Origin of the sequence: Tianweitania aestuarii, assembly GCF_018457165.1 — a bacterium.
Taxonomy (GTDB): Bacteria; Pseudomonadota; Alphaproteobacteria; order Rhizobiales; family Rhizobiaceae; genus Tianweitania; species Tianweitania aestuarii.
Genome location: NZ_JAFMNX010000005.1, coordinates 1 through 113395, shown reverse-complemented (window position 1 = coordinate 113395; position 113395 = coordinate 1). Strand labels below are relative to the sequence as shown.

The window sequence follows — 113395 nt, the reverse complement described above, 5'->3', positions numbered from 1 at the left end:
TTTCCTTGGGCTCCAGCACCTGGCGACCGCGATACATGCCGGTCTTCAGATCGACATGGTGCGGGCGGCGCATTTCGCCGGAATTCTTGTCCTCGACATAGGTCGGGGCCTTCAGTGCGTCCGCCGAGCGGCGCATGCCGCGCTTGGACGGCGAGGTCTTTCGTTTAGGTACGGCCATTTTCAGCTCCATCGTCCGGCAATATCTAGCGCACGAGCCCGCAAGGGAGCTACGGCGGCCGGCCGGTCTTTCTTCGTAAAGGTGGCGTGCCTATACACAACACAAGCGCGCTTGGCCAGTATCTCATGCGGAAAAATCACCGCACAAGGCAGGAAGGTTAGCGAACGCAGCTCGTATAACCACCGGAATTACCGGCCATGCGCTGCACCCGATCCGCCAAACGCCCGAGATTGCGCGTCGGCGAGCCGGGATCGCGCTCCAGCGGGTTGGGCAACGCCACCGCCAGAAGAGCTGCCTCGCGCGGCGTCAGATCCGCCGCCGCCTTGCCAAAATGGTAGAGCGCAGCCGATTCCGCGCCATAAATGCCCGGCCCCCATTCCACGATGTTGAGGTAGATCTCAAGGATCCGCTTCTTCGAAAGAACGCCGTCGAAATAGATCGCCAGCGGCGCTTCCAGCGCTTTGCGTAGGAAAGACCGGCTGTTCCACAGAAACAGGTTCTTCACGGCCTGCATGGGGATAGTCGACGCCCCGCGCGTTTCCTCACCCGCCAGCGCATCCTGGATCACGCCATGCAATTCGCGCAGATCAACGCCATGATGCGAGCAGAACTGCCCATCTTCCGACATGATCACCGAAAACCGCAGCGCCGGCGCGATCTCCTCGATCGGCACCCAGCGCCGGTCATATCCTTGCAGGGTCACGGCATCGCGCAGCATCAGGGTCGAGATCGGCCGAACGCCAGGTACCGCATAAACCAGCGTCAGCACGACGGGGATCATCCCCAGAATCACAAGCACGAAAAAGATGTGTCGCAGCGAGCGGCGCAGCGATGGCGGGCGTTTCAATGGTCCGCGTCCCTTCCCCCGTGGTGGCGGTGGTGGTGGCATGGCTGGCTCATGATCTAGCTCGACGGCCGGTATGCTCACGCAACAACAACTCCCGCTCGGGGCCGGCGTCGAGGTGCTTCAACACACCTCGCAGCCCGTGTGGCAGCCTTTGTGGCAGCCCTCGTGATTTTTGATCTAGGCGATTCTCAGCGTGCAGGCACGCCTTTCTCCCACTCTGACCAATCGGCGATCATCGTATCGGCCAGCTTGCCCGCAACGCGATAAGCGTTGGTGGTCGAAGGCCCGAAGCCACCCGACTTCGCAGACAGCGACTCAGCCGGCGACGTGCCCGGCGCTTCGCGATCGAAATTTGATGCGGTGCGCAAGAGAGCGATACGGTCGAAGTCGAGCAAACCGGCATCATCGCCACGCTGCAGGGCCGTCAAAGTGGCATTGTCTTCCATCTGCGTGGTGCAATAGTCACCCTTGCCTTCAGTCATCAGGGACACCCACTCACCCATGCCCTCGGCAATCATGCTGCCGTGCCAATAGGTGTCGGACGACAGCGTATCGCAGATGCTGACTTGCGGCGCGGCATTGCCCGGTGCAGCCGGATAGGTGGCGCGATAGGCCTTTGCATCGTCGGCATCGGCCAGTTCGACATCCTTGGTAAGCGCGAAAGCCTTTTGCAGCAGCTCTTCGTTGAGCTGATAGACTTCCGTGGTCGAGCCCCACGTCGCCTTATCACCCGGCTTCTTGGCGCCGAGCGCCAGCACGCCATTCGACCAGTCCGAGCTGATCTGGCGCGGATCGATCTCATGGCGCAAACCGCCGTCGATGGCGTAGCGCGCCCAGTGGGCCGAACCAAGCGTGCCGTCGCTCGGGTCGATACCGGCGATGCCGGCAATGATGATGTAGCTGTTCTTCAGATCGAACTTGCCGCTGTAGATCAGCGCCGAAACCGAGCTTGCTGCATTGGCGAAGCCCATCGCGGTGGTCATCATGCACAGGTCGCCGCTCTGTTCGCAGGCAACCTCCGGAAACTCCTTCGACAGGCCGGGCACGGCGATCTTCGTGTCGAGCTTGCGCTCGGCGAGCCACGGCTTGGCTTCCCCTGCAAACATGGTGATCACCATGACCTTCGGCGCCATCGCTTCGGCGGCCATCGCCTGTGTACCGGCAAACATGGTTGCCGCGGTCAAAGCGAAAGCAGAAAAACGGCCGAACAGGCGCATGGTAGAACCCCTTTTATTTTTGCTTGGATGAGCGTGGGAAAATCCCGGGAAGACGCCCCGTCTTTTGGTTCAACTCCGTGTCACGGGTCAACCCTGAAGCAGGCACGACTGGAACATGTTCGCTCCATGGCACAAAGCCTCAAGCACACACTTGACCCCACTCTTCGTTCCGTTCATCGCAGAAGCATGGATACATCTGCCAATTCCGCTTTCGAACAGCTGCTGGCGGCGAGCGCCGAGACCGTGGAAGCGGAACTGCGCCACTTGCTCAGCGATCATCCCCGCGCCGGTGAAGTGACGCGTCCCCTGCACCTCATGCAGGCCGCACGCCATGGCGTGCTGAACGGCGGCAAGCGGCTCAGGCCCTTTCTTGTGCTGGAAAGCGCTGCCTTGTTCGATGCGCCGCCTTCCGCCGCCCTGCGTGTCGCGGCAGCACTCGAATGCGTTCATTGCTATTCGCTCGTGCATGATGACCTTCCGGCGATGGACGACGACGATCTGCGCCGAGGTCAGCCGACGGTTCACAAGGCCTTCGATGAAGCCTCAGCGATCCTGGCAGGCGACGGCCTGCTGACGCTCGCTTTCGATATCCTGGCCGACGACGAGACCGCAGTGCCCCCTAAGACGCGGCTCGCCTTGATCGGCGGATTGTCGCGCGCCTCCGGCTTCGGCGGCATGGTGGGCGGCCAGGCGCTCGATCTCGCAGCCGAAAAGGCGTTGCCGGATGAAGCGGGCATCATCACGCTGCAAGCGATGAAGACCGGCGCGCTGATCCGCTACGCCTGCGAAGCAGGTGCTATTCTGGGTGGCGGCAGCGACGAAGATCGCGAGCGCCTGCATGGCTTCGGCGCTGCCATCGGCCTTGCCTTCCAGCTGGCCGATGACGTGCTCGACCTCACCGCCGACGCCACCACGATGGGCAAGGCAACCGGCAAGGATGCCGCCGCCGGAAAGGCGACGCTGGCCGGTCTGCATGGCATCGAATGGGCGCAGGCGCAGCTGCGTGGCCTCGTTGCACAGGCCAACGAACTGCTCCAACCCTATGGCGAGCGGGCCGCCGTACTGATGGCCGCGGCCCATTTTGTGGCCGACCGGCGGAGATAAAAGTTTAGCGGTTGCGCCGAACGATGCAGCTGCCGCCGGCACTGCGTAACTGACGGCAAAGCTCGTTGGCGTCCGACCGTTTGTCCAAGCCGACCCGCACCACATAGATGCCGCGCCGTCCGCGTGGCGTGCGAACACGGCTGACGGCAACTTCCTTGCCGTTCAGCAGCCCACCTGCACGGGTCTTGAACCGTTCATACTGCCGCACCGCCACCGCGCGACGAACATTGCCGGCCACCTGCACCGCCCAAGGCTTGTTGGAAATGCGCGACATCGGCAGGGTTGCAGAGCGCACGATCGGCAAATCGCGGCAGGCTTCGGCAAAGCTCTTTTTGGGATCCAGCGGCACCTGCTCCGCGTCTTTTGCACCGATGAAGCTATCGGCGGATGCGCCGAGAATATCGAGCACATAGCCTTCCGTCTCGATCGGCAAAAAACCGCCGGAGCCCAGCCAACGCGAGATCCGTCCTTCTCCGGCATTATAAGCGGCCGCAGCCAGACCGAGATTGCCGAACTTGTCGCGCAATTCGGCAAGGTAAGCGGCTGAAGCCGGCAAAGCTTGGCTGATGTCGAAACTGTCGGCCAGGCCGCGCATCTTCGCGGTGCCCGGCATGAACTGCGCAATGCCCTCCGCACCGACCGGCGACACGGCACCGGCATCGAAGCGGCTTTCCTTCCAGATCAGCCGCGCAAAAAAGGCGGGTGGCAAGGCGTTGGCCGAAGCATTGGCCTGGATGAGGTCACAGATCTGCCCAACGCGGCCGCGCTTGGCGATTTCCGCTTGCTCGGCCTCGCTGATATCGGTCGCTGGCATCGGCACATAGCCCGAAGGCTCGGCCACGGCTGTTGCGCAAACAACAGCCGAAAGGCATGCGGCTAGCAGACTTCGCCGCATGAAACCCCTATTCCGCGGCTTCGCGACCCGGCAGGCCGTATTTGCGCTCGATGTAATCGGCGACCATAACCTGGAAATCGGCCGCGATATTCGGGCCCTTCAAGGTAGCAGCTTTCTGGCCGTCGATGAACACAGGTGCGCTCGGCGTCTCGCCTGTGCCGGGCAACGAGATGCCGATGTCGGCATGCTTCGATTCGCCCGGACCGTTGACGATACAGCCCATCACCGCAACCTTGAGCTCTTCCACGCCGGGATATTTCTCGCGCCAGATCGGCATGTTGGTCCGGATATCGGCTTGGATCGTCTGCGCCAGCTCCTGGAACACCGTCGAAGTCGTGCGCCCACAACCCGGGCAGGCCGCAACGATCGGTATAAACTGGCGGAAACCCATGGTTTGCAGCAGTTCCTGGCTAACCTGCACTTCGCGCGTGCGATCACCGCCAGGCTCAGGCGTCAGCGAAATGCGGATTGTATCGCCAATGCCCTGTTGCAGCAGGATGCCCATCGAGGCCGACGACGCCACGATGCCCTTCGTGCCCATGCCGGCTTCGGTCAGACCGAGATGCAGCGCATGGTTAGAGCGCGCGGCCAGCATCGTATAAACGGCGATCAGGTCCTGCACATTGCTGACCTTGGCCGACAGGATGATCTTGTCGCGTCCAAGCCCGATCTCTTCCGCCAGTTCGGCTGAAAGCAGCGCAGACTGCACGATCGCTTCACGCATCACCTCGACAGCCGTCAGCGGCGAACCGTTGGCAGCGTTCTGGTCCATCAGAACCGTCAGCAGTTCCTGGTCGAGTGACCCCCAGTTCACGCCAATGCGTACCGGCTTGTTGTAGCGGATCGCGGTTTCCACGATGGCGCCGAACTGCTTGTCCTTCTTGTCCTTGAAGCCGACATTGCCGGGGTTGATGCGATATTTCCCCAGCGCCTCCGCGCAATCGGGATGATCGGCCAGAAGCTTGTGGCCGATATAATGGAAGTCGCCCACCAGCGGCACATCGATACCGAGCCGCGCCAGCCGGTCGCGGATACGCGGCACGGCAGCCGCGCTTTCGTCGCGATCCACCGTGATGCGCACGATCTCGGAGCCGGCTTTATGCAGTGCCGCGACCTGGGCAACCGTGCCGTCGATATCAGCCGTATCCGTATTGGTCATTGACTGCACGACAACCGGCGCACCGCCGCCAACGATCACGTTGCCAACGGGAACGCCGACCGAAACGCGGCGCGGGAAAGGAGCGGAGAAGTATTCTGTCATGGCCGAAGCCTCTTAATATCCAAGCGGTCAGGTGACTGAGCTAAGCTTACCTGTCAATCTTTACCATCGTGTCACAGCGTCCGCAGCACTGGCGCAGCCTTTTGTCCGAGCACGCGCCATGTGCCGATCAAACCGATGCCGACGGTCAGCACCAGTGCGATCAAGATGGTGGACGCCGCAACGTCCGGCAAGAAGCGCCAAGGCAGATGCATGATCTCGGCGATCACGAACCAGGCGGCGATGCCGCCGGCGGCAAGCGCGAAGATGGCGGTCGCCAGACCGATCAGGAGATATTCCAGACTGAAGGCTGTGATCAGCGTTTTGCGCGTCGCGCCAAGCGTTTTCAGCACCACCGCATCATGCGTTCGCGCCCGGTTGCCGGCAGCGAGCGCGCCGGCCAAAACCAGCACGGAAGCAACCAGCGCCACGCCAGCGGCGGCGCGGATGGCGGTGCCGAGCTGGCCAACCAGCTTGTTGACGATGTCGAGTGCTTCCTTCACCCGCACCGAGGTCACGCCCGGAAATGTGCGGGTTACCGTGTTCAACAACTGTGCTTCATCGGCATTGGTGGCGTTGGATTCCAGCAGCGTTGCCAGCCAGGCATGCGGCGCGCCGGCGAAGGTGTTGGGCGAAAACACCATCACGAAATTGATGCCCATCGACTCCCACTGCACGTTGCGCAGATTGGCGATGCGCGCGGTGACATCGCGCCCCAGCACGTTGACGGTGAGCGTATCGCCGACCTTCAGGCCGAGTTCACGCGCTTCCTGGGCGGCAAAGGAAACAAGGGGTTCGCCGGTATAATCCGCCGGCCACCACTCGCCTTCCGCAAGGCTGCCGTTTTCGGGAATGTTCTGCGCATAGGTCAGACCGCGGTCCCCGCGCAGCACCCAGGCGCCCTCCGGTGGAACCTGAACCTTAGCCACATCGACGCCATTCAGTGCCATGATGCGGCCGCGCAGCATGGGCACGCGCACCAGCTTCCCGTCGGGAGATTCCTGCGAAATGAGAGCGGCAAAATCTTCTATTTCGGCGCTTTGGATGTCCACGAAAAAGAAATTGGGCGCCCGTTCCGGCAGATTTCCCGTAATTTCGCGGCGAAGATTGCCGTCGATCAGCGCCAGAGTAACGAGCAGCGTCAGCCCCAGGCCGAGCGACAGAACAACCGACGGCGTCAGCGCACCAGGGCGGTGAATATTGCCGACGGCCAAACGAAGCGCAGTCGATTGGACCCGAGGCGATCGCCGGGCAAGCCATTGCACAAGACCACCGACGGCCCGCAGAACCAGGAATGAAAATACCATCGCCACGATGAAGATGGTCGCCACCTTCCGGTCGAAGGACAGGAAGATCGCCAGGGCAGCCAGCACCACGGCAATGCCGGCAGCGGAAGCGACATAAACGAGCCGCGGCCAACCCTTTTGTTCGAAGCCCATTTCGCGGAACAAGGCGGTGGCCGGAATGTCGCGGGCGCGGCCGAGCGGCAGCAGGGCGAAGACGAGGGTGACGAGGATGCCGAACACTGCACCTAGCATCAACGCGCCGGGATAAACGCCGCCTTCTGTCGGCACCGGCAGCACGCCCTGCAGGGCGGCACTTGCGGCGAAGGGCATGGCGACGGCAATCAGCAACCCGAGCACCACGCCGATCACGGCGATGATCAGGATCTGGATCAGATAGATCGCAAACACGAATTTGCCGGATGCGCCAAGGCTCTTGAAAGTGGCGATTACCGGCCGCTTGGCGTCGAGATAAGCGCGCACCGCATTCGCGACACCCACACCGCCGACAACAAGCGCGGTGAGGCCGACAAGCGTCAGGAACTGCGAAAAGCGCTCGATGTTGGACGATAGCGACGGCGCGGCATTGAGGCGCGAGCGGATGCTCCAGCCGGCTTGCGGGAACTGCTGCGTGGCTTGTTCGCGCGCCGCCGTGATGGCGGCTTCGCTCGACCCTTGGGCGAGGCGCACCTTGTAGGCGTGTTCAATCAGACTACCCGGCTGGATCAGACCCGAGGCACGCATGCCGTCGAGCGACACCATCAGCCGAGGCGCGAAGCCGAAGCCGTCGGAAATCAGGTCCGGTTCTTCCAGAATTTCGGCGCGCAACTGGAACGTACTGCCGCCAAGGCGCAGACTGTCGCCGACCTTCAAACCCAGCCGCTGAAACAGGATGTCGGGGGCGGCTGCGCCATAAACACCATCACGCTCACCGAACAGCTCGGCATGCGACAAAGCCGGCTCCGTCCGCAACGTGCCGTAAAGCGGATAGGCGTCGTCGATCGCCTTCAGTTCAACCAACGTCTGGTCGGTTTCGTCCATCACACGCGCCATGGAGCGCATGTTGGCGCTGTCTGCCACGTCGCCGAGGCCATTCAGGAAGTCGCGTTCGGCAGCGGTCGCTTCGCGCTGGTTAAGCTCGAAACGCAGATCGCCGCCAAGCAGCGACTGGCCCTGGTTAGACACGCCGAGCGTAATGGCGCGTGCCACCGAATTGACGCCGCCGATCGCGCCGACGCCCAATGCGATACAGGCGATGAAGATCAGGAAGCCGGATAAACCGCCGCGCATTTCGCGTAAGGCGAAGCGCAGAGCGAGGCGAAAGTCGCGCGTGCTCAGCATCGCTTATTCCGCCGACACGCGAACAGGTGCCGCTTCAGCCGCATCCTCGATCCGGCCCGAGCGCATGGCGATCTGGCGCGAACACCGGGCGGCAAGCGACGGGTCATGCGTCACCAGCATCAGGGTCATGTTGCGCTCACGCGCCTTGGTGAAGAGCAGGTCGGCGATCTGCTTGCCGGTGGTCTGATCGAGATTGCCGGTTGGTTCGTCGGCAATCAGGATCGCCGGATCGGGTGCCAGCGCACGCGCAATCGCCACCCGCTGCTGTTCGCCGCCGGAGAGTTCGCCGGGATAATGGGTGATGCGATCCTTGAGGCCGACGGCAGCCAGCTCGCGTTCCGCCACACCGAACGGATCGGAATGGCCGGCCAGTTCCAGCGGAACGGCGACGTTTTCCAGCGCGGTCATGTTCGGGATGAGGTGGAAGGATTGGAACACGATGCCGACGGTCGTGCCGCGAAACGCTGCGATCTGATCCTCACTCCAGCCGTTGATCACGTTTCCGGCAATGGACACCGTGCCACCATCCACCTTTTCCAGGCCGGCCACCACCATCAGAAGCGTTGACTTGCCTGAGCCTGAGGGCCCCACGATGCCCGCGGTTTCACCCCGCAGCACCTGCAGGCTCACACCCTTCAGCACATGCACGGAGGACGCACCCTGGCCCAGTGTCAGGGAAACGTCGGAAAGCGCGATCACGGCTTCTGTCACGGCAAGGACTTCCTATATGCGGATCTTGAAAACCAGACACGACGCCCGGATAGAGGCTGTCATATGGGGCGCAGGCCATGGCTTTAAAACACCTTTTCGCGAGCGCAGCATTGGCGATGAGCCTGAGCATGGCTGCAAGCTCAGCATTTGCCGAGACGCTGAAGCTCGTCGGCTTCGGCGACAGCCTGATGGCTGGCTACCAGCTCGGACCACAGGATTCCTTTGCAGCCAAGCTCGAAGCCGCACTCAAGGCACGCGGGCATGATGTGACCGTCGCCAATGCCGGCGTATCCGGAGACACGACCGCTGCCGGCCTTTCGCGCATCGACTGGTCCGTGCCGGACGGCACTAATCTCGTTGTGCTGGAGCTTGGCGCCAATGACATGCTGCGCGGTCTGCCGCCCGAACAAACGCGCAAGAACCTCGACACGATGCTGAAGCGCCTGAGCGATCGCGGCATTCCCGTGGTTCTGGTGGGCATGATGGCCGCGCCCAATCTCGGACCGGCCTATGGCAAGGCCTACAACGCAATCTTCCCCGATCTCGCCAAGAAATACGGTGTTCCCCTGGTGCCGTTCTTTCTTGATGGCGTCATCGGCGTGCCCGGCTTGCAGATCGAGGACGGCATGCATCCCAATCCGAAGGGCGTCGACGTCATGGTCGAGCGCTCGCTGCCGGTGATCGAACGCGCGGTGCAAGACCTAAGCAGCTGAGGATAAGCCTATTATCCCAGGCAGAACAACGAAAGTTCTACTTGCCGAGGCAAGCAAAGGATGGTCGGCTTGCCCTCAGACGGATCCGAATCAGGGAGGCCTCCATGCCACGCTTGTTCACCGCCCTTGAGGTTCCCCGTGATGCTGCGCTCTCCTTGTCGCTGTTGCGAGGCGGCTTGCCTGGCGCACGCTGGATCGACGTCGAGAATTATCACATCACCTTGCGCTTCATCGGCGATGTCGAAGGCCATGTTGCCGACGAGATCGCCAACGCGCTGGATCGCATCCGCCGTCCGTCCTTCAGCTTGAAGCTGGCCGGGCTCGGTGCCTTCGGGTCCAAGAAGCCGCATTCGATCTACGCCACGGTGGCGCCCTCAACGGAGCTGCTTCAGCTGCAGGGCGAGATCGAACGCATCTGCCAGCGGCTGGGCTTGGCCGCCGATAGCCGCAAATTCGTGCCGCATGTCACGCTTGCGCGACTACGCAACACGGCCACGTCGGATCTCGCCCACTACCTGTCGACACGCGGCAACTTCGCCACCGCGCCTTTCAAAGTTGGCCGCTTCGTTTTGATGTCGTCCAAGGACTCGGTCGGCGGCGGCCCCTATGTCGTGGAAGAAACCTGGCCGCTCGATGCCCGCGGTCCGCGCCCCAGCCTGTCGGCCGACGAATGGCTCGCCGGTGCGCATCCATGATGAAAATCACGGCCATGATCATCACGGCTTGAAACATCCAGCCTGAAGGCTCCCTTGCATGGCGCGCGAAGCTCTTGCCATCGATGAAATTGCCGAGCGGCTCTCTGAACTGCCGGAATGGCAATTGTCGGAAGACAGCGACGCAATCACCAAGCGCTTCACCTTCCGCAACTTCAACGCGGCCTTCGGCTTCATGACGCGAGTCGCGCTTCTGGCCGAAAAGATGGATCACCATCCCGACTGGCGCAACGTCTACAAGGTCGTGGATGTGACGCTCTCCACCCATGATGTCGACGGACTGACCGATCTCGACTTCGACATGGCCGCACGCATGGACAAGTTCGCCGACAGCTGAAACGAACCTTGTGCCTTCCTCGCGCGTTTCCCACATTCCCAGAGGATGCTGCTCGGAGTGTGATTGTGGCTGCTGTGAAGACCGATGAAATCCTGAAGCCGGTTGATGCGGCGGAAAATGCGAGACGCGAAGAGCGCGTGCGCAAGGGGCTTTGGCCGACCTTGAAGAAGGCCGCGGCCTATATCCCCTTCGCAGATGAAGTCGTTGCCGGTTACTTCTGCGCGATCGATCCGAAGACGCCGTTCCGCACGCGCGGCATTCTCCTGGCGGCACTCGCCTACTTCGTTCTGCCCTTCGACATCGTGCCCGATTTCATCCTCGGCGTCGGCTTCACCGATGATCTGGCGGTCCTGACGGCGGCCATTTCAGCCATTCGCGGACAGATCCAGCCACGCCATCGCGAAGCCGCCAAGCAGGCGCTCGCCGAGCAGGCCTGACCGCGCGCTTTGCGCATCAGTCAAAATCTCGCCTTCTTCTCCGCGTTCACAATCACGCATGACGCCGTTAATCGGCGATGACGTGGTTGCGCCGCGAAGCGTGCCACGCCAAACACAGGCAGACAGATTTCGGTTGGGGTTCACCCTTTGGTAACCCCGAATTAATACAACTGAAATGATCGCGGTTCGGCGGCGCGGCTGGCGCTGCCGTTCTTCAGTCAGGCACGAACAGGAAGATCAACGAAACGATGCGCGGACTGCTCACGACACTCACCGGCCTTGCTTTCCTCGCGATGGCCGCACCGGCCTTTTCGCAGGCGGCTACCAAGATCGGCGTTCATGGCGATTGGGGCACTTACAGCTACCAGGGTGGAAACGGAAAGGTCTGCTACGTTCTGACTGTTCCAAAGGACAAGCAGCCGGCCTCGCTGAACCATGGCGACATCTTCTTCTTCGTGAGCCAGAAGCCGGGCCAGAATGTGAGCTTCGAGCCGCAGTTCATCGCGTCCTACGACTTCCAGGCCAATTCCAAGGTTCAGGTCCAGGTCGGCGACAAGAGCTTCTCCATGTTCACGCGCGGCAAGTCGGCCTGGATGGAAAATCCGGCGGAAGAACCGCAGCTCGTTGCCGCCATGCGCGCCGGCGCCGACATGAAGGTTTCCGCTAAATCTGGCCGCGGCAACCCGACCAATTACACGTTCTCTCTTTCGGGCATTACCGCTGCTCTCGGTTCGATCCAAAGCTGCAAGTAAAACCCCTCGTGTTTGTTGAAGACCAAGGCCGGGCATCAGCCCGGCCTTTGCCGTTTCGGCCTTGCCGGTGACGCAGCGCAATTCCTATGTTAAGAGACGATCGCTGGCGCCCTGATTGCGCGCCCACTTTTCCATACCGAACCAAGCGAAGCCGCCATGACCACCGTGCTTGACATGCCCGTTGCCGAAAAGCCCGTGCCAACCAGGCGCGTGCCGGCCGTGCATCCGCTGGACGGCAAGCCATCCCTGATCGGCATGACGCGCGAAGAGCTTGGCGAAGCGCTGGCCGAAGCGGGCGTTCCGCCCAAGCAGATCAAGATGCGCGTGCAGCAGTTGTGGCACTGGATGTATGTGCGCGGCATCGGTGACTTCGACGCGATGTTCAACGTGTCGAAGGATCTGCGTGCGCGCCTCGATGCGTGTTTCACCATTGCGCGGCCAGAAATCGTCGAAGACCAGATCTCCGAAGACGGCACGCGCAAATGGCTGTTCCGTTTTCCCCCGCGCGGCGCCGGGCGTCCGGTCGAGATCGAAACCGTTTATATTCCCGAAGAAGGCCGCGGCACGCTGTGCATCTCGAGCCAGGTCGGATGCACGCTGACCTGCTCCTTCTGTCATACCGGCACGCAGAAGCTGGTGCGCAACCTCACCGCCGAGGAAGTGCTGTCGCAGCTGATCACCGCACGCTATTGCCTCGGCGATTTTCCCGATCGTGACACACCGGATGGCGCGATCGTGCCGGCTGACGGGCGCAAGATCACCAACATCGTCATGATGGGCATGGGTGAGCCGCTCTACAATTTCGAGGAAGTGAAGAAGGCGCTCCTGATTGCTGCCGACGGCGAAGGCCTGTCGATGTCCAGGCGCCGCATCACGCTTTCGACTTCGGGCGTCGTGCCGGAGATCGCACGCACCGGCGAGGAAATCGGCGTCATGCTGGCCATCTCGCTGCATGCCACGAATGACGATCTGCGCGACCTTCTTGTCCCGATCAACAAGAAGTATCCCCTCAAGGATCTGATCGCCGCCTGCCGGGCCTATCCCGGCGTGTCGAACGCGCGCCGCATTACTTTCGAATATGTGATGCTGCGCGAGGTCAACGATTCCATGGAAGACGCCAAGGCGCTGGTGCAGTTGCTCAAAGGCATTCCGGCCAAGATCAACCTGATCCCGTTCAACCCATGGCCCGGCACGAATTACCAGTGCTCGGAATGGGAGCAGATCGAGAAGTTCGCCGACTACATCAACCAGGCCGGCTATGCCTCTCCGATCCGCACCCCACGCGGTCGCGACATTCTCGCAGCCTGCGGGCAGCTGAAGTCCGAATCCGAGCGCATGAAGAAGACCGAACGCCTCGCCTTCGAGGCCGCCATGATCGCCAATCACGGCGGCGGCGACGAAGACTGACCAGGCTTTAGCGCGCCTGCGCCGTCAGGATCTTCAGCGCAAAGGCCGAGAAGATGCCGGCAAACAGATAGTCGACTATGCGGGTGACGCGCGGGCTCTTCTTCAGGAGCACGGCGAACCTGTCGGCCGCGATTACCATCGGCACGACAACCGGCAGCGACAGTGGGATGAACATCAGGCCGAGAAAGAACAGCTTGCCCGGCGCGTGAGGATCCGATGCTGACACGAATTGCGGCAGAAAGGTCATGAAGAACAGGATGATCTTGGGATTGAGCAGGTTGATGCCGATGCCCGTCGCCCAGTTCTTCAACAGCGAGCGCGGCCTGCGCTTGACCATGTCGGGCGAAAAAGCAGAGCCCTTGTGGAGCGCCTGAAAGGCGAGAAATACGAGATAGCCTGCACCGGCCACCTTCAACGCCAGGAAGGCTTGCGGCGATGCCACGATCAGCGCCGACAAACCGAGCGCCACCAGGCTCGTATGCACGACAATCCCGCACATCGCCCCGAACATGCAGGCAAAGCCTGCGGCGCGACCTTCAGAGATGGCGCGGCCAACGAACAGCGTCATGTCGGGACCGGGCGTAATCGAAATCACGAGGGTGGCGATGGCGAACTGAAGGAAGGTGGAAAGGTCGGGCAGGAAGGTCATCAACAGCGCTCGCTTAGGTTCGCCGAAGCCTTACGCCAAAGCTCAAGGCCCGCCAATGGCCGCTCATTCCGCAGCCATTAAGCCACGATCAAGCGCGTAAACGCCATCCTCGAAACGCCACACGGAGAGATCCGGCTTACCCTTCAGGGGTACCGACACGATGTTCGGCCAACCATCCCCGGTGGAGGCAAGGTCGAGATAGGCGTTGCTACCTTCGTTCTCGTAGGCGGGACGCCATTCACTCTGCGCATCGTCGCGAAGGAAAGCGGACGTGTTGCAGCCGGAGCGGCCGAAATACCACGACGAGCCGCACAACCGCGCAAACAGCATTGCCTTGCCGTCGGCGAGCGTCTTTTGCGCCGCTTCCACGCGCGGCTCGGACGCGGTCGCGTGTTGAAAGGCCTTGATGTCGTCGGCCATCGCATGACGAGCATCCGCAACGGCCGCGTCATCGGACGACAGCGCAACGAGCTCATAGCCGTCCATGCTGCGTGGGCTGCACAGGGGCTCGATCGCCTCCATGATCTTCTTTGAGCCGCTCAGCGCGAACCGGGCTTTTGCGGGACCGGCCTCGCCCGATATATCAATCGCAAGCGTGGAGCCGGCGCGGATCGGCTGCAAGGCGTCGTAAGGCAAACGCAGCGCCACTGCGCCATTGGTGCGCAGCGCCGGCATGGCAAAGCGCGCCTTGCCGACCGAAACTTCGGCGGCACCGGTGATCGAAGGAGCCGACACGCCACCGCGCAATTGATTGCGCCAATCCGCGCCGGTGCGCAGCAAAAGCGTCCATTCCTGTTCCACGCAAGACAGCGATGCGCCGACGATCCCATCGGCTTGTTCCGGCTGCGGCAGGATCGCTACCGAACCGCTGCCCGCCTGCTGCCAAGTCGAAGCGGCGTTGGCTGTTGTGACGGAGAGCATGGCGATACCCAGCGCGGCAGCCATGCCGCAGCACCGCGCGAAAAGGTGCTGAAAACGGCCGAGCATTCCCGAGACCTGAACCATGCTGCGCCCTTTTTCCCTGGCGATCCGCTCTGACCGGATCGCGTACCATGAGACATCAGGGTAGGCGCGGATGGTAAAAGGAGCTTTACGCCAAGAACGCGCCAAAGCTTCCGCTGCGGTCGGGATCAACGACATGACGCGCGCGATGCCGCTTGTCCCGGCGTTTCGTCCTGTTAAAAGAACCGCAGCATTTTTCCCGCGAGCCCAGGATTATCTCATGTCGAGCAGCAAGCCCAAGGACGTCAAGAAGGTGGTTCTCGCCTATTCGGGCGGTCTCGATACGTCGATCATCCTCAAATGGCTGCAAACCGAGCTCAACGCGGAAGTCGTGACCTTCACCGCCGATCTCGGCCAGGGCGAAGAACTCGAGCCTGCCCGCAAGAAGGCGGAGATGATGGGCATCAAGGACATCTATATCGAGGATGTCCGCGAAGAATTTGTGCGCGATTTCGTGTTCCCGATGTTCCGCGCCAATGCCGAATATGAGGGCCTCTATCTGCTCGGCACCTCGATCGCCCGTCCGCTGATCTCCAAGCGCCTCGTCGAGATCGCCAAGGAAACCGGCGCCGACGCCATCGCCCATGGCGCAACCGGCAAGGGCAACGACCAGGTTCGCTTCGAGCTGTCCGCTTATGCGCTGAACCCGGACATCAAGGTCATCGCACCGTGGCGCGACTGGACCTTCAAGTCCCGCACCGACCTGCTGCAGTTCGCCCAAGAACACCAGATCCAGGTCACCAAGGACAAGCAGGGCGAAGCCCCCTTCTCCGTTGATGCCAACCTTCTGCACTCCTCGTCCGAGGGCAAGGTTCTGGAAGATCCGTGGGCCGAGGCACCGGAATATGTCCACCAGCGTACCGTGTCGCCGATGGATGCGCCCGATCAGGTCACCGAGATCACGATCGGCTTCGCCAAGGGCGATGCCGTTTCGATCAACGGCGAAGCCCTGTCGCCGGCAACGCTGCTTGCCAAGCTCAACGATCTCGGCCGCGACAACGGCATTGGTCGCCTCGACCTGGTGGAAAACCGTTTCGTCGGCATGAAGAGCCGCGGTGTTTATGAAACGCCGGGCGGCACGATCCTTTTGCAGGCCCATCGCGCGATCGAGTCGATCACGCTCGACCGGGGTGCGGCGCATCTCAAGGACGAACTGATGCCGCGCTATGCCGAGCTGATCTATAACGGCTTCTGGTTCTCGCCGGAGCGCGAAATGCTGCAGGCGCTGATCGACAAGAGCCAGGAGCATGTCGAAGGTGAAGTGCGCCTCAAGCTCTACAAGGGCAACGTCATCGTGTCCGGCCGTCGCTCAAGCAAGTCGCTTTACTCCGACGCGCTGGTGACCTTCGAAGACGATCGCGGCGCCTATGACCAGAAGGACGCCGCAGGCTTCATCCGCCTCAACGCCCTTCGCCTGCGCACGCTTGGTGCACGCAACCGCAAGGCCTGACGAGAGCGCTCATTCTCTCCTGCCATTCCCGGCGGAACACCCTGCGACTTCGGCGCGTTGGCGTGCCGAAGTTCAACGGGAGTTATCGACGATGAGTGATAGCAAGACCACCACCGATCACGATGAGATCCGCAAATGGGCCGAAAGCCGCGAGGGTCGGCCTTCGGTGATCCGCACCAAGGGCAAGGGCGGCGTGTTGCGGCTCGATTTTGGGGAAAAGGAAGAAGACTTCGAAGAGATCGACTGGGACGAGTTCTTCAAGATCTTCGAGGACAGCAAGCTGGCCTTCTTGTATCAGGACAAGACCAAGGACGGCGGCACCAGCCGGTTCAACAAATTCGTGGAGCGCTGAATGCCCGCAACAAAAAAGCCCGGTCTCGCGACCGGGCTTTTTCTTTAAGCAGGAAGGGACGGCGCTTAGCGGCCGTCGATTTCCGCGCCCATCAAAGCAATCGCCTGCTGGTAAACGCCGGCAGCGTTCCAACCCTTGATCGCAGCATAGTTCGGCTCGCCCTGCTGATAGCCGGCGCCGGGACGCCAGCCGTGGCCGCGCAGGAAGTTCGCGGTCGAGGCAAGGGCATCGGCCTTCGAACCGACCATGTCGATGCGACCATCGCCGTCGCCATCGGCACCATATTGCAGCACGTTCTTCGGCAGGAACTGTGTCTGGCCGATTTCGCCATGGGCTGCACCCTGGGCCGAGCTGGTCAGAACGCCCTTGTCGACGAGCTGAAGCGCCGAATAAAGCTGGTCGGTGAAGAACTCGGTGCGGCGGCAGTCATAAGCGAGCGTTGCCACGGCAGACAGCGTGTTCTGGTTGCCGAGGAACGAACCGAAACCGGTTTCCATGCCCCAGATCGCGATCAACGGACCGGCCGGAACGCCGTAACGCTGCTCGATGCTGTCAAACAGAGCGCGGTTGCTGGCAAGGTGCTTCTTGCCGCGCGCCACGATCGTCTTCGAACCGCGCTTTTGCATGAACTCCGACAGGCTGAGCTTGAAGGAGTGCTGGCCGCGATCGGCAGCGATGGTCTTGGTAGCGTAGCTGGTGCCGGCGAGTGCCGTCAGCGCGCGCTGTCCGACGCGTCCCGAAGCTTCGCTCGCAAACTGCGTCTTCCAAGCTTCGAAACCGCTGGCATTGTTCCCGCACGAGGCAGCCTGAGCCTGACCGCTCAGACCAAGTGCCACCACGGCAAATCCCGTGAAACCCAGAAGCGTCCTCATCAGCCTCATGCCATTCTCCATTCCGTATAGACCGCAAGATGCGGTTGAATTCATGTTGATTACCGGCCTGCGCCTTAAGATGATCTTTACGATCACGCCAACCGCCGCGACTTTTCCATCCTGCGGTCGCAGAATTTTCCGCCCACTTCAAGGATGACAAGGCCACACCTGGATTGCATTCGGGTAAAGGCGATGATTCTGGCGGAAAGTTGATTGCCGCTCGAAGAAAAAGCAATCGCTTCATTGTCTGCTTCAAAGAAGTGGAGCTTGGCCGCCCTTGCGTGGAACACGGCGCGCCGCATCACGTTAAGCGGCTTCGCGGCCTTCTGCGCAAAGGCGCATCCGCGCTTGTGCTCGCCGGAGCGTTTCGCATGAAGCTTTTCACATGCCCGCATTGCGGACAGCGCCTTTATTTTGAAAATTCCCTTTGCCTCAACTGCAAGACGCCTGTCGCCTATGATCCGCATCAGGCCAACTTCGTGGTCGCCGGCGAAAGCGGAGCACCCGTTTGCACCAACGCATCCGAATGCGACTGCAACTGGGCGGCGGAAGACGGCCAGAACCTGTGCCTGGCCTGCAGCCTCAATCGCACGATCCCCGACCTGTCGGTTGAAGGAAATCGTGGTCGCTGGGCGCGCATCGAGATGGCCAAGCGGCGCACGGTCTATACGCTTCTGGCCTTGGAACTCCCCGTGGCTCCCAAATCGCAAGCGGGAGACGACGAGGGCATCGCGTTCGATTTCCTGGGCAATCCGATCGGCGCGGGTCCGGGCGGCGAGCGCATTCTGACCGGCCATGACAACGGGCTCATCACGCTCAATGTCGCGGAAGCGGATTCGCCGGAGCGAGAAGCCATGCGGGTTGCGATGGGTGAGCGCTACCGCACCCTGCTCGGCCATTTCCGCCATGAGCTCGGCCATTACTACTGGGACCGGCTGATCCGCGACGATCCCGATTTCCTGGCCGGCTTCCGTGACCTGTTCGGCAATGAAAGCGTCGATTACGCGCAGTCGCTGCAGAACCATTATTCCAACGGCGCACCTGTTGGCTGGGCGAACGAGCATATCTCCGCCTATGCCGCGAGCCATCCGTGGGAGGATTGGGCGGAATGCTGGGCGCATTACCTCCATATCGTGGACACGCTGGAAATGGCGGAAGCGTTCAAGGTGCCGCTGGAGCGTTTGGACGTTCCCACGCCGCCCAATCCTGAAGCGACGAGCTTCGACGGCATCCTGCATCGCTGGATCGTGCTGTCGGAAGTCGCCAATTCCATCAACCGCTGCATGGGGCTCGGCGATCTTTACCCGTTCGTGATCTCGCAACCCGTCACCAGGAAGCTCGCTTTCATCGACGATGTGCTGAAGCGCACTGGCGGCGCAGACGCGCAGAGCGTGGAAGACGCGGCCTAAGATCGGCGAGGCGATCGGTGGGTGCAGACAGCATCAAGGGAACGAAGAGGGCGCACCTTCGTTGATGCTTCGAAGGGCTAATTATAGGATTTCCCAACTATGTCCAAGTTTCGACTTCTAGCGGCTACCGCTACCATTCTCGCCGCAACCGCCGGTGCGTCGTTCGCACAGACCGCTGTTACCGCTACCACCGACCTGAACCTGCGCGCTGGTCCTGGTCCGCAATATCCTGTGATCGGCACGCTCGGCGTCGATCAGCAGGCAACGCTCGACGGCTGCGCACAGGGCAGCAAGTGGTGCCAGCTGACCGTGGACGGCAAGCCTTCCTGGGCTTATTCCGATTACCTCACCAGCGAGTTCAGCACCGGCAACCGCGTGATCGTCACCGAGCGTCCGGCTGAAGCCGTTCCGGTTGTTGAATATCGCGAGACCGCCCCGGCAACCACGACGACCACAACCACGACCACGGCCGGCACGGGCGGCGGCGGAGCACCTGGTGCTGCAGCCGGCACCATCGGCGGTGTTGTTGTTGGCGCCTTGATCGGTGGCCCGGTCGGCGCGGCCATCGGCGGTGTCGCAGGTGCAGCGACCGGCGGTGTTGTCGGCGAAGCCGTCCAGCCGACCCCGGTTGTGCGCGAATATGTGACCACCAACCGCGTTGATCCGGTTTACCTCGAAGGCGAAGTCGTGGTCGGCGCAGGCCTTCCTGAAAACGTCGCACTGACCCCGGTGCCGGATTACGAATACGAATACGCCTATATCAACGGCCAGCCGGTTCTGGTTGACCCGTCGACCCGTCGTATCGTGTCCGTGGTTCGCTAACGAACGCAGTTCGACAATCAAAGGGCGTCGGCTTGGATAAAGCCGGCGCCTTTTGTCGTTTCGCCCGTCCCTTCTGCCCGCTTTGCTTGACTTTCGCGCCCACCTGCTGTTGAAGACAGCCAGATTCCGCGACGAGTAAATCTCCGAGCGCCGACCAGGACGAGCCGAAGAGCTTCGATCCCGGAGGTCAACACCCGGCAGCGCGATGCGCCCCCGGGTGCTTTTTGGCTATGTTGGCGGTTTGAGGAACGGCGCGGAGACACTTATCTCAGGGTTTCTACCCTCGGGAAAGGAAGACGCGAATGTTCGAGAACCTGCAGGATCGCCTTGGCTCGATCCTCAATGGCCTGACCGGCCGCGGCGCATTGTCGGATGCCGACGTTGCAGCCGCCATGCGCGAAGTCCGTCGTGCCCTCATCGAGGCCGACGTGTCGCTCGATGTCGTGCGCTCCTTCACCGACAAGGTTCGCACCAAGGCTATCGGCGCCGATGTCGTGAAGTCGATCAAGCCCGGCCAGATGGTCGTGAAGATCGTTCATGACGAGCTGGTCGACATGCTGGGCGCCGAAGGCGTTCCGATCGACCTCAACGCGCCCGCCCCTGTGATCATCATGATGGTCGGTCTTCAGGGTTCGGGCAAGACCACGACTTCGGCCAAGATCGCCAAGCGGCTGACCGAGCGCCAGGGCAAGAAGGTCTTGATGGCCTCGCTTGATACGCGCCGTCCGGCCGCGCAAGAGCAGCTCAAGCAGCTCGGCGAACAAACCACGGTCACCACCTTGCCGATCATTGCCGGCCAGTCGCCGGTGGAAATTGCCAAGCGCGCCGAACAGGCCGGCCGTCTCGGCGGCTATGATGTCGTGATCCTCGACACCGCCGGCCGCACCCATATCGACGAGCCGCTGATGGTGGAGATGGCCGACATCAAGTCGGCTGCCCGCCCGCATGAAATCCTGCTCGTGGCCGACTCGCTCACCGGTCAGGATGCCGTCAACCTCGCGCGCAACTTCGACGAGCGCGTCGGCATCACCGGCCTCGTCCTGACCCGCATGGACGGCGACGGCCGTGGCGGTGCGGCCCTTTCGATGCGCGCCGTCACCGGCAAGCCGATCAAGCTGATCGGTACCGGCGAAAAGATGGATGCGCTGGAAGAATTCTTCCCCAAGCGCATCGCCGACCGCATTCTGGGCATGGGCGATATCGTTTCGCTCGTGGAACGGGCTGCCGAAAACATCGACGCGGAAAAAGCCGCGGCGATGGCCAAGAAGATGCAGTCCGGCAAGTTCGATCTGAACGATCTGGCCGATCAGCTGCGTCAGATGGAAAAGATGGGCGGCATGGGTGGCATCATGGGCATGATGCCGGGCATGGGCAAGATGAAGGACCATATGGCTTCGGCCGGCCTGGACGACAAGATGTTCGGCAAGCAGATCGCCATCATCTCCTCCATGACCAAGGCCGAGCGCGCCAATCCCGATCTTCTCAAGCACAGCCGCAAGAAGCGCATCGCGGCCGGTTCGGGCACGGATGCCGCACAGATCAACAAGCTCCTCAAGATGCATCGCCAGATGGCCGATGTGATGAAGTCGATGAGCGGCAAGAAGGGCGGCATGATGCGTGGCCTCATGGGCGGCATGGCCAACAAGATGGGCCTGGGCGGTCTCGGCGGCATGATGGGTGGCGGCGGCATGCCGGATCTCTCCAAGATGGATCCCAAGCAGCTCGAAGCCCTTCAGAAGCAGGCTGAAGCCGCTGGCTTCGGCTCGGGCGGCAAGATGGGCGGCATGCCGGGTCTGCCCGGTGGCGGTCTTCCCGGTCTGCCCGGCGGCGGCATGCGCATGCCTGGCCTGCCCGGTTTGCCGAAAAAGAAGTGAGCGCGTCCATGAGCAACGAAACGGCAGCCAGCACAGAAGCGCAAGACGTCGCGCGCGCGCGCGCACTTCTTGGCGATCTGCGCCAGTCGATCGACAATTTCGATGCCGCCATCATCTATCTGCTCGCCGAGCGGTTCCGCGCCACCGAGCGCGTCGGAAAGCTCAAGGCCGAGCATAAACTGCCTGCCGCCGATCCCACCCGCGAGCGCGAACAGATCGCTCGCCTGCGGGACCTGGCGAAGGATGCGAAGTTCAATCCGGACTTCGCGGAGAAGTTCTTGAACTTCATCGTCAAGGAAGTGATCCGCCATCACGAGGCGGCGGCTTCCGCGCAAGCTAATCCACAATTGGCTCATTCCGGCTCGGTTCAGCCCTCAAACGACTGACCGAACCGATCATCAACACCGAACAAGATTACCAGGAGTAACGAAATGTCCCTCAAGATCCGTCTCGCCCGCGCAGGCTCCAAGAAGCGCCCTTACTACCACATCGTCATCGCCGACGCCCGTTCGCCGCGCGACGGCCGCTTCATCGAACAGGTTGGCGCCTGGAACCCGATGCTGCCGAAGGATGGCGATCGCGTGAAGCTCAACGAAGAACGCCTGCAGCATTGGCTGTCGGAAGGCGCACAGCCGACCGATCGCGTTGTTCGCTTCCTGGACCAGGCTGGTCTCGCCAAGCGCGAAACCCGCAACAACCCGACCAAGGCACTGCCAGGCAAGAAGGCGCAGGAGCGTCTCGCTGCCGCCAAGCAGGCTGAAGAAGCCGCAGCTGCCAAGAAGGCCGCTGACGAAGCCGCTGCCGCCGAAGCTGCAAACGCACCGGCCGAAGAAGAAGCCGCTTCGTAAGAAGCCGCTTATACTAGGCAAAGAAAAAGCGGGCTTTCGGCCCGCTTTTTTGTTGTCCTGAAAAGAGCACTTTCGCTCAGGCCGCCTGCTTGCGCGGCTTGATCAGGTCGCGCTCGAGCAGCAGCTCGGCGATCTGCACGGCGTTCAGTGCCGCGCCCTTGCGCAGGTTGTCGGACACGACCCAGATGTTCAGACCGTTGTCGAGCGTCGAGTCTTCGCGGATGCGGCTGATAAAGGTCGCGTCCTCGCCAGCCGATTCCAGCGGCGTGATGTAGCCACCGTCCTCGTGCTTGTCGATCACCTGGCAGCCCGGCGCTTCGCGCAGGATGTCACGGGCTTCCTCGGCAGTGATCGGCTTCTCGAATTCGAGATTGATCGCCTCGGAATGGCCGATGAAGACGGGCACGCGCACGCAGGTCGCGGTGACCTTGATCTTCGGATCAAGCATCTTCTTGGTTTCGGCAACCATCTTCCATTCTTCCTTCGTCGTGCCGTCTTCCATGAAGACGTCGATGTGGGGAATGACGTTGAAGGCGATGCGCTTGGTGAACTTCTTGTTTTCCACGCTGTCGGCCACGAAGATCGCACGCGTTTGCGTGAACAGCTCGTCCATGCCGTCCTTGCCGGCACCCGAGACCGACTGATAGGTCGATACCACGACGCGCTTGATCGTTGCGTGATCATGCAGCGGCTTGAGGGCAACGAGCATCTGCGCCGTCGAGCAGTTCGGATTGGCGATGATGTTCTTCTTGGTGAAGCCCGTCACCGCGTCGGCATTCACTTCCGGCACGATCAACGGCACATCCGGATCATAGCGGAAGGCCGAGGAATTATCGATCACCACGCAGCCCTGCTTGCCGATCTTGGGCGACCATTCCTTGGACACGGCGCCGCCGGCCGACATCAGGCAAATATCGGTGTCGGAAAAATCATACTGCTCGAGCGAGCGCACCTTCAGCGTCTTGTCGCCGTAAGACACATCCGTGCCCTGGCTGCGGCGCGACGCCAGCGCGACGACTTCGTCTGCCGGAAAGCCGCGTTCTTCCAGGATGTTGAGCATTTCGCGGCCCACATTGCCCGTGGCACCGACGATTGCGACCTTGTAACCCATGCGTATTCTCCTCGTCCTCTCCGCTGTCGCGCCTTGGAAAAACCCGCTGGCCATCATGCGGGTCCTGCCTCGGCTGCTCCCCCCAGGCCAAACCCGGGAGAGGGTGAGCAGGCCAGAGGGATCAGACCGTTTTGGCGGTCGTGGTCGTTTTGGCCGTTGTTTTCGTGAGGACACTGCGCGCGCACTCGCCGGTTGCCGCGCAAGCGACAAAGGCAAAAGCAGGAATAGCCGTGATCGGGCTGCGCATGGTGTGCTCCGGGAACGAGGCTGCTTCTACGCTTCCTTCGCGCAGAGTCAATCTGCGCGAAGGGCTTAGAAGCGCTGCATACTCTGGATCAGGCCAGAGATCAGGCCAAGATCAGGAATGGATCGTCTTGAAGAAGGTGCCGAGCGCCGCCTCCCGCACGGCTTCCGACATGGTCGGATGCGCGTGGCAGGTGCGGGCCAGATCTTCCGACGAACCGCCGAACTCCATCAAAACAGCCGCCTCATGGATCATCTCGCCGGCGCCGAAGCCAAGAATATGAACGCCGAGCACGCGGTCGGTCTTGGCGTCGGCCAGAACCTTCACGAAGCCTTCGGTCTGCAGCATGGCGCGCGCACGGCCATTGGCCGAGAACGGGAACTTGCCAGCCTTGTATTCGACGCCCGCCTTCTTCAGCTCTTCCTCGGTCTTGCCGACCGAAGCGACTTCCGGATTGGTGTAAACGACGCTTGGAATGACGTCATAGTTCACATGGCCATGCTGACCGGCGAGGATTTCGGCAACGGCCACGCCCTCGTCTTCGCCCTTATGCGCCAGCATCGGTCCGGCGATGACGTCGCCGATCGCATAGATGCCGTCGACATTCGTCTTGTAGTGCTTGTCGACAGCCACGCGGCCGCGATCATCCAGAGCCACGCCGGCATCCGCCAGACCAAGCTTGTCGTGGAACGGCTTGCGACCGGTGGCAACCAGCACGCGCTCGGCTTCGATCGTCTCTGCATCGCCGCCCTTGACCGGCGAGAAGGTGACGCGTGCGCCAGCACCGCCCTTTTCAACCCCGGTCACCTTCGCGCCGAGCTTGAACTCCATGCCCTGCTTGGCCAGCACGCGCTGGAACTGCTTGGCGACTTCGCTGTCCATGCCACCGAGCAGATTGTCGAGATATTCCACCACGGTGACCTTGGCGCCGAGCCGCGACCAGACCGAGCCGAGCTCAAGGCCAATCACGCCGCCACCAACCACGACCAGCGTTTCCGGCACTTTCTGGAAAGACAGCGCGCCGGTGGACGACACAATGGTTTCTTCGTCGATGGCGACGTCCACACCCGGAATGCCAGCCACTTCGGACCCGGTGGCGATCACGATGTTCTTGGCTTCGACATCCTGCGTCGAGCCGTCTTCGCCCGTCACCTGCACCTTGCCGGCACCCTGCACCTTGCCGGTGCCGCGGAACACGGTGATCTTGTTCTTCTTCATCAGGAACTCGAGGCCCTTGACGTTGGAAGACACCGTTTCGCTCTTGTGCTGCAGCATGGCCGGAAGATCGAGCTCAGGCGCCGGCACCTTGATGCCGAGCTTGGCGAAGTCGTGACCGGCGACGGCGAACATCTCGGAGGCATGCAGCAGCGCCTTCGACGGGATGCAGCCGATATTGATGCAGGTGCCGCCGAAGCTCGGGTTCTTCTCGACCACCGCCGTGTTCAATCCGAGCTGCGCTGCCTTGATCGCGCAAACATAGCCTGCCGGACCGGTTCCGATTACCACAACATCAAAAGCCGCCATGAGTCCTGTTCCTGCGTATGAAAAACCGTGTTGAAAGAAAAACCGCTTAGCCCAAGAAGCTGCCGAGCATGATCAGGAGGCCAATCAGCGAGGCCATCCAGACGAACGAGCGGATATAAGGGATGCCCATGGCATAAAGCGGCAGATAAACGATGCGAGCGACGAACCAGAGGATCGCGCCGATTTCACCCCATTGACTGGCCTGGCCCGAGATCACCAGACCAAGAGCCAGCGCCACGAAGGCGGGATAGGTTTCCAGAAAATTCCACTTGGCGCGTTCGAGGCGGCCGGTCAGTTTCGAAACCGGCTTCGTTTCATCGCGCGGACCGGCGTTCCAGCCCACGCCGTTGTCGCGTGTGGCCGACTGGCTATGGGCAAAGATGTAAACCAGCATCAGCACGACGCTCCAGCCGAGCACCAGCAGTTCAGTGGGTAAAGTCGTGTCCATGATCCGCTTCCTTACTTGGCCGTGCCGGGCTCAATGCCGTCGCACGAACCTTGGGCTTCCGGGAAAGATGCTTGCGTCGGCTTCAACTCACCCTTGACGATCCCGAGCGGGATAAAGGGCGGCGTGGCCTGCATGGCCGGCTGAACGAGGCGCAGAAGATAGCAGCCCGCAAACACCGCCTTGGTCCCGCTCTTGTCGGTGGCTTCGATCACGGCCGGAAGGGTCGTGTAGATCGAACCGGCCGCGCCTTCATCCGAACTTTCGCCCAAACGAAGCCTGATATGCGCGGTGTTTTCGTAGCCTGCCGCAAAAGCCTCAAAGCTGGGACGGCCGGGCTCATCGCGGAAATAGCTCCACGCCCGCAGATATTCCTGCCGCTCGACCGCATTGTAGAGGCTTTCGACAACAGTCTGCGCCGTCGAGCGATCGTCGCGGTAGGCGGGCAGTGTTTGATCCTGCGCCTGCGCGCCGGTTGCACCAAGCAAAGCCGCGACAAGCGCGGCTTTGCCGATCAAGGTGGGAAGCGCAGCACGCATGGTGCCACGGGAGCCGCTTGCTGCGTTGTTGACGCCTTCGAGCAAAAACGGCTCTCCTTGTGGTTTAGAGATCGAGAACGAGACGTTCCGGATCTTCCAGGCTGTCCTTCACGCGCACCAGGAAGGTCACGGCTTCCTTGCCGTCGACGATGCGGTGGTCATAGGACAAAGCGAGATACATCATCGGGCGGATGACGATCTGGCCGCCGACGACCATCGGACGCTCCTGGATCTTGTGCATGCCGAGAATGCCCGATTGCGGCGCATTCAGGATCGGCGTCGACATCAACGAACCATAAACACCGCCATTGGTGATGGTGAAGGTGCCGCCCTGCATATCCGCAACCGACAGCTGACCATCGCGGGCAGCCTTTGCGAGACGGCCGAGTTCCTTTTCGATCTCGGCGATCGACATCTGGTCGGCGTCGCGGATGACCGGAACCACGAGGCCCTTATCCGTGCCGACGGCCATGCCGACATGCGCGTAGTTCTTGTAGATGATATCCGTGCCGTCGATCTCTGCGTTGACCGCCGGGATCTCCTTCAGCGCATGCGTGATGGCCTTGGTGAAGAAGCCCATGAAGCCGAGCTTCACGCCGTGCTTCTTTTCGAACACGTCCTTGTACTTGGTGCGCAACGCCATCACCGCGCTCATATCCACCTCGTTGAAGGTGGTGAGCATGGCCGCAGCGTTCTGGGCGTCCTTGAGGCGCTTGGCGATGGTCTGGCGCAGGCGGGTCATCTTGACCCGCTCTTCGCGCGCTTCGTCGCTGCCACCCTGCTTCGCAGCCGCACGCGGTGCTTCGGACGGCGTCGAGGGCGCACCCTTGGAAACGGCGTCAATCACGTCGCCCTTGAGCACCTGGCCGCGCTTGCCCGAACCCTGGACCTGATCGGCCGACAGGTTGTTTTCCGACAGCATCTTGGCAGCGGCCGGAGCCGGCTGCGTGTTGCCGCTTTCGCCCGAAGCGCCAGCGGCAGGTGCGGCGCTCGCCTCTTGCTTGTTCTGGCCGCCGTAGTCAGCCGTGTTTTCGGCCTGCTTGGCACCGGCGGGAGCCGAAGCGGCAGCAGCCGGCTTGGCAGAAGCACCAGCACTGGCGCCAGCAGCGGCAGCGCCGATCTGGCCGAGCAGTGCACCGACGCCGACGGTTTCGCCTTCGGCAGCAGTGATTTCTGACAGCGTGCCGGCGGCAGGTGCCGGCACTTCGATCGTCACCTTGTCGGTTTCCAGTTCAACCAGCGCTTCATCGGCCGCGACCGTGTCGCCGACCTTCTTGAACCACTTGCCGATCGTGGCTTCGGTAACGGATTCGCCGAGCGTGGGAACGCGGATTTCGTTAGCCATTGTTTTAAACCGGTGTCCTGTGGAGCTCAATCATGGGGTGGGGAGAACGCAATCGACTCATTCGCCGAGTGCGTCATCCAGGAAGGCTTGAAGCTGCGCGAGATGCTTCGACATCAGACCGGTTGCCGGCGAAGCGGCGGCCGGACGGCCGGTATAGCGCACGCGCTGATGCTTGGCGTCGATATGCGCCAGCACCCATTCCAAATACGGATCGATGAAAGACCAGGCACCCATGTTCTTGGGCTCTTCCTGGCACCACACCATCTCCGCATTGCGGAAGCGTGACAGCTCGTTGATCAGCGCCTTGGCCGGGAACGGATAAAGCTGTTCCACGCGCAGAAGGTAGATGTCGTCGATGCCGCGCTTTTCGCGCTCTTCGAGAAGGTCGTAGTAAACCTTGCCCGAGCACAAAACGACGCGACGGATCTTGGAATCCTTCTGCAGCTGGGCGCCCGCGTCGTCCCAAAGGAGACGGTGGAATGAGCTTTCACCCGACAGATCAGCGAGCGTCGACACAGCGCGCTTGTGGCGCAGCAGCGACTTCGGCGTCATCAGGATTAGCGGCTTGCGGAAGTCGCGCTTCAACTGGCGGCGCAGGATGTGGAAGTAGTTCGCCGGCGTCGAGCAATAGGCAACCTGCATATTGTCTTCGGCGCACAACTGAAGGAAGCGCTCGAGGCGAGCCGACGAATGCTCCGGACCCTGGCCTTCATAGCCATGCGGCAGGAGGCAAACGAGGCCCGACATGCGCAGCCACTTGCGTTCGCCTGACGAGATGAACTGGTCGAACACGACCTGCGCACCGTTGGCGAAATCGCCGAACTGGGCTTCCCACAGCGTCAGCGCACGCGGCTCGGCAAGGCTGTAGCCATATTCGAAGCCGAGCACGGCTTCTTCCGAAAGCATCGAGTTGATGACTTCGTAATTGGCCTGAGCTGCACCCAGATTGTTCAGCGGCACATACCGCGTTTCATCGCGCTGATCGTAAAGAACCGAATGGCGCTGCGAGAAGGTGCCGCGCTCCGAATCCTGACCCGACAAACGGATCGGGTTGCCGTCCAGCACGATCGACCCGAAAGCGAGCGCTTCGGCGGTGGACCAGTCGATCCCCTCGCCCGTGTCGATCATCTTGCGGCGATTTTCGAGGAAGCGGCCAACCGTCTTGTGGGCTTCGAAGTCCTTCGGAACTTCGGTCAGCTTCTTGCCGATGTCCTTCAGTGTCTTGACCGGAACGGCGGTCTTGCCGCGACGCTGCTCGTCCTGATTGTCGGCGGAACGGAAACCGCTCCACACGCCGTCAAGCCAGTCGGCCTTGTTCGGCTTGTATTGCTGGCCGCTTTCGAACTCGACCTCGAGATGAGCGCGCCAGTCGGCCTTCATCTGCTCGAGTTCTTCAGCCGACATCAGGCCTTCTTCAACCAGCTTGTCGCCGTAGAGCTGAACAACCGTGCGGTGACCGCGGATGGTCTTGTACATGTTCGGCTGCGTGAACGCCGGCTCATCGCCTTCGTTGTGGCCGAAACGGCGGTAACAGAACATGTCCACAACCACCGGCTTGTGGAACTTCATGCGATATTCGATCGCGATCTTGGTGGCGTAGGTCACCGCTTCCGGATCGTCGCCATTCACATGGAAGATCGGCGCTTCGATCATCTTGGCCGTATCCGACGGATATGGCGAAGATCGCGAGAAGCGCGGATTGGTGGTGAAGCCGATCTGGTTGTTGATGATGAAATGCACGGTGCCGCCGACGCGGTGACCGCGCAAACCGGACAGACCGAGAATTTCAGCCACCACACCCTGGCCGGCAAATGCCGCATCGCCATGCAGCAACAGCGGCAGGACCTTGGCGCGCTCTTCCGGTGCAACGCCATCGGCACGGTTGCGGCCGAACAGGATGTCCTGCTTGGCGCGCGCCTTGCCCATCACGACCGGGTTGACGATTTCCAGATGCGACGGGTTTGCCGTCAGCGACAGGTGAACCTTGTTGCCGTCGAACTCGCGGTCCGACGAGGCACCAAGATGGTACTTCACGTCGCCCGAACCTTCCACGTCGTCCGGCGCATAAGAGCCGCCCTTGAACTCGTGGAACACGGCGCGATGCGGCTTCGCCATGACATTCGTCAAAACGTTCAGGCGGCCACGGTGGGCCATGCCGAGCACGACTTCCTTCAAGCCGAGCTGACCGCCACGCTTGATGATCTGCTCAAGCGCCGGGATCAGCGCTTCACCACCATCGAGGCCGAAACGCTTGGTGCCCTTGTACTTGACGTCGATGAACTGCTCGAAGCCTTCGGCCTCGACCAGCTTCTGGAGAATGGCCTTCTTGCCGTTGGGCGTGAACTCGACGCCCTTGTGCTCGCCCTCGATCCGCTCCTGGATCCAGGCTTTTTCTTCCGGGTTCGAGATATGCATGAACTCGACGCCGATCGTCGAGCAATAGGTACGCTGGAGAATGTCCAGCATCTGCCGGATGGTGGCGTGTTCCAGCCCCAGCACGTTGTCGATAAAGATCGGACGATCATAATCGGCTTCGGTGAAGCCGTAGTTTTCCGGCGAAAGCTCGTTGTAGTCCTCGATCTTGGAGGCGATGCCCAGCGGATCGAGCTTGGCATGCAGATGGCCGCGCATGCGAAATGCGCGGATCATCATGATGGCGCGAACGGAATCGCGCGTTGCCTGCAAAACATCGGTCTCGGACGCTGGCGCAGCAGCTGCGGCGGGCGCGCTTGCAGCCTTGTCCTTCAGCTTCTTCTCGATGTGCTTTTCAACGGTGCCCCAATTGCCGTCGAGGGCCGACACCAGCTCACCATTGGCCTGAAGCGGCCAGTTCGGCTTCGTCCAGGACGCGCCTTCGGCGTTCTTCTTGACGTCGCCGGCTTCGTCCTTCAGCTCACCGAAGAACTGCTGCCATTCGGGAGAAACCGAATTGCGGTCCTCCTGATAGCGCGCATAAAGCGCTTCGATGTAATCGGCATTGCCGCCATACAGGAACGAGGTTCCGGCAAATTGGTCATTGGCTTGGTCGTTGCGCGCCATGATCGTCGCGGACTATCCGTCCGCTCTCCTTTTGTTCGGCAGCGTGATCCGCCGCTCACGTTTGGACGGCCAGCCCGTCCGCGCTCCCGCCCCTATCGAACCCGGCGGTGCCCAACCGCCGGGGAATTCCAGGCTAAAGGACTTTTCAGCCCTTCAGCGCTTCAACCAGCGTCGTGCCCAGCCGTGCTGGCGAAGGCGAAACGCGGATGCCCGCAGCTTCCATCGCTGCGATCTTGTCCTCAGCGCCGCCCTTGCCGCCCGAGATCACCGCGCCGGCATGGCCCATGGTGCGGCCAGCTGGGGCCGTGCGACCGGCAATGAAACCAGCCATCGGCTTGGAACGGCCGCGCTTGGCTTCGTCACGCAGGAACTGCGCGGCATCTTCTTCGGCCGAGCCGCCGATTTCGCCGATCATGATGATCGACTTGGTTTCATCATCGGCCAGGAACATTTCCAGGACGTCAATGAATTCGGTACCCTTCACCGGATCGCCGCCGATACCCACAGCCGTCGACTGGCCGAGGCCGGCATTCGAAGTCTGGAACACCGCTTCATAGGTAAGCGTTCCCGAGCGCGACACAACGCCCACCGAACCCTTGCGGAAGATCGAGCCCGGCATGATGCCGATCTTGCACTCGTCCGGCGTCACGAGACCCGGGCAATTCGGGCCGATCAAGCGGGACTTGGACTTTTCCAGCCGCGCCTTGACTTTCACCATGTCCATCACCGGAATACCTTCGGTGATGCAGACGATGAGTTCCATCTCGGCCTCGATCGCCTCGATGATGGCAGCCGCAGCGCCTGCCGGCGGCACGTAGACAACAGATGCGGTGGCACCGGTCTGTTCGCGACCCTCGGCGACGGATGCGAAGATCGGGAGCGTTTCGCCCTTGGCGCCGGTCCAGTTCTCGCCACCCTTCTTCGGATGGATGCCGCCGACCATCTGCGTGCCGTGATAGGCAAGCGCCTGTTCGGTGTGGAAGGTGCCGGTCTTGCCGGTTAGGCCCTGAACCAGGACCTTGGTGTTCTTGTCGATAAGGATAGACATGATTTCCGGTCCTTCGAATTAGGCCTGGATCGCCGCGACGATCTTCTTGGCGGCGTCGTCCAGGTCGTCAGCAGCGGTGATCGCCAGACCGGACTCGTTCAGGATCTTCTTGCCGAGGTCGACATTGGTGCCTTCGAGGCGAACCACCAGCGGAACCTTGAGGCCCACTTCCTGAACCGCAGCGACAACGCCTTCGGCGATGACGTCGCACTTCATGATGCCGCCGAAGATGTTGACGAGGATGCCCTCGACCTTCGGATCGGCCGTGATGATCTTGAACGCAGCCGCGACCTTCTCCTTGCCGGCGCCACCGCCGACGTCACAGAAGTTCGCCGGCTCCTTGCCGTAAAGCTTGATGATGTCCATCGTCGCCATGGCAAGGCCGGCGCCGTTGACCATGCAGCCGATATTGCCGTCGAGCGCGACATAAGCGAGGTCCCACTTGGAAGCCTCGATTTCCTTGGCGTCTTCTTCGGTCTCGTCGCGCAGTTCCTTGATGTCGTCGTGACGGAACATTGCATTGCCGTCGAACGACACCTTGGCGTCGAGCACGCGCAGGTGGCCATCGGTCATGACGATCAGCGGATTGACCTCGAGCAGCGCCATGTCGGTCTCGACAAACGCCTTGTAGAGGATCGGGAACAGCTTCTCGCCATCGGCCTTCGCCTCGCCTTCGAGCTTCAGCGTTGAGGTTAGCGTGTCGAGATCCGACTGCGTCAGGCCGGTCTCCGGATCAACCGCAACGGTGATGATCTTTTCCGGCGTGTCATGCGCAACGGCCTCGATATCCATGCCGCCTTCGGTGGACACAACGAAAGCCGGACGACCGACGGTGCGGTCGATCAGGATCGAAAGATACAGTTCGCGATCGATATCGGCGCCGTCTTCGATGTAAAGGCGGTTGACCTGCTTGCCGGCGTCGCCCGTCTGCTTGGTGACGAGCGTATTGCCGAGCATTTCCTTGGCATGGGAAACGACTTCCTCGATCGACTTGGCCAGGCGAACACCGCCCTTGGAGTCCGGCCCGAGTTCGGTGAACTTGCCCTTGCCGCGACCGCCGGCATGGATCTGGCTCTTTACGACATAAAGCGGGCCAGGCAGCTGCTTTGCAGCGGCTTCAGCCTCGTCGGCCGAGAAGATCGGCACGCCCTCGGCAACTGGTGCGCCGTACTTCTTGAGCAGGGCCTTGGCCTGATATTCATGGATATTCATGGGATCCGTCCTTTAAGGCTCGGGAACGACTTATTTGAGGTTCGGCGCGATGTTGATGCAGGCTTCGCAAAGACCCTGCACCGATGCGACCGACTTGTCGAACATTGCCTGTTCGGTCTTGTTGAGGTCGATCTCGATCACGCGCTCGACGCCACCGGCGCCAATCACGGTCGGCACGCCGACATACATGTCGGACAAACCGTACTGACCCGACAGATGCGCCGCACATGGCAGAACGCGCTTCTTGTCCTTAAGATAGCTTTCGGCCATCGAAACGGCGGCGGAAGCCGGTGCGTAATAGGCCGAGCCGGTCTTCAGGAGGCCGACGATCTCGGCGCCGCCGTCGCGCGTGCGCTGAACGATCTGGTCGAGCTTGTCCTGGCTGGTCCAGCCCATGTTGACGAGGTCGGGCAGCGGAATGCCGGCAACGGTGGAATAGCGCGTCAGCGGCACCATCGTGTCGCCGTGGCCGCCGAGCACGAAGGCGGTGACGTCTTCAACCGAAACCTTGAACTCTTCGGCCAGGAAATAGCGGAAGCGCGCGGAATCGAGCACGCCGGCCATGCCGACCACATGGGTCTTGGGCAGGCCGGAAAACTTCTGCAGCGCCCAGACCATCGCGTCGAGCGGGTTGGTGATGCAGATCACGAAGGCGTTGGGGGCGTACTTCTTCAGGCCCGCACCCACCTGCTCCATGACCTTGAGATTGATGCCGAGCAGGTCGTCGCGGCTCATGCCGGGCTTGCGCGGCACGCCGGCGGTGACGATGCAAACATCGGCGCCTTCGATCGCGGAATAATCATTGGCACCAACGAAGTTGGCGTCGAAGCCGTCCACCGGGGAAGACTGCGCGATGTCGAGGCCCTTGCCCTGCGGCGTGCCTTCGGCGATGTCGAACAGCGTGACGTCGCCCAATTCCTTGAGGCCGATGAGGTGGGCGAGCGTGCCGCCGATCATTCCCGAACCGATAAGCGCGATCTTGTTGCGTGCCATGCTTGGAGCTCTCCCGTGTGCGTCGCTACGATCAACTCATAGACGGGCGACCAGTGGATGACAGCCCGCGACAATCCGCGCAGCCAATAAACCTCGTGGGCAAAAAACTCAAACGATTCTTCATGCCCAAGCAAGTTCAATCGTTTAGATCATCTGGCGTTTACGTAAACGTCAATGCGCTTCGCGTTCGTCCTGCGCCGCACGCCATTCGGCGCTGCGCATCTCGTTCAAACGCGAGGCCGTGCGCGCGAATTCGAACGCTTCCGTCGAGCCCGGCCGGCCCTTGAAAAGATCGTCCGGCTCCGCTGCGGCACTTGCCACCAGCGTCGCGTGACGATCGTAAAGAACATCCACGAGAAGGATCAGCCGCTTGGCCTCGTTACGCTGGGCGGCATCAAGGATCGGTATCCCGTCGATGAAGATGGTGGGGAAGCGCTCGACAATCGCGAGATAATCGCGCGCGGCGAGCGGCTGGGAGCAGAGATCGGCAAATTGAAAGCGTGCCGCGCCGCCAGCTGCCTGCGGAACGGCGATCTTGCGGCCCTTTACATCCACGGTTGCCGGCGCCGGTCGCTGGCCTTCTGTGGCAATCGCCCAAGCCTCGTCCATCTGCGCCTCGGCATCCGGTCCGAGTGGCGCAAGATAAACCGGCAAACGGTCGAGCTTGGCCATGCGGTGGTCCTGCGTGCCGCCGATATCCAGCACATCGACATGCCGCTTCAACAAACCGATGAAGGGCAGAAACAGCTGCCGGTTCAGGCCTTCGCGGTAAAGATCGTCAGGCGCGACGTTGGAGGTTGCGACCAGCACCACGCCCTGATCAAACAAGGCGGTGAACAAGCGCGACAGGATCATCGCATCGGCGATGTCTGTAACGCTGAACTCGTCGAAGCACAGCAGCTTGGCCTGTTCGGCCAGATCCTTGGCGACCGGCGGGATCGGATCGTCGCCGGAAGCCCCGCCCGCTTTCACCGCTGCGCGGTGGCGACCGATGCGGTCATGCACATCGGCCATGAAGTCGTTGAAATGAGCGCGCCGCTTCTTTTCAACCGGAGCGGCTTCCAGAAACAGGTCCATGAGCATGGTCTTGCCACGCCCGACGGTGCCGTAGACATAAAGGCCGCGCGGTGCCGCCTCGTCGCGCCCGCCACCAAACAAACGCGTAAAAAAGCCCGGCCTGTTATCCAGCGGCCGGGCCTGAAGATCGGACAGAAGGCGGTCGAGCGCGGCAACCACCTTGGCCTGATGCGGATCGGGAACGATCGCGCCTTCCGCCGCAAGGCGGTCGTAACGGCTGCGCAGCGCGCCGACAGCCGTTGTTTCAGGCAAAGATGACATGCTCGGGATCGGCGATCAGCGGGTCAGGCTGACCGGCGAACCGCTGGACGTCGTGCCGTTGAACTTTTCGGCTCCCGAAGACGAGAGTGAAGCAACCTGGGAGCCGCTGTCGTTGTAAAGAACGAGCTGGCTACCCTGCACGGCCCACGACTTCACGCCATCGAGCGGAGCCGGGCAGCGCAGCGGAGCGGCGCGATAACCCTGGCCGAACTTGGTGCGCGGGGTGGCGACACGGCAGCTCTGGCCACCGACCGAAACGTTCCAAACGCCGGCAACGCCACCTTCGGTGACGGGCGCGGACGGAGCTGCAGGAGCCCCTGCGTTCGGGTCGATCGCGGCGACCTGCGTTTCGGGTGCCGGCGGCGGGGTTTCAGGGAAGCTTGCCGGCGCGGGAGGCGGCAGCTGCGCTGCCGTCACATTGCCTGCGGGTGCGGCCGGAAGCGGAGCCGGACGCGTATCAACGCGGGAAATGCGCTCGCTCTGGCAACCTGCGGCGGCCAACAGAACCACAGCTGACGCTGCCAGACCGATTTTCCCAATGTTCATGTCTCAACCCCTATCGTCGCCAAATCTTGATGGCAAAGTGTTCGTCGCAGATCGTATCGCCATGAAGGCGAAGTCGAGCCATAACTACGGCAATGTTCGCTGCAATGGTAGAAACGTGGTTAAGAATGCGCCGATTGTTGTGTTCGCAAGGCGACAGGTGTGTCATCCCTGCATCGCCTGCGGTTGAAGCGGCTGCATTCCCGCTTATCTCGCCCTCATGAACAATCGTTATTATTCCGGCGTGCGCAGCGATCACTTCGACGGCGCGCTCTTTTTCAATCCCGACAGCGACAAGCTTCCCGGCGGCTTCCGCGACCTTCTTCGCTGGATGCGCGGCGAAAAGCGCGCGCAATGGCCCAAACATTGGCCGAGCCCGTTCCCCCAAGCCAAGCCGGAAAGCCGGGTCGAGGGTGATCGATTGCGCATCACCATGATCGGCCATGCCTCGATGCTGATCCAGACGGCCGGCCTCAACATCCTGACCGATCCGGTTTTCGCCAAGCGCGTGTCGCCCTTCAGCTTCATGGGACCGACCCGCGTCAACGAACCCGGCATCCGCTTCGCCGACCTGCCTGACATCGACGCCGTGCTGCTCAGCCACAATCACTATGACCATCTGGACATGGCGGCGATCAAGCAGCTGGTCGCCATCCACGACCCGCTGATCGTTACGCCGCTCGGCAACGATCATGTTATCCACGCCAAGGTGCCCGCTGCCCGGGTGAAAACAGGCGATTGGCTGGACAGCGTGCCGCTGCGCGACGACGTCACCATCCATTTCGAGCCAGCGCATCACTGGTCCGCGCGCTGGACCCGCGATCGTCGCATGGCTTTGTGGGCGGCTTTCGTGATCGAAACACCGGGAGGCAAGATCTATTTTGCCGGCGATACCGGCTTTCATGGCGGCACGAATTTTCGCGCCACGGCTGAGCGCCACCCCGAGCTGCGTTTTGCGCTTCTGCCGATCGGCGCTTACGAGCCGCGCTGGTTCATGGAAGGCCATCACCAGAACCCTGCGGAAGCGGTGGAAGCCTTCAAGATTCTCCAGGCACCGCTGGCCGGCGGCTATCACTGGGGCACGTTCCAGCTGACGAACGAAGCCGTGGATGCGCCGGAACAGGATTTGCAGGCGGCACTTCAGGCAGCAGGCGTCGAAGCCGAGCGCTTCCAGGCACTGCGTCCCGGCCAGGTCTGGGATATTCCTTAAGCATTGGCAGCCCGGCAGCATCCAGCCTGCATGCTGGTAATTCCGGCCGCTTTCCGCCATATAGCGGCCGACAAGGACTGCATGCGATGGCTCCAGCCGCTTCTTTGACCAAGATGGCCCCCTTTGCCAAAATGAATGGCCTTGGCAACGACATCATCGTTGCCGACATGCGCGGTCGTGCCGACACGGTGACGCCAGCCGCGGCTATCGCGCTCGCCGCCGATCCCGCCACGCATTTCGATCAGATCATGGCGATCTACGATCCGCGCACGAATGGCACCGATAATTACATCGCCATCCTCAATTCCGATGGCTCGATGGCGCAGGCTTGCGGCAATGGCACGCGCTGCGTGGTTCAGGCCCTCAATGCCGATACCGGTCGCGCCCGCTTCACCTTTGAAACGATTGCCGGCATCCTCAATGCCGAGCAGCATGCCGACGGTCTGATCTCGGTCGACATGGGAACGCCGCACTTCGAATGGGAGGCCATTCCGCTGGCCGAGGAGTTCCGCGACACCCGCATGATCGAGCTGCAGGTCGGGCCAATCGATGCGCCGGTGCTGCATTCGCCTTCGGTCGCTTCCATGGGCAATCCGCACGCGATCTTCTGGGTCGACAAAGACGTCTGGGCTTATGAACTCGACAAGTTCGGCCCGCTGCTTGAGAACCACCCGATCTTCCCCGAGCGCGCCAACATCACAATTGCGCGGGTGACGGCTCCGGACGCCATGATCATCCGCACCTGGGAACGCGGCGCGGGACTGACCGGCGCTTGCGGCTCGGCTGCCTGTGCCGCCGCCGTTTCCGCTGCCCGCACCCGCCGCACCGGTCGGTCGGTCGCAGTCACCGTGCCGGCGGGTGGCGAGCTTCATATCGAATGGCGCGACGACGATCATGTCGTCATGACCGGCCCAGCCGAATGGGAGTTTTCCGGCACATTCGATCCGACCACCGGCGCCTGGCAGCGCGATCTCGAAGGGGCTGCCTGATGCAGGAAAACAAGAACGGGCTGGAGATCGTCACCTTCGGCTGCCGCATGAACACCTATGAATCCGAGGTGATGCGCCGCGAAGCGAGTGCGGCCGGCCTCGACGGCTTGAGCGGTGGCGCAGTGGTGTTCAACACCTGCGCGGTGACCGCAGAAGCCGTGCGGCAGGCCAAGCAGGCGATCCGCAAGGCGCGCCGCGAAAACCCGGATGCACGCATCATCGTCACCGGCTGCGCGGCGCAGACCGAGCCGGCAAGCTTCGGCGACATGACCGAAGTCGATCTCGTTCTCGGCAACGAAGACAAGCTGAAGGCGCATTCCTATCGCGCGCTGCCGGATTTCGGCGTCAATGACACCGAAAAGGTGCGCGTCAACGACATCATGAGCATCAGCGAAACCGCCGGCCATCTGGTGGATGCCATCGAAGGCCGCGCCCGGGCGATCGTTCAGGTCCAGAACGGCTGCGATCATCGCTGCACCTTCTGCATCATTCCTTATGGCCGCGGCAATTCACGCTCCGTGCCGATGGGTGCGGTGGTGGAACAGGTCAAACGCCTGACCGGCAACGGCTATGCCGAGGTCGTTCTTTCGGGCGTCGATCTCACAAGCTGGGGCGCCGATCTGCCGGGCGCGCCGAAGCTCGGCCGTCTCGTTCGCGCGATCCTGACACAGGTGCCGGACCTCCCGCGTTTGCGCCTTTCCTCGATCGATTCCGTGGAAGCCGATCCCGAACTGATCGCGATCATCGGCGACGAACCGCGCCTGATGCCGCATCTGCATCTTTCCCTGCAGGCCGGCGACGACATGATCCTGAAGCGTATGAAGCGCCGCCATCTGCGCGACGATTCCATCCGCTTCTGCCAGGATATCCGTGCGGTCCGCCCGGATATCGTATTCGGCGCCGACCTGATCGCCGGCTTCCCGACCGAAACGGAGGCGATGTTCGACAACACGCTGAAGCTTGTGGCGGATTGCGGCTTGTCGCATCTCCACGTCTTCCCCTTCAGCCCGCGCGAAGGCACGCCCGCCGCGCGCATGCCCCAACTCGATCGCGGCTTGATCAAGGAGCGTGCCGCGCGTTTGCGCGCCGTCGGCGATCAGGCCTATCTCGCTCATCTCGATCGCCTCACACACACACATCAGCGCGTGCTGGTTGAACGCGACGGCCTTGGCCGCACCGAAGGTTTCACGATGGCAGCGATCGATGCGGGCGAGCCCGGCACGATCGTCGAGCGCCGCGTGACCGGCCATGACGGCCAGCGCCTCCAAACGGTCGCGGCCAACGCGTCTTCCTTGTCCAGCGCACGCGCAGCCTGAGCGGAATCCCTTATGGCCCTTGGTTTCATCAAGAAGATCTTCTCCTTCGGCAATCAGCCAGAGGATCAGCAGCAGCAACCGGCACCCCAACCGCAGCCGCCAGCCCCTGCTCCCGCGCCCCAGCAGCAACCCGAGCCCGAAATCCCGCCCCAGCCTGAGCCGGCACAGCCGCAGCCTGTTCAGCCAGAAGTCCCGACGCCGCAACCGGCGCCGGAACCCGCGATTTCGGAACCGGCACCTCAGGAAGTTCCTGCCGAGGACACGCCAGCCGAAGTTCCAGTCGCCCTGCCGCCCGAGGAGCCAGCACAGGAACCCGCACCTTACGAGCCGCAACCTTCGCCGGAAGTTCCGCTGGAGGTGCCGGCACCCATCCCGGTCGAAACCGAGCAGCCGCTGCGCGACCGCGAGCCTGCGCCTGAACAGACTGCGCTCGCTCCCGTTTCGCCGACGCCGCGTTCAACGCCGGACGACCGCATCACCGTCGGCAAGACGGTGGAGCGGCCGACGCAGCTCACCGCCGCCGAAGTGCAGCGCGCCAAGTGGCTTCAGCGTTTGCGCAATGGCCTGTCGCGCTCTTCGCGCGAGCTTGGCGACAATCTAGCCGGCGTTTTCACCCGCACCTTGCTCACGGAAGAAATCGTCGAGGAGCTGGAAGAAGTCCTGATCCGCGCCGATCTCGGCGTGGAAACGGCGATGAAGGTGGCGGACAAGCTGGCGGAAGGTCGGTTTTCGAGCCGCACCACGGAAGAAGACGTTCGCCGCGTCGTGGCCGGCGAGGTGGAAAGCGTACTAACGCCGGTTGCCAAGCCGCTGGAGCTCAACCTCGCGCACAAGCCGCATGTGATCCTGGTGGTGGGCGTCAACGGCACGGGCAAGACCACGACGATCGGCAAGCTCGCTGCAAAGCTGACAGCCGGCGGCGTGAAGGTGATGCTGGCTGCGGGCGACACGTTCCGTGCAGCGGCCATCGAACAGCTGAAGATCTGGGGCGAGCGCACCGGTGCGCCGGTGATCTCGTCGCGCCTCGGCGCGGATGCAGCGAGCCTGGCCTATGAGGCTTTTGCCCAGGCAAAACAACAACAAGCCGATGTGCTGATCATCGACACGGCGGGCCGGCTGCAGAACAAGGCCGAGCTGATGGACGAGCTCGACAAGATCGTGCGCGTGCTCAAGAAGCTCGATCCGGAAGCGCCGCATACGATCCTGCAGACGGTGGATGCGACAACCGGGCAGAACGCGATGAACCAGGTCGAGATCTTCCGCAACGTGGCGGGCGTGAACGGTCTGGTGCTGACCAAGCTCGATGGAACGGCGCGCGGCGGCATTCTTGTCGCCATCGCCGCCAAGCACAAGCTGCCGGTTTACTTCATCGGCGTGGGCGAGCAGGTCGACGATCTCGAGCCGTTCTCGGCCAGCGACTTTGCCAGAACCATTGCCGGTTTGACCTGATCACACCACGCTTTGCCTAAGTCGCAGCACAATTTGCCTGTTCTACGGAGCAGGTTTTCCGTCAAAGGCGCATTCCCATGACCAGCCGCATCCTCGAACGCGCTCCGGGCGATCCCCGCAAGAAGACGATGAACCCCGCGTTGAAATTCGCGCTGGAACTCGGACCGGGACTGGTCTTCTTCTTTGTCACCTTGAGGGGTGAATGGCTGGCGGGGAAGTTTCCGATCCTGGCGTCGATCGGCGAACCCATTCTGATCGCCACCGCCTTCTTCATGGTCGCGACTGCCTTGTCGCTCGCCGTGTCCTGGTTCCTGACGCGCAGCCTGCCGATCATGCCGCTCGTTTCAACGGTGGTGGTGTTCGTCTTCGGGGCGCTGGCTCTTTACCTGCAGGACAAGACCTTCGCCTTCATGAAGCCGACGATCATCAATTCGCTGTTCGGCGTCGTGCTTCTGGTGGGGCTGATATTTCGCCGCTCGCTGCTGGCCTATGTTTTCGATTCCGCCTTCGACCTCGATGCCGAAGGCTGGCGCAAGCTGACGTTGCGCTGGGGTCTGTTCTTCCTGTTCCTCGCCGTTCTGAACGAAGTCGTGTGGCGCAACTTCGACGAGAACACCTGGCTGTTCTTCAAGGTGTGGGGCACGATCCCGATCACCATGCTGTTCACCATCGCGCAGATGCCGCTGATCCTGCGGCATGAGATCAAACAACCTGCACAAGAAAAACACAGTTCCTAATTCCGCTTAACAGCTATGCAATCAGCGCAATGGTGCGTTGCAACATAAATCGTTTCGCATCGGAGCAAGACAGGGCATTCTAGCGGTCATGGGAGGAGCGGAAACGGCCGACGGATCGGCCTGACAAAGGATGCTCCAATGCTGCTCAACGGCTTCATGATCAATGTCCAGCGCCGCCTCGAAAAGCGCGCTCGCTACAATCGCCTCGCCGCCGAGATCCAGGGTCTCACCCCGCGCGAAATTCTCGACCTCAATGTCGACCGCACGCAGATGCTGCATGACCTGCGCCGTGAAGTTTACGGCTAACCATCAGCATCATGACTGACGCAAAACAATAAGGCCGCACGGGTATCCACCCTGCGGCCTTCGTCATGTCTGGAGCAGAGTTTCCCGAGCCCTGTTCTTACTGGGCTGCCGTCTTTGCCATGGCGGCTTCGATAGCCGGCATCAGCCGCGTCGAAACAGCGTCCGGCGTCAGTGGGCCGACGAACTTGTAGGCTAAGTGACCGTCGCGGCCGACCACAAAGGTTTCCGGCACGCCATACACGCCCCAGTCGATCCCCTTGCGGCCCGACGCATCCACGCCGATCGCGGCATAGGGATTGCCGAGTTCGCGCAGGAAACCGCGGGCATTGTCTTCCTTGTCCTTGTAGTTCAGCCCGACCAGCGAAAAGCGCTTGTCCTTGGCCAGCTGGATCAGGGTCGGATGCTCTTCACGGCACGGCGCGCACCAGGACGCGAAAACATTCACCAGCGTGATCTTGCCCGCAAAGTCCTGCGAGCGAAGACCCGGCACGTCCATTCCGGCCAGTGCAGGCAGATCGGTCTGCGGTGCCGGCGCATCGATGAGGACCGACGGGATCACGGATTCATCACGGCCAGACAAAAGCTGCGCCAGGAAGAACCCGGCCATCACGACGAAGAACAGCAAGGGCAGAAGATAAAGGCCGAAGCGTCCGCGCCGGTTTGGTGCGGCGGTCTTGTCGCTCGGCGCGTTCATGAGCGTGCGGCTCCCGACGAGCGACGCCGAACGCCATCCGCTTCGAGCCGTGCCAGTTCGCGCTTGCGGTTGCGACCGTCCACCAGGATCCAGAGAAGCAAGCCGGCCAGCGCCACACCGGCAATGCCATAGGCCGCGGCAACATACATTGCGTGGGTCATCGCACGTGCCCTTCCGATCGTCCCCCTGTGCGCCCGTCGGCACGGCGTGCCGCGATGCGCTGCATCGCCTGAACGCGGCGACGCCAGATTTCGGTGCGGATCGCCGTCAGATGCAGCGTGAAGAACAAAAGCGTGAAGCCGACGGCCATGATCAGGAGCGGCCACAGCATGGAGGGATCGATGGTGGGGCCATCCAGCCGAAACACGGCGGCCGGCTGATGCAGCGTGTTCCACCAGTCCACCGAGAACTTGATGATCGGCAGGTTGATGGCGCCCACCAGCGTGATGATGGCGGCGGCTTTGGCGGCCCGGCTGGTATCGTCAATGGCGCGTGTGAGCGCGATAATGCCGAGATACATCAAGAACAGCACGAAGACCGATGTCAGCCGCGCATCCCAGACCCACCATGTCCCCCACATCGGCTTGCCCCAGATCGAGCCGGTGGCCAGCGCGAGGCCGGTGAAAACAAGGCCGATCGGTGCGGCGGCTTTGAGCGACACATCGGCGAGCGGATGACGCCACACCAGCGTGCCGAGGGCTGCAAGCGACATCACGCCCCAGCACATCATCGACAACCAGGCGAAGGGCACATGAATATACATGATCTGAACCGTCGAGCCCTGCTGGTAATCTTCAGGCGCGGTGAAGCCGAGATAAAGGCCGACAACGAGCGTGATGGCGGTCAGAACCGCCAGAACGGGAATGATGCGGTCGGCCAGCCCGATGAAGCGCGTGGGGTTGGCCAACGCGCTGAACCAGCCGGGCTTGGAATTGGTGGTGGTCGTGTCGCTCATCGGCATCGGATTAACGTCGCCTGTTGGCGCTGAAAAGGCAGGGCGTAGTGGATTGTGCGATTAGCATGATCAACTCTAGTCCTGCGCCGCGCGAAGTGCCGCGGCTGCGCTGAACGGACCAACCACGGCGAACACCAGCGTCAGCGCGCACAGGATGAGGAACGGCGGCAGAAAGGGCGCGGGATCGGTCACCGACGCATAGCTTGCCGACACGCCGAAGATCAGCACGGGAATGGCGAGCGGCAGGATCAGCACGGATACGAGCAGACCGCCGCGCGGCAGCGTAACGGCAACCGCGGCACCCGTTGCGCCGATAAAGGTGATGGCCGGCGTCCCCACCAACAGGGTGAGCGTGGCAGCACCCAGCGCGATCGGCTCCATGTTGAGGAGAATGCCGAGCAAGGGTGCCGCGATCACCAGCGGCAGAACGCTTGCGGTCCAGTGCGCCAGGCATTTCACCAACACGCTCAACGGCAGCATGTGGCGCTCGGAAGCCAGAAGAAGCAGATCAAGCGAACCGTCCTCGCGATCAGCCTGAAACAGCCGATCGAGCCCAAGCAGGGAGGCCAAGAGCGCGCCGATCCACAACATGGCCGGTCCGAGCCGCGACAGGAGGTTGAGGTCGGGACCAACGGCAAAGGGGATGGTGGTGACAACAGCCAGAAAGAACAGAATGCCGATCAGCGCCCCGCCGCCAGCGCGGATGCCGAGCTTGAGGTCGCGGAGGTAGAGGGTCAGCATTGGGTGAGCTCAAAGATGGCTTGTCGCTCATCCGGTTGAAGCGTGGAACACGCATCCAGTCGAAGCGTCGCAAGCCCCTCATCCGACCACGCTTCGCGCGGCCACCTTCTCCCACAAGGGGCGAAGGGAAGGACTGCCGCATCGTACTCGCTCATCCTAAAAACGGTTTTCCCGGCAAGAAGCTTTAGTACCTGGTAGCGGATTTTCGGCCTATTCGAACTGCGACACACAGACTTCGCAGACAAAGACGCGATGATCAGTGCGAGCCTTCCCTTCGCCCCTTGTGGGAGAAGGTGGCTTCGCGAAGCGAAGTCGGATGAGGGGTAATGCGCCGCCGTTGCCATCCTCACACCACCGCATCCATCGGCATCTCACCCATCACGAACTCCTGCACATCCGCCAGCCCCAGCGGCCAATGCGTCGCGGCGATGATGATGCCGCCCGCCTCCCGATGGGCTTCCATCAAACCGGCGAAGCGGGTTTCGGAGCGGGCATCAAGCCCGGCGGTGGGTTCGTCCAGAAGCCAGATCGGCCGCCAGGTCACCAGAAGCCGCGCAATGGCCACACGGCGGCGTTGACCGGTGGACAGAACGCCGAACGGCAGATGGCCAAGGCCGTACAAGCCGACCTGATCGAGCGCGTCTTCCACGCTCTCGCGCTCCTCGCCGGAAAAATCGCGCCAGAAGCGAAGATTTTCTTCCACGCTCAACGCCTGCTTCAAGCCGTTGTGGTGGCCAAGATAATGGCAGGCGGAGGCGACCGTCGGCCATGTCTCGCTGGCGGGTTCAAGCGCGATCGCGCCTTCGCTCAAGGGCAGAAGCCCCCCGATCGCGCGCAGCAGCGTCGACTTGCCGGACCCGTTCGGGCCCGTCACCAGCAAACAGCCGCCGTCCGAAACGGAAAAGGAAAGGTCTGAGAAAATGCGCTCGCCGCCGCGGTCCGCGCCAAGGTCGCTCGCGGTGATCCGCATGTCTGGTCCTGCACAATCCTGCGAACGAAGATGCCCGCATTACGAAATCAGTCTAGAACTCTTCTACGAAATTCTCTATATGCCGGGCAACCACGCCAGCGGTCGGTGTGGGATCTGCAAAATATGCGCCGAACCCAGCGCGCGAGCCGTCTTTGACCGGCCGGGACGCGAGGAACGGACAGCGGAAATGATCGCACCCGCACCTATGGCGCGATCTCCGTTGATCCGCGCAGCAGGCGTCCGCTCCTCATCGGCATACAGAAGTTGAGGACCGACGTGACAAAATCACTCGATAGTTTCCGCTGCCGCCGCACTCTGACCGTTGATGGCAAGGACTACGTTTATTTCAGCCTGATCGAGGCCGAGAAGAACGGGTTGAGCGGCGTGTCCAAGCTGCCTTTCTCCATGAAGGTGCTGCTTGAGAACCTTCTGCGCTTCGAAGACGGCCAGACCGTATCGAAGGAAGACATCGAAGCTGTCGCAGGCTGGCTCGACAACCGCGGCAAGACCGAAAACGAAATCGCCTATCGTCCGGCACGCGTTTTGATGCAGGACTTCACCGGCGTTCCCGCCGTGGTGGATCTGGCTGCGATGCGCGACGGCATCGAGGCGCTCGGCGGTGATCCCGAGAAGATCAACCCGCTGGTGCCCGTCGATCTCGTGATCGACCACTCGGTGATCGTCGACGAATTCGGCACGCCATCGGCCTTTGCCCGCAATGTGGAGCTCGAATACGAGCGCAACGGCGAGCGTTACCGCTTCCTGAAGTGGGGCCAGCAGGCGTTCAAGAACTTCCGCGTCGTTCCGCCCGGCACCGGCATCTGCCACCAGGTGAACCTCGAATATCTCGGCCAGACCGTCTGGACGAAGGAAGAAGACGGCGAAACGATCGCTTATCCCGACACCTGCGTCGGTACCGATTCGCACACCACCATGATCAACGGCCTGGGCGTGCTCGGCTGGGGCGTGGGCGGCATCGAGGCCGAAGCTGCCATGCTCGGCCAGCCGGTTTCCATGCTTCTGCCTGAGGTGATCGGCTTCAAGCTCACCGGCAAGCTGAAGGAAGGCGTCACCGCGACCGACCTCGTGCTCACCGTCGTGCAAATGCTGCGCAAGAAGGGCGTGGTTTCGAAGTTCGTGGAATTCTTCGGCACCGGCCTCGACAACATGACGCTCGCCGACCGCGCCACGATCGGCAACATGGGTCCGGAATATGGCGCGACCTGCGGCTTCTTCCCCGTTGACGGCGAAACGCTGAACTATCTCAACATGTCCGGCCGCGCGAAGGACCGCATCGCGCTGGTTGAAGCCTATTCCAAGGCTCAAGGCATGTGGCGCGAAGGCGACGGCTCCGACCTTGTTTTCACCGACACGCTCGAGCTCGACCTCGGCGACGTCGTGCCGTCCATGGCCGGACCGAAGCGCCCCGAGGGCCGTATCTCGCTCGAAAACATCGCGTCCGGTTTCGCAACCGCGCTCGAAAGCGAATACAAGAAGCCGGACCAGCTCACCAACCGCTATCCGGTTGAAGGCACCGACTACGATCTCGGCCATGGCGATGTGGCGATTGCCGCCATCACGTCGTGCACCAACACCTCCAATCCGAGCGTGCTGATCGCTGCCGGCCTGTTGGCCCGCAACGCGGTTGCCAAGGGCCTGACTTCCAAGCCTTGGGTGAAGACCTCGCTTGCTCCCGGTAGCCAGGTCGTTGCCGAATATCTCGAAAAGGCCGGCCTGCAGAAGGACCTCGACGCGATCGGCTTCAACCTGGTTGGCTTCGGCTGCACCACCTGCATCGGCAATTCCGGTCCGCTGCCGGCGCCGATCTCCAAGACGATCAACGACAAGGGCCTGATCGCCGCCGGCGTTCTGTCGGGCAACCGCAACTTCGAAGGCCGTATTTCGCCCGACGTTCAGGCGAACTACCTCGCCTCCCCGCCGCTGGTTGTCGCTTATGCGTTGGCCGGTTCGGTGCAGAAGGACCTGACTTCCGAGCCGATCGGCACGGGTTCCGACGGACAGCCGGTTTATCTCCGCGATATCTGGCCGTCTTCGCAGGAAGTGCAGGACTTCATCATGAAGTACGTCACGCGCGAGCTTTATGAGAGCAAGTATGCCGACGTCTTCAAGGGCGACGAGAACTGGCAGGCGGTGCAGATCCCCGAAGGCCAGACCTATGCCTGGGACGACAACTCGACCTATGTCCAGAACCCGCCTTACTTCGTGGGCATGGGCAAGTCCGGTTCGGGCATCTCTGACATCAAGGGTGCGCGCATCCTCGGCCTGTTCGGCGACAAGATCACCACCGACCACATCTCGCCGGCCGGTTCGATCAAGGCAGCGTCGCCGGCGGGTGCCTATCTGATGGAGCACGGCGTCAATGCCGTGGACTTCAACCAGTACGGCACGCGCCGCGGCAACCATGAAGTGATGATGCGCGGCACCTTCGCCAATATCCGCATCCGCAACCACATGATGGGACCGAACGGACGCGAGGGTGGCTTCACCATCCACTATCCGTCCAAGGAAGAAATGCCGATCTATGACGCGGCCATGCAGTACAAGGCCGAGAACACCCCGCTGGTGATCTTTGCCGGCGTGGAATACGGCAACGGCTCGTCGCGCGACTGGGCGGCAAAGGGCACCAACCTGCTCGGCGTCAAGGCCGTGATCGCGCAGTCCTTCGAGCGCATTCACCGCTCGAACCTGGTCGGCATGGGCGTCGTGCCCTTCGTGTTCGAGGAAGGCACCACCTGGGCCTCGCTCGACCTGAAGGGCGACGAAACCGTCACGATCGAAGGTCTGGGCAATGTGCAGCCGCGCGAAAAGCGCACGGCGGTCATCACCTATGCCGATGGTTCGGTGAAGAACGTGCCGCTGATCTGCCGCATCGATACGCTGGATGAAGTCACCTACATGAACAATGGTGGCATCCTGCAGACGGTGCTGCGCGACCTGGCAGCTTAAAACATCGGGACGGCCGTTCCGGCTCCAGGCGACTCTGTGTCGTCTGGTGTCGGAGCGGCCGTTTCTTTCACATACGGCGCACGGCGTCGTGACCCCGGCACGAGCTTTGTCACCGCAACGTGACTTCCCCCTTCCATCGCTCGCCGCCTATCATTGAATGCTCATATTCTGCATCATTGAGCAGATCTGTTTTGTAAAAACATCTGTCTGGATCATCGTGAATTATACCCCCTTCCTCGCTTTCGCGGCGCTGCTCGTCGCGACCAGTCAGGCGCCAGCCGAACAATCTCTGGTGCGGGGTGTAGTGGAACTGTTCACGAGCCAGGGCTGCGATTCCTGCCCGAAGGCCGACAAGATGCTGGGCGAGATGGTCCACCAGAAGGACATCGTCGCCCTCGCCTATCATGTCGATTACTGGGACTATCGCGGCTGGCGCGACACGCTGGCGACGCCCGAAAACACCGATCGGCAGCGCAACTACATGAAGGCGATGAAGGCGCGCGCCTTTTATACGCCACAAGCCGTCATCAACGGCCGCACCCATGTCAATGGCGCCGACCAGTTGGCCGTCGACGAGAAGCTCGCCGAAACGCCGACCCTGCCGGTTGCCGTGAACCTGAAACAGGATCGCGACGTACTGGTGATCGACGTTCCCGGCCAGGAAGGCCCGAGACAGAACGCGCATGTTCTGCTCGTATCTTATGAAGCGATGAGCCCGGTGAAGATCGAACGCGGCGAGAATGCCGGCCATACCGTCACCTACTGGAACGCCGTGCGCGACATGCAGACAACCGGCATGTGGCATGGTCAGCCTGCACGCTTCGAGATCCCGATGAGCGAAATCGCCAAAAAGGGCATCGGCGGCTGCGCCGTGCTGGTTCAGTCGGTGGACAAGGATGGCCATCCCGCCACGATCCTCGGTGCGGCTTCGATGCCGTTCGACGCACAAGACGGCCCGAACAAGAACTAAGACACTCGACAGCAGGCACAAAAAAGCCGGCGCCAAGAACGCGGCACCGGCTTTTGATACGCTTGCCCAGCTTGATGCTCAACACAACGAGCATGGCTTGGGAGGATTGGTTCGACCCAGCCACGCCCGTGGGCGGGGGGCTTGGGGTTACGGATCGCGACCGGATCGAACCGTCTCAGGCAACACGGAAATGTTCGCTTCGCTTCGTGGCTCGACCACGTTTGCCGTCAGGCAAAATTGTGTTCGTTCATCACCAATTATTTCACGCGAGAAATCTGCGTGATGTCGCGATCGGCCTGTTTGCTTGCAATAGGACCCCAAGAGGCCCAACTTCTCGAACGAACGGCAAAGCAGAGAAGGCAGATCGGATGGATTCTGGTTCTGAAAACAAGGAACACTCGGCAACGCTGATCCCGCTCGCCGAAGCGCGCAACGCGCGGCTCGATATTCCCGTCACCTTTAACCGGCAGGAGCTCGACCAGATCCTGCGCATCTACAGCCGCATGGTCGCGGCCAACGAGTGGCGCGATTACGCGATCGACCACCTGAAGGACCAAGCGGTGTTTTCGGTTTTTCGCCGCGCCAGCGAAGTGCCGCTATTTCGCATCGTGAAGACGCCGGCGCTTGCCCGCAAGCAGGGCGCCTATTCCGTAGTGGCGGCCGGCGGCGTCATCCTGAAGCGGGGTCACGAGCTGACAACCGCGCTCAAAGCCTTCGACCGCGCCTTGAAACTGGCCGAAGCCTAGGCGCCGTCGCGGTAACGGCGCTCCGGAACGGATTGGGGATCGGGCACCAGCGTGTTGCCACCATTGAGCGGCAGCTGCATGATCGTGGTGTCCAGCCAGCGCTCATGCTTGTAGCCCGAGCCAGTCATGGTCCCGCACAGGGTGAAGCCCATCGCCGTATGAAGCTTGACCGAGGCGCTCGATGGCGTGGCATCGCCGATCACCGCCACCACCTGGCGAAAGCCGCGCTCGGTGCAATCCGCAATCAGCGCCTGCATCAGCAAACGGCCGAGACCCCGCTTCTGCGCATGCGGCGCAAGGTAAACCGAGTTTTCCACGATGAAGCGATAGGCCGCGCGCGCCCGGAATGGTCCGGCATAGGCGTAGCCGAGAACCACGCCCTCTTCTTCGGCGATGATATAGGGATATTCGGCACCCGTGATGGCGCGAAAGCGCGACAGCATCTCGTTCTGGTCCGGCGCCGGCTCAAGCTCATAGGTGGCGGTGCCGTTCACCACGGCATCCCGGTAGATTTCGGTGATTGCGGGAAGATCCGCTTCCGTGGCCGGCCTGATCGTCGTCATGCTGTTTTGTTCTCCTCACCATAAAGAAAATGGCCGCATCGCGGGAAAGCGATACGGCCATTTGATCGGTCTGGCTAGAAGCGGCTGTGTATGCAGCCCTTCTTCTTATTCTGCGGTGTTTGCCTCGGCGGCAGCGGCCTTCTCGGCAGCCAGCTTCTCGGCAGCAGCAGCCTTTTCGGCTTCAACGCGGGCGCGCTCGGCCTGAGCGGCTTCGCGGGTCGCGTCGTTCAGCTTGCGGGCGCGAACGCTGGTGTTTTCAACGATACGAGCCGACTTGCCGCGACGATCGCGCAGGTAATACAGCTTGGCGCGACGGACCTTACCGCGACGCACGACTTCCACGCCTTCAACCATCGGCGAGTAAACCGGGAACACGCGCTCCACGCCTTCGCCATAGGAGATCTTGCGGACAGTGAAGTTTTCCTGGAAGCCGGAACCGGCGCGGGCGATGCAAACGCCTTCATAAGCCTGCACGCGGGTACGCGTTCCTTCGGTCACGCGAACCAGAACGCGAACCGTGTCGCCGGGCTGGAATTCTGGCAGGGTGCGCTTGGCTTCGATCTTCTGGGCCTGTTCGGCCTCGAGCTGACGGATGATATCCATCGGTTCATACCTCTTCTTGTTCTTCCGACCGCCAGAGCGCCCTTCGCTCGCCGGGCCAGTTCTATGACCGTCCGGCTATGCCGCATCATTCGGGAGAACAAAGTGGCAGGGGCGATTTCACCGTCGATTGTTGACGGGCATGGGACATCGTCCGCATGGTGGCGCGCCAATACACCGAAACGACGGGCTTGTCACCTGTCTTGAGGCAGTTCCAGCAAAAGTGCGGTGCGGTTTTGCGTTCGGGAACTGCGCGGGATCAAAGCTCAGGTTTCGGCTTCGATTTCTTTTTCGTCTGCGGCGGGGCGTAGGCGGCATAAAGATCGGGCCGGCGGGCGGCCGTCAGTTGTTCGGCCTCGCTGCGCCGCCATGCCGCGATCTTGGCATGGTCGCCGGAGGTCAGAACGGCAGGGATCGGCATGCCCTCGAAGTCGGCGGGGCGTGTGTAATGCGGATGTTCGAGCAGGCCGTTCTCGAAGCTTTCCTCGTCGCCGGACAGAACATTGCCCATCACGCCGGGAAGCAGGCGCACAACGGCATCGAGTACGATATGGGCTGCCGCCTCGCCGCCCGACAGGATGTAATCGCCGACCGACACTTCCTCGAGGTCGCGGTTGTCGATCACGCGCTGGTCGACACCTTCGAACCGGCCGCAAAGCAGGATCGCGCCCGGACCTTCCGCCAATTCGCGCACGCGCGCCTGGGTGAGCGGACGCCCGCGCGGGCTCATCAGAAGACGTGGACGGGTGTCGCTGACATGATCGATCGCCTTGGCCAGAATATCGGCGCGCATCACCATGCCCGCGCCGCCGCCGGCCGGCGTATCATCCACCGTGCGATGACGATCGGTGGCGAAATCGCGGATGTTCACGGCATCGAGCGACCATGTGCCGGCCTGCAGCGCACGGCCGGCAAGCGCCAGGCCGAGCGGGCCGGGAAACATTTCGGGATAAAGAGTGAGAACGGTGGCGCGGAAACTCAGCGTTCGTCCTCCTCGCGTCCGGCGCCTTCTTCGTCCTCATCCCCAACGAGACCGGCGGCCACCGGCTCGACCTGGACGAAACCACCCTTGATGTCGATCACCGGAACGGCTGCGCGCGTGAACGGGACCAGCACCGGCTTTTCGCCGCGCGCCTTGACTTCCAGCATCTCGCCGGCGCCGAAATCATGCACGGCGATGATCGTGCCGAACTGCTCGCCATCTTCGGCCTGAACGGCCAGGCCGATGAGGTCGACATGGTAGAATTCGTCTTCTTCCAGGTCGTCCGGCAGTTTGGCGCGATCCACGAACAAAGTGGTGCCGTTGAGCGCTTCGGCGTCGTTGCGGGTTTCCACGCCCTTGAAGCGGACAATCACGACTTCCTTGGAGGGCCGGACCTGCGCCACCGTGAAGAAGCGGCCGTCTTCGGTTTCGAGCGCGCCATAATCGCCGATCGCCAGGGGATCGCCGGTAAAGGTCTTCACCCGCACCTCGCCCTTGATGCCGTGCGCTGCGCCGATCACGGCAATCTGGATGAGGTTGGTGTTGGCCATTGAAGAAGGGTCCGTTCTCGTTGGCGGCGTCCTACGCGCCCTTGACGTTCAATTCAATCTTCACGCCGCAGTAACCGCCTTTGGCGCAGGCTGGATAACAAACCGCATCCGGACGCCCCGCCCATGAACGAGATCCTCATCCCCGCCAAGCCGGACCTCGTTCAGGCAAGGCTTGAATGGTTGGACGGTCTTGCAAGGGAACGCCGTTTGTCGCCGTTGACGGTGGATGCCTATGAGCGCGACACCCGCCAGTTCCTGCATTTCCTGACCAACCATCTTGGCGGGCCTCCGGGGATCAAGGACGTGGCCGATCTGCAATCAACCGATCTGCGTGCCTTTCTGACGCAGCGCCGCGGCGATGGCGCAGGTGCGCGCACACTTGGCCGCGGCATGGCCGGTTTGCGCTCGTTTCTGCGCTTTCTGGAACGGCGGGGTCTGGCCAATGCCGCCTCGGCTTCGGCCATGCGAACGCCCAAGCAGCCGAAATCGCTGCCCAAGCCGCTGACCGCAACAGACGCGATCCGCGTCGTATCCGCCGGCGAACAGCTAGCGGAAGAACCGTGGATCGCCGCGCGCAACGCTGCGGTTCTGACGCTTCTTTACGGCGCAGGCCTACGCATTTCCGAAGCGCTCGGTCTGCCTGCCGGCGCCCTGACCGGCCGCGAACAAACGCTGCGCATCACCGGAAAGGGCGGCAAGACGCGGATGGTGCCGGTGCTGGTGGCCGCGCAGGAAGCGGTGGCCGCATATCGCCGCCTGTGCCCGTATCACCTAGCCGCGGATGAGCCGCTGTTTCGCGGCGCGCGCGGCGGCACGCTTCAGGCCGCGATCGTTCAGCGCGAAATGCAGCGCATGCGCGCAGCCCTCGGATTGCCCGATACGGCAACGCCGCACGCGCTGCGCCATTCCTTCGCCACGCATCTGCTTGGGCGCGGCGGCGATCTGCGCACGATCCAGGAGTTGCTCGGCCATGCCAGCCTGTCCACCACGCAGATCTATACCGGCGTCGATTCCGCAAGGCTGCTCGACATCTACCAATCCGCCCATCCGCGGCGTTAGAAGACGGGCATGAAAGCACTCTCCCTGCCGTTTCTCGCCCTTTTCTTCGCCTTGGCACCCCCGCCGCTGCTGGCGCAGGACGCCACCTGTTCCGGCAAGAACCTCGTGGTTGAACTGCAAAGGGATGATCCGCAGGCGCTGGCCGGCATTCGTGAAAAGGCAGCGCAAACGGAAAATGGCGAAGGCCTGTTGTGGAAGATCGAGCGCGCGGGCGCGGCACCGTCGTTTCTGTTCGGCACGATGCATGTCACCGATCCGCGTGTGCTGGCACTTCCTCCTGCCGCCGACGAAGCGCTGGATGCGGCCGACCGGCTGGTGATCGAAACCACCGATGCGCTCAGCCAGAACCGCATGATGGCGGTGCTGGCTAAGCGGCCCGACCTCATGATGTTCACCGACGCCACCACGCTGATGTCGCTGCTTGCGCCCGAACAACGGAAAACCGTCGAGAACGGCCTCCAGGCGCGCGGCATCGGTCTGGCCAGCGTCAACAAGATGAAGCCGTGGATCCTGGCCGCGATGCTGGCGAGTTCCCCTTGCGAGCTTGCCCGCCAGGCCAAGGGCGCGATCGTGCTCGACGCCACGCTGGCCGACAAGGCGAGTGGGGCGAACAAGGACGTGCTCGGGCTCGAAACCGGGATCGAACAGCTCGAAGCGATGGCGAAGCTGCCGATGTCGTTCCACCTGCAAAGCCTGGTGGATACGGTGGCGCTGGGCGACGGCATAAACGATGTCAACGAAACGATGATCGCGCTTTATAAGGAGGGCGAAATCGCGCTGCTTTGGCCGCTGCTCGATCATGTCATGCCCGATCCCGATGGACAGGGTTACGCGCAGTTCGAGCAGGTGCTGATCACGCAGCGCAACCATGTCATGGCCGAACGGGCGCAGCCGATCCTGGCGCAAGGCGGGGCGTTCATGGCGGTCGGCGCGCTGCATCTGCCGGGAAAGGAAGGGCTCGTCAGCCTGCTGCGCAACTCCGGCTTCACGGTCACGCAGGTTGTTCGATGAAGCCTGTCACACCCCCGTGAAACCGAATCGATGCCTCCGCGTTATCTACCCACAACAAACCAGGGAAGATCCGCACCATGGCTATACCACCAAACAACGATCCACTGTCGCCGAACCGCCGTCCCGTTGATCCGGCAGCAGCTGATCCGCTGGCTACGACGGCAACCGCACCAAACAATTCGACGGTTGTGTCCAACCGTTCGTCGGGCAACGGCATCCTGATCGGCGCCATTATCGTCGTTCTGGCGATCGTTGCCTACTTCGTGTTCGTTCCAAGCTCCCAGACGCCGACCCCGGCTGACACGGGCGCAGGGTCCACGACCACGACCGAACCGGCAACCACCACGCCGGCCGCTCCGGCAACCGAGTCCACTGCACCGGCAACCACGGCTCCAGCAACCGAGTCGACGGCTCCGGCTGCACCGGCTGCACCAGCTGAAGGCGCCGCTCCGGCTGGTGAGGCAGCACCGTCTGGTGCCGCAACGCCGCCTGCTGGCGGTGGTTCGAGCGCCGCACAGTAACGCTCAGCTCCGCACCATCAACAAGAACGGCTCGCTCACGCGGGCCGTTTTTTTTTGCGCTCACGAAAAGATGCCGCGGTTCTTTTCAACCGCTTCCTGAATAAACGCCGCCACCACCTGCACCCGGCGCACGGCGCGAACCGAGTCATGGTAAACCAGCCAGTAGGCACGCCGGATCGGCGGTGCAGCCGGCACCGGAACGAGATCGGCATAACGACGCGCGATGAAGGTGTGGAGTATGCCGATGCCGGCATTGGCGCGCACCGCTTCCACCTGCCCCAGGGCGGACGAAATCGAAAACCGCGCCTGCCAGTCGGGCGTGACGTCCGGCGCATAATCGAGCGACGGGCTGACGGTGAGATCACCGACATAGCCGACGAGACTGTGTCGCAGAAGGTCGGGGATCGTTTGCGGCAGGCCGCGATCCCGGGCATAGCCCTCGCCGGCATAAAGCTGCAGCGAATAATCCACCAGCTTCCCGGCCACCAGCCGCCCTTCCACCGGTCGATCAACGGTGATCGCGATGTCGGCTTCGCGCCGCGACAAGGAGAATGAGCGCGGCACCGGAACGAGCTGGATTTCCAGTTCGGGGTGACGCTCGATCAGTTCGCCGAGATGCGATGCGAGAAACGCGACGCCGAACCCATCCGGCGTGCCGATGCGCACTGGACCGGATACCGCCTCCTCCTCGCCCGAGAGTTCCGCCCGCGCGGCGATCAGATCGGCTTCCATGCGCTCGGCGACAAAAAGAAAGCGCTCGCCGGCCGGCGTCAGAAGCGTGCCGGTGGTCACACGGCGAAAGAGCTTGGTCTTGGCATCGTCTTCCAGTGCGGCGACGCGGCGCGACACCGTTGCATGGTTGATGCCCAGCCGCTTCGCCGCCCCCAGGATCTGGCCGGATCGCGCAACAGCGAGAAAGATGCGGATGTCGTCCCAGTTCATCGCGATGCGCTCCAGCCTTGCGAGGATTGTAGGACGAAACCGGATGCGACATCAATTCATGCACAACGGCTGCGTTTTCCCTCGCGTTGCGCGCGAAGCGTGAGCGAGGCACAGTGGGCCATCATCGCTCCAAGGTGAGATCAGGGAGAACACAATGGATCAGGTCGGACATTTTATCGGCGGCAAGCATGTCGCTTCAACCAGCGGCCGCAGCCAGGACATCATGCAGCCGATGGACGGCTCGGTGCGCGGCCAGGTTGCGCTCGGCACGGTGGCCGAACTGCGTCAGGCCGTCGAAAACGCCAAGGCAGCACAGCCGGCCTGGGCCGCCACCAACCCGCAGCGCCGCGTGCGCGTGCTGATGAAGTTCCTTGATCTCGTTCAGCGCGACTACGACGAACTGGCCGAACTGCTGGCGCGCGAACACGGCAAGACGATTCCCGACGCCAAGGGCGACATCCAGCGCGGCCTCGAAGTCGTGGAAGTCTGCATCGGCGCGCCGCATCTCATGAAGGGCGAGTTCACGGACGGCGCCGGTCCTGGCATCGACGTTTATTCCATGCGCCAGCCGCTCGGCGTGGTTGCCGGCATCACGCCGTTCAACTTCCCGGCCATGATCCCCTTGTGGAAGATCGCGCCGGCGATCGCCTGCGGCAACGCTTTCATCCTGAAGCCATCCGAGCGTGATCCGGGCGTGCCGATGAAGATCGCCGAACTCTTCATCGAAGCGGGCCTTCCGGCCGGCATCCTCAATGTCGTCAATGGCGACAAGGAAATCGTGGACGCGATCCTCGATGATCGCGACATCAAGGCCATCGGCTTCGTGGGATCGACCCCGATCGCGCAGTACATCTACAGCCGCGCCACCGCCAACGGCAAACGCGCCCAGTGCTTCGGCGGCGCCAAGAACCACATGATCATCATGCCGGATGCCGACATGGACCAGACCGTGGATGCGCTGATCGGCGCAGGCTACGGTTCGGCCGGCGAGCGCTGCATGGCGATCTCGGTTGCGGTTCCCGTCGGCAAGGACACGGCCGACCGTTTGATGGAACGCCTTATTCCGCGCGTCGAAAGCCTCAAGGTTGGCCCGTCCACCGATCCATCCGCGGATTACGGCCCGCTCGTCACCAAGCAGGCGCTTGATCGCGTGCGCGGTTATGTCGATGCCGGCGTCAAGGAAGGCGCCAAGCTCGTGGTCGATGGTCGCGACTTTAAAATGCAGGGCTACGAGAACGGCTATTACATGGGCGGCTGCTTGTTCGACGAGGTCACCGCCGACATGTCGATCTACAAGGAAGAAATCTTCGGCCCGGTTCTGTCGGTGGTGCGCGCTGCCAATTACGAGGAAGCGCTCAAGTTGCCGAACGAGCATGAATACGGCAACGGTGTCGCGATCTTCACGCGCGACGGCGATGCGGCGCGTGATTTCGCCAGCCGGGTTCAGGTCGGCATGGTCGGCATCAATGTGCCGATCCCTGTTCCGATCGCGTATTACACCTTCGGTGGCTGGAAAGGATCGGGCTTCGGCGATCTGAACCAGCACGGTTCGGATGCTTTCCGCTTTTACACGAAGACCAAGACGGTCACCTCGCGTTGGCCGTCCGGCGTGAAGGACGGGGCGGAGTTCGTGATCCCCACGATGAACTAATACGGTTTTATCGTTAATTTTAGGAAAAGGCGGCATACCAGTGCCGCCTTTTTAGTTCCGTCAAGAGCGATTTCATTCGATCAACAAAACGTGATGCAACAAGGTTAACCCGCGAGACTTATCTGATCATCGCAGCGCATGACTGAAACCGCAGCAGCGAGACAAAGAATTCAGACCGGTGCGAACAAATGAGAAGCGAGGCTTCCGGATGTTCGCCAGGCTCTCGAGGAGAAGATCATGATCCGCATTGCAACTCTTCTTGCCCCCGTCGCCATTGCAGGCATCTTCGCGTCGGCTCCGGCCATTCACGCCGATCCGGCAGCCCCCATCGCTCCGATCCAGCAGACGGCCGCCGCCCAGGTCGCGTCGCAGACGATGGACCAGATGAATACCTGCGGCGCTCGCAACGAAATCGTGCAGAAGCTGTCGGCCCAGTTCAAGGAAGCCCCGCAGTCGGTGGGCGTTGTTGATCAGAGCGCGGTTCTGGAAGTCTTCGTGTCGGACGCCGGCACCTGGACGATCCTCGCCACCGGCACCGATGGCAACTCCTGCATCCTGTCGGCCGGTGATGGCTGGCAGAGCCGCGGCAACATCGGCCCGAGCGCCTAAGCCGCAAACGGTCTAGACGACAGCGGCATCGACCAGCCGTTTCGCATCATTTTCTGAGTTGAAAGAGACGCCGGGCTGCGAAGCTTCGGCGTCTTTTTGCAACATATCCATCAGCCGCTGCATGGCATCCGCTGCCCCATCGGCATCGCCGCGCAAAACCGCTTCGATCACCATGATATGGCGGTTGGCCGCCTGAGCCAGACTGTCGGCACGCTTGAAGCGATACCAGAAGCGGCGGCTATGCGTTTGCAAGGGTGCCGCGACCCGCACTGCGAACGGATTGTCCGATGCGGCAGCGAGCGCCTCGTCCCATCGCTTGTCGGCAACCAGAAACGCCTTGTCGTTCTTTGCCGCCGCCGCCGCATACATCGCTTCCGATGCCTGCAGAAACGGCCGGCGCGCATCCGGCGTGATCGACAGGGCTGCCGAACGGGCAAGCACGATCTCGATCCCCCGCCGCGCTTCCAGCACCTTGATCCAGCCGCCGGGGTCCAGCGGCGCAACGAGCAGCCCCGTGCGCGGTCGAACGATCAGGAACCCTTCCCATGCCAGACGCTGTATCGCCTCGCGCACCGGCGTGCGACCAAGTCCCACGCGCTCCACAAGCAGGCTTTCGGTGGTTGTGCTTCCCGGCTCGAGCGCAAGGGTCACGATCATCTCTTCAAGCGCGTGATAGGCCTTCGAGGCGACCGGAACATCAAGATCATCAATCATTCTCGCCTTGATATATCAGTGATTGACACAAGCCAACACGAGCCCTAGCGATCAGGTCGGTGGAATGATTTCGGCTGCCGGAAAACGGCGCGGATATCTCTGCCGTGGCTTGCTTTTGACAATCAAGGACCTCCCGATGACCACCACGGCGGCGCCGGACGATCTGGCAATCATCGGCGCGGGCATCATCGGCATCTGTACCGCAGCCATGCTCGCCGAAGCAGGTTTTGCCGTGACGGTTTATGACCGCACCGGCATCTGCGAGGAAACCAGTTCCGGCAACGCCGCCGCTTTCGCTTTTTCGGATGTGCTGCCGCTGGCGCAAAAGGGCATGCTGCGCAATCTGCCGCGCTGGCTGCGCGATCCGCTCGGTCCCCTGTCGATCCCGCCGGCCTATTTCACCACGCTTGCGCCCTGGCTGTGGCACTTCCATCGCTCCAGCGCCGCTCATCACTACGAAACCGCACTCAAGGCGCAGGCCGGCTTGATGCGGGTTGCCGAGCGCGAGTGGATGGCGCTGATGGAGCGCTCAAACACGCGGTCCATGTTGCGCGAAGACGGCTCGCTCGAACTCTACCGCGACCAGGCCGAGTTCGAAGCTTCGCTCCCCGGCTGGGATGCGCGCGATCGCTTCGGCATCGCCTTCCGCCATGTTGAAGGCGCGGAGCTCGCAGCGCTTCAGCCCGGCCTGTCTCCCGAATTCACCAAGGGCACTTTCGTGCCGGACTGGAAAACCGTTTCCGACCCCAAGCTGCTCGGCAAGGCGATCTGGGCCTATGCGGAAAGCCGCGGCGCGCGTTTCGTGGAAGCCGGCGTGCGGTCGATCGGTGCGGGCAACACGATCCAGATCGATCTCGACAATGGCGAAACGCGCCGCGCCAGGCGTCTGGTGGTTGCCGCGGGCGCGTGGTCGCACAAGCTCGCTGCCCATCTTGGCGACCGCATCCCGCTGGAAACCGAGCGCGGCTACAACACCACCCTGCCCACCACCGCCTTCGACGTGAAGCGGCAGCTGATCTTTTCCGGCGACGGCTTTGTCATTACCCCGCTTGAAACCGGTTTGCGCGTCGGTGGCGCGGTGGAGCTCGCCGGCCTCGTGCGTCCTGCAAATTACGAGCGCTCGAAAGCCATGCTCACCAAGGCAAAGCGTTTTCTGCCCGGTCTCGACACGAGAGGCGGGCGCGAATGGATGGGCTATCGGCCGTCCATGCCGGATTCGCTGCCGGTCATCAGCCGTGCGCGCGCAAACAACGTCTTTTATGCCTTCGGCCACGGCCATCTCGGCCTCACGCAAGCCGCCGCAACCGGCAGCCTGATCCGCGATCTCGTGCTCGACCAGCCCACGCCGCTCGATCTCAACCCCTTCCGTGCCGATCGCTTCTAGGATCCCCCATGGCTCGCCACACCTTTTCCTGCATCGATGGACATACCTGCGGCAATCCCGTGCGCCTCGTTTCAGGCGGCGCACCGCTTCTCCATGGCGCGACCATGCTGGAACGCCGCGCGCATTTCGAAGCCGAATACGACTGGATTCGCACCGGCCTGATGTTCGAACCGCGCGGCCATGACGTGATGTCAGGCTCGATCCTTTATCCGCCGACGCGCGACGACTGCGACATCGCCATCCTCTTCATCGAAACCTCCGGCTGCCTGCCGATGTGCGGCCACGGCACGATCGGTACGGTGACGATGGCGATCGAACAAGGTCTGGTGAAGCCGAAAACGCCGGGCGTACTGCGCCTCGATACACCGGCCGGCCTGGTGATTGCCGAATACCGCCAGGAAGGCGATTACGTGGAAGAAGTGCGCATCACCAATGTGCCGTCCTTCCTTTATGCCGAAGAACTTGCCGTCCAGTGCCCCGGCCTCGGCGACATCACCGTCGATATCGCTTATGGCGGCAACTTCTACGCCATCATCGATCCGCAGGAAAACTACCGCGATATGGCCGACTATACGGCCGGCGAGCTGATCGCCATGAGCCGCGTTCTGCGTGAACGGCTGAACGAGCGCTACCAGTTCGTGCATCCCGGCAACTCGGACATCAACGGTTTGCGCCACATCCAGTGGACCGGTGCACCGACGGTGGACGGCGCGCATGGCCGCAATGCCGTGTTCTACGGCGAAAAGGCCATCGACCGTTCGCCCTGCGGCACCGGCACCTCGGCACGCATGGCGCAGCTTCACGGCAAGGGAAAGCTGACCGTCGGCGAGAGCTTTGCGCATGAATCGATCATCGGCTCGATCTTCAACGGCCGCGTCGAGATGGAAACGGAAGTCGAAGGCACGCCGGCGATCATCCCGTCGATCGGCGGCTGGGCGCGCCAGACCGGCTTCAACACCATCTTCATCGACGACCGCGATCCGTTCCGCCACGGCTTCAGCGTTTAAGAAAACGTCGCACATTCCGCAGCGGAAAGAGAATGTGGCGAAAATAGGCGATGACTCTGGTTTAGGCCAATGCTAGCCAGACAATGGTCCACTTGCGCGGGGGCAGGCCTTCTACCGGGCCTCGTTTCTTCCGCGAAGCTAGACGATGGGCGTAGAAGTTTGGCGTTGCATTCACATGCCAAGCAGCTACGACTTGGCGGGGTAACTAGAAGAATGCGCAACGGGCCTCGTTTGCGACATTCTCGGGGAGCGCGACTAAAAGTATGCAGTATTTCATCCAGCAGCTTATCAACGGGCTGACGCTGGGATCGATCTATGGCCTGATCGCGATCGGCTATACGATGGTCTACGGCATCATCGGCATGATCAATTTCGCCCATGGTGACATCTTCATGATCGGTGCTTTTGTCGCCTTGATCGTGTTCCTGATCCTGTCGGCCATGTTCTATTCGGTGCCGGTCGTGGTTGCGCTATTGATCATGATGGTCGTCGCGATGATCATGACCAGCCTTTACAACTGGACGATCGAAAAGGTCGCCTACCGCCCTCTGCGCGGTTCCTTCCGTCTGGCCCCGTTGATCACCGCCATCGGCATGTCGATCGCGCTGTCGAACTTCGTTCAGGTCACGCAGGGTCCGCGCAACAAGCCGATCCCGCCGTTGATCAGCGACGTCTACAACGTCTTCGGCATCTCGATCTCCTTGAAGCAGATCGTCATCGCCGTGGTCACGATCGTGCTGCTGACCGTGTTCTGGTACCTCGTCAACAAGACCTCGCTGGGTCGTGCGCAAAGAGCGTGCGAGCAGGATCGCAAGATGGCCGCGCTGCTCGGCGTCGATGTCGACCGCACCATCTCCATCACCTTCATCATGGGTGCATCGCTTGCCGCCGTCGCCGGTACGCTGTTCCTGATGTATTACGGCGTGGTCGCCTTCTCCGATGGCTTCGTGCCCGGCGTGAAAGCCTTCACCGCGGCCGTTCTCGGCGGCATCGGCTCGATCCCGGGCGCTGTGCTCGGCGGTCTTCTGATCGGCCTCATCGAATCGCTGTGGTCGGCCTACTTCTCCATCGACTACAAGGACGTGGCCGCCTTCTCGATCCTCGCCATCGTGCTGATCTTCCTGCCTTCTGGCCTTCTCGGCCGGCCGGAAGTGGAAAAGGTCTGAGTTCATGACAGCGATCTCGGACACCACAACGCGCCAAGCGTCGAGCCCCTATGGCGAAGCAGCGCGTCAGGCCCTTTGGGCGGCCCTGCTTTCCTTCGGACTGTTCTTCTTCTTTATCGGCCTGGAAAGCACGCAGGACATTTCCAACCGGCTGATCCTGCAAAGCCATTGGGTCACGCTGGCGATCGTGGTTGCGCTCGTCGCCCTCGGCCGCTTCCTGTTCATCGCCTTCGTTATTCCGGCGGTAGACCGGCGCCGCGCCAATCGCGCGCCGATCGCCGTGGTGGACGAAAAGGACCAGTCCTTTATCCGCCGCCACCGCTTCAAGATCATGATCGCACTGCTCGTGCTGTATCCGATCTTCATCTTGTCCACGGCCGGCCTGCAGGGCTCGCTGAAATGGGTCAACAACTTCGGCGTCCAGGTCCTGATCTATGTGATGCTGGCCTGGGGTTTGAACATCGTGGTCGGCCTCGCCGGCCTGCTCGACCTCGGCTATGTCGCCTTCTATGCCGTGGGCGCCTATGCCTACGCGCTGCTCGGCACCGAATTCGGCCTGTCGTTCTGGATCCTGCTTCCGGCCGCCGGCATCATGGCGGCGTTCTGGGGCATCATTCTCGGTTTCCCGGTGCTGCGCCTGCGCGGCGATTATCTCGCCATCGTGACGCTCGCCTTCGGTGAAATCATCCGCCTCGTGCTCATCAACTGGCGCGAAGTCACCAACGGGTCGGCCGGTATTTCCGGCATTCCGAAGATCACCTTCTTCGGCCTGTTCGACTTCAACATTTCCTCGCCGGACTACATCTTGAAGGTCCTGCCGGAATCGATCGTCACGCTGTTCGCACTGCGGCCCTCGGGCGCCTACTATACGATCTTCCTGTATTACCTGATCCTGGCGCTCGCGATGCTGACCGCCTTTGTCACCATCCGCCTGCGCCGCTTGCCGGTGGGTCGTGCCTGGGAAGCCTTGCGCGAAGACGAGATCGCCTGCCGTTCGCTCGGCATCAACACCACCAACACCAAGCTCACCGCTTTTGCGATCGGCGCGATGTTCGGCGGTTTTGCCGGTGCCTTCTTTGCGGCACGCCAGGGCTTCATCAATCCCGAAAGCTTCGTGTTCCTCCAGTCGGCGATTATCCTGGCCATCGTGGTTCTGGGCGGCATGGGCTCACTGTCGGGCATCGCGATCGCCGCGCTGGTGATGATCGGCGGCATGGAAATCCTGCGCGAAATGCAGTTCCTCAAGATCGTGTTCGGCCAGTCCTTCACACCCGAACTCTACCGCATGCTTCTGTTCGGCATCGCCATGGTTGTTGTCATGGTCTGGAAGCCGCGCGGATTTGTCGGCAGCCGAGAACCCACCGCCTACCTCAAGGAAGCGCGCGCCGTGTCCTCGACATTCACCAAGGAAGGCCACGGCTGATGGCTGACACGAACCTGCAAACGCCGATCCTGTCGGTTGAACACCTGTCGATGAAGTTCGGCGGCCTGGTTGCCATCGGCGACCTGTCCTTCACCGCACCGCGCGGCGAGATTACTGCGCTGATCGGCCCGAATGGTGCTGGCAAGACCACCGTGTTCAACTGCATCACCGGCTTCTACAAGCCGACCGAAGGCATGATCACGATGACCCGTCAGTCGGGCGAGAAGTTCCTTCTCGAACGGCTGCCGGACTTCCAGATCACGGCCAAGGCCAAGGTTGCGCGGACCTTCCAGAACATCCGCCTGTTTTCCGGCATGACCGTGCTGGAAAACCTGCTTGTCGCCCAGCACAACGCCCTGATGCGCGCATCCGGCTTCACCGTGCTCGGTCTGCTCGGTCTCAAGAGCTACAAGGATGCCAGCCGGGAATCGATCGAAAAGGCGGTTTACTGGCTGGAAAAGGCCAACCTGATCGATCGTGCAGACGATCCGGCGGGCGACCTGTCTTATGGTGCACAACGCCGCCTCGAAATCGCGCGCGCCATGTGCACCGGTCCCGAGCTTCTGTGCCTCGATGAACCCGCCGCCGGTTTGAACCCCAAGGAGTCGCTCGCGCTCAACGAGTTGCTGCTCGGCATTCGGCGCGACACCGGCACCTCCATCCTTCTGATCGAACACGACATGGCCGTTGTGATGGAAATCTCCGACCACGTCGTGGTTCTGGAATATGGCCGCAAGATTTCCGATGGCACCCCAGCGTCTGTGCGCAGCGATCCGAAGGTGATTGCCGCTTATCTCGGCGTCGACGACGAAGAAGTAACCGACGCCTTGGTGGAAGTGGGCGACGACCATATTCTGGAAGAAGGCGACGTTGCGCCGCCGCCAGCACTCGGCCCAAGCGAAACCTCTTCCATGTTCGAAGGCCCGATCGAAGACACGGTCGAGGAAGCCGGCAGCGAGACCATCGTGCCCGCTTCGCCAGCCGCATCGAAAGCGGCTCAGGTCGAGGCACAGACCGGCGCTACCGATCCCGTCAAACCGAAAGGCCCAGCACAATGACGGGACAAACTGCCCTTCTCGCCGTTGAAAAGGTTGAAACCTTCTATGGCAACATCCGCGCACTGAACGGCGTCGACGTTTCGGTCAACAAGGGCGAGATCGTCGCCCTGATCGGTGCCAATGGCGCCGGCAAGTCGACCCTGATGATGACGATCTGCGGCGCACCGCATGCACGCTCGGGCCGGATCGTGTTCGAAGGCACCGACATCACTACGATGCCGACACATGAGATCGCCCGGTTGCGCATCGCGCAGTCGCCGGAAGGCCGCCGCATCTTTCCGCGCATGAGCGTGCGCGAAAACCTGCAGATGGGCGCCAGCCTCGACAATATGCAGTATTTTGATCAGGACGTGGAAAAGGTCTTCACCCTCTTTCCGCGCCTGAAGGAACGCATCGATCAGCGCGGCGGCACGCTGTCTGGCGGCGAACAGCAGATGCTGTCGATCGGCCGCGCCTTGATGGCACGACCCAAGCTGTTGCTGCTCGATGAACCGTCGCTCGGCCTCGCACCCCTGATCGTGAAGCAGATCTTCGATGCCATTCGCGAACTCAACCGCACCGAAGGCCTCACCGTCTTTCTCGTGGAACAGAACGCCTTTGGCGCGCTGAAACTCGCCCATCGCGGTTATGTCATGGTCAACGGCGCCGTTACGATGTCTGGCAGCGGGCGCGACCTGCTCGCCAATCCGGAAGTTCGCGCCGCCTATCTCGAAGGCGGGCGGCATTGATGCAGGAGACGATGTCGTGAGCGGTCTACTTTACGAAGAAGCCAATATCTGGGAATTCTTCTTCATCACGTTCATTCTCGGCGGATGGGCTGCATGGATGACGGGCCGCGCCTGCGCGCTGACCTGGCGGTCCCACCTGTCGCTGTTCTTTTCGCTGATGGCTTTAGGGATCGCCGTGCGGTTCATCCATCACGCGCTGTTCGAAGGCACGATGTTCTCGCTCCACTTCTACCTCGTGGACACGATTATCCTGATGATCATCGGCTTTCTGGGCTACCAGTACACGCGCACGAACCAGATGGTGCGCCAGTATGGTTGGCTCTACGAAAAAGGATCCCCTTTGTCCTGGAAGGCCAGGGGTTGATCTTCACCATTCTCGCCGGAACACTTTGAATCCGGCGTGACAACTGCCTGAAAATGGGCAAACTCTGCTTTCTGCGAGGGGTGGGCATCGCACGGAAGTTTCATCCAGGCCTGCTTTTGTGAATGGGAGTGCACTCATGAAGAAGTCTCTGTTATCAGCAGTCGCCTTGAGCGCGCTTGTCGCCTTCAGCGGCAGCGCCTTCGCCGATGTCGTGCTGGGTGTCGGCGGTCCGATCACCGGTGCAAATGCCGCCTTCGGCGCGCAGCTGCAAAAGGGTGCCGAACAGGCGGTTGCAGACATCAACGCAGCCGGCGGCATGAACGGCGAGAAGATCACGATCGCGGTTGGCGACGACGCCGCAGATCCGACGCAGGGCGTTTCGGTCGCCAACAAGTTCGCTGCCGACGGCGTGAAGTTCGTGATCGGCCACTTCAACTCGGGCGTTTCGATCCCGGCGTCTGAAGTCTATGCCGAAAACGGCATTCTCGAAATCACCCCGGCCTCGACCAACCCGGTCTTCACCGAGCGTGGTTTGTGGAACACGTTCCGCGTTTGCGGCCGTGACGACCAGCAGGGCGCCGTTGCCGGCAAGTACATTGCCGACAACATGAAGGACGCCAAGGTTGCCGTGATCCACGACAAGACGCCTTATGGCCAGGGTCTTGCCGACGAAACCAAGAAGGCGCTCAACGAAGCCGGCGTGACGGAAGTCATGTATGAAGGCGTGAACACCGGCGACAAGGACTTCTCAGCGCTGATCGCCAAGATGAAGCAGGCCGGCGTGACGCTGATCTATTGGGGCGGCCTCCACACCGAAGCCGGCCTTCTGATCCGCCAGACGGCTGACCAGGGCCTCAAGGCTCCGCTGTTCTCCGGCGACGGCATCGTTTCCAACGAGCTGGCTTCGATCGCAGGCGACGCCGTGGTCGGCACCTACAACACGTTCGGCCCGGATCCGCGCAAGAACCCGAACGCGAAGGAAGTGGTCGAGAAGTTCCGCGCCGCTGGCTTCGAGCCGGAAGCCTACACGCTTTATGCCTACGCATCGGCCCAGATCATAGCGCAGGCCGCTGCTGCCGCCGGCTCGAACGATCCGGAAGAAGTTGCCAAGGCCATCCACGAGAAGGGTCCGTTCAAGACCGTTCTCGGCGAACTGTCCTTCGACGACAAGGGCGACCGTACCGACGCTGACTACGTGATGTATCAGTGGAAGAAGGACGCCGACGGCAAGTACAACTACGAGCAGCTCTAAGCTCTTCAGCGTCTGATCGCTTCGAAATGCCCGGTGCTCAGCGCCGGGCATTTTTGCGTTCAAGGCTCCCGCAGCGGGGATTTTTCCTGTTTCGCGGCGCTCCCAATGTTGCGCTGCATCATGATTTACGCAAACTTGGCGCCGCCGCCCGCAGCGGCAGGGAGAGAAAGTTTTGTCGATCAAGAAAATACTCGTCGCCAATCGGTCTGAAATCGCGATCCGCGTGTTCCGCGCCGCCAATGAACTGGGCATCGCCACCGTCGCGATCTGGGCCGAAGAAGACAAATATTCCCTGCATCGCTTCAAGGCCGACGAAAGCTATCCGATCGGCCGCGGCCCGCATCTGGCGAAAGATCTCGGTCCGATCGAAAGCTACCTGTCGATCGACGAGGTCATCCGCGTCGCCAAGCTGTCGGGCGCCGACGCCATTCATCCCGGCTATGGCTTGTTGTCGGAAAGCCCCGAATTTGCCGATGCCTGCGCGCAAAACGGCATCATCTTCATCGGCCCCAAGCCTGAAACCATGCGCCGCCTCGGCAACAAGGTCGCCGCACGCAATCTGGCGATCGAGGTCGGCGTACCCGTCGTGCCGGCCACCGAGCCGCTGCCCGACGATATGAAGGTGGTGAAGAAGCTCGCGGCCGAGATCGGCTATCCCGTGATGCTCAAGGCGTCATGGGGCGGTGGTGGTCGCGGCATGCGCGCCATCCGCGCCGAGGCCGATCTGGCCCGCGAAGTCACTGAAGCCAAGCGCGAAGCGAAGGGTGCCTTCGGCAAGGACGAGGTTTATCTCGAAAAGCTCGTGGAGCGTGCCCGCCACGTTGAAGTGCAGGTGCTCGGCGACACCCATGGCAACACCGTGCATCTTTTCGAGCGCGATTGTTCGATCCAGCGCCGCAACCAGAAGGTCGTGGAGCGCGCCCCTGCCCCCTATCTCGATGAGACCAGGCGCGCCGAGCTCTGCGCTCATGCACTGAAGATCGCAGACGCCACCGATTATGTCGGCGCGGGCACGGTCGAGTTCCTGATGGATGCCGATACCGGCGCGTTTTACTTCATCGAGGTCAATCCGCGCATCCAGGTCGAGCATACGGTCACCGAGCAGGTCACCGGCATCGATATCGTGAAGGCGCAGATCCACATCCTCCAGGGCGCCGCCATCGGTACTGACGAAAGCGGCGTGCCGGCGCAACAAGACATCCGGCTGAACGGCCATGCCCTGCAATGCCGCATCACCACGGAAGACCCCGAACAGAATTTCATCCCCGATTACGGCCGCATCACCGCTTATCGCGGCGCAACCGGCTTCGGCATTCGTTTGGATGGCGGCACCGCTTATTCCGGTGCGGTGATCACCCGTTTCTATGATCCGCTGCTCGAAAAGGTCACCGCCTGGGCGCCATCACCCGGCGAGGCGATCAAGCGGATGGAGCGTGCGCTGCGCGAGTTCCGTATTCGCGGCGTGGCGACCAACCTCACCTTTCTGGAAGCGATCATCACGCATCCGGCCTTCCAGAACAACACCTACACGACGCGCTTCATCGACACGACGCCCGAGCTGTTTGCCAGCGTGAAGCGGCAGGACCGCGCCACCAAGCTCCTCACCTATCTCGCCGATGTCACGGTGAACGGCCATCCCGAGACCCGCGGCCGTCCCGAACCGCGCGCAGACATCGCAGCACCGCGCGTGCCGCATTTCGACGGTTCGATCATCGACGGCACGCGGCACACGCTCGATGCGCTCGGGCCGGACGGTTTCGCCAGGTGGATGCGCGACCAGAAGGGCGTGCTCGTCACCGACACCACCATGCGCGATGGCCACCAGTCGCTGCTCGCCACCCGTATGCGTACGCATGACATCGTGTCGATCGCCGGCGCTTATGCCCGTGCGCTGCCGCAGTTGCTTTCACTGGAATGCTGGGGCGGTGCGACCTTCGATGTCTCCATGCGCTTCCTGACCGAAGATCCGTGGGAACGGCTCGCCAAGATTCGCGAAGGCGCGCCCAATATTCTCCTGCAGATGCTGCTGCGCGGTGCGAACGGTGTCGGCTACACCAACTATCCCGACAATGTCGTGCAGCATTTCGTGCGCGAAGCAGCGAGCGGCGGTGTCGACCTCTTCCGCGTGTTCGATTGCCTGAACTGGGTCGACAATATGCGCGTGGCGATGGACGCCGTGCGCAGCGAGAACAAGCTCTGTGAGGCGGCGATCTGTTATACCGGCGACGTGCTCGACCCCGCGCGCGCCAAATACGACCTGACCTACTATACCGGCATGGCGGCAGAGCTGGAAAAAGCCGGCGCCAACATTATTGCCGTCAAGGACATGGCGGGCCTTCTGAAACCAGCCGGCGCGCGCGTGCTGTTCAAAGCGCTGCGTGAAGCGACCGATCTGCCGATCCACTTCCATACGCATGACACATCCGGCATCTCAGCCGCGACCGTGCTCGCTGCCGTGGAAGCCGGCGTCGATGCCGTGGATGCGGCGATGGACGCCTTTTCCGGCAACACCTCGCAGCCCTGCCTCGGCTCGATCGTCGAAGCGCTCAAGGACACGGATCGCCAGACCGGCCTCGATCCGGCAGCCATCCGGCGCATTTCGTTCTACTGGGAAGCCGTGCGTAACCAGTATGCGGCCTTTGAAAGCGACCTGAAGGGTCCGGCTTCCGAAGTTTATCTGCATGAAATGCCGGGCGGCCAGTTCACCAACCTGAAGGAACAAGCGCGCTCGCTTGGCCTGGAAACCCGCTGGCACGAGGTGGCGCAAAGCTATCACGACGTGAACCTGATGTTCGGTGACATCGTGAAAGTCACGCCTTCCTCCAAGGTGGTGGGCGACATGGCGCTGATGATGGTGTCCCAGGATCTCACCGTTGCCGATGTCGAGAACCCCGCAAAGGACATCGCCTTCCCGGATTCGGTCGTGTCCATGCTGCGCGGTGATCTCGGACAATCGCCCGGCGGCTGGCCGGAAAACCTTCAAAAGAAAGCGCTTAAAGGCGCCGAGCCGATCACACAGCGGCCAGGCGCACTGCTCGAGGCCGCCGATCTGCCCGCATTGCGCAAGGAGCTGGAAGACAAGCTCGGCCGCGCTCCCTCCGAGCAGGAATTCGCGTCTTGGCTGATGTATCCCAAGGTTTTCCTCGATTTCGCGACCGCGCAGGACACCTATGGCCCCGTCAGCGTTTTGCCGACGCCGACCTATTTCTACGGCATGGAAATGGAAGACGAGATCTTCGTCGCGCTGGAGAAAGGCAAGACGCTGGTGATCCGCTGCCTTGGACAGGGCGATGTCGATTCCAAGGGCAAGGCCACCGTGTTCTTCGAACTCAACGGCCAGCCGCGCCGTATCAAGGTGCTCGATCGCGCGCGTGGCGCGTCCAACGGAGCGGTGCGCCGCAAGGTCGAGGCGGGCAACGAGAGCCAGGTCGGCGCGCCGATGCCGGGCGTCGTGTCCACGCTTGCGGTTTCAGCGGGACAGGCGGTGAAGGCCGGTGACGTGCTTTTGTCGATCGAGGCCATGAAGATGGAAACCGCCCTTCATGCCGAGCGCGACGGCACGGTGGCCGAAGTGCTCGTCAAGACTGGCGACCAGATCGACGCCAAGGACCTGCTCATCGTTTATAGCTGAATATCAGCCGGTCACGCGAAGTGACCGGCTGGCTCCATGCCGGTCATGCTTTGTGGATTGACTTGGCACCGCTTCAATTTAGCTGTCGTCCCGCAGATCAAGGGGGCGACAATGGCGGTCACGATCGACGACAGGGCGACGGCACGGCGCGGCCGTTGGGCGGTCGCCGCCATGTTCTGCACCAACGGCTTCATTGTCGGATCCTGGGCGCCGCAGATCCCGCTTCTGATGACCCGGCTCGATATTCGCGAAGCCACCATGGGTCTGTTGATCCTCGGCTTCGGCCTCGGCGCGCTGATCGCCATGCCGTCCTGCGGCCTGCTCATTCCCCGCTTCGGCTCGCGCAAGGTGCTGACCGCCTTTGCGCTCACCTGCACGCTCGGGCTCCTGCTTGTGGTTGCGACCTCCAGCGTCTGGCTGGCCGTGCCGGCTCTGGTGATCTTCGGCGCGCTGGTGGGCGGCATGGATGTCGCGATGAACACCAATGCAGTGGCGGTTGAGCGCAAACTCGGCAAGGCCATCATGTCGGCCTCGCATGGTTTCTGGAGCCTCGGCGGCTTTGCCGGCGGCGGCCTTGGCGGCCTCACCATCCAGCGCTTCGGTGCCCTGCCTCACGCCGCCTTTGTCGCGGGTCTCACCTTGATCGTGGTGATCGTTGCGATCCGCTTTCTTCTTAGCGAAGATCAGCCAGCGGCTGAAACCAGAACCAAAACGCGCTTTCCGCGTCAGCCCGCCGTTTATATCGTAGGCCTGATCGCCCTGTTCGGCATGATCCCCGAAGGCGCGGTGCTCGATTGGGCCGCGATCTATCTGCGCGAAGAACGCGGCGCCGACATCGCCACCGCCGGCTTCGCCTTTGCCGCTTTCTGCGCCACGATGGCAACGATGCGCTTTCTCGGCGATATCGTGCGCAACCGCTTCGGCGCGGTGCAAACCTTGCGCGTGTCGAGCCTGATTGCAGCCGTAGGCATCTTCGTCGCCGGCCTGTCGCCGACGCCCTGGCTCGCCATCGCAGCCTTCGCCTTCGCTGGCTTCGGCCTTGCCAACATCATCCCGATCGCCTTTTCGGCAGCGGGCAACCAGCCGGGCATCTCTTCGGCAGCCGGCATGAGCGTGGTGACGACGCTCGGCTATTCCGGCATCCTCGTCGCGCCGTCCTTTATCGGCTTCATCGCGCAAAGCACGGGCTTTGCCCCGATCTATCTCGGATTGTCGGCATTGCTGGTGTTCGTGTTCTTTGCGGCGCGCTTTGCGGCCGCTGCCGATGGCGCAAGGTCCGGTCACTGAAAGCCGAAACAAAAAAGCCCGGCACAAAGGCCGGGCTTTTCATAGAGGTCTCAGGCAGGCTGCGTCAGACGCGGCCCATCAGAACCAGGATCAGCAACACCACCAGGATGACGCCGACGATACCGGACGGACCGTAGCCCCAGCCGCGCGAATAAGGCCAGCTCGGGATCGCACCGATCAGAAGCAGAACCAGAATGATGATGAGAATTGTTGAGAGCGTCATAGCGTTTACCTTTCAACGAGCGGATCTTCGTTGTGGCAAAAATGCGCCAACAGCCTCTTGGTTCCTTCTAATATAACGGATGCGTGAAGTGCCGTTGGCCTGCTCCTTATTCCGCGGCCTTCGGGTAGGGCAGCGTCGGGCCGATCAGATCCTGATCCGAAACATCATGCATCGTTTTCGGCTTGTTGCGGCGCAGGAGCCGGTCGATGAAGCTCCGCTTACGTCCCGTCTGCTTCTCGCGCGTAAACACCATGAGCGCCGATGGCGTCACCACCAGCGTCAGCACGGTCGCGAAAGACAGGCCGAACACGATCGCCGACGACAACGACACCCACCACTGCGTGGATGGCGCGTTGATGGTGGTCTCATGGTGGAAGATCTCGAGCCCCAGACCGAAGGCGATCGGCAACACGCCAAGGATCGCCGATAATGCCGTCAGAACAACCGGCCGCGCTCGTTCGCGGCAGGTCTGCAAGATCGCATCGCGTTTGGTCCAGCCTTCTTCGCGCAGCCGGTCATAGGTGTCGATGAGAACGATATTGTTGTTCACCACCACGCCTGCCAGCGCGATCACGCCGATGCCCGACATCACGATGCCGAACGGCTGGCCGGTGATCAGCAGGCCCAGGAACACGCCAATCGTCGCCATCACAACCGTCATCAGCACGAGGAAAACGCTGGTGAACTTGTTGAACTGGGCCAGAAGCACGACGAAGATCAGGAAGATGGCCGCGCCGAACGCGTTCATCAGGAAGGACGCGGCTTCCTGGCTTTCCTCGTCGGAGCCGCCGAGCTTCCACCTGACATTGCCGAGATCGAGATTGGATACGGCCTGCGTCACCTGCGCCTGCACGGCAGCGACCTGATAGCCGTTGGCGACATTGGCTTCGACCTTGATCGTGCGCTGTCCGTCGATGCGGTTAAGCACGCTCACGCTGCGCTCGGCCTGCCTTGTGACGAAGTTCGACAAAGGCACGGAGCCATTCGCCGTTTCGATCCGCAGCTGGTCGAGCGTCGAGATCGTGCGACGGTCCTGCGGCAAACGCAAAACGATATCGACGGCGTCATCCGCACCGGCCGGGCGATAATCCGACAGTTTCAGACCGGTCGTGACGAGCTGCACCACCGAACCCACCGATGCCGGGCTGACACCATATTGCGCCGCCTTGGCGCGGTCGATCTGCAGGGCCCAGTCGACACCGGGCGGCGGCAAACCGTCGGTGAGGTCGATCACGCCGGGAACCTGGCGCACGACCTCGGCCACCTGCCGCGCCCGCTCGTCTAGTCCGGTCGGATCCACGGCCGACAGTTCCACCTGGATCGGCTTGCCCGTTGCGGGACCGGCTTCCGGCACGCGCACTTCGATATCGGCGCCGGGGATGCCGGTCATCGCCGCGCGCAGATCGTCCAGAATGTCGTTGGCCGGCTTGCGCTCGCGCCAATCCACGAACTCGTACTGGATCACGCCAACCACGTCTTCGGCCGTTTCCTGGCCGCCGCCGCGGGTCGAACCCGAGCGCGTATAAACGGACTTGATGCCCGGCCAGCCGAGAATGCGGCGCTCGGCTTCGCGCACCGCCGCATCCTTTTCGTCGAGCGAAAGGTTGCCCCGCGCATGAACGTAGAGCAGGCCATAATCCGGTTCGACATTGGGGAAGAATTCAACGCCCGAGCCGAATTTGCCGTAAGCCATGAACACGCCGACCAGCATGGCAACCGTCAGAACGAGCACCATCTTGGGGAAGCGGATCGCCGTTTTGACGGTGTTCAGGTAAAGCCCGTCTTTCGCCTGCTCCTCGTCATGCGGATGTGCCTTGGCGATCAGCGCGCCAATCGTTGGCGTGAAAACCAGCGCGTAAAGCATGGACGCCGCCAGCGTCACGATCAGCGTAATCGGCAGGTATTTCATGAACTCGCCGACGATACCCGGCCAGAACAGAAGCGGCGAAAAGGCTGCGATGCGCGTCAGCGTGGCTGCGATCACCGGTCCGGCCATGCGGCTTGCGGCTTCCGCGAAAGCCTGTTTGCGATCCATGCCCTCCGACATGCGCCGTTCCGCATATTCGGTGACGATGATCGCGTCATCCACCAGCATGCCGACGGCCAGAATGAGGCCGAACAGCACGATCATGTTGACCGTGTAGCCCATCAAACCGAGCATCAGGATGCCGAGCAGGAAGGAGGACGGGATCGACAGGCCGATCAGGATCGATGCGCGGCCCGATAGCGAATAAAGAATGATGATGAACACCAGGATCACGGCAATCATGACGTGGTTCTGGAGATCGGTCAGCATCTGCGTGATGAAGGTCGACTTGTCCTGGCTATAGGACACCACCGTGCCTTCCGGCAGGTTCGTCTTGAAGGCGTCGGCCACCGCTTTCACCTTGTCGACGGTCTCGATCAGGTTGGTGCCGGTGCGCTTCTTCACCTCGATGGCAATGGCCGGCTTGCCATCGAGCCGGGTGATCGTTTCGGCATCCTTGAAGGTCGAACGCACGGTGGCGAGATCGCTTGCGCGCACGACCGCATTGGGGCCGGCGACGATCGGCAGATTGGCGACGTCTTCCGGCGTTTCGATGAGCGACGGCACCTTGACGGCATACCGCCCCTCGCTGCCCTCGATCGCGCCAGCCGCCACGAGTGAGTTGGATTGCCCGACGCCCTGGATCAGCTGGTTGAGCTGCAATCCATAAGATGACAGCTTCACGGGATCGATGATGACTTCGACCAGATCCTCGCGCGCACCCTGAAGCGTCGCCTCGAGAACGCCTTCGACTTCTTCGATCCGGTCGCGCAATTCACGCGAGGCGACCGTCAGCGCGCGTTCCGGCACATTGCCCGACAAGGTCACAACAAGAACGGGGAAGTCGGATGTGTTGACTTCCGTGACCGTCGGTTCGTCCACGCCCTGCGGCAGGTCGCGGCGCGCATCCTGAACCTTTGAGCGCACATCCTGCAGCGAGTTGGAGAGATCGGCGCCCGCAACGAACTCGATCAGAACGAAGCCGCCGCCCTGAAAACCGGCCGAGCGCACTTCCTTGACGTTCTGCAGGCTCTTGAGCTGCGTTTCCACCGGCCGCAAAAGAAGCCGCTCGGCGTCTTCGGGCGAAATACCCTGATAGGTCAGGCTAACATAGATGATCGGGATCTGGATGTCCGGCTCGGCTTCCTTCGGAATGCCGCGATAAACCAGCGCGCCGGCCACGATGAAGAACAGAAGCACGCACAGCGTCAGCCGTGCGTTGCGGATGGCGTAGCCGACCAGACCCATCTCAGCCGCCCGTCGCTTCGCCGGCCAGGCGCTGGATCGTTGCGGCGTCGGCATCGACCGGGTTCACCACATCGCCTTCGGTAACGAGATCCTGCCCGGCGACGATGATGCGCATACCCTGCGGAATGCCACCAAGCACCAGGCCGGTGGGCGTATCGTCCACCAGGTCGATGGCGTTGAACACGACCTTGTTGTCGCCATCCACGCCGCGCACGCCCAGATCGCCATCGGCCGACAGCGTCACCACCGAACGCGGCAGCATCACGGAATCCACGGGATCGACGCGCAGGGTAATCTCGGCCGTCATGCCCGCTGGCACGCGGCCTTCACCATTGGGGATCGCCACTTCGATGCGGAAGGTGCGGGTCTGCGCGGTGGCATCGCGGCTGATATAGCGGATCTCGCCCTCGACCATCGTGCCGTTGATAAGGCGCACTTCCGCCTTTTCGCCCGGCTTGAGATAGTTCAGCTCGCGCTCGCTGACTTCGCCGACCGCCAGCACCGGATCGAGATTGAGCAGCGTCGCGACCTGACCGCCTTGCGTGACCGAACTGCCGAGTTCGACATCCACCCGGTCCACCACGCCGTCGAACGGCGCACGCACTTCATTGCGCGACAGTTCGGCCTGCGCGGCTTCCAGCTGCGAGCGTGCCTGCGCCAGGGCCGCGCGCGACGCATCGATCTGCAACCGCGCCAGATTGCCGGATTTGGCGAGGCTTTCAGACGCCTTGTTCTCCGCTTCGCGCTGCGCCAGAAGCGCTTGCGCGGTGTCCACCGCAGCCGTTTTTTCTTCCGCCGCCAGCCGCAGAATGAGGTCGCCGGTTTTCACCCGCTGGCCCTGTGTCACCGGTAGTTCGTCGATGATCCCGCCGGCGCGCGTGGCCAAAACCGCGCGCTTGTTGGCTTCGGTGATGCCCGACATGCGCACGGCGCGCGCATGCATCACGCGCGGCGGCACCAGAACGGCCACCGTGCGCGGCGGTGCAACAGGAGCATGAGCGGCTTCATCCGCGCGGGTTGCCTCGGCTTCCTGCGCCGCCGAACCGACCGACGAGAATTCGCCCGTCGCTGTCCACGCGGCAAAGCCGATGAGAACCGCAATCGCGGCCAGCTTGTGGAACCTGTACTTCGCCATATCAATCCGAATGTTGCGGCCGCCTGTTCTGCGGCGCTGCCGCATCTGCCGCCCTGTCATCAAGGACACTTCCGCCCGATCCATCCCGGCAGCAGCAAAGCTGCGTCCTTAAACGGGCCGCGTGTTCATTATCCGAATTCTGGCGATCAAAGAAGGCGGAATGATTGCGGTTCTATCCTTCAATGAGCTTATGCTGAATCGCCCCAAAGCTTGGAACCGGCTGATCGCTTACTGCGCCGTCCAGCCGCCATCCACGGAAATGGTCGTGCCGGTGATCTGCGCGGCCGCGTCCGAGCACAAAAACACCGTTGTTGCGCCGATCTGCTCGACGGTCACGAACTGCTTGCTTGGCTGTTTCTGCATGACGATGTCGCGCACGACCTCTTCCTTGCGCAGATGCGAATGGGTCGCCGCCAGATCATCGATCTGCTTTTCAACCAGTGGCGTGCGCACGAAACCGGGACAGATCGCGTTGCAGGTGATGTTGCTACCGGCAAGTTCCAGCGCCACCGTCTTGGTAAAGCCGACGATGCCGTGCTTGGCCGCAACATAGGCCGACTTGAAGGGCGAGGCACGCAAGCCATGCGCCGAAGCGATGTTGACGATGCGCCCTCCGCCCGCTGCCTTCATGAGGGGAATGGCCTTGGCTGTCGTATGAAAGGCCGACGACAGGTTGATCGCGATGATCGCGTCCCAGCGCTCTTGCGGAAACTCCTCCACCGGCGCCACGAACTGGATGCCGGCATTGTTGACGAGCACGTCCAGCCCGCCAAGCGTCTCGTGCGCCCGTTCAACCAGCGCCCGGCAATCCGCAGGCTTTGCCATGTCGGCTGCGAGATAGATGACCCGTTGGCCCGTTTCTGCGGCAACCGTCTCGGCCAGTGCATGATCTTCGGGTCGGTCGGTGAAGGAGTTCAGCGCGATCTGGTAGCCGGCTTGCGCCATCTGGCGCGCAATGGCCAGTCCGATCCCCGAATTGGATCCTGTCACGAGTGCGGTCTTGGCCATGTGTCTTCCTCCCGAAGCCCAAACATCGCGAACAAAGATGCGATGATCTCGGCCGGCAGCACAACCCACCTAACGGGCGCTCCGCAAAACGCCAGCGGTTCTAACAATCACGTGACCTTTGCAGGATGAAAGAGGCCTTGTTCTTGACAAGCCGAACCATCATATTCCGCATAGGCATGCTGGACGTCTCGCCAGCGGCGCCTCGGTTGATCCGCAGCCGGACCCCGACGAGACAGAAGCAACAGAGGAAACAATGGCTGATATGCGTAATTATCAGACCCGGCCGGCATACGGCACCCAGGCCGATGCCAGCATCGACCAGGGTCTGCGCAGCTACATGCTGCGCGTCTACAATCTCATGGCAATCGGCATGGTCATCACTGGCCTGGCTGCCGTTGGTACCGCGATGCTCGCGACCACGAACGATCCCGCCATGGCCGCAGCGCAGCTGCCCAACGGCACGATGCTGACCAATGTGGGCACCGCTTTGTACGGTTCGCCGCTGCGCTGGGTCGTGATGCTGGCGCCGCTCGGCATGGTGTTCTTCTTGAGCGCCCGTATTCATGCGCTGAGCACGGCGACCGCACAGATGGCCTTCTGGGCCTTTGCCGCCTTGATGGGCCTGTCGCTGTCGTCGATCTTCCTGGTTTATACCGGTGAAAGCATCGTTCAGACGTTCTTCGTGACGGCCGCCTCGTTCGGCGCCCTGTCGCTTTACGGCTACACCACCAAGCGCGACCTGACCGGAATGGGCTCGTTCCTGTTCATGGGCTTGATTGGCCTGCTGCTGGCGATGGTGGTCAACATCTTCCTTCAGTCGTCTGCCATGAGCTTCGTGATCTCGGGCGCCGGCGTTCTGATCTTCGCTGGTCTGACGGCCTACGACACCCAGCAGATCAAGGAAATGTACTACGAGAACGACGACTCGGAGACCTCGGGTCGCAAGTCGATCATGGGCGCGCTGCGCTTGTATCTCGACTTCATCAACCTGTTCACGTTCCTGCTTTCGTTCATGGGCAACCGTAACTAAGCGGAAGTCACGAGCTACGACTTCGAAGAGCCCCGGCACTGCCGGGGCTTTTTTCTTGTGCTGGCGAAGAGTGAGACTGATTTTTCACCCTTTCGCCTAAAATGAGTTCATCCTGCCTGTTCGATAAGCAGGCTGAGGCCTATCTCCTCCGGTAATTGTTCGCGCCCGCCTTGAAGGCGTTTCAGCGCGGATTGCTGGAGTCCCTCACATGCCCGTTTCCACACCTGCTTCAGGCGCGGCCAAACCCGCCGCGGCAAAACCATTTTATGCCAATTTCGGCTTCCAGGTCATTGCGGCCATGGTTGTCGGCATCCTGCTTGGCCTCGTTGCCCGCGAGATGGGCAACAGCCCGGCCGGCGATCCGAACTGGCTGGCGCAGACGCTTGCGACGATCGGCTCGATCTTCGTTCAGCTGCTGCGCGCGCTCGTTCCGCCCCTCATCTTCACCGCGATCGTTGCTTCGATCAGCAATCTGCGCCAGCTGTCGAATGCGGCAGCGCTCGTGTGGCAAACGCTTCTCTGGTTCGCCATCACGGCCCTGATCGCCGTGTTGATCGGCATTGCGCTCGGCCTCGTGATCCAGCCTGGCCTCAACACCCAGATCGCCGCCGAAGCCGCCAAGGCGCCGTCGTCCACGGGGTCCTGGATCGACTTCCTGAAGGGTCTGGTTCCCGCCAACATTCTGGGTCTGCAGGCCTCCACCAAGATCACCGATGGCAGCGCCAGCACCGCGCTGAACTTCAACGTTTTGCAGATCCTCGTCGTGTCGATTGCCGTCGGCGTTGCGGCGCTGAAGATCGGCGATGCGGCTGAACCCTTTCTGGCCTTCAACCGCTCGCTTCTGGCGCTGACCCGCAAGATCCTGTGGTGGGTGATCCGCCTCACCCCGATTGGCACGATCGGCCTTCTCGGCAATGCCGTCGCGCAATATGGCTGGCAGACCCTGTCGCAGCTCGGCTGGTTCTCGGGCGCGGTTTATATCGGCTTGGCGATCGTTCTTCTCGTGGTTTACCCGATCCTCCTGACGATGAACGGCCTGAACCCGGTCCGCTTCTTCGCCGGCGCATGGCCCGCCATCCAGCTCGCTTTCGTGTCGCGTTCCTCGATCGGCACTCTGCCGGTCACCGAAGCGGTCACTGAAAAGAGCCTCGGCGTGCCGCGCGAATACTCGGCCTTTGCGGTTCCGCTCGGCGCCACCACCAAGATGGACGGCTGTGCCGCGATCTATCCGGCGATCTCGGCGATCTTCGTGGCGCAGTTCTACGGCGTGCCGCTCGGCATCCAGGATTACTTCCTGATCGTGTTCGTGTCGGTGATCGGCTCGGCGGCAACCGCAGGCCTCACCGGCGCGGTGGTGATGCTGACGTTGACCCTGTCCACGCTCGGTCTACCGCTTGCCGGTGTCGGCCTGCTTCTGGCGGTGGATCCGATCCTGGACATGGGCCGCACCGCCGTGAACGTGGCCGGCCAGGCGCTGATCCCCACCATCGTGTCGAAGCGCGCCGGAATCCTCAACCAGAGCGTCTACGACAATGCCGGTGGTATTGACGCGCTGGACACGGATGCGGCACCACAGCCGGCGTAAGATCTTCGGGATGGTCGTGTGAAACGGCCGTCCCGGCATCCGGCGCTGGGAGGGGACCATCGTTGAACTAGCAGAAACCATCGTTCGGCCGCTGACGGCGGCCGATCTCGACGCATTCAAGGCGCTTCGACTGGAAGCGTTGCAAGACAGTCCCGAAGCGTTCGGAGCGAGCCCGGCTGACGAAGACGCGTTTGAAACGTCGTTCATCCTGGGACGCTGCGCGCCGCCTCCGCCCGGGCTGACGCTCGGCGCTTTCGACGATCAGACCCTGATCGGCATGGCCGCCTATGTTCCCGAAAGCGGCTTGAAGACGCGCCACAAGGCCAAGCTCGTCAGCGTGTATCTGAAGCCCTCATGGCGCAAGAGCGGCGTCGGACGCGCGATGGTGGAAGCCATCATCGCCCATGCGCGCCAGCAACGCGTCATCCTGCAATGCAACGCCACCATGCATAACCTTCCCGCCCGCCGGCTTTATCATGCGCTTGGCTTCGTTCCTTATGGCGTGGAGCGCGACGCCCTCGTTATCGACGGTCAGGGTTTCGACGAAGAACTGCTGATGCTGGATCTGCGCGGCGGCAACGAGGCTGAAACCTAGAAGCCTCCGCGCGCAAAGCCTGCCGATTGCTCCAGATCGGGAAGCTTGCTATGACCTCGGGCATGGAAGCGTTGTTTGGCAAACCTGCCTATCGCCGTTTTACCCTGCAAGACCGCAAGCGTCTGCCGGGTCGCTTCTTTTCGCATGTTTGCGGCGCCTCCACGGCCCGACTTATCTAGGTCGACATCCGTCGCCAGAGCCCTCTTAGAGCGGCATCCAGCCAATTCCTTATTCACGGATCCAAGACCATGAGCGCACCGCGCACCCTGTATGACAAGATTTTCGACGACCACATCGTTGACCGCCAGGACGATGGCACCTGCCTCCTGTATATCGACCGCCACCTCGTCCATGAAGTGACGAGCCCGCAGGCCTTCGAGGGTCTGCGCATGACCGGCCGCAAGGTTCGCCATCCCGAACGCACGCTGGCTGTGGTCGATCACAACGTCTCGACCTCGCCTGAGCGCAAGTTCGGCATCAAGAACGAGGAAAGCCGCATCCAGGTCGAGGCGCTGGCCAACAACACGTCCGAGTTCGGCATTGAATATTACGACGCCGTTGATGTTCGCCAGGGCATCGTTCACATCGTCGGTCCCGAACAGGGCTTCACCCTGCCCGGTATGACCATCGTGTGCGGCGACAGCCATACTTCCACCCACGGCGCATTCGGCGCGCTGGCCCATGGCATCGGCACGTCGGAAGTCGAGCATGTGCTCGCCACCCAGACGCTGATCCAGAAGAAAGCCAAGAACATGCTGGTGCGCGTCGACGGGCAGCTGCCCGAAGGCGTCACGGCCAAGGACATCATCCTCGCCATCATCGGCGAGATCGGCACCGCCGGCGGCACCGGCTACGTCATTGAATATGCGGGCGAAGCCATTCGCGCGCTGTCGATGGAAGGCCGCATGACGATCTGCAACATGTCGATCGAAGCCGGTGCGCGTGCCGGTCTCATCGCGCCCGATGAAACCACCTTCGCTTACGTGGAAGACAAGCCGCGCGCCCCCAAGGGTGCCGACTGGGACAAGGCGGTTGAATACTGGTCGACGCTGCAGTCGGACGAAGGCGCGCATTTCGACAAGGTCGTCGTGCTCAACGCCGCAGCCCTGCCGCCGATCGTGTCCTGGGGCTCCTCGCCGGAAGACGTCGTGTCGGTTGAAGGCGTAGTTCCGGATCCCGCTCAGATCGCTGACGAAAACAAGCGCACCTCAAAGGAGCGCGCGCTTCACTACATGGGCCTGACCGCCGGCACCAAGATCACCGACATCACGCTCGACCGCGTGTTCATCGGTTCCTGCACCAATGGCCGCATCGAGGATCTGCGCGAAGTCGCCAAGGTCGTTGAAGGCCGCAAGGTCAATCCGAATGTCAGCGCCATGATCGTTCCGGGCTCCGGCCTCGTGAAGGAGCAGGCGGAAGCCGAGGGTCTCGACAAGATCTTCGTGGAAGCCGGTTTCGACTGGCGCGAGCCGGGCTGCTCCATGTGCCTTGCCATGAACGACGACCGCCTCAGCCCTTATGAGCGCTGCGCCTCGACCTCGAACCGAAATTTCGAAGGTCGCCAAGGCTTCAAGGGCCGCACCCATCTCGTGTCGCCGGCCATGGCCGCGGCTGCCGCGATCGCCGGTCACTTCGTGGACATCCGCACCTTCAACTGAGCCGGCTTCGTCAGCCATATCGTGAAAAGAGCGCCCAAGTGGCGCTCTTTTTGTTCGATTTGCGTCGTTACTTCACGGTTTCATCGCGCCGGATGAACTCATGGAAGCTGTCGCGCTGGCCCGGAACGTCTTCCGAAACCACCAGCGCAAGTTCGGCTTCCTCGAACAGCTTGAACCAGTCGTCCCACTCTACCAGCTCCACGCCGCCGGCATTTTCCGGCCGCTCGGCCTGATCCATGTCGAGATAAGCGCGCTGGTCGAACACCAGTCGCAGCATGGGCTGCGTGCCGCTGGCTGGCGAAATATCCACCACTGCGGGAGACCCCATCCGTGCCGCCGCCCAGTCGCGAATGGCTTCGTGATCGGTTAAAGTGATCGTATTGGCCATGCTGGCGCTCCTTGATTTCATTGCCTGTTGCGGTGGCACATCCATGCCTCGCACAACAATGCTCGGCTTCCGATGCCGGTTCCGGATTGGCGAAGCGCTTGCTTTGCGTTAACCAGGTCTTTCCCGGTTCTGGATAAAGAAGACGAAACGGAACCCCCTAATGAGCGGCGGCGGCTTCATCCTCATCATCAACATGGCAGTCGCGGTCCTTGTGGCCGGGGCTTTCCTGTTCATGGCCGCTTACGACAATAAGGCCACGGCGCCGCGCTGGTTGATCCTGAGCTGCGTTCTCGCCTTCAGTTATGTCGGCCTGGAATTTGCCGTCGACCTGCTTCCCAATGCCGAGTTCCTGGTTGTCGCAACCTATATGAGCCTGGCCTTTGGAATGGCATGCCTGACGGTCGGCCTGGCACGCACCTACAACCAGCCGGTTCCGTCTCTTGCGATCGTCGTGTTGCTGTTTTTTGCGCTGGCAACGATCATGATCCATGACGGCACACCGAAACTCTCGCTGCTGCCGATGTTCTTCTACCAGTTGCCTTACGCCCTGCTGCAGGTGCTGGCGGCGAGCGTGGTGATGCGCAGTCAACGCAAGCGCGCACTGGACTACGGCCTGCTGGCTGTGGTGTTGGCCACATCAGCCCATTTCCTGGCGAAGCCTTTGATCGCATTGTGGATCGGCAGCATCGGCACGACGCCGAGCGCCTATATCTCCACCTCCTATGCGATCGTGTCGCAAACCCTCAGCGCGATCTTCTTCCTCGCCATGGGGCTGATGATCATCATGGTCATGATGCGCGACACGCTCGGCGTCATGATGGTGAAATCAGAGACCGACCCGCTGTCCGGTGTGCTCAACCGGCGCGGCTTCGAGGAACGAGCCGCTCCGCTTCTGCATGTGTATCAAGGCTCGCAAGTGCCGCTTTCGATGATCCTGTGCGATCTCGACCACTTCAAGTCGGTCAACGACACATACGGCCACGGCACCGGCGATCTGGTGATTGCAGGCTTCGCGCGTCAGCTCACGCTCGCTTCCGCCGCAGGACAGATCGTTGGTCGCGTCGGCGGCGAGGAGTTCGCGATCATCTATCCCGGCGCCAATCTGCCGATGGCCCGCATCTACGCGGAAGGCCTGCGCGGCAGCTTCGCCGCGCTCAGCATACCCGGCGCGCCGCCCGGCCGCACCTTTACGGCAAGCTTCGGCGTCGCGGAGCTTCAGAAGGGCGAAACCGTGCATTCCCTCATGGCGCGAGCCGATACAGCGCTCTATCTCGCCAAAACAGCCGGCCGCGACTGCGTGCGGATAGCGCCGGCCGTTGTCGAGAACGAGCAAGCACAGCCAAGGCTCGTGCAGAACGGCTAGGATCCGGCTCGGCGAAACGCCTGAACGGGTGGTTTCAGTCTCGCGCGGCCGCCACGGTTTGCGCGCCGGTAACCAGCTTGTAGCTCCGACGCTCCTGCTGCGAGAGGTAATAAAGCGCTTGCGGCGGCGTATCGAGCGCATGGAGCCACAAAGCGCTGTCGACACCCATCTCGGTCAGATAGCGGCTGATCCGCGCCGTGGTCGCCTGGGCGCTGGACAAGGCCGCAGCCGCGTCGTTTGAACTGCCCGGCGCCGCATAGAACTGATGCAGGCCGATGGCAGCCTTCTGGCCAGCCGAACGCGCAACGCCGCCGGCAAACATCAGTGGACAGGACGATGCACACAGCGCGCCCTCCGGAATTTCCGTGGCGAAACCCTTTTCGCGGATCAGCCGCCCCATCGCCATCGCATCTTCGAGCGAACCGCCGGGCGAGTTGATCACCACCGTGTTCACCGCGCCACCATGCGCCTTCACCTTGGCAACAAAGGTTTGAGCGCTTCCCTGAATGATACGGCCCGTCAAAGCCAGCCGCCCGTTCTCATCCATGGCAAAGCGCATGTCCTGGTCGAGCAAGGCTTCGTTCGTGGTGACATCGCGGCGCGGATCGCGGCTGTTGGCCGATCCCTCGTCGCGCACCGGCGGCAAGGCCACGGCACTTCTGCTGGATAGCGGCCAGAAGGCCGGCGAAAGAAGCCCGCGTTGCGTCGCCATCTCCCGCAGATCCAGGGCAAGCACGACGATCGCACCGATCAGCAGACCGCGGATGGCCCAACGCACCGCTTCGCCCAGGTCGAACCGGCCGAGATAACGCAGCACCGGGCTGCGCTCGCGCAGCGGCGCGCGGTAGAGTTCCTGCTGTCGAAGACCAAACGTGCTCATTGCCAAGCTCCGCGGCACGCGACGGCATGGCGTTGCGCGCTTGCGGAACGCTGCGCGCGCTTTTCCATTTGCTGAAAACAAGCCATGCCGAAAACCCAGATCGCCAGCCGCCGAAGCAGCACCCCGCGGATCATGTTAACGGATTTTTAACCAAAGTCACCCTGCCGCAGGCGGGTCTGACGGGAGCGATTGACACCCATCGTGACTTCAAGGATCAGAGAGCGATGACCCAGATGCCGATGACCGACATCGCGCCGTTGCAGTTCCGCGACGCCGCCGAGCTCGCGCCGCTCCTCGCGGCCTATGCACAGGCGCGTCAGCGCGGTGCGCCACGGCGGCCGGACAACTACTATGCCGAGATGCTCCTGCAGGATCGCTCGGCGGAAGTGCTGGGCGCCAAGCTCGACAATCGGCTGATCGGCTTCATGATCTTCACCGATCTTCCGGAACCGCTTTCGGGCATGCGCTATGGCATGGCCGACCACATCTTCGTGGATCAGGATTTTCGCGGCCAGGGCATCGCCAAGGCGATGGTCGACGTTCTTGCCGATCTCGGCTCCGAACGAGGCTGGCGCCACCTGATCCTCAACGCGCCGCGCCAGCCGGAAGACGGCCGCAAGCTCTACGAGCAGGTCGCGGCTCCGGCCGACTGGACGAGCTACATCATCGACTTCAGCGCGAGATAACGTTCCGCAACCTGCTTGGTCGTTGATCAGGCATGGCGGCAGCGGTAATCCTGCCGGCGATGGAAACGAATCAGAACACCGGACGCCTCGTCCGGACCATGGCGGCGTCGATTGCCCTGGCGATCCTGGCCGCTGGATGTGTTGCGTCGGAAACGACCAACAATGCCAATCCCAATGGATCATCCGACGGAACCGCCGCGCAACCGCGCATGGCGACCTATAGCTGCGGCGAAGATGGATCTATTACCGTGGAAAGCCTCGGAAATGCCGTGCGCGTTCTGGGCACGGACGGCGCGTCCATCGATCTTCCCGCATCGCCCCCGTCGCAGAACGCGCGCTTTGGCGGCTCCAACCAGGCCATCGTGCTGGAAGGCGGCGAAGCGCTCTACATGGTGTCCGGCAAGCCGACGCTGAGCTGCCAACGCTCCTGACAAGGGAACCGCCGGCCTAATCGATTGAACATTCAGGAAAAACTTGTGTCGCTCGCCCGCGACGCCTAGATTCCAGTCAAACATCTGTTTGGGGCTTTGACGCGCTGCGAAAAGCTGATTAAGAGACCCCCAGCCAATGTCGCAATCCGTAGGGCCGGCGCCGGTTTCGTTCCGGCCATCACGGGTCCGTACCGGGGGAGCCATGAGCCGAACAACTGTTGCGTCCCAACGCCCGCTTTCACCGCATCTGACCATTTATCGCTGGCCGATCACGATGACGCTCTCGATTGCGCATCGCATCACGGGCGGCGCGCTTTATGTCGGCACGCTTCTGGTTGCCTGGTGGCTGGTGGCTGCGGCCACCTCTCCGGACTGGTTTGCGACTGCCAATGCCGTGATGGGCTCGATCATCGGCAAGCTCGTTCTGCTGGGTTACACCTGGGCGATGTTCCTTCATGCGGTTGGCGGCGTTCGTCACATGCTGTGGGACACGGGTGTCGCCATGGAAAAGCAGGTGTCGCGCCAGACCGCGTGGGCCTCGCTGATCGCTTCTGTTGTTCTGACGGCGCTGACCTGGATCGCGCTCTACCTGGTGCTTTGACATGGCAGACATGCGTACGCCCCTGAGCAAGGTTCGCGGCCTCGGCTCCACCAAAAGCGGCACCAGCCATTTTTGGGCAGTGCGAGTTTCTTCCGCAGCCCTTTTGCCGCTGTCTCTCTTCGTGATCGGCTTGGTGGTTTCGCTGGCCGGCAGCAGCTTCGTCGAAGTTCGCGCCACGCTTGGCCAGCCGCTGGTCTGGGTGCCGCTGATGCTCTTCATCCTGATCAGCCTGGAACATATGCGCCTTGGCATGCAGGAAGTGGTTGCCGACTACATCCACAATGAACTGCTCAAGGTCACGCTGATGATGCTGAACAGCTTCTTCGTGGTGCTGGTTGGCGGTATCTGCGCGTTCTCCCTTCTTAAAATCGCATTCGGAGCCTGACGCACACATGGCGACGGCACAAACTGCTCCTGCTTATCAGTTCGTTGATCACAAGTTCGACGTGGTTGTCGTCGGCGCCGGCGGCGCCGGTCTTCGCGCCACGCTCGGTATGGCCGAACAGGGCCTGAAGACGGCCTGCATCACCAAGGTCTTCCCCACCCGCTCGCACACGGTTGCAGCACAGGGCGGCATTGCCGCTTCGCTCCAGAACATGGGGCCGGATAGCTGGCAGTGGCACATGTACGATACCGTGAAGGGATCGGACTGGCTGGGCGATACGGATGCGATGGAATATCTCGCCCGCGAAGCGCCGGCTGCCGTTTACGAGCTTGAGCATTACGGCGTGCCCTTCTCGCGCACCGAAGAAGGCAAGATCTACCAGCGCCCCTTCGGCGGGCACATGATGAATTACGGCGATGGTCCACCCGTGCAGCGCACCTGTGCTGCCGCCGACCGTACCGGCCACGCCATCCTGCACACGCTGTATGGCCAGTCGATCAAGCACAACGCGCAGTTCTTCATCGAATATTTCGCGCTCGACCTCATCATGGATCCGGACGGCACCTGCACGGGTGTGATCGCCTGGAACCTGGATGACGGCACGATCCATCGCTTTTCCGCCAAGATGGTGGTTCTGGCGACCGGCGGTTATGGCCGCGCTTATTTCTCGGCGACTTCCGCCCATACCTGCACCGGCGACGGCGGCGGCATGGTGGCACGTGCCGGTCTGCCTTTGCAGGACATGGAATTCGTGCAGTTCCACCCCACCGGCATTTACGGCGCGGGCTGCCTGATCACCGAAGGCGCGCGTGGCGAAGGCGGTTATCTCGTCAATTCGGAAGGCGAGCGCTTCATGGAACGCTATGCCCCGTCTGCCAAGGACCTTGCCTCCCGAGACGTTGTTTCGCGCTGCATGACCATGGAAATCCGCGAAGGCCGCGGTGTGGGCAAGAACAAGGACCACATCTTTCTGCATCTCGACCATCTCGATCCGGCCGTTCTGCATGAGCGTCTGCCGGGCATTTCCGAGAGCGCGAAGATCTTTGCAGGCGTGGACGTCACCAAGGAGCCGATCCCGGTTCTGCCGACCGTTCACTACAATATGGGCGGCATTCCCACCAACTACTGGGGCGAAGTGCTGAACCCGACGGCGGAAGAACCGGACCGCGTCACGCCTGGCCTGATGGCTGTGGGCGAAGCCGGCTGCGCCTCCGTTCATGGCGCCAACCGTCTCGGCTCCAACTCGCTGATCGATCTGGTTGTGTTCGGCCGCGCCGCCGCAATCCGCGCTGGTCAGGTGATCAACCGCGAAGCACCGATCCCTGAACCGGATGCGGCTTCCGTCGACAAGATCATGGCACGCTTCGACCGCCTGCGTTACGCCAATGGCTCCTCGCCGACAGCCAAGCTGCGTGAAAAGATGCAGCGCGCCATGCAGGAAGACGCTGCCGTGTTCCGCACGCAGGAGTCGCTCGAAAAGGGTTGTGAGCGTATTTCGGAGATCTGGAAAGAGCTGCCGGACATCAAGGTGTCCGATCGTTCGCTGATCTGGAACTCCGACCTGATGGAAACGCTGGAGCTGGAAAACCTGATGGCCAACGCCATCTGCACGGTTTACGGTGCGGAAGCGCGCAAGGAGAGCCGTGGCGCTCACGCGCGTGAAGACTTCTCGTCGCGTGACGATGCCAACTGGCGCGTTCACACGCTGTCGCATCTCGATCCTGATGGCACCGTGACTCTTTCCTATCGCCCGGTTCACACCGAACCGCTGGTCAAGGAAGAAGACGGCGGCATCAGCCTAGCCAAGATCGCGCCCAAGGCGCGAGTCTACTGATCGGAGAAGGTCATGGTTGAACTCACCCTTCCCAAGAACTCGAAGATCCGCACGGGCAAGACCTGGCCGAAGCCGGAAGGCGCGACCAATCTTCGCGAATACAAGATCTATCGCTGGTCGCCGGATGATGGCGAGAACCCGTCGATCGACACCTATTTTGTTGATAGCGACGATTGCGGCCCGATGGTTCTGGATGCGCTGTTGTGGATCAAGAACAACATCGATCCGACGCTGACGCTGCGCCGCTCCTGCCGCGAAGGCATCTGCGGCTCCTGCGCCATGAACATCGACGGCACGAACACACTGGCCTGCACCAAAGGCGCCGACGACATCAACGGTGCGGTGAAGATCTATCCGCTGCCGCATATGCCGGTGGTGAAGGATCTCGTGCCGGATCTGACGGTTCCCTACGCACAGCTCACCTCGATCGAACCCTACCTCAAGACGGTTTCGCCCGAGCCTGCCAAGGAATGGCTGCAAAGCCATGAAGACCGCCAGAAGCTCGACGGTCTTTACGAGTGCATCCTGTGCTTCTGCTGCCAGACCTCGTGCCCGAGCTATTGGTGGAACGGCGAGCGTTATCTCGGCCCCGCCGTTCTTCTGCAGGCCTATCGCTGGTTGATCGACAGCCGCGACGAAGCCACCGGCGAACGCCTTGACAATCTCGAGGACCCGTTCCGGCTATATCGCTGCCACACGATCATGAACTGCGCGCAAACCTGCCCCAAGGGTCTCAACCCCGCCAAGGCGATTGCCGAAATCAAGAAGATGATGGTCGAGCGCCACGTTTAACGGCGGTTCGACACCTGAAGATTGACGAAAGGCGCCGGCATTGTCCGGCGCTTTTCAGTTCCGGCACCATCTGCTATGAGCAGGCGTAACATCGGGTACGCTCTGGAAAAGGGAGATCGAACATGGACAAGTTCACCAAACTGACAGGCGTCGCCGCACCGCTGCCGATCGTCAATGTCGACACGGACATGATCATCCCCAAGGACTACCTGAAGACCATTCAGCGCACCGGCCTCAAGAAGGGCCTGTTCGCCGAAATGCGCTTCAACGAGGACGGTTCGGAAAACCCGGACTTTGTTTTGAACAAGCCAGCCTATCGCAATGCGCAGATCCTGGTTGCCGGCGACAATTTCGGCTGCGGCTCGTCGCGCGAGCATGCCCCATGGGCTCTGCTCGACTTCGGCATTCGCTGCGTGATCTCCACCAGCTTCGCCGACATCTTCTACAACAACTGCTTCAAGAACGGCATTCTGCCAATCACGGTCAGCCCGGAAAATCTCGAAAAGCTGCTCGATGACGCATCGCGTGGTTCCAACTCCACGCTGACGATCGATCTTGAAACCAAGACGATCAGCGGCCCGGATGGCGGCACGATCACCTTCGACCTCGACGATTTCAAGCGCTACTGCCTGCTTAACGGTCTCGACGACATCGGTCTGACGCTGGAAAAGGCCTCGTCAATTTCGGCTTTCGAACAGCAGAACGCCGCCGCCCGTCCTTGGGCTTGAGCCGATCGCTTGCACTTAAGCTAGTTGAAGACCCAGATGTTGCGACATTGGCTGGAAGTCGCGATCGTGTTGCAAGAGCAGGTACCCATGCTTGATGCAGAACGTCGCGATGATCATGTCGATCGAGCTCCGGATCGTTATGCCGCGCGTGCGAAGTAGACGGTAATTGGCTGCGGCTTGGAGTGCTAGCTCTAAGCCGAGCATCTCCGCTTGTTTGAACATGCGGAGATATCTTTCCAGCTGTCGCGCCTCCTGCTCCGATTTCGCACCTCGCATGACCTCAAGCATGATGACATCGCCGACCAAGATCTCACTTGGATTGACCTCATAAAGCCTCTCCACAGCCCGGTTTCTTTGGTTGCGGAGATTTGCGATCCACACAGAACTATCAACAACGATCACTTCGGTTCGCCGGTAAACTGCTCACCAGGCTCTGCGGCATGGACGGGCGTTCGGTCCTGCCTCATTTGATCAAGATCACCATCCCAACCTAAACCCCGCATCGCCCTCAATGCTTTGCGTCTTTGCTCGTTCGCGACCAACTCACGAAGCGCCGCCTCCACAGCCGCCTTCTTAGTAGGAAAGTCACCGGCTTTCATAGCTTCAGCCATCAAAGCATCGTCTATGTCGATGTTCGTCCGCACAATGGCACCTCATGTGTATAGATACTGACTTGTATACACATCGGATCAGATATCCTCAAGGCTGGCCCACCACAGTTCCCTTGCGTCGCACCGCCTCGCCCGCTAGCAACACGCAGCATTTCACGAGAGCCGAGGATTTCTCCCATGACGCACAAGCTTCTTCTTCTCGCCGGTGACGGCATCGGTCCCGAGGCCATGGCCGAGGTCAAGAAGCTCATCGCCGTCATGAACGAGATGGGTCACGCGTTCGAGACCGAGGATGCGCTGGTTGGCGGCTGCGCTTACGACGCGCATGGTGCCGCAATCGCGGAAGTCGATGTGGCCAAGGCCATGGCGGCGGATGCGGTTCTGTTCGGCGCGGTCGGCGGCCCGAAGTGGGACGGCGTTCCTTACGACGTTCGCCCGGAAGCCGGCCTGCTGCGCCTGCGCAAGGACATGGATCTTTTTGCCAATCTGCGCCCGGCCATCTGCTATCCGGCACTCGCCTCCTCCTCGTCCCTGAAGCAGGAGGTCATCGAAGGCCTTGATATCCTGATCCTGCGCGAGCTCACCGGCGGCGTGTATTTCGGCGAGCCGAAGACGATCACCGATCTCGGCAACGGCCAGAAGCGCGCGGTGGATACGCAGGTCTATGACACCTACGAAATCGAGCGCATTTCGGGCGTCGCCTTCGAACTCGCACGCACGCGCAAGAACCACGTCACCTCCATGGAAAAGCGCAACGTGATGAAGTCGGGCGTGCTGTGGAACGAGGTCGTGACGGCAACCCACAAGGCCAAGTATTCCGACGTCAAGCTCGACCATATGCTGGCCGACGCCGGCGGCATGCAGCTCGTGCGCTGGCCCAAGCAGTTCGACGTGATTGTTTGCGACAACCTGTTCGGCGACATGCTGTCGGATGTGGCCGCCATGCTGACCGGCTCGCTCGGCATGCTGCCATCGGCCTCACTCGGTGCGCCGGACGAGAAGACCGGCAAGCGCAAGGCGCTGTATGAGCCCGTGCATGGCTCAGCCCCGGATATTGCCGGCAAGGGCATCGCCAATCCGATCGCCATGATCGCATCCTTTGCGATGTGCCTGCGCTATTCCTTCGACATGGTGGCGGAAGCCGATCGTCTGGAAGCAGCGATCGCCAGCGTGCTGGCCGATGGTCTGCGAACCAAGGACATCCTGTCCGACGGTATGCGCGAAGTGGGCACCGCCGAAATGGGCGACGCGATTATCGCCAAGTTCCGCGAAGCGGCTTGATCATGAAAAAGGCCGCGCGATGAACGCGCGGCCTTTTTAATTCTTTCGGCGGGTTGAGCGCGAAGCGCCCGTCAGCTGCGGGAAAATAGGGACGCAACCCGCGCGCCGACCGACATGGACGGCGCTTTGTCCAGGCTGTCCACCACCACCATATGGTCGATCTCGCCGCGCTTGAACGCCGCCAGGAAGCGCGGATAGTTCTTGAACACGACGCAACCGCTGGAATCGCCAGGCACCCGCAAAAGGTAGGTGTGCGCAAGAAGACCCGTGCGGTTCTTCGGTGCCTTGCCATCGATCGGGTTCAGGCGGATCGCTTCCACACCATGGAATCGCTGTTCGCGCATGGTGAGCTTATAGGTCGAAGCCGGCGTCGAGCCACGCATCTTCACATGCGAGTATTTTGGATTGTCGCGCATCTTGCCGCGGCCGGAATGCGCTTCCAGCCTTTCGCCGTTCGGCATGTAAACAACTGCACCGCTCACGTCATAAACGGCTGTCTTGCGTCCAAGACCCGGCCACGGGATCGAAGCCGACTTGGATGCCGGGCGCTCGATGGGATTGTCCGGACGCGCATAAGCAAGCGCTTGAACCGGTTCCTCTTTCTTGGTCGGAACGATGGGAGCGATGACGCTCTTGCGGGCAATCGCCGGCCGCCACGATGGCACGAGGCCAAGATCGGGCAGATCATCCGTTTCCAATGAAGCCAGCAAGGTGCTGGCGCCTTCTTCCTCGCTGTCTTGCGCCTGAGCCTGCTGCGGGTTCTGGACCTGCTGCATCTTTGTTTCTGCGGATTTCGCAACGGCAGCCATTTGCACGGGGATCGGCGCATCGGCGGCAGCAGGCGTGGCAATGGGGTTGGCTTCAGCCTGCGCGATCTGCGCGGCCTTTGCTTCGGCAGCTTTCTGGCTCGCCTTCACGAGCGAAGCGAACTGTTCGCCCGTGATCGCTCCAGCCACTTTCTGGGCCGGAACGAAGCGCGTTTCGAATGCGCTGGCGACCTTTTGTTGTTGGTTGCGCAGCGCCGCATCACGCGCCCACGCCTCGCGAACGAAATCTGGCGCACGCAAGACACCGTCGCTCTGGCTCGGGCGAGCGGCTTTTACGCTTTTTGCAGCAGAATCAGCCGTCCGATCCGTAAACAAGGGCCGCACGGTAACCGATGTGCTTTCAGGCTGGGCCGCCAGATGCACGGAAGCGGCCAATCCGCCACCCCACGCAGCCAGGCCAAGAAACAAGCCACCAGCCAGAACCAGAGGAAAACGCGACCGAGGCCGTTCTGACGTAGACAAAGATTTACGCATGGACGAGCCCTCTTACCCCTTTACGCATCGAACAGGAGAAAGCGCGTTTGAGAACGCTACCGCCTGCGGATGGAAGGATCATGCAGGAATTCGGTAACCAAACTCTTTAACCCAGCTCAAACCGTATCGGGAGTTTGTGGTGGCCGCGACTAAGGGTTAGAACCATGGCAACACTTAGCCAATCTCGCCGGAGTCCAGATGCAGCCGATCTACATCACTTACCTCAATCGCTTCGACATCGAGGCGGCCGCCTTGAGCGATGCGGAAATCCTTGCTGCCATCGAGGAAAGCCTGGCCATGCAGGGCCGCCGGGAAACGGAGATCGAACCGCGCGTGCATCTGGAACCGCGCGCCGGCGTTGAAGGCCACTTCAACGTTCTTCGCGGCTGGATCGGCGGCGAGATCGATGCGGCTGGCGTCAAGGTCGTCGGCGATTTCGTGGACAACTACAAGCAGGGCCTGCCATCCGAATTCGGCATCCTGAACCTGTTCGATCCGCGTACCGGCACGCCACGCGCGGTTCTGGATGCCAGCGGCATCACCGATATGCGCACCGGAGCGGTGACTGCGATCGGTGCGAAATATCTCGCGCGCAAGAATTCGAAGGTCCTTGGTCACATCGGCGCGCGCGGCACGGCCTACTGGAACGTGCGCCTGCTCGATAGCCTGTTCGACTTCGACGAAATCCGCATCCATTCCCGACGTCCCGAAAGCCGTGACGCCTTTGCCGAGCGTCTGCGGCGCGACCTCAAGAAGGACGTGATCGTTACCGAGGATTGGCAGTCCTGCATCGAGGGCGCAGACATCGTGGTGGAAGCCTCGCGCTTGAGCGAGCCCACGCCGATGCTGAAAACCGAATGGATCAAGCCCGGTGCGCTTGTTGTGCCTTATGGCACGATGAGCGCCGTGGAGCTTTCGCTCACAGACATCATGACCAAGATGGTGGTGGACGATTGGGGCCAGTGCAAGGGCGGCAAGTTCGGCTCGCTGCGCGCCCATGTGGAGGCCGGCAAGCTTTCGGAACAAACGCTGCATGCCGAGCTCGGACAGATCGTGGCGGGACTGAAACCTGCCCGCGAAAGCGAAGAGGAAACCAACCTGTTCTGGCATCGCGGCCTGTCCTTGTCGGATATCGCGCTCGGCCATGCTTTCCTGAAAAAGGCGGAAAGCATCGGCGCCGGACATCGGCTGCGCTACGCGTGACGCATGTAGCCGTGGTTTTGAGCGACAAACCGCTGACGCTCGCCGATGTCACCGCCGCAGCCCGTGGTCCCCTGCAGATCACGCTTGCGGCGGGCGTGCGCGAGCGGATGATGGCGGCACGCAGCGTGGTGGACGCGCATCTGCGAGACGGCATCGCGGTTTACGGCCTGAACACCGGCCTTGGCGGCAATATCGGACATCGCATCGACCATGATGCGGTGGCCGCTTTTCAGGCGCAGATGGTGCGCGCGCGCATCGCAGGCATCGGCGGGCCGCTTTCCCTGGAAACCTGTCGGGCCGCCCTGTTCTGCCGCATCGCCGGACTGGCCAAGGGCGGCGCTGGCGTTTCGCTCGACGTGTTCGATCTCCTCATGGCAATGCTGGCGCATGACATCGTGCCGGTTCTGCCGTCGCGCGGATCGCTCGGCACCGGCGACCTCATCATGTCGATGAGCATGGCCGCAGCCGTGATCGGCCGGGGTCGCGTGTATTTCGGCGGGCGTATCGTGGAGGCGTCGGATGCGTTGAAGGCAACGGGACTCGCGCCGGTGCAGCTGGGTGCCAAGGACGGGCTTTCCGTCGCCAACGCCTCGGCCGTCACGACCGCGATGGCCGCACTTTCGTTGGAAGCCTTGGGCGATCTCCTGCGCCTCCACATCGCCACGAGCGCCCTGGCCTTCGAAGGCTATGGCGCCAATACCCGCATCTTCGATCCGCGTCTGGCGGCCATTCGGCCGGCAGCGGGCCAGGAAGACGCGGCAGCGCTTTTCCGCCATGCGCTTCAGAACAGCAGCCTTCACACGCCGCAGCCGGGGCGAAAGGTACAGGACGCGCTTTCCTTCCGCACCTTGGCGCAGGTCACCGGCACCACGCTGGCCGCTTACGCCGCTGCCTGCCGCGAAGTCGAAATCGAACTCAACGGCGCGGCCGACAATCCGCTTGTGCTGGTGGACGAAGAAGAAATCCACTCCGCCGCGAACTTCCACACGCCGGCCATCGCCTTGGCCTTCGACACCTTGGCGATCAGCCTCGTTCATCTGGCAACGGCGTCGGCGCAGCGTTCGATCAAGCTGATGACCGGGCGCCTGTCCGGTCTGCCGAACTATCTGTCGCCGGTCGGCGGTTCATCGGCTGGCTTTGTTCCCATGCAGAAGGCGCTGGCGGCACTTCAGGCCGAGATCCGGCTCAAGGCGGCGCCTGCCAGCCTGGACGCGCTGTCGGTGTCCGACACGGTCGAAGATGTGGCGCCGATGACGCCGCTGACGATCACCAAGCTAGACGAGCAGATTGCCTTGTGCCGCTGGATGATCACGCTGGAAGCGATGTTTGCCGCACAGGCCTGCAGTCTGCGCGCGCAAAATGAACCTGACCAGCAGCTCGGCACGGCGGCCGCCTGGCTGCACACCGAGATCCGCGCGATCGTGCCGGCACTGGAAGAGGATCGCGAAACGGGACCGGACGCGCAGATGCTGCATGACCGGCTCTGGTGCACCGAAACGGCGCAAGCCATGCGCTCGCTTTTTACCGGCGTCAGCGCAAACCTGGCTTGACCTCGACCGCATCAGCATCAAGTGCCGGGCTAGCGCGGCTGGAATGGAGATGAACATGCTGATCGGCTTGGAACTTGGCGGCAGCTTCGGTGAAGCGCCGCACTGGACGATCGAGAGCGTTCGATCGGTCATTGAACGAGCCGAAGCAGGCGGCGTGGATTTCGTGATCGTGCCCGACACGATCGCCGCACCCGAGAGGCCAAGCGGCTGGCCCGACGCCACGATCCTGCTGGGATATCTCGCGGCCTCGACGCAGCGCATAGGCCTGATTGCGGCAACGTCGACGGGCGGCCACCAGCCCTATAATCTTTCGCGGCGCCTTGCCTCGCTTGATCAGATCAGCCACGGCCGGATCGGCTGGTGCGTGACATCAGACCCGTCGGCGGCGGAAGATGCCGCCTTCAGCGGAGCCATTCGCCTACCGGACGGCAACACACCGGCCCGCATCGTCGAGTTCACACGCGTGGTCGAAGGGCTGTGGCATGGCTGGGACGCCGATGCCGTGGTGATGAACAAGCAGGCCGGCCAGTTCATCGATCCCACGAGAATGCACTATCTCGACCATCAGGGCGCGTTCTTTTCCGTGCGCGGCCCTTTGAACATCATGCGCTCACCGCAAGACCGCCCGATCCTCATGCTGCGCGCCGAAGACCTCGCCGCCATCGGAAACCTCGCCGATCTCGCTGATGCGGTGCTTTTCGAGGGTGAAACGCCGCCAGCCGGAAAGGCCAAGCAGCTGCGCATGATCGATGCTAAAGCCCTGGCAAGTGATCAGCGGCAAGAAGATGCAGACGGCATCGTCGTGCGTGTCCGCTCGGTCGAGGAAGCGGAGGCGGTGCTGCAAACCCTTCCCGAAGAGGCTGGCAGCAAGCACGCCTCGACCACCCTCCGCGGCCGCCTGGAAGGAGTTGCCTGATGCCCAAGCACATGAAGCTCGGCGCTTTCCTCATGCCAACCGGCCACCACGTCGCCGCCTGGCGCCACCCCGACGCCGCGGCCGACATGGGCCTTAATGTCGATCAGTATATCCGCGTGGCACAAACAGCCGAAAAGGCCGGCTTCGACCTCGTTTTTCTCGAAGATGCCGCAGGCCTGCGCGATGAAAACGCCCGAACCGCCAGCCAGACGTCGCGGTCGGTCGGCTTCGAACCGCTGAGCCTGCTTGCCGCCATCGCGGCACAAACAAGCCGGATCGGCCTCGTGGCCACCGCCTCGACCTCCTACAACGAGCCCTATGCGCTGGCCCGCGCCTTCGCCACGCTCGACCTCTTGAGCGGCGGCCGCGCCGGATGGAACCTGGTGACATCCGCAAGCGAGATCGAAGCCGCCAATTTCGGTGCCGAAGGTCTGCGCAAGCATGTCGATCGTTATCACCGCGCCGGCGAGTTCGCGAAGATCGTGGCGCAGCTCTGGGATCCGGCGGACCGATCTGCGCCGCTGAACCACACGGGCGAGCACTTCATCGTCGAGCAAGGTCTTGGTCTCAGCCCCTCACGGCAAGGCAAGCCCGTCATGGTGCAAGCCGGCGCATCCGACGTCGGCCGCGATCTTGCTGCACGTACCGCCGATGTCGTGTTTACGGCGGCACAAACGCTCGACAGCGCCAAGAGCTTCTATGACGATGTTAAAGCCCGCACCCGCGCCGCCGGCCGCAACCCCGATCACCTTAAGATCATGCCGGGTGTGTCGCCCGTCGTGGCGGCAACACGCGAAGAAGCGCAAGCCAAGCTCGATACCTTGCAGAGCCTGATCCCCGATGAAGTCGGCCTGTCGCTTCTTGCCAGCTATCTGGCAACCGACGCGCTGAAGGATCTGCCGCTGGACGGACCGATGCCGGAGCTCCAGGCCACGCAGGGCATGCAAAGCCGTCAGCAGTTGGTTGTGGAACAAGCGCGGCGCGACAATCTCAGCATCCGCGAAGTCGCCCGGCATTTCGCCGGCGCGCGCGGCCATTGGCGCCTTGTCGGCACGGCCGAAGACATCGCGGACGAACTGGAAGCCTGGTTCACGGGCGGTGCCTGCGACGGCTTCAACGTCATGCCCGCCTTCTTTCCGGGCGAACTCGACAGCTTCGTCGCGCTCGTGGTTCCCGAGCTGCAGCGCCGTGGCCTGTTCCGTCGGGCCTATGAAGGCGAGACCTTGCGAGACAATCTCGGGCTCAACGCCTGACGCCCCCCTTGAAGCGCCTGTGAAGCGCCAGCCTGAACAGGCGCTTCAACCCTAAGCAGGGCTCAGTCCTTTGCGGTAGCCTCGATCAAGGCTTCGCCAACCCGCTTCGGTCCTGGGAAATACTCCCATTCGTGGACATGCGGGTAAGGCGTATCCCAGCCGGTCACGCGCTGAACCGGCTTTTCCAGGTGATAAAAGCAACGCTCCTGCACTTCCGCCGCGAGTTCCGCACCGAAACCGGAGGTTCGCGTCGCTTCATGCACCACGACGCAGCGCCCGGTTTTTTCCACCGATCGAACGATCGTGTCGATATCGAGCGGCATCAGCGTACGCAGATCGATGATCTCGGCATCGATGCCGGTGTCGTTTGCAGCCGCTTCGGCGACATGCACCATCGTGCCATAAGCCAGAACGGTGACGGCCGAGCCTTCCCGGCGCACGACGGCCTTGCCGATCGGCACGGTGTAATGCCCGTCAGGCACTTCCGACAGGTCGTGCTTTGACCATGGCACGACCGGACGGTCGTGATGGCCGTCGAAGGGGCCGTTGTAGAGGCGCTTCGGCTCAAGGAAGATCACCGGATCGTCGTCCTCGATCGCCGAAATCAGCAGGCCCTTCGCGTCATAAGGATTGGACGGGATCACCGTCTTCAACCCGGACACATGGGTAAACAGCGCTTCAGGGCTCTGGCTATGCGTCTGACCACCAAAAATGCCGCCGCCACAGGGCATGCGCACCACCATCGGCGCGGTGAAATCGCCAGCTGTACGGAAGCGCAGGCGTGCGGCTTCCGACACGATCTGGTCGTAGCCCGGATACATGTAATCGGCGAACTGGATCTCGGCGACCGGCCGCAATCCATAGGCTGCCATGCCGACGGCCGCGCCCACGATGCCTGATTCCGAGATCGGCGCATCGAAGCAGCGCGAAGCGCCGTATTTCTTCTGCAGCCCTTCCGTGCAGCGAAACACGCCGCCGAAGAAGCCGACATCCTCGCCGAACACCACCACCTTGTCGTCGCGCTCCATGGACACGTCCATGGCGCTGCGAATGGCTTCGATCATCGTCCTGCTTGGCATGATCTTAGTATCCCAGCTTCTGGCGCTGTTCGCGCAGGTGACGCGGCATGTCCTTGTAGACATCCTCGAACATGGTGGCGGGGCTTTGCTTTGGCCCGTCATGCAGCGTGCCGAAGCCGCGCGCTTCCTGCGCCGCAGCTGCGATTTCCTGGTCGAGCTCGGCTTCGAGCTGAACAGAGCGCTCTTCGCTCCATTCGCCGCGCGCGATCAAATGAGTCTTCAGCCTGGTAATCGGATCGCCGAGCGGCCAGGCGGCCGAAGCGTCCTTTGCGCGATACTTGCTGGGATCATCGGAGGTCGAATGCGGCGCAACGCGGTAAGTCACCCATTCGATCAGGGTCGGGCCGAGATTGCGGCGCGCGCGTTCCACCGCCCATTCCGACACCGCCTTCACCGCCAGATAATCGTTGCCGTCCACGCGCAAGGACGGAATGTTGTAGCCATGGGCGCGCGCGGCAAAGGTCGTGCGTTCACCCCCCGCGATCGACTGCGGCGAAGAGATCGCCCACTGGTTGTTGACGACGTTCAGGATCACCGGCGGCCGATACACGGACGCAAAAACAAGCGCTGCGTGGAAATCGCTTTCGGCCGTCGAACCATCGCCGATCCAGGCCGCCGCCACCCTTGTATCGTTGCGGATCGCCGAAGCCATCGCCCAGCCTACAGCCTGGATATATTGCGTGCCGAGATTGCCGGAAATGGAGAAGAAGCCGGCTTCCTTGGCCGAATACATCACCGGCAGCTGCCGGCCCTTGATGCGGTCGGCGGAGTTCGACAGGATCTGGTTGACCATGTCCACCACCGGCCAGTCCTGCGCGATCAGCAGGCCCTGCTGACGGTAGGTCGGGAAGTTCATGTCGCCTTTTTCCAGCACCGACTGGAAGGCGCAGGCGACGGCTTCCTCGCCGGTACACTGCATATAAAACGAGGTCAGGCCCTGGCGCTGCAAGCGCATCATGCGCTGGTCATAGGCGCGGGTCTTCATCATGTCGCGCAAGCCCTTGCGCAACACGTCCGGCTCGAGCGCGGCTGCCCACTCGCCTTGCGCTTCGCCATTCTCATCAAGCACACGCACGAGCTTGTAGGCGAGATCGTGAATTTCGGTCGGATCCACATCAACCGCCGGCCTGCGCACGGCGCCAGCCGGTGACAAACGCGACGTGTCGATCGTCGCATTGTCCTGCGGCGATGGGCGGGTCGGAACATGAAGCGAAAGCGGAGCAAACTCAGTCAAAGCAGGACCTCCATGCGGGTAACGCAATCCGGATCGGAGCGTCGCCCATATCCAGCATAGGTCGGCGCGTCGCGTGACGCGAGCAAAGAACGGATCAAGGCTGTCCTCCCCAGCATTTTCAGTGATCCTAACTGCGCCGGAAACAAGGAACTTTCTTTTTCTGCTCTTTCATGGTCACTCGGAAAGCATAATCGTCTGCAGGGAGGAAACTGCATGGAAGAGTCTTCTGCGCGCGCCAAGCGCGCAAAACGCAGCCAGATCGACGCCACCGACCGTCGTATCCTGTCCGCCCTTCTGAACGACGGCCGCCTCACCAACAGCGATCTTGCCACCCGCGTCGGTCTTTCCCCCTCGCCCTGCTGGAACCGGGTCAAGCGCCTGGAAAACGACGGCATCATCGAGCGCTATGTCGCGGTGGTCGATAACGGCGCGCTCGGGCTGCGCGATGTGGTGTTCGTGGAAATCACCCTCGACAAGCACGAAGAAGAAGTTCTCGAGCGCTTCGGGCAGGCGCTTGTGCGCATTCCCGAAGTGCTCGAAGCCAGTCTCGTCACCGGCGAATACGATTATCTCGTAAAGGTCGCCGTGGCCGATACCGCCGACTACGAGCGCTTTTTGCGCCAGCATCTCTACAAGATCGGCAACATCCGCCAAACGCGCTCCACCTTCGCCCTGCGCACTTTGAAGCGCGCCGAATCCGTCGATCCGGTTCGGCTGGGAGAACGCTGAAGGCAGCACTGGTGCGGACGCATCCTTGACGTGGCTGCAATCCGCCCTTCGTTTCTTCTTATGGCTTCCGCTTCCGATCTTTCCCGCTTCGAGCTCGCCCAGTCCAACGCTTATGAAAGCGCACTCGCCGAGCTGCGCGCCGGCCGCAAGCGCTCCCACTGGATGTGGTTTGTCTTCCCGCAGCTGCGGGGGCTGGGCCGCTCGTCGATGGCCGACTTCTACGGACTGGCAGGCTTGAACGAGGCCCGCGCCTATCTCGCCCATCCCCTTCTCGGCACCCGATTGAAGGACGCGACCTCCGCCGTCCTGACCCATTCCGATCTGTCGGCGCATACGATCTTCGGCACACCCGATGATCTGAAATTCCACTCGTCGATGACCTTGTTCGCCTTAGCGGCGGCGGATGGTGAGCCGATCTTCAACGAAGCGCTCGACGCCTTCTTTTCAGGCGCGCAGGACGAGGGAACGCTTCGTTTGCTACAACGAGCCTGACGATCAAAGCCCAAGCATTTCGATCACAACAAGGCTGATCGCGCCCAAGAGGATCAGGGACAGAACCACCGTCGTCACCACGCGCGACCCTGCCTTCATGATGGTGCGAACATCGACGCCGAGACCAAGCGCGGCCATCGAAATCACCGTCAGAAGCGTCGCGACATGGCCGATCACTGCCACGGCCGGATCTGGGATGAAGCCGAGCGAGCGGATGACGATCATGCCAAGAAAGCCCAGGATGAACCACGGCACGAAACGCGTGAGCGTCATGCGAGACGAGGCTTGGGTTCCGACACCCTGCGGCGACGGTCCAGCCGATCGCGTGCGAACGAGAATGGCGAGAAGCGAACACACAGGTCCGAGCATCAACACCCGCATCAGCTTCACGAGCGTCGCCATCTGCACGGCGGCTGCACCAAAAGGCGATGCGGCGGCGAGAACCTGGGGAACGGCATAAACGGTCAGACCGGCAAAGGCGCCGTAGGCCAGATCGTCCATGCTGATTGCATAGCCGACCAAGGGCAGGCCCAGCACCACCACCACACCCAGCACGGCAGTAAAGGCGATCGAGGTCGCGACATCCTTGCTGTCGGCGCCGATCACCGGCGCGACGGCAACGATTGCCGAATTGCCACAGATTGAGTTGCCGCACGCCACCAGAAGCGCAATCCGGTTCGACAGACCAAGCAAGCGCCCGACGCAATAGCTCAGCAGAATGGCGACGAGGACGATCCCCGCAATGGCAAAAAACAAGCCAAAGCCGGCCGCAAAGATCGCGCTTGCACTCACCGAAGCGCCAAGCAGGACAACGGCGATTTCCAGCAGATATTTGGCACTGAAGGAAATCCCGTCCCGCCATAATGCGGGCGGCACCCAGAAGGTCCGGATCATCGCCCCCACCAGGATCGCCAGTACGAGCGCTTCCAGCCAGGCCTTTCCGAACAGAACATGTTCGACCTGCTCAAGAGCAAAACCGATGGCGGCAACGCCCACGCACAGGACCACGCCAGGCAAAACGGACGCCTTGCCTTGGCTCATGCTGGAAATGACTGACACTGATGAAAATCCGTTTGCCGGGAAACTGTCGGGCAAAGCTCTACCCTTAGCCGAGTTGAACTCTCCAACGCATCATTTTACTGGTTTCAATCGCAAATTCCGATCAATGGATTGTTCCGATGACACTCGAGCAACTTCGTATCTTTGTTGCCGTGGCCGAACGCGAGCACATGACGGCAGCGGCACGCGCGTTGAACGTCACGCAATCGGCGGCGTCGGCGGCGATCGCTGCATTGGAAGAACGGCACGCGCTGAAGCTCTTCCATCGCGTCGGCAGGGGCATCGTCTTGTCGGAAGCAGGGCGCCTGTTTCTGGATGAAGCCCGCAGCGTTCTTGCCCGCTCAACGGCAGCCGAAGCGATGCTGGACGACCTTGGCGGCTTGAAGCGCGGCACGCTGCGCGTGGTCGCCAGCCAGACCACCGCGGCGTACTGGCTTCCGTCCTACCTCGCGCTCTTCAGGAGCAAGCATCCGCTTCTGGAGATCGACCTTGCCATCGGCAACACGGAACAGGCCGCCGCCCGCGTTCACGACGGACAGGCTGAGCTCGGCATTGTCGAGGGCCGCATCGACGATCCCGTTCTCGCGCAATGGCCGATCGGAGACGATCGCCTGTTGCTCGTCGCAGCCGCACCGTTTGCGGGCCACGTAGTCGATGCAAGCTGGCTGCAAAATGCGCGCTGGATCATGCGTGAGCGGGGATCGGGCACGCGATCGACGCTCGAAGCCTATCTGCGCCAGCTCGGTGTCGATCCCGATCACCTGAACACCGCCCTGACCCTGCCCTCGAACGAAAGCGTTCGAACGGCGGTTGAAGCCGGTGCAGGCGTGGCGGTTCTGTCTTCGCTGGTGGTTGGCCCCGCCATCACCGCCGGCAAGCTTCACGCCGCCGACTTCCGCTTCGATCCACGCCCCTTCTTCGGCTTGCGCCACAAGGAGCGCTATCGCAGCAGGGCCGCGGACGCCCTGTTGCAACTCCTGCCTGCCCTCACGCCGTAGACGAAGGCGCAGGCTGCCTCATGCGTCGTTGAGGTGGCACGCCGACCGATGGCCCGGCGCGACTTCCTTCTGGGCCGGTACTTCCACGCGGCAGCGCTCCATTGCAAACGGACAACGCGGGTGGAAATGACAGCCGCTCGGCGGATTGATCGGGCTCGGAAGCTCGCCCTTCACCGGCTTGAACCGATGCTTTCCCGGTTCGATACGCGGAATTTCGGCCAGAAGCGCCTGGGTATAGGGGTGATTTGCACGCTGGAAGATGTCTTCCACCGGCGCTTCTTCCACGATGCGGCCAAGATACATGATCGCGACCCGGTCGGAGATATGCTCCACGACGCCGAGATCGTGGCTGACGAAGAGATAGGTGAGATCGAGCCTGTCGCGCAGTTCCATGAACAGGTTGATGACCTGCGCCTGGATCGACACGTCCAATGCCGCGACGCTTTCGTCGCAAACAAGGAACTTCGGCTGCACGGCCAAAGCGCGTGCGATGTTCACGCGCTGCCTTTGGCCGCCCGAGAACTGATGCGGATAGCGCTTCTTCGTTTCAGGGTTGAAGCCGGCCAGCGTCAGATAGCGATCGACATAGCTGTTTCGCTCGTTCGAGCGGGCAAGCCCATGCGTTTTCGGTGCTTCCCAGATCAGCTCCTCGACCGTCATGCGCGGGTTGAGCGCAGCCATCGGATTTTGAAAGATCATCTGGGTGGCGAGACCGAAATCGCGGCGCTGGTCTGCCGACATGGCGCCGCGTTCGACGCCCTTCCACAACACTTCGCCTTCGGTCGGCGACGTGATGCCGGCGATGATGCGGCCCAAAGTCGACTTTCCGCACCCGCTTTCGCCGACAAGGCCGACGACCTCACCGCTGCGGATGCTCAAGTTGACGTGATCCAGCGCCTGAACAACCGGCGCCGGCTTGGCAAGCTTCAGCTTGAGCGCGATCTTGGCGGCGAGATCGGGGGTCGGACCGAAACGCTGCGAAACATCTCTGGCCTCGATCAGCGGCTCTTGTGTCGCGTACATCATGCGACCTCTTTCATGACGGGATGGATGCAGCGGAACGCACGATCCTCTTCTGGGATAAGGTCCGGCATGATCAGGCAACCTTCCGTCGCCCTGTCGCAGCGGGTCCGGAAGCTGCAGCCCTGAGGCAGGCGATTGATGGCAGGCGTCATGCCCCTGATCTGGTGCAGGGGTTCGCCACGCCGGTTCTGCGACGGAACGGAGGCGATCAGCCCGGCCGTATAGGGATGGCGAGGATCGGTCAGGACCTCACCGACCGGTCCCGTTTCAACGAGGCGGCCGGCATACATGACGGCGATGTCGTCGGCGAGGCGCGAAACGATTGCCAGGTCATGCGTGATCCAGATCACGGCGGTGTTGGATTCTTCCGCCAGCCTCTGGAATTCGTAGATGATCTGGCTCTGGATCGTCACATCGAGCGCCGTGGTCGGCTCGTCGGCGATAATCAGATCCGGCTGATGCAGAAGCGCGATCGCAATCGCCACACGCTGCCGCATGCCGCCGGAGAACTGGTGCGGATAAGCGGCAAGCCGCTCTTCCGGGCTGGGAATGCCGACGAGGCCAAGCGCATCGCGGGAGCGCTGGCGCGCAACATCCTTCGAAACCTTGTCATGCGCCTGAACGGCTTCCACCATCTGGGTTCCGATGGTGAGAACCGGATTGAGCGTCATCATCGGGTCCTGAAAGACCATGGCGATGCGCTTGCCGCGCAGATTACGCATCTCTTCTTCGGAACAGTTTGCGATGTCCGTGCCGTCGAACAGGATGCGTCCACCCGTGATCCGGCCGGGCCGCTCGAGCAGCCGCAGAATGGAGAACCCCGTCACGGTCTTGCCGGATCCCGATTCCCCCACAAGGCCGAGAACCTTGCCGCGATCCACGCTGAAGGACACATCGTTGACAGCCTTCAGGCCCGATCGACCACGCCCGCCGCCGAACTCGGTGACGAGATTGCTGACTTGCAACAAGGCACTCATGACGCATTCCGTGGGTTCAGAACATCGCGGAGGCGGTCACCGACGAGGTTGATCGACACGATCGTCACAAGAAGCGCGATGCCCGGAAAGAAGCTGATCCAGTAAAGCCCGGTGAGGAGATACTGGTAGCCGGTGGAAATCAGCATGCCGAGCGAAGGCTCCGTCACCGATGCGCCGAGACCGAGAAAGGACAGCGTGGCTTCCAGTCCGATCGCGCGCGCCACCTGCATGGTGGCGATCACGATCACTGGCGCAAGACAGTTCGGCAGAAGATGCTTGAACAGAATGCGCCATCCGGGAAGGCGAAGCATGCGCGCCGCTTCCACATATTCCTTCTCGCGTTCAACGAGCGCCGTGCTTCGAACGGTCCGGGCATAGGTGGCCCATTCCGCGATGATCAGGGCGATCACGACATTGATGACGCCCTTGCCCAGAATGGCCAGCATCATCAGCGCCATCAGGATGGTGGGAAAGGAAAGCTGCAGGTCGACCAGCCGCATGATCACGGTTTCGGTCCGGCGCCCCATGTAAGCCGCGAACAAGCCGGCCGTGGTGCCGATGATGGCAGCCGCAAAGGCCGACAGCACGCCAACCATCAGCGAGGTGCGCAGGCCGTAAAGCATGCCCGAAAGAATGTCGCGGCCTTGGCTGTCGGTGCCGAGATAATAAACCATCCCGGTCATCGATTCCGAGCCCGGAGCCAGGCGTCCGTCCATGATGTCCAACTGCATCAGGTCATAGGGGTTCTGCGGCGCGATCCACGGCGCGAAAAGGGCCAGACAGCAGATTACCACCAGCATGATGAAGCCGATGGCGGCCGCCGGTGACTTGAAGAATTCGGCGATGCCCTGCGACAAACGGCTGGGCTCCGGCGGCTCCACGGATGCCGGTTGAACGCTTTGATCCTGCACGTTTGCTTCAGACATGGGGTCAAGCCTTCGCATCGAGCCGGACCCGCGGATCCAGGATTGTGTAGCAGATGTCGATGATGAAGTTCAGCGCAACGAACAGCATCACCATCATCATGAGGTAGGCGACGATCACCGGGCGATCGAGCAGGTTGATGGAATCGATGATCAGCTTGCCCATGCCCGGCCAGGCAAAGATGCTTTCCGTCACAACCGAAAAGGCGATCAACGAGCCGAATTCCAGACCGATGATGGTGACAACCGGGATCATCAGGTTCTTGAAGACGTGAACGCCGATGATCCGGCTTTCACGCACGCCTTTGGCGCGTGCGAACTTGATGTAATCCTGCGGCAGGACTTCCTGCACGCCGGCGCGCGTCAGACGCAAGATGAGCGATGTCTTGAACAAAGCGAGGTTGAAGGCGGGCAGCAGGAGATGCCGCAGGCCCTCGCCCGTGAGAAACGACCACTGAACGCCCAGAAACTCCATCGTCGGGCCACGGCCGTTGGTCGGCAGCCAACCGAGTTCAACGGAAAACACCATGATCAGCATCAGGCCCACCCAGAAGGTGGGAAGCGAGAAGCCGAGGATCGAGCCCGACATGATCAGCTTGGAAGACAGGCGCTTGGGATAAAGGCCGGCGTAGAGGCCAAGCGGCAGGCCGACCACCAGCGCTATGCCAAGCGCGGTTATGGCCAGCTCCAGTGTCGCGGGAAGGCGTTCCAGGATGAGGCCGAGTGCTGGTCGTCCATAAACGAAGCTGTCGCCGAAATCGCCGTGCAACAAGCCTTGCAGGAACATCAGGTATTGTTTCCAGATCGGCTGGTCGAGCCCGTAATGGGCAATCACCCGCGCCCGCTCCGCCTGGTTGGCATCCGGGTTGATGAGGATGTCGACCGGATTGCCGATCACGTTGACGCCGATAAAGACGATGATCGTCATCGCCACGATGACGAAGATTGCCTGAAACAACCGCCTGATGATGGATGTGACCATTGAACCTCTCCTTAAGCGACGGAGATCGCCATTCCGTCGCGTTGGGGATCGGCCGCGCCCTTGGACACGCCGTTCTCGATCTTGATCGCATGCACCGCCGCAAAGGCATAGGTTTGCGCAGAACGGGCCACCTTGTAGCCCTGCCCGACCAGTTCGGCCTCGACGGAATGGCGAATGCGATTGCAGATGTCGATCGTGTTCGAAACGCCGACGATGCGGGGTGCCGCCACGGCTTCCAGAACCGACATGTCGAAATCGATCATGTTCATGAGGCACTGCGCGACCGCAGGCGCGATATAGCTGCCGCCGGGCGCACCGATCACGATCGTCGGCTGGTCGTCCTTGAACACGATGGTCGGCGCAGCCGAGCTTGGGCGTCGCTTGCCCGGTGCGATCGAGCCAGGCTTGCCCGGAACCGGGTTAAAGCGGCTCATCGTGCCGTTATACATGAAGCCCAGACCGTTGGTGATGGCGCCGGACGGGCTGCCGAGCGTATGGGTCATCGCAACCGCATTGCCGTCCTTGTCGATCACCGAAATATGGGTGGTGTCGCGCTGCGAACGATCGAGACGATCGACATTGGCGATGCTGCCGGCCTTGATGGCGTCGGCATGCGCCCGCGCATGCTCCTGCGACAACAGCCTTTCGAAGGGAACGTCGACATAAGCGGGATCGCCCATATGCGCGTCCTTGTCGATCGTCATGCGCTTCATGGCTTCAAACAGGATGCGCACATGCTCGGCGCTGCCATGCTGCATCGAGCCCACGTCGAATTCCGACAGGATGTGCAGGATCTCCAGCATGGGGAAGCCTGAACCGGGCGGTGGCGAGGTCGCGATCCGGTTGCCGCGATAAGCACCCCAGATCGGGGCAACGCGCGACAGCTCGTATTTCGCCAGATCCTCGGATCCGATCAAACCGCCATTGGCCGCGAAATCGGCGGCGATCTGTTCGCCCAGCTCGCCATGATAAAAGATGTCGGAACCGCCGCTGCGCGCAACGCGCTCCAGCGTATCCGCCATGTCCTTGTTGACGAGCAGGTCGCCCACATTCCGCAGTGAGCCGTCTTCGTGGAAGTAAACCTTCCGGCCCGTTTCCGAGAACCGCAGCTTGTCCAGCGTGTTGGCGAAGCCATCGCTCGACTGATCCTTCGACCAATACCAGTGCATATGCTCGCGGATCATGAAGCCATCGCGCGCCAATCGGATGGCCGGCTTGATCAGATCGGCCCAATCGAACGTTCCGTAGTCTTTCAGCGCGGTTTCATAGCCCTTGAGCGAGCCAGGCGTGCAGACAGCGAGATAACCGATATCGGAAATGTTGCCGTCGAGAACATAGCCGAAGCCGTCGCGGCTTTCATGCTTGATCTTGTCCAGCCACATGTCGGGCGTCGCCTTCAAGGGCGCGCGGGCGTAGAATTCCAGGATCTCGTGCACGCCCTTCTTGGGCATATAGACATGCATGGAGCCGAAGCCGCCGATACCCGCCATCTGCGGATCGACGACGCCCTGAACAAAGGCGCAGGCAAGCGCTGCATCGACGGCGTTGCCGCCGCGCTCGAGAACCTCCGCGCCAGCCTCAACGGCTTCCGGCTGCGGAGCGACGATCGTTGCATTCTTCATTGGGCGCGCCGGTTTTTGAGGATGGTCGTGAGAAAGGATTTCACATGATCAAGCACCTTGATCCGGTCGTGGGACACACCCTTCACCGTATCGAAGGTGACCTGAACGCCCGCGTCGGAGAATGAGCGGGCAAGCGAAGCAAGGCGTTCGGGCCGGGTCTGCCCGGCATCGTTGGCGCCTTCCATGTAATAGCGGCCACCAGGCTTATGGGTAATTTCCCAAGTCTCGAGATCGGCGTCGCCCACCACCATCTGAACCGGCACCTTGGCCAGTTCCTCCGGCTTGAACGGCTTGCCGAAACGCGCTTCCAGATTGCGGACGCCAACCCACCAGTCCCGTGTCGGATCGAGCAGTGTCACCGAACCGGGCGCGCCGATCGAGGCGGCCCAAAGCTTTTCGGGATGCAGGATCGCGAAACGGTGGGTGAAATGCCCTCCGCCCGAGAAGCCGAACATGGCGAAAGTCGACCAATCCTGATCGTACTTGGCGGCCATCTCCTCCACCATGGCGATCACCGCCAGATCATAGCGGATGTCGCCTTCTTCGAGGAACTTGTAGCCGGAGCGCGCGCCGTCTCCGAAGATCCCGACGGGGAAGATCGGGCAAAGAACGGCGCAGTCATTGTAAAGCGCGAACTCGGCGAACCCGTCGCGGAAATCGATGGCCGAGGTGCGGCCCGTTCCATGCACCGCAACCAGAAGGTCGAGTTTACGACCATCGGCAGCGGTCGGCGGAACATAAAGAACCATCTGAAGCCGTGGATCGGCTTTCGAAGCGAAGATCGCGGTCTGGCCGAAATCATAAACAGCCTTCGCCCGAGCGATGGCTTCGCCCGTTCCAAGTTCCTGCATGGAAGTCTCCTGGGAGATGAGGGGCCGCGATAATCGCAGCCCCGTTGTCGATCAATCGATCGATGGTTACTGCGCGGGCTTCACTTCATAGGCGAGCGTGTATTTGTCGCCGCGCGGCGTGTAGGTCACGCTCTTCTTGGCACCGAGCACGACGTTCTCGTAATGCATGGGAAGCAGCCAGAGATTGTTGAAGGTCTCGGTCGACAGATCTTCAAGCAGCGGAGTGCGTGCGGCTTCATCGAGCGTGGAGCTCGCCTTGGCGAGCGTTTCGTCGATCTTCGGGTCCGAAACGCCGCCGCCATTATAACGGCCGGTCCCCTTTTCCTCGTTGCGGGTAGCAACGAGAGCGACTGCGGGATTCGTGGTTTCGCCGGTATTCACGCCCCAAGATCCCAGGAAGATGCTGTAGGCGCCATCCGAGTATTTTTCGGAATACATCGACCACGGCAACACTTCGACCTGCGAACGGATGCCGATGCGCGTGAACATCTGTCCAACCGCCTGCAACACTTCCGCATCCTTGACGTAGCGGCCGGATGGGCCGTGCAAGGTGACGCTGAACCCGTCGGGATAACCGGCTTCGGCGAGAAGCGCCTTGGCCTGTTCCGGATCGTAAGGCACCTTCTCAACCGCATCCGAATGACCGGCATAGCCTTCCGCCACGAACTGGTCGGCAACGGTGCCGTTCTTCTGCATCACGCGCTCGACGATCGCCTCGCGATTGATCGACATCAGCAGGGCACGGCGAACCTTCTCGTCCTTGAGCGGGTTCTTCTCGAGCGCCGAACCGTCCGTGGCTTTTACGAAGGGCGAGACATCGCGGCTGACATCCATGCCCATGTAAACCAAGCGGGACGACTGGCCGTTGATGATCTGGAGGTTGTCGCTCGATTCCACCCGCGACATGCCGTCGGCGGGCAGGCTTTCGATAAGGTCGATCTCGTTCGACAGGAGCGAAGCCAGTCGGGCGCCATCGTCCGGCAGGAAGCGTAGCGTCACGTCGGACCAGTGAGAAGCACCGGCGAAGTAGTCATCATTGCGCTTGAGCTTGAGCGCGCTGCCAGGCTGATACGACACGAAGGAATAAGGCCCGGTGCCGACCGCGCATTTTCCGTTGTCGAAGTCCTGAACCGACGCATCCTTGCAGTCCGAGCTGATGATGCGGATGCGGCTGACGGAGTTCAGCAGCAGAGGATCGGGAACCGACGTTTCGACAACAACCGTCATCGGATCCTTGGCGGCCACATTGGAGATGTTGCGGGTGTAGGACGCAAAACCCTGGCTCGGCTTGTCACGGGCGCGCAGAAGCGATGCCACGACGTCTTCGGCATCAAACGCGCTGCCATCGTGGAACTTGACGCCATCGCGCAGCTTGAATTCCCAGTGGGTGTCATCGACCGGCTTCCACTCGGTCGCAAGCTCGGGCTCGTTGCCGGACGTGCCCGTGCGGTTGATCAGGCTGCTCCAGATATGGCGCGACGTTGCGTTGTTTGGCGCAGAACTGTCTTCATGGGGGTCGATGGTGGTCGGCGTCGTCGACATGCCGATCGTCAGCGGCGCTTCCTGCGCGCCTGCCAGGGCAGGAATAGCGATCGTGCCGAGCAGCGCAATCGCTGCCCGCTGTAGGATTTTAGCGGTCATAGGTTCCATCCCGATACTGAGGCCGTGGTGACCTGAGTTGATCAATCAGAGCGGGTTCCCATCCGCTCACAGGGAATTGGTAACCGGCGGAAAACTTCTCTGTCAAACGCGTTTCTCGCGAGTTACATCTGCCGTAACATGCTGGACGGACCATCTTCAGGCGTGTTGTTGATGGACCTGAGCGGGATCGAAGGATATGGATAAGAAGCCGGAAACCGAGGTTGTTCAGTCGCTTAACGTAGGCATTAACGTGCTTCTGAGCGTAGCCCAAGCTCCTGACAGCCGGCTAACAGACATAGCCTCATCATTGAACGAGACTAAGCCAAGAATCCTGCGTATGTTACGCACACTGGAACATCGCGGCTTGGTCAGAAGAAGCGAAACGGGCACCTATCGGCTCGGGACGACAGCAATCGTCATCGGAACTGCCGCATCAACGCAGGTCGATCTCGTTCGTATCGCCAACCCGATCCTCGAAGAAGTCGGCCACAAGGCCAACGAAACGACGCAGCTGCGCATCATCGACAATGGCGAGTCGCTCTGCATCGCGAAATTCGAGCCCATGCGTGACCTGCGCGTCCAAGCGATGATTGGCCGGCGTCGGCCTCTGAGTGCCGGCTCTTACAAGGTGCTGCTGGCCTTTCTGCATCCGCAGGTGCAGTCGCAGAT

At 61.9% G+C, this 113395-nt stretch carries 111 protein-coding genes (1 of these 111 cut by a window edge); 59 read left to right on the top strand and 52 right to left on the bottom strand.

From position 1 onward, the window contains the following. The 3 genes from rpmF to JYU29_RS16585 form a co-directional block, all read right to left on the bottom strand. Positions 1-178 carry the 5' portion of a 50S ribosomal protein L32 gene (rpmF, locus tag JYU29_RS16595; RefSeq protein ID WP_054313720.1) on the bottom strand. The gene continues 5 nt to the left of window position 1, outside the view, so 178 of the gene's 183 nt are visible here — the first part of the coding sequence; it begins with the start codon at positions 176-178; its stop codon lies beyond the left edge, outside the window. Between the two features lie 157 nt (positions 179-335). Continuing rightward, entirely contained in the window at positions 336-1067 is a 732-nt protein-coding gene (locus JYU29_RS16590; RefSeq protein WP_213985973.1) for a biosynthetic peptidoglycan transglycosylase, read from the bottom strand. 146 nt (positions 1068-1213) lie between these two features. After that, positions 1214-2242, bottom strand: a complete 1029-nt coding sequence (locus JYU29_RS16585) for a purine-nucleoside phosphorylase (RefSeq protein ID WP_213985972.1) — start codon at positions 2240-2242, stop codon at positions 1214-1216. Positions 2243-2428: 186 nt separating this feature from the next. Here JYU29_RS16585 and JYU29_RS16580 point away from each other — a divergent pair, with 186 nt between their 5' ends. Then, entirely contained in the window at positions 2429-3346 is a 918-nt protein-coding gene (locus JYU29_RS16580) for a polyprenyl synthetase family protein (protein ID WP_213985971.1), read from the top strand. A 4-nt stretch (positions 3347-3350) separates the two neighbouring features. Here the strand turns inward: JYU29_RS16580 and JYU29_RS16575 are convergent, their stop codons facing one another. The 4 genes from JYU29_RS16575 to JYU29_RS16560 form a co-directional block, all read right to left on the bottom strand. Beyond that, positions 3351-4160: a lytic transglycosylase domain-containing protein gene (locus JYU29_RS16575; RefSeq protein WP_250157546.1), complete on the bottom strand. Its 810-nt coding sequence runs from the start codon at positions 4158-4160 to the stop codon at positions 3351-3353. Positions 4161-4248: 88 nt separating this feature from the next. After that, complete coding sequence (gene ispG / locus JYU29_RS16570) at positions 4249-5502, bottom strand: flavodoxin-dependent (E)-4-hydroxy-3-methylbut-2-enyl-diphosphate synthase (protein WP_213985969.1); 1254 nt, start codon at positions 5500-5502, stop codon at positions 4249-4251. A gap of 71 nt (positions 5503-5573) precedes the next feature. Further along, positions 5574-8123: an ABC transporter permease gene (locus tag JYU29_RS16565; RefSeq protein ID WP_213985968.1), complete on the bottom strand. Its 2550-nt coding sequence runs from the start codon at positions 8121-8123 to the stop codon at positions 5574-5576. A gap of 3 nt (positions 8124-8126) precedes the next feature. Further along, complete coding sequence (locus JYU29_RS16560; protein WP_213985967.1) at positions 8127-8834, bottom strand: ABC transporter ATP-binding protein; 708 nt, start codon at positions 8832-8834, stop codon at positions 8127-8129. Between the two features lie 77 nt (positions 8835-8911). On the opposite strand from JYU29_RS16560, the gene JYU29_RS16555 reads away from it, so the two are divergent. From JYU29_RS16555 to rlmN, 6 genes are all read left to right on the top strand, one after another. Further along, positions 8912-9547, top strand: coding sequence for an arylesterase (locus JYU29_RS16555; protein WP_213985966.1), 636 nt, complete (start codon positions 8912-8914; stop codon positions 9545-9547). Positions 9548-9651: 104 nt separating this feature from the next. Further along, positions 9652-10242: an RNA 2',3'-cyclic phosphodiesterase gene (thpR, locus tag JYU29_RS16550; protein ID WP_213985965.1), complete on the top strand. Its 591-nt coding sequence runs from the start codon at positions 9652-9654 to the stop codon at positions 10240-10242. A 58-nt stretch (positions 10243-10300) separates the two neighbouring features. Then, complete coding sequence (locus JYU29_RS16545) at positions 10301-10597, top strand: 4a-hydroxytetrahydrobiopterin dehydratase (protein WP_213985964.1); 297 nt, start codon at positions 10301-10303, stop codon at positions 10595-10597. 65 nt (positions 10598-10662) lie between these two features. Further along, a complete protein-coding gene (locus tag JYU29_RS16540) occupies positions 10663-11034 on the top strand; it encodes a YkvA family protein (RefSeq protein ID WP_213985963.1) in 372 nt (123 codons plus the stop codon). Positions 11035-11282: 248 nt separating this feature from the next. Then, complete coding sequence (locus JYU29_RS16535) at positions 11283-11786, top strand: invasion associated locus B family protein (RefSeq protein WP_213985962.1); 504 nt, start codon at positions 11283-11285, stop codon at positions 11784-11786. 174 nt (positions 11787-11960) lie between these two features. Then, positions 11961-13193, top strand: a complete 1233-nt coding sequence (gene rlmN, locus JYU29_RS16530; RefSeq protein WP_213986082.1) for a dual-specificity RNA methyltransferase RlmN — start codon at positions 11961-11963, stop codon at positions 13191-13193. 7 nt (positions 13194-13200) lie between these two features. Here rlmN and JYU29_RS16525 read toward each other — a convergent pair whose 3' ends face one another. Beyond that, positions 13201-13842, bottom strand: coding sequence for a LysE family translocator (locus tag JYU29_RS16525; protein WP_213985961.1), 642 nt, complete (start codon positions 13840-13842; stop codon positions 13201-13203). A gap of 63 nt (positions 13843-13905) precedes the next feature. Beyond that, a complete protein-coding gene (locus JYU29_RS16520) occupies positions 13906-14787 on the bottom strand; it encodes a hypothetical protein (protein ID WP_213985960.1) in 882 nt (293 codons plus the stop codon). A gap of 277 nt (positions 14788-15064) precedes the next feature. Between JYU29_RS16520 and JYU29_RS16515 the strand changes: the two genes are divergently transcribed. Further along, positions 15065-16294: an argininosuccinate synthase gene (locus JYU29_RS16515; RefSeq protein WP_213985959.1), complete on the top strand. Its 1230-nt coding sequence runs from the start codon at positions 15065-15067 to the stop codon at positions 16292-16294. 91 nt (positions 16295-16385) lie between these two features. After that, complete coding sequence (locus tag JYU29_RS16510) at positions 16386-16646, top strand: hypothetical protein (RefSeq protein ID WP_213985958.1); 261 nt, start codon at positions 16386-16388, stop codon at positions 16644-16646. A 65-nt stretch (positions 16647-16711) separates the two neighbouring features. On the opposite strand, the gene JYU29_RS16505 is transcribed toward JYU29_RS16510, so the two are convergent. Next, complete coding sequence (locus JYU29_RS16505) at positions 16712-17527, bottom strand: lytic murein transglycosylase (protein WP_213985957.1); 816 nt, start codon at positions 17525-17527, stop codon at positions 16712-16714. Positions 17528-17610: 83 nt separating this feature from the next. Further along, positions 17611-17823 (bottom strand): hypothetical protein, encoded by a 213-nt coding sequence (locus JYU29_RS16500; RefSeq protein WP_213985956.1) that lies wholly within the window; start codon positions 17821-17823, stop codon positions 17611-17613. 66 nt (positions 17824-17889) lie between these two features. Here JYU29_RS16500 and JYU29_RS16495 point away from each other — a divergent pair, with 66 nt between their 5' ends. From JYU29_RS16495 to rpsP, 5 genes are all read left to right on the top strand, one after another. Then, on the top strand, positions 17890-18927 hold the full coding sequence (locus tag JYU29_RS16495) for a zinc-binding metallopeptidase family protein (RefSeq protein ID WP_213985955.1): 1038 nt from the start codon (positions 17890-17892) through the stop codon (positions 18925-18927). Between the two features lie 99 nt (positions 18928-19026). Next, positions 19027-19749 carry a DUF1236 domain-containing protein gene (locus tag JYU29_RS16490; protein WP_213985954.1) on the top strand — a complete coding sequence of 241 codons (723 nt, stop codon included), beginning with the start codon at positions 19027-19029 and terminating at the stop codon, positions 19747-19749. 302 nt (positions 19750-20051) lie between these two features. Then, positions 20052-21623, top strand: a complete 1572-nt coding sequence (ffh, locus tag JYU29_RS16485; protein WP_213985953.1) for a signal recognition particle protein — start codon at positions 20052-20054, stop codon at positions 21621-21623. Between the two features lie 8 nt (positions 21624-21631). Beyond that, complete coding sequence (locus JYU29_RS16480) at positions 21632-22009, top strand: chorismate mutase (protein WP_213985952.1); 378 nt, start codon at positions 21632-21634, stop codon at positions 22007-22009. A 45-nt stretch (positions 22010-22054) separates the two neighbouring features. Next, on the top strand, positions 22055-22471 hold the full coding sequence (gene rpsP / locus JYU29_RS16475; RefSeq protein ID WP_213985951.1) for a 30S ribosomal protein S16: 417 nt from the start codon (positions 22055-22057) through the stop codon (positions 22469-22471). Between the two features lie 76 nt (positions 22472-22547). Here the strand turns inward: rpsP and JYU29_RS16470 are convergent, their stop codons facing one another. From JYU29_RS16470 to JYU29_RS16420, 11 genes are all read right to left on the bottom strand, one after another. Continuing rightward, positions 22548-23582, bottom strand: coding sequence for an aspartate-semialdehyde dehydrogenase (locus JYU29_RS16470; RefSeq protein WP_213985950.1), 1035 nt, complete (start codon positions 23580-23582; stop codon positions 22548-22550). 358 nt (positions 23583-23940) lie between these two features. Further along, on the bottom strand, positions 23941-25350 hold the full coding sequence (gene lpdA, locus JYU29_RS16465) for a dihydrolipoyl dehydrogenase (RefSeq protein WP_213985949.1): 1410 nt from the start codon (positions 25348-25350) through the stop codon (positions 23941-23943). Between the two features lie 46 nt (positions 25351-25396). Beyond that, positions 25397-25798, bottom strand: coding sequence for an MAPEG family protein (locus JYU29_RS16460; RefSeq protein WP_213985948.1), 402 nt, complete (start codon positions 25796-25798; stop codon positions 25397-25399). Positions 25799-25809: 11 nt separating this feature from the next. Further along, on the bottom strand, positions 25810-26379 hold the full coding sequence (locus tag JYU29_RS16455; protein WP_213985947.1) for a hypothetical protein: 570 nt from the start codon (positions 26377-26379) through the stop codon (positions 25810-25812). A gap of 19 nt (positions 26380-26398) precedes the next feature. Then, positions 26399-27679, bottom strand: a complete 1281-nt coding sequence (odhB, locus tag JYU29_RS16450; RefSeq protein ID WP_213985946.1) for a 2-oxoglutarate dehydrogenase complex dihydrolipoyllysine-residue succinyltransferase — start codon at positions 27677-27679, stop codon at positions 26399-26401. 57 nt (positions 27680-27736) lie between these two features. Beyond that, entirely contained in the window at positions 27737-30718 is a 2982-nt protein-coding gene (locus tag JYU29_RS16445) for a 2-oxoglutarate dehydrogenase E1 component (RefSeq protein ID WP_213985945.1), read from the bottom strand. A 145-nt stretch (positions 30719-30863) separates the two neighbouring features. After that, complete coding sequence (sucD, locus tag JYU29_RS16440; protein WP_213985944.1) at positions 30864-31766, bottom strand: succinate--CoA ligase subunit alpha; 903 nt, start codon at positions 31764-31766, stop codon at positions 30864-30866. An 18-nt stretch (positions 31767-31784) separates the two neighbouring features. Next, a complete protein-coding gene (gene sucC, locus JYU29_RS16435; protein WP_213985943.1) occupies positions 31785-32978 on the bottom strand; it encodes an ADP-forming succinate--CoA ligase subunit beta in 1194 nt (397 codons plus the stop codon). A gap of 30 nt (positions 32979-33008) precedes the next feature. Next, entirely contained in the window at positions 33009-33971 is a 963-nt protein-coding gene (mdh, locus tag JYU29_RS16430) for a malate dehydrogenase (protein ID WP_213985942.1), read from the bottom strand. Positions 33972-34142: 171 nt separating this feature from the next. Then, entirely contained in the window at positions 34143-35309 is a 1167-nt protein-coding gene (gene zapE / locus JYU29_RS16425) for a cell division protein ZapE (protein WP_213985941.1), read from the bottom strand. Positions 35310-35324: 15 nt separating this feature from the next. Then, positions 35325-35855: an AprI/Inh family metalloprotease inhibitor gene (locus JYU29_RS16420; protein ID WP_213985940.1), complete on the bottom strand. Its 531-nt coding sequence runs from the start codon at positions 35853-35855 to the stop codon at positions 35325-35327. A gap of 217 nt (positions 35856-36072) precedes the next feature. Here JYU29_RS16420 and JYU29_RS16415 point away from each other — a divergent pair, with 217 nt between their 5' ends. The 6 genes from JYU29_RS16415 to JYU29_RS16390 all read left to right on the top strand — a co-directional run bounded on the left by JYU29_RS16415 (position 36073) and on the right by JYU29_RS16390 (position 41859). Continuing rightward, positions 36073-37062 (top strand): MBL fold metallo-hydrolase, encoded by a 990-nt coding sequence (locus JYU29_RS16415; protein ID WP_213985939.1) that lies wholly within the window; start codon positions 36073-36075, stop codon positions 37060-37062. 86 nt (positions 37063-37148) lie between these two features. Then, a complete protein-coding gene (dapF, locus tag JYU29_RS16410; RefSeq protein ID WP_431192873.1) occupies positions 37149-38051 on the top strand; it encodes a diaminopimelate epimerase in 903 nt (300 codons plus the stop codon). Further along, positions 38051-39367 (top strand): tRNA (N(6)-L-threonylcarbamoyladenosine(37)-C(2))-methylthiotransferase MtaB, encoded by a 1317-nt coding sequence (gene mtaB / locus JYU29_RS16405; protein ID WP_250157531.1) that lies wholly within the window; start codon positions 38051-38053, stop codon positions 39365-39367. The genes dapF and mtaB overlap by 1 nt, the downstream gene beginning before the upstream one ends. Before the next feature lie 12 nt (positions 39368-39379). Beyond that, complete coding sequence (gene ftsY / locus JYU29_RS16400; RefSeq protein ID WP_213985937.1) at positions 39380-40816, top strand: signal recognition particle-docking protein FtsY; 1437 nt, start codon at positions 39380-39382, stop codon at positions 40814-40816. Between the two features lie 77 nt (positions 40817-40893). Then, positions 40894-41553, top strand: a complete 660-nt coding sequence (locus tag JYU29_RS16395; protein WP_213985936.1) for a septation protein A — start codon at positions 40894-40896, stop codon at positions 41551-41553. 138 nt (positions 41554-41691) lie between these two features. After that, positions 41692-41859: a hypothetical protein gene (locus JYU29_RS16390; RefSeq protein WP_213985935.1), complete on the top strand. Its 168-nt coding sequence runs from the start codon at positions 41692-41694 to the stop codon at positions 41857-41859. A 97-nt stretch (positions 41860-41956) separates the two neighbouring features. Here the strand turns inward: JYU29_RS16390 and JYU29_RS16385 are convergent, their stop codons facing one another. The 5 genes from JYU29_RS16385 to ccmA all read right to left on the bottom strand — a co-directional run bounded on the left by JYU29_RS16385 (position 41957) and on the right by ccmA (position 45219). Then, a complete protein-coding gene (locus tag JYU29_RS16385) occupies positions 41957-42553 on the bottom strand; it encodes a DsbE family thiol:disulfide interchange protein (protein ID WP_213985934.1) in 597 nt (198 codons plus the stop codon). Beyond that, positions 42550-42714: a heme exporter protein CcmD gene (gene ccmD, locus JYU29_RS16380; protein WP_213985933.1), complete on the bottom strand. Its 165-nt coding sequence runs from the start codon at positions 42712-42714 to the stop codon at positions 42550-42552. The genes JYU29_RS16385 and ccmD overlap by 4 nt, the downstream gene beginning before the upstream one ends. Further along, positions 42711-43508: a heme ABC transporter permease gene (locus JYU29_RS16375; RefSeq protein WP_213985932.1), complete on the bottom strand. Its 798-nt coding sequence runs from the start codon at positions 43506-43508 to the stop codon at positions 42711-42713. The genes ccmD and JYU29_RS16375 overlap by 4 nt, the downstream gene beginning before the upstream one ends. Before the next feature lie 75 nt (positions 43509-43583). After that, positions 43584-44249, bottom strand: coding sequence for a heme exporter protein CcmB (gene ccmB / locus JYU29_RS16370; RefSeq protein WP_213985931.1), 666 nt, complete (start codon positions 44247-44249; stop codon positions 43584-43586). 346 nt (positions 44250-44595) lie between these two features. Then, positions 44596-45219, bottom strand: a complete 624-nt coding sequence (ccmA, locus tag JYU29_RS16365) for a heme ABC exporter ATP-binding protein CcmA (RefSeq protein ID WP_213985930.1) — start codon at positions 45217-45219, stop codon at positions 44596-44598. 276 nt (positions 45220-45495) lie between these two features. Between ccmA and acnA the strand changes: the two genes are divergently transcribed. From acnA to JYU29_RS16350, 3 genes are all read left to right on the top strand, one after another. Continuing rightward, complete coding sequence (acnA, locus tag JYU29_RS16360) at positions 45496-48186, top strand: aconitate hydratase AcnA (protein ID WP_213985929.1); 2691 nt, start codon at positions 45496-45498, stop codon at positions 48184-48186. Positions 48187-48403: 217 nt separating this feature from the next. Next, positions 48404-49156: a DUF1223 domain-containing protein gene (locus JYU29_RS16355; protein ID WP_347879913.1), complete on the top strand. Its 753-nt coding sequence runs from the start codon at positions 48404-48406 to the stop codon at positions 49154-49156. 368 nt (positions 49157-49524) lie between these two features. Further along, positions 49525-49902 (top strand): DUF2794 domain-containing protein, encoded by a 378-nt coding sequence (locus tag JYU29_RS16350; protein WP_213985927.1) that lies wholly within the window; start codon positions 49525-49527, stop codon positions 49900-49902. On the opposite strand, the gene JYU29_RS16345 is transcribed toward JYU29_RS16350, so the two are convergent. The 4 genes from JYU29_RS16345 to rimM all read right to left on the bottom strand — a co-directional run bounded on the left by JYU29_RS16345 (position 49899) and on the right by rimM (position 52598). Continuing rightward, a complete protein-coding gene (locus tag JYU29_RS16345) occupies positions 49899-50465 on the bottom strand; it encodes a GNAT family N-acetyltransferase (protein WP_213985926.1) in 567 nt (188 codons plus the stop codon). The two genes, JYU29_RS16350 and JYU29_RS16345, sit on opposite strands and share 4 nt — an antisense overlap. A gap of 105 nt (positions 50466-50570) precedes the next feature. Then, positions 50571-51068 (bottom strand): 50S ribosomal protein L19, encoded by a 498-nt coding sequence (gene rplS, locus JYU29_RS16340; RefSeq protein ID WP_213985925.1) that lies wholly within the window; start codon positions 51066-51068, stop codon positions 50571-50573. Positions 51069-51324: 256 nt separating this feature from the next. Then, positions 51325-52047 (bottom strand): tRNA (guanosine(37)-N1)-methyltransferase TrmD, encoded by a 723-nt coding sequence (trmD, locus tag JYU29_RS16335; protein WP_213986080.1) that lies wholly within the window; start codon positions 52045-52047, stop codon positions 51325-51327. Beyond that, positions 52044-52598 (bottom strand): ribosome maturation factor RimM, encoded by a 555-nt coding sequence (gene rimM, locus JYU29_RS16330; protein ID WP_213985924.1) that lies wholly within the window; start codon positions 52596-52598, stop codon positions 52044-52046. The genes trmD and rimM overlap by 4 nt, the downstream gene beginning before the upstream one ends. 123 nt (positions 52599-52721) lie before the next feature. On the opposite strand from rimM, the gene JYU29_RS16325 reads away from it, so the two are divergent. From JYU29_RS16325 to JYU29_RS16315, 3 genes are all read left to right on the top strand, one after another. Then, on the top strand, positions 52722-53657 hold the full coding sequence (locus JYU29_RS16325; protein ID WP_213985923.1) for a tyrosine recombinase XerC: 936 nt from the start codon (positions 52722-52724) through the stop codon (positions 53655-53657). A 9-nt stretch (positions 53658-53666) separates the two neighbouring features. Beyond that, positions 53667-54668 (top strand): TraB/GumN family protein, encoded by a 1002-nt coding sequence (locus tag JYU29_RS16320; protein ID WP_213985922.1) that lies wholly within the window; start codon positions 53667-53669, stop codon positions 54666-54668. A gap of 77 nt (positions 54669-54745) precedes the next feature. Next, a complete protein-coding gene (locus JYU29_RS16315) occupies positions 54746-55189 on the top strand; it encodes a hypothetical protein (protein WP_213985921.1) in 444 nt (147 codons plus the stop codon). A 60-nt stretch (positions 55190-55249) separates the two neighbouring features. Here JYU29_RS16315 and JYU29_RS16310 read toward each other — a convergent pair whose 3' ends face one another. Then, positions 55250-56131 carry a LysR family transcriptional regulator gene (locus JYU29_RS16310; RefSeq protein WP_213985920.1) on the bottom strand — a complete coding sequence of 294 codons (882 nt, stop codon included), beginning with the start codon at positions 56129-56131 and terminating at the stop codon, positions 55250-55252. A gap of 154 nt (positions 56132-56285) precedes the next feature. On the opposite strand from JYU29_RS16310, the gene JYU29_RS16305 reads away from it, so the two are divergent. Both JYU29_RS16305 and JYU29_RS18390 read left to right on the top strand, forming a co-directional pair. Beyond that, positions 56286-57782: a CoA-acylating methylmalonate-semialdehyde dehydrogenase gene (locus JYU29_RS16305; protein WP_213985919.1), complete on the top strand. Its 1497-nt coding sequence runs from the start codon at positions 56286-56288 to the stop codon at positions 57780-57782. Between the two features lie 237 nt (positions 57783-58019). Further along, the gene (locus JYU29_RS18390) at positions 58020-58391 is read left to right on the top strand and encodes a hypothetical protein (protein ID WP_250157529.1); all 372 of its coding nucleotides are present in this window, start codon (positions 58020-58022) and stop codon (positions 58389-58391) included. A 12-nt stretch (positions 58392-58403) separates the two neighbouring features. On the opposite strand, the gene JYU29_RS16295 is transcribed toward JYU29_RS18390, so the two are convergent. After that, on the bottom strand, positions 58404-59105 hold the full coding sequence (locus JYU29_RS16295) for a GntR family transcriptional regulator (protein WP_213985918.1): 702 nt from the start codon (positions 59103-59105) through the stop codon (positions 58404-58406). A 136-nt stretch (positions 59106-59241) separates the two neighbouring features. Between JYU29_RS16295 and JYU29_RS16290 the strand changes: the two genes are divergently transcribed. The 10 genes from JYU29_RS16290 (at position 59242) to JYU29_RS16245 (ending at position 72405) form a co-directional block, all read left to right on the top strand. Beyond that, a complete protein-coding gene (locus JYU29_RS16290; RefSeq protein WP_213985917.1) occupies positions 59242-60489 on the top strand; it encodes an NAD(P)/FAD-dependent oxidoreductase in 1248 nt (415 codons plus the stop codon). 8 nt (positions 60490-60497) lie between these two features. Continuing rightward, positions 60498-61496: a 4-hydroxyproline epimerase gene (locus JYU29_RS16285; RefSeq protein WP_213985916.1), complete on the top strand. Its 999-nt coding sequence runs from the start codon at positions 60498-60500 to the stop codon at positions 61494-61496. 263 nt (positions 61497-61759) lie between these two features. After that, positions 61760-62662: a branched-chain amino acid ABC transporter permease gene (locus JYU29_RS16280; RefSeq protein WP_213985915.1), complete on the top strand. Its 903-nt coding sequence runs from the start codon at positions 61760-61762 to the stop codon at positions 62660-62662. 13 nt (positions 62663-62675) lie between these two features. Next, positions 62676-64085: a high-affinity branched-chain amino acid ABC transporter permease LivM gene (gene livM, locus JYU29_RS16275; RefSeq protein WP_431192874.1), complete on the top strand. Its 1410-nt coding sequence runs from the start codon at positions 62676-62678 to the stop codon at positions 64083-64085. After that, positions 64085-65143 carry an ABC transporter ATP-binding protein gene (locus JYU29_RS16270; protein WP_250157528.1) on the top strand — a complete coding sequence of 353 codons (1059 nt, stop codon included), beginning with the start codon at positions 64085-64087 and terminating at the stop codon, positions 65141-65143. Before livM ends, JYU29_RS16270 begins: the two co-directional genes overlap by 1 nt. Next, positions 65140-65871: an ABC transporter ATP-binding protein gene (locus JYU29_RS16265; protein ID WP_213985913.1), complete on the top strand. Its 732-nt coding sequence runs from the start codon at positions 65140-65142 to the stop codon at positions 65869-65871. The genes JYU29_RS16270 and JYU29_RS16265 overlap by 4 nt, the downstream gene beginning before the upstream one ends. 16 nt (positions 65872-65887) lie before the next feature. Then, positions 65888-66235, top strand: coding sequence for a DUF6867 family protein (locus JYU29_RS16260; RefSeq protein WP_213985912.1), 348 nt, complete (start codon positions 65888-65890; stop codon positions 66233-66235). A 136-nt stretch (positions 66236-66371) separates the two neighbouring features. Then, a complete protein-coding gene (locus JYU29_RS16255; protein WP_213985911.1) occupies positions 66372-67487 on the top strand; it encodes a branched-chain amino acid ABC transporter substrate-binding protein in 1116 nt (371 codons plus the stop codon). Positions 67488-67659: 172 nt separating this feature from the next. Further along, positions 67660-71118: a pyruvate carboxylase gene (gene pyc / locus JYU29_RS16250; RefSeq protein ID WP_213985910.1), complete on the top strand. Its 3459-nt coding sequence runs from the start codon at positions 67660-67662 to the stop codon at positions 71116-71118. 111 nt (positions 71119-71229) lie between these two features. Further along, positions 71230-72405, top strand: a complete 1176-nt coding sequence (locus tag JYU29_RS16245; RefSeq protein ID WP_213985909.1) for an MFS transporter — start codon at positions 71230-71232, stop codon at positions 72403-72405. A 64-nt stretch (positions 72406-72469) separates the two neighbouring features. Here the strand turns inward: JYU29_RS16245 and JYU29_RS16240 are convergent, their stop codons facing one another. The 4 genes from JYU29_RS16240 to JYU29_RS16225 form a co-directional block, all read right to left on the bottom strand. Next, positions 72470-72628, bottom strand: a complete 159-nt coding sequence (locus tag JYU29_RS16240; protein ID WP_213985908.1) for a DUF3309 family protein — start codon at positions 72626-72628, stop codon at positions 72470-72472. A gap of 106 nt (positions 72629-72734) precedes the next feature. Continuing rightward, positions 72735-75902: an efflux RND transporter permease subunit gene (locus tag JYU29_RS16235; protein WP_213986077.1), complete on the bottom strand. Its 3168-nt coding sequence runs from the start codon at positions 75900-75902 to the stop codon at positions 72735-72737. 1 nt (position 75903) lies between these two features. Then, complete coding sequence (locus JYU29_RS16230; RefSeq protein WP_213985907.1) at positions 75904-77037, bottom strand: efflux RND transporter periplasmic adaptor subunit; 1134 nt, start codon at positions 77035-77037, stop codon at positions 75904-75906. A gap of 228 nt (positions 77038-77265) precedes the next feature. Then, entirely contained in the window at positions 77266-78045 is a 780-nt protein-coding gene (locus tag JYU29_RS16225; RefSeq protein WP_213985906.1) for a 3-hydroxybutyrate dehydrogenase, read from the bottom strand. Positions 78046-78298: 253 nt separating this feature from the next. Here JYU29_RS16225 and JYU29_RS16220 point away from each other — a divergent pair, with 253 nt between their 5' ends. From JYU29_RS16220 to leuC, 4 genes are all read left to right on the top strand, one after another. After that, positions 78299-79075 carry a Bax inhibitor-1/YccA family protein gene (locus JYU29_RS16220; RefSeq protein WP_213985905.1) on the top strand — a complete coding sequence of 259 codons (777 nt, stop codon included), beginning with the start codon at positions 78299-78301 and terminating at the stop codon, positions 79073-79075. 208 nt (positions 79076-79283) lie between these two features. Then, a complete protein-coding gene (locus JYU29_RS16215) occupies positions 79284-80660 on the top strand; it encodes a dicarboxylate/amino acid:cation symporter (protein ID WP_213985904.1) in 1377 nt (458 codons plus the stop codon). Positions 80661-80697: 37 nt separating this feature from the next. Continuing rightward, positions 80698-81255, top strand: a complete 558-nt coding sequence (locus tag JYU29_RS16210; RefSeq protein WP_213986076.1) for a GNAT family N-acetyltransferase — start codon at positions 80698-80700, stop codon at positions 81253-81255. A 248-nt stretch (positions 81256-81503) separates the two neighbouring features. Continuing rightward, positions 81504-82913 (top strand): 3-isopropylmalate dehydratase large subunit, encoded by a 1410-nt coding sequence (leuC, locus tag JYU29_RS16205; RefSeq protein WP_213985903.1) that lies wholly within the window; start codon positions 81504-81506, stop codon positions 82911-82913. A 67-nt stretch (positions 82914-82980) separates the two neighbouring features. Here the strand turns inward: leuC and JYU29_RS16200 are convergent, their stop codons facing one another. Then, complete coding sequence (locus JYU29_RS16200; RefSeq protein WP_213985902.1) at positions 82981-83301, bottom strand: hypothetical protein; 321 nt, start codon at positions 83299-83301, stop codon at positions 82981-82983. Between the two features lie 160 nt (positions 83302-83461). On the opposite strand from JYU29_RS16200, the gene JYU29_RS16195 reads away from it, so the two are divergent. Then, on the top strand, positions 83462-84664 hold the full coding sequence (locus JYU29_RS16195; RefSeq protein ID WP_213985901.1) for a GGDEF domain-containing protein: 1203 nt from the start codon (positions 83462-83464) through the stop codon (positions 84662-84664). Between the two features lie 34 nt (positions 84665-84698). On the opposite strand, the gene JYU29_RS16190 is transcribed toward JYU29_RS16195, so the two are convergent. Further along, positions 84699-85544: a COG3904 family protein gene (locus tag JYU29_RS16190; RefSeq protein WP_250157526.1), complete on the bottom strand. Its 846-nt coding sequence runs from the start codon at positions 85542-85544 to the stop codon at positions 84699-84701. Positions 85545-85768: 224 nt separating this feature from the next. Between JYU29_RS16190 and JYU29_RS16185 the strand changes: the two genes are divergently transcribed. From JYU29_RS16185 to leuD, 7 genes are all read left to right on the top strand, one after another. Further along, positions 85769-86230 carry a GNAT family N-acetyltransferase gene (locus JYU29_RS16185; protein ID WP_213985900.1) on the top strand — a complete coding sequence of 154 codons (462 nt, stop codon included), beginning with the start codon at positions 85769-85771 and terminating at the stop codon, positions 86228-86230. 32 nt (positions 86231-86262) lie between these two features. After that, positions 86263-86661: a hypothetical protein gene (locus JYU29_RS16180; RefSeq protein ID WP_213985899.1), complete on the top strand. Its 399-nt coding sequence runs from the start codon at positions 86263-86265 to the stop codon at positions 86659-86661. A gap of 202 nt (positions 86662-86863) precedes the next feature. Further along, entirely contained in the window at positions 86864-87262 is a 399-nt protein-coding gene (sdhC, locus tag JYU29_RS16175) for a succinate dehydrogenase, cytochrome b556 subunit (protein ID WP_213985898.1), read from the top strand. Between the two features lies 1 nt (position 87263). Beyond that, positions 87264-87647, top strand: coding sequence for a succinate dehydrogenase, hydrophobic membrane anchor protein (gene sdhD / locus JYU29_RS16170; RefSeq protein WP_213985897.1), 384 nt, complete (start codon positions 87264-87266; stop codon positions 87645-87647). Between the two features lie 7 nt (positions 87648-87654). Then, positions 87655-89481: a succinate dehydrogenase flavoprotein subunit gene (sdhA, locus tag JYU29_RS16165; RefSeq protein WP_213985896.1), complete on the top strand. Its 1827-nt coding sequence runs from the start codon at positions 87655-87657 to the stop codon at positions 89479-89481. A gap of 12 nt (positions 89482-89493) precedes the next feature. Next, the gene (locus tag JYU29_RS16160) at positions 89494-90273 is read left to right on the top strand and encodes a succinate dehydrogenase iron-sulfur subunit (protein ID WP_213985895.1); all 780 of its coding nucleotides are present in this window, start codon (positions 89494-89496) and stop codon (positions 90271-90273) included. A gap of 122 nt (positions 90274-90395) precedes the next feature. Further along, entirely contained in the window at positions 90396-91001 is a 606-nt protein-coding gene (gene leuD, locus JYU29_RS16155) for a 3-isopropylmalate dehydratase small subunit (RefSeq protein ID WP_213985894.1), read from the top strand. A 15-nt stretch (positions 91002-91016) separates the two neighbouring features. Here leuD and vapC read toward each other — a convergent pair whose 3' ends face one another. Both vapC and JYU29_RS16145 read right to left on the bottom strand, forming a co-directional pair. Further along, positions 91017-91403 carry a type II toxin-antitoxin system VapC family toxin gene (gene vapC, locus JYU29_RS16150; protein ID WP_213985893.1) on the bottom strand — a complete coding sequence of 129 codons (387 nt, stop codon included), beginning with the start codon at positions 91401-91403 and terminating at the stop codon, positions 91017-91019. Continuing rightward, positions 91400-91645 carry a type II toxin-antitoxin system VapB family antitoxin gene (locus tag JYU29_RS16145; RefSeq protein ID WP_213985892.1) on the bottom strand — a complete coding sequence of 82 codons (246 nt, stop codon included), beginning with the start codon at positions 91643-91645 and terminating at the stop codon, positions 91400-91402. The genes vapC and JYU29_RS16145 overlap by 4 nt, the downstream gene beginning before the upstream one ends. Positions 91646-91789: 144 nt before the next feature. On the opposite strand from JYU29_RS16145, the gene leuB reads away from it, so the two are divergent. Beyond that, positions 91790-92893 (top strand): 3-isopropylmalate dehydrogenase, encoded by a 1104-nt coding sequence (gene leuB / locus JYU29_RS16140; RefSeq protein WP_213985891.1) that lies wholly within the window; start codon positions 91790-91792, stop codon positions 92891-92893. A gap of 71 nt (positions 92894-92964) precedes the next feature. Here the strand turns inward: leuB and JYU29_RS16135 are convergent, their stop codons facing one another. Further along, complete coding sequence (locus JYU29_RS16135; RefSeq protein WP_213985890.1) at positions 92965-94194, bottom strand: DUF2778 domain-containing protein; 1230 nt, start codon at positions 94192-94194, stop codon at positions 92965-92967. Between the two features lie 198 nt (positions 94195-94392). Here JYU29_RS16135 and JYU29_RS16130 point away from each other — a divergent pair, with 198 nt between their 5' ends. From JYU29_RS16130 to JYU29_RS16115, 4 genes are read left to right on the top strand one after another with little or no spacing between them, the layout of a single operon-like run. After that, the gene (locus JYU29_RS16130) at positions 94393-95397 is read left to right on the top strand and encodes an ornithine cyclodeaminase family protein (protein WP_213985889.1); all 1005 of its coding nucleotides are present in this window, start codon (positions 94393-94395) and stop codon (positions 95395-95397) included. Then, complete coding sequence (locus JYU29_RS16125) at positions 95394-96947, top strand: HAL/PAL/TAL family ammonia-lyase (protein ID WP_213985888.1); 1554 nt, start codon at positions 95394-95396, stop codon at positions 96945-96947. The genes JYU29_RS16130 and JYU29_RS16125 overlap by 4 nt, the downstream gene beginning before the upstream one ends. Before the next feature lie 55 nt (positions 96948-97002). Then, positions 97003-97863 (top strand): LLM class flavin-dependent oxidoreductase, encoded by an 861-nt coding sequence (locus JYU29_RS16120; protein WP_213985887.1) that lies wholly within the window; start codon positions 97003-97005, stop codon positions 97861-97863. Then, positions 97863-99116, top strand: coding sequence for an LLM class flavin-dependent oxidoreductase (locus JYU29_RS16115; RefSeq protein ID WP_213985886.1), 1254 nt, complete (start codon positions 97863-97865; stop codon positions 99114-99116). Before JYU29_RS16120 ends, JYU29_RS16115 begins: the two co-directional genes overlap by 1 nt. Positions 99117-99178: 62 nt before the next feature. On the opposite strand, the gene JYU29_RS16110 is transcribed toward JYU29_RS16115, so the two are convergent. Both JYU29_RS16110 and JYU29_RS16105 read right to left on the bottom strand, forming a co-directional pair. Next, positions 99179-100195, bottom strand: a complete 1017-nt coding sequence (locus JYU29_RS16110; protein WP_213985885.1) for an alpha-ketoacid dehydrogenase subunit beta — start codon at positions 100193-100195, stop codon at positions 99179-99181. A 4-nt stretch (positions 100196-100199) separates the two neighbouring features. Beyond that, positions 100200-101429, bottom strand: coding sequence for a thiamine pyrophosphate-dependent dehydrogenase E1 component subunit alpha (locus tag JYU29_RS16105; protein WP_213985884.1), 1230 nt, complete (start codon positions 101427-101429; stop codon positions 100200-100202). 213 nt (positions 101430-101642) lie between these two features. Between JYU29_RS16105 and JYU29_RS16100 the strand changes: the two genes are divergently transcribed. After that, positions 101643-102158, top strand: a complete 516-nt coding sequence (locus JYU29_RS16100; RefSeq protein ID WP_213985883.1) for an Lrp/AsnC family transcriptional regulator — start codon at positions 101643-101645, stop codon at positions 102156-102158. Positions 102159-102218: 60 nt separating this feature from the next. Then, complete coding sequence (locus JYU29_RS16095; protein WP_213985882.1) at positions 102219-102650, top strand: DUF1810 domain-containing protein; 432 nt, start codon at positions 102219-102221, stop codon at positions 102648-102650. A 3-nt stretch (positions 102651-102653) separates the two neighbouring features. Here the strand turns inward: JYU29_RS16095 and JYU29_RS16090 are convergent, their stop codons facing one another. Continuing rightward, positions 102654-103691: a YeiH family protein gene (locus tag JYU29_RS16090; protein ID WP_213986074.1), complete on the bottom strand. Its 1038-nt coding sequence runs from the start codon at positions 103689-103691 to the stop codon at positions 102654-102656. A gap of 137 nt (positions 103692-103828) precedes the next feature. On the opposite strand from JYU29_RS16090, the gene JYU29_RS16085 reads away from it, so the two are divergent. After that, a complete protein-coding gene (locus JYU29_RS16085) occupies positions 103829-104707 on the top strand; it encodes a LysR family transcriptional regulator (protein WP_213985881.1) in 879 nt (292 codons plus the stop codon). Positions 104708-104725: 18 nt separating this feature from the next. Here JYU29_RS16085 and JYU29_RS16080 read toward each other — a convergent pair whose 3' ends face one another. The 7 genes from JYU29_RS16080 to JYU29_RS16050 form a co-directional block, all read right to left on the bottom strand. Next, a complete protein-coding gene (locus JYU29_RS16080; RefSeq protein ID WP_213986073.1) occupies positions 104726-105730 on the bottom strand; it encodes an ABC transporter ATP-binding protein in 1005 nt (334 codons plus the stop codon). Next, positions 105730-106707: an ABC transporter ATP-binding protein gene (locus JYU29_RS16075; protein ID WP_213985880.1), complete on the bottom strand. Its 978-nt coding sequence runs from the start codon at positions 106705-106707 to the stop codon at positions 105730-105732. The genes JYU29_RS16080 and JYU29_RS16075 overlap by 1 nt, the downstream gene beginning before the upstream one ends. Then, the gene (locus JYU29_RS16070) at positions 106704-107633 is read right to left on the bottom strand and encodes an ABC transporter permease (RefSeq protein WP_213985879.1); all 930 of its coding nucleotides are present in this window, start codon (positions 107631-107633) and stop codon (positions 106704-106706) included. Before JYU29_RS16070 ends, JYU29_RS16075 begins: the two co-directional genes overlap by 4 nt. Before the next feature lie 4 nt (positions 107634-107637). Next, on the bottom strand, positions 107638-108612 hold the full coding sequence (locus JYU29_RS16065) for an ABC transporter permease (protein ID WP_213985878.1): 975 nt from the start codon (positions 108610-108612) through the stop codon (positions 107638-107640). 11 nt (positions 108613-108623) lie between these two features. Beyond that, positions 108624-110234: a gamma-glutamyltransferase gene (gene ggt, locus JYU29_RS16060; protein ID WP_213985877.1), complete on the bottom strand. Its 1611-nt coding sequence runs from the start codon at positions 110232-110234 to the stop codon at positions 108624-108626. Further along, a complete protein-coding gene (locus JYU29_RS16055) occupies positions 110231-111085 on the bottom strand; it encodes an alpha/beta hydrolase family protein (RefSeq protein WP_213985876.1) in 855 nt (284 codons plus the stop codon). The genes ggt and JYU29_RS16055 overlap by 4 nt, the downstream gene beginning before the upstream one ends. A 66-nt stretch (positions 111086-111151) precedes the next feature. Then, entirely contained in the window at positions 111152-112726 is a 1575-nt protein-coding gene (locus tag JYU29_RS16050) for an ABC transporter substrate-binding protein (protein WP_213985875.1), read from the bottom strand. A gap of 196 nt (positions 112727-112922) precedes the next feature. Here JYU29_RS16050 and JYU29_RS16045 point away from each other — a divergent pair. Further along, positions 112923-113395: IclR family transcriptional regulator (locus JYU29_RS16045; protein ID WP_213985874.1), on the top strand; the 473-nt coding region annotated here is incomplete at its 3' end.

Excerpts from the sequence above, each read along its gene's own strand:
- rplS (WP_213985925.1), bottom strand. The coding sequence starts at position 51,068 with ATGGATATCATCCGTCAGCTCGAGGCCGAACAGGCCCAGAAGATCGAA.
- JYU29_RS16315 (WP_213985921.1), top strand. The coding sequence starts at position 54,746 with ATGGCTATACCACCAAACAACGATCCACTGTCGCCGAACCGCCGTCCC.
- ccmA (WP_213985930.1), bottom strand. The coding sequence starts at position 45,219 with ATGCGGATCACCGCGAGCGACCTTGGCGCGGACCGCGGCGGCGAGCGC.
- JYU29_RS16585 (WP_213985972.1), bottom strand. The coding sequence starts at position 2,242 with ATGCGCCTGTTCGGCCGTTTTTCTGCTTTCGCTTTGACCGCGGCAACC.
- JYU29_RS16525 (WP_213985961.1), bottom strand. The coding sequence starts at position 13,842 with ATGACCTTCCTGCCCGACCTTTCCACCTTCCTTCAGTTCGCCATCGCC.
- ccmD (WP_213985933.1), bottom strand. The coding sequence starts at position 42,714 with ATGACCCACGCAATGTATGTTGCCGCGGCCTATGGCATTGCCGGTGTG.
- JYU29_RS16085 (WP_213985881.1), top strand. The coding sequence starts at position 103,829 with ATGACACTCGAGCAACTTCGTATCTTTGTTGCCGTGGCCGAACGCGAG.
- JYU29_RS16420 (WP_213985940.1), bottom strand. The coding sequence starts at position 35,855 with ATGAACATTGGGAAAATCGGTCTGGCAGCGTCAGCTGTGGTTCTGTTG.
- JYU29_RS16075 (WP_213985880.1), bottom strand. The coding sequence starts at position 106,707 with ATGAGTGCCTTGTTGCAAGTCAGCAATCTCGTCACCGAGTTCGGCGGC.
- JYU29_RS16135 (WP_213985890.1), bottom strand. The coding sequence starts at position 94,194 with ATGCGTAAATCTTTGTCTACGTCAGAACGGCCTCGGTCGCGTTTTCCT.
- ggt (WP_213985877.1), bottom strand. The coding sequence starts at position 110,234 with ATGAAGAATGCAACGATCGTCGCTCCGCAGCCGGAAGCCGTTGAGGCT.
- JYU29_RS16220 (WP_213985905.1), top strand. The coding sequence starts at position 78,299 with ATGGCTGATATGCGTAATTATCAGACCCGGCCGGCATACGGCACCCAG.
- sdhA (WP_213985896.1), top strand. The coding sequence starts at position 87,655 with ATGGCGACGGCACAAACTGCTCCTGCTTATCAGTTCGTTGATCACAAG.
- JYU29_RS16445 (WP_213985945.1), bottom strand. The coding sequence starts at position 30,718 with ATGGCGCGCAACGACCAAGCCAATGACCAATTTGCCGGAACCTCGTTC.
- leuD (WP_213985894.1), top strand. The coding sequence starts at position 90,396 with ATGGACAAGTTCACCAAACTGACAGGCGTCGCCGCACCGCTGCCGATC.
- JYU29_RS16110 (WP_213985885.1), bottom strand. The coding sequence starts at position 100,195 with ATGCCAAGCAGGACGATGATCGAAGCCATTCGCAGCGCCATGGACGTG.
- JYU29_RS16565 (WP_213985968.1), bottom strand. The coding sequence starts at position 8,123 with ATGCTGAGCACGCGCGACTTTCGCCTCGCTCTGCGCTTCGCCTTACGC.
- dapF (WP_431192873.1), top strand. The coding sequence starts at position 37,149 with ATGGCTCCAGCCGCTTCTTTGACCAAGATGGCCCCCTTTGCCAAAATG.
- ccmB (WP_213985931.1), bottom strand. The coding sequence starts at position 44,249 with ATGCTGACCCTCTACCTCCGCGACCTCAAGCTCGGCATCCGCGCTGGC.
- JYU29_RS16265 (WP_213985913.1), top strand. The coding sequence starts at position 65,140 with ATGACGGGACAAACTGCCCTTCTCGCCGTTGAAAAGGTTGAAACCTTC.
- JYU29_RS16460 (WP_213985948.1), bottom strand. The coding sequence starts at position 25,798 with ATGGACACGACTTTACCCACTGAACTGCTGGTGCTCGGCTGGAGCGTC.
- JYU29_RS16575 (WP_250157546.1), bottom strand. The coding sequence starts at position 4,160 with ATGCCAGCGACCGATATCAGCGAGGCCGAGCAAGCGGAAATCGCCAAG.
- JYU29_RS16240 (WP_213985908.1), bottom strand. The coding sequence starts at position 72,628 with ATGACGCTCTCAACAATTCTCATCATCATTCTGGTTCTGCTTCTGATC.
- JYU29_RS16100 (WP_213985883.1), top strand. The coding sequence starts at position 101,643 with ATGGAAGAGTCTTCTGCGCGCGCCAAGCGCGCAAAACGCAGCCAGATC.
- JYU29_RS16345 (WP_213985926.1), bottom strand. The coding sequence starts at position 50,465 with ATGACGACGATCAGGCCGGCCACGGAAGCGGATCTTCCCGCAATCACC.
- JYU29_RS16510 (WP_213985958.1), top strand. The coding sequence starts at position 16,386 with ATGAGTGATAGCAAGACCACCACCGATCACGATGAGATCCGCAAATGG.
- JYU29_RS16255 (WP_213985911.1), top strand. The coding sequence starts at position 66,372 with ATGAAGAAGTCTCTGTTATCAGCAGTCGCCTTGAGCGCGCTTGTCGCC.
- JYU29_RS16415 (WP_213985939.1), top strand. The coding sequence starts at position 36,073 with ATGAACAATCGTTATTATTCCGGCGTGCGCAGCGATCACTTCGACGGC.
- JYU29_RS16245 (WP_213985909.1), top strand. The coding sequence starts at position 71,230 with ATGGCGGTCACGATCGACGACAGGGCGACGGCACGGCGCGGCCGTTGG.
- JYU29_RS16235 (WP_213986077.1), bottom strand. The coding sequence starts at position 75,902 with ATGGGTCTGGTCGGCTACGCCATCCGCAACGCACGGCTGACGCTGTGC.
- mtaB (WP_250157531.1), top strand. The coding sequence starts at position 38,051 with ATGCAGGAAAACAAGAACGGGCTGGAGATCGTCACCTTCGGCTGCCGC.
- leuC (WP_213985903.1), top strand. The coding sequence starts at position 81,504 with ATGAGCGCACCGCGCACCCTGTATGACAAGATTTTCGACGACCACATC.
- JYU29_RS16390 (WP_213985935.1), top strand. The coding sequence starts at position 41,692 with ATGCTGCTCAACGGCTTCATGATCAATGTCCAGCGCCGCCTCGAAAAG.
- JYU29_RS16520 (WP_213985960.1), bottom strand. The coding sequence starts at position 14,787 with ATGGCTGCCGCGCTGGGTATCGCCATGCTCTCCGTCACAACAGCCAAC.
- JYU29_RS16095 (WP_213985882.1), top strand. The coding sequence starts at position 102,219 with ATGGCTTCCGCTTCCGATCTTTCCCGCTTCGAGCTCGCCCAGTCCAAC.
- JYU29_RS16515 (WP_213985959.1), top strand. The coding sequence starts at position 15,065 with ATGTCGAGCAGCAAGCCCAAGGACGTCAAGAAGGTGGTTCTCGCCTAT.
- JYU29_RS16545 (WP_213985964.1), top strand. The coding sequence starts at position 10,301 with ATGGCGCGCGAAGCTCTTGCCATCGATGAAATTGCCGAGCGGCTCTCT.
- JYU29_RS16305 (WP_213985919.1), top strand. The coding sequence starts at position 56,286 with ATGGATCAGGTCGGACATTTTATCGGCGGCAAGCATGTCGCTTCAACC.
- JYU29_RS16495 (WP_213985955.1), top strand. The coding sequence starts at position 17,890 with ATGAAGCTTTTCACATGCCCGCATTGCGGACAGCGCCTTTATTTTGAA.
- JYU29_RS16115 (WP_213985886.1), top strand. The coding sequence starts at position 97,863 with ATGCCCAAGCACATGAAGCTCGGCGCTTTCCTCATGCCAACCGGCCAC.
- JYU29_RS16080 (WP_213986073.1), bottom strand. The coding sequence starts at position 105,730 with ATGTACGCGACACAAGAGCCGCTGATCGAGGCCAGAGATGTTTCGCAG.
- JYU29_RS16505 (WP_213985957.1), bottom strand. The coding sequence starts at position 17,527 with ATGAGGCTGATGAGGACGCTTCTGGGTTTCACGGGATTTGCCGTGGTG.
- lpdA (WP_213985949.1), bottom strand. The coding sequence starts at position 25,350 with ATGGCGGCTTTTGATGTTGTGGTAATCGGAACCGGTCCGGCAGGCTAT.
- JYU29_RS16310 (WP_213985920.1), bottom strand. The coding sequence starts at position 56,131 with ATGAACTGGGACGACATCCGCATCTTTCTCGCTGTTGCGCGATCCGGC.
- ftsY (WP_213985937.1), top strand. The coding sequence starts at position 39,380 with ATGGCCCTTGGTTTCATCAAGAAGATCTTCTCCTTCGGCAATCAGCCA.
- mdh (WP_213985942.1), bottom strand. The coding sequence starts at position 33,971 with ATGGCACGCAACAAGATCGCGCTTATCGGTTCGGGAATGATCGGCGGC.
- sucC (WP_213985943.1), bottom strand. The coding sequence starts at position 32,978 with ATGAATATCCATGAATATCAGGCCAAGGCCCTGCTCAAGAAGTACGGC.
- JYU29_RS16055 (WP_213985876.1), bottom strand. The coding sequence starts at position 111,085 with ATGCAGGAACTTGGAACGGGCGAAGCCATCGCTCGGGCGAAGGCTGTT.
- JYU29_RS18390 (WP_250157529.1), top strand. The coding sequence starts at position 58,020 with ATGATCCGCATTGCAACTCTTCTTGCCCCCGTCGCCATTGCAGGCATC.
- JYU29_RS16280 (WP_213985915.1), top strand. The coding sequence starts at position 61,760 with ATGCAGTATTTCATCCAGCAGCTTATCAACGGGCTGACGCTGGGATCG.
- JYU29_RS16190 (WP_250157526.1), bottom strand. The coding sequence starts at position 85,544 with ATGAGCACGTTTGGTCTTCGACAGCAGGAACTCTACCGCGCGCCGCTG.
- JYU29_RS16230 (WP_213985907.1), bottom strand. The coding sequence starts at position 77,037 with ATGGCGAAGTACAGGTTCCACAAGCTGGCCGCGATTGCGGTTCTCATC.
- JYU29_RS16195 (WP_213985901.1), top strand. The coding sequence starts at position 83,462 with ATGAGCGGCGGCGGCTTCATCCTCATCATCAACATGGCAGTCGCGGTC.
- JYU29_RS16065 (WP_213985878.1), bottom strand. The coding sequence starts at position 108,612 with ATGGTCACATCCATCATCAGGCGGTTGTTTCAGGCAATCTTCGTCATC.
- ffh (WP_213985953.1), top strand. The coding sequence starts at position 20,052 with ATGTTCGAGAACCTGCAGGATCGCCTTGGCTCGATCCTCAATGGCCTG.
- JYU29_RS16385 (WP_213985934.1), bottom strand. The coding sequence starts at position 42,553 with ATGAACGCGCCGAGCGACAAGACCGCCGCACCAAACCGGCGCGGACGC.
- odhB (WP_213985946.1), bottom strand. The coding sequence starts at position 27,679 with ATGGCTAACGAAATCCGCGTTCCCACGCTCGGCGAATCCGTTACCGAA.
- rimM (WP_213985924.1), bottom strand. The coding sequence starts at position 52,598 with ATGGCCAACACCAACCTCATCCAGATTGCCGTGATCGGCGCAGCGCAC.
- sdhD (WP_213985897.1), top strand. The coding sequence starts at position 87,264 with ATGGCAGACATGCGTACGCCCCTGAGCAAGGTTCGCGGCCTCGGCTCC.
- JYU29_RS16090 (WP_213986074.1), bottom strand. The coding sequence starts at position 103,691 with ATGAGCCAAGGCAAGGCGTCCGTTTTGCCTGGCGTGGTCCTGTGCGTG.
- sucD (WP_213985944.1), bottom strand. The coding sequence starts at position 31,766 with ATGTCTATCCTTATCGACAAGAACACCAAGGTCCTGGTTCAGGGCCTA.
- JYU29_RS16580 (WP_213985971.1), top strand. The coding sequence starts at position 2,429 with ATGGATACATCTGCCAATTCCGCTTTCGAACAGCTGCTGGCGGCGAGC.
- JYU29_RS16490 (WP_213985954.1), top strand. The coding sequence starts at position 19,027 with ATGTCCAAGTTTCGACTTCTAGCGGCTACCGCTACCATTCTCGCCGCA.
- JYU29_RS16120 (WP_213985887.1), top strand. The coding sequence starts at position 97,003 with ATGCTGATCGGCTTGGAACTTGGCGGCAGCTTCGGTGAAGCGCCGCAC.
- JYU29_RS16470 (WP_213985950.1), bottom strand. The coding sequence starts at position 23,582 with ATGGGTTACAAGGTCGCAATCGTCGGTGCCACGGGCAATGTGGGCCGC.
- ispG (WP_213985969.1), bottom strand. The coding sequence starts at position 5,502 with ATGACAGAATACTTCTCCGCTCCTTTCCCGCGCCGCGTTTCGGTCGGC.
- JYU29_RS16200 (WP_213985902.1), bottom strand. The coding sequence starts at position 83,301 with ATGGCCAATACGATCACTTTAACCGATCACGAAGCCATTCGCGACTGG.
- thpR (WP_213985965.1), top strand. The coding sequence starts at position 9,652 with ATGCCACGCTTGTTCACCGCCCTTGAGGTTCCCCGTGATGCTGCGCTC.
- JYU29_RS16185 (WP_213985900.1), top strand. The coding sequence starts at position 85,769 with ATGACCCAGATGCCGATGACCGACATCGCGCCGTTGCAGTTCCGCGAC.
- sdhC (WP_213985898.1), top strand. The coding sequence starts at position 86,864 with ATGAGCCGAACAACTGTTGCGTCCCAACGCCCGCTTTCACCGCATCTG.
- zapE (WP_213985941.1), bottom strand. The coding sequence starts at position 35,309 with ATGTCATCTTTGCCTGAAACAACGGCTGTCGGCGCGCTGCGCAGCCGT.
- leuB (WP_213985891.1), top strand. The coding sequence starts at position 91,790 with ATGACGCACAAGCTTCTTCTTCTCGCCGGTGACGGCATCGGTCCCGAG.
- JYU29_RS16535 (WP_213985962.1), top strand. The coding sequence starts at position 11,283 with ATGCGCGGACTGCTCACGACACTCACCGGCCTTGCTTTCCTCGCGATG.
- rpsP (WP_213985951.1), top strand. The coding sequence starts at position 22,055 with ATGTCCCTCAAGATCCGTCTCGCCCGCGCAGGCTCCAAGAAGCGCCCT.
- JYU29_RS16290 (WP_213985917.1), top strand. The coding sequence starts at position 59,242 with ATGACCACCACGGCGGCGCCGGACGATCTGGCAATCATCGGCGCGGGC.
- JYU29_RS16590 (WP_213985973.1), bottom strand. The coding sequence starts at position 1,067 with ATGCCACCACCACCGCCACCACGGGGGAAGGGACGCGGACCATTGAAA.
- JYU29_RS16325 (WP_213985923.1), top strand. The coding sequence starts at position 52,722 with ATGAACGAGATCCTCATCCCCGCCAAGCCGGACCTCGTTCAGGCAAGG.
- JYU29_RS16270 (WP_250157528.1), top strand. The coding sequence starts at position 64,085 with ATGGCTGACACGAACCTGCAAACGCCGATCCTGTCGGTTGAACACCTG.
- JYU29_RS16480 (WP_213985952.1), top strand. The coding sequence starts at position 21,632 with ATGAGCAACGAAACGGCAGCCAGCACAGAAGCGCAAGACGTCGCGCGC.
- JYU29_RS16375 (WP_213985932.1), bottom strand. The coding sequence starts at position 43,508 with ATGAGCGACACGACCACCACCAATTCCAAGCCCGGCTGGTTCAGCGCG.
- JYU29_RS16050 (WP_213985875.1), bottom strand. The coding sequence starts at position 112,726 with ATGACCGCTAAAATCCTACAGCGGGCAGCGATTGCGCTGCTCGGCACG.
- JYU29_RS16295 (WP_213985918.1), bottom strand. The coding sequence starts at position 59,105 with ATGATTGATGATCTTGATGTTCCGGTCGCCTCGAAGGCCTATCACGCG.
- JYU29_RS16160 (WP_213985895.1), top strand. The coding sequence starts at position 89,494 with ATGGTTGAACTCACCCTTCCCAAGAACTCGAAGATCCGCACGGGCAAG.
- rlmN (WP_213986082.1), top strand. The coding sequence starts at position 11,961 with ATGCCCGTTGCCGAAAAGCCCGTGCCAACCAGGCGCGTGCCGGCCGTG.
- JYU29_RS16225 (WP_213985906.1), bottom strand. The coding sequence starts at position 78,045 with ATGGCCAAGACCGCACTCGTGACAGGATCCAATTCGGGGATCGGACTG.
- JYU29_RS16285 (WP_213985916.1), top strand. The coding sequence starts at position 60,498 with ATGGCTCGCCACACCTTTTCCTGCATCGATGGACATACCTGCGGCAAT.
- JYU29_RS16395 (WP_213985936.1), top strand. The coding sequence starts at position 40,894 with ATGACCAGCCGCATCCTCGAACGCGCTCCGGGCGATCCCCGCAAGAAG.
- JYU29_RS16320 (WP_213985922.1), top strand. The coding sequence starts at position 53,667 with ATGAAAGCACTCTCCCTGCCGTTTCTCGCCCTTTTCTTCGCCTTGGCA.
- JYU29_RS16350 (WP_213985927.1), top strand. The coding sequence starts at position 49,525 with ATGGATTCTGGTTCTGAAAACAAGGAACACTCGGCAACGCTGATCCCG.
- JYU29_RS16130 (WP_213985889.1), top strand. The coding sequence starts at position 94,393 with ATGCAGCCGATCTACATCACTTACCTCAATCGCTTCGACATCGAGGCG.
- JYU29_RS16555 (WP_213985966.1), top strand. The coding sequence starts at position 8,912 with ATGGCTTTAAAACACCTTTTCGCGAGCGCAGCATTGGCGATGAGCCTG.
- JYU29_RS16180 (WP_213985899.1), top strand. The coding sequence starts at position 86,263 with ATGGCGGCAGCGGTAATCCTGCCGGCGATGGAAACGAATCAGAACACC.
- JYU29_RS16070 (WP_213985879.1), bottom strand. The coding sequence starts at position 107,633 with ATGTCTGAAGCAAACGTGCAGGATCAAAGCGTTCAACCGGCATCCGTG.
- JYU29_RS16215 (WP_213985904.1), top strand. The coding sequence starts at position 79,284 with ATGCCCGTTTCCACACCTGCTTCAGGCGCGGCCAAACCCGCCGCGGCA.